Origin of the sequence: Geothrix oryzisoli (assembly GCF_022808865.1) — a bacterium.
GTDB classification, from domain to species: Bacteria; Acidobacteriota; Holophagae; order Holophagales; family Holophagaceae; genus Geothrix; species Geothrix oryzisoli.
This window is the reverse complement of record NZ_JAKZLB010000001.1, coordinates 393,696-506,979: the sequence shown is the minus strand read 5'-3', so window position 1 is coordinate 506,979 and position 113,284 is coordinate 393,696. Positions and strand designations below refer to the sequence as shown.

The following is a 113,284-nucleotide window of genomic DNA, read 5'->3' as shown; positions in this document are numbered from 1 at the left end:
GTGACCCGTGATGGCCGTCTCCAGGGCGATGGCGATGGTCTCCAGGTCGCGCATCTCGCCGACCATCACGATGTCGGGGTCCTCGCGCAGGGCGGCCCGGAGGCCGCTCTTGAAGGTGTCCGTGTGGGCGCCGATCTCGCGCTGGTTCACGAGGCAGCCCTTGCGGGGATGCACGAACTCGATGGGATCCTCGATGGTGAGGATGTGGTCGTGCCGCTTCTGGTTGGCCAGGTCGATGATGGCCGCCAGAGTGGTGGACTTGCCGCTGCCCGTGGGGCCGGTCACCAGCACCAGGCCCTTGGCCAGGTCGCAGAGCCGTCGGACGGGGTCGGGCAGGCCCAGCTTGTCGGGATCGGGGATCTCGTTGGGGATGACGCGGCAGACCAGGCCGGGCCCCACGCGATCCATGAAGTAGTTCACGCGGAGCCGGCAGTTCCCGGCCTCGTAGGCGTAGGCGAAATCCGCATCGTGGCGTTCCTGGAAGTGATGCCAGGCGGCGGGGGTGGCCAGCGCCTCCATCATCTCCAGCAGGGTGGCCGGTTCCAGGCGCTCGAAGCCCTCCAACTCCTTCATGTCCCCGTGGACCCGGACCAGGGGGGGCTCCATGGAGGTGCAATGGAGATCGGAGCCCTGCATTGAGAGCAGCGCGGAGAACAGGCGCTCCGCCAAGGGGTGGCCCTGGGCCCGCTCGGGCCGTGGAGACACGGCCGGTGCAGCGGGCGCGGGGGAGGGTGGGGGATGGGCCGGGCGCCCCCCCGCGGGGCCCCGCCACTCCGCGATGAGGACCGGAACCCCTCCGTCCCGATCCAGCCGCATCCCGAAAATCTGGCCGCTCAGCTCATGCTCGAACTGGGCCTTTCCTTCCATCTGCCAGGAGGCTTTGAGATCTCCGGGGACCACTTCGCCCGCCAGCACCTCCACCATCAGCGCGGGAAGGGGGTTGGGCAGGAGGTCGACGACCTCACCGGTCTTGAGTTCAAGGCGGGGCTTCTGGTCGGCCACCAGCCGGAGGCAGCTGCCGCCGCGGGCGATGACATGGGACAGTAGCCGGTCGATCTGGGGCATGGAGCGCCTCCTGGGGCCATCAAAGGATGCCACGAGTCACAGCCTTCTGGGTTCGGCGCCGGCAGCCCGGGCGGTAGACTGGAAGGCGACCTTTTCGGGAGTGAGCATGAATATCCACGAATACCAAGCCAAAGAGCTGCTGCGGCAGTACAAGGTGGCCACGCCCGACGGGAAGGTCGCCCAGGATGCGGAAGAAGCCCGCATGATCACCAAGGAATTCGGCGGGGCCAGCGTCGTCAAGGCGCAGATCCACGCCGGCGGCCGCGGCAAAGGTGGTGGCGTGAAGTTCGCGACGGATCCCGACAAGGCCGCCGAGCTGTTTAAGGCGATGATCGGCATGCAGCTGGTCACCAAGCAGACCGGCGCCGAAGGCCGCAAGGTCCGCACCGTCTTCCTCTCCAAGCCCGTGGACATCGAGCGGGAGCTCTACCTGAGCTTCCTGGTGGACCGCGTCACCAGCCGGGTCACCATCCTCGCTTCCACCGAAGGCGGCGTGGAGATCGAGGAAGTGGCGGAGAAGACCCCCGAGAAGATCGTCAAGGTGGCCGTGGACCCCGCCCTGGGCCTGAACGGCTTCCAGGCGCGCCAGGTCGCCTTCGCCCTGGGACTCGAAGGCAACTCCTTCAAGCAGGGCGTGGTCTTCCTGCAGAACCTGTACAAGCTCTTCGTGGAGAAGGACTGCTCCATGGTGGAGATCAACCCGCTGGTCGTCACCAAGCAGGGCGACGTCACCGCCCTGGACGCCAAGATCGGGTTCGATGACAACGGCCTGGTCCGCCACCCGGATGTGCTGGCCTACCGCGACCTCAATGAGGAAGCGGAAGAGGAAGTGGAAGCCAGCAAGTACAACCTGAACTTCATCAAGCTCGACGGCAGCATCGGCTGCATGGTGAACGGCGCCGGCCTCGCCATGGCCACCATGGACATCATCAAGTACTGCGGCAGCTCCCCGGCCAACTTCCTGGATGTGGGCGGCAGCGCCACCGAGGATGCGGTGAAGAACGCCTTCCGCATCATCCTGCAGGACAAGGCGGTGAAGGCCGTGCTGGTGAACATCTTCGGCGGCATCATGCGCTGCGACATCGTGGCCTCCGGAATCGTGAACGCGGCCAAGGAGATCGGCATCAAGGTGCCCGTGGTCGTGCGCCTCGAAGGCACCAACGTCGAGGAAGGCAAGCAGATCCTCGCGGCCAGCGGCCTGAACCTCATCGTCGCCGCCGACTTGAAGGATGCCGCCGAGAAGGTGGTCGCCTCCGTCAAGTAAGTCCATCCACGGAACCGGGAATCACATTTTCGAGAGGTATGACATGGCAGTTCTCGTGGGCAACCACACCAAACTCATCGTCCAGGGCATCACGGGCCGCGAAGGCCTCTTCCACGCCAAGGGCTGTCGCGACTACGGCACCAACGTGGTCGGCGGCGTGACCCCCGGCAAGGGCGGCACGGAAATCGAAGGCTTCCCTGTCTTCAACACCGTCCAGGAGGCCGTGGCCAAGACCGGCGCCAACGCCACCATGATCTTCGTCCCCCCCGTGGCCGCCGCGGACGCCATCCTCGAGGCCCTCGATGCGGGCATCGAGCTGGTCGTCTGCATCACCGAGGGCATTCCCGTCCTCGACATGGTCAAGGTCAAGCGGGTGCTCCCCAACTACCCCAAGAGCCGGCTCATCGGCCCCAACTGCCCCGGCATCATCAGCCCCGGCCTGGCCAAGATCGGCATCATGCCCGGCCGCATCCACAAGCAGGGCCATGTGGGCGTGGTCAGCCGCTCCGGCACCCTCACCTATGAGGCCGTGGGCCAGCTCACCGCCCTGGGCATCGGCCAGAGCACCTGCATCGGCATCGGTGGCGATCCCGTCAGCGGCACCAGCCACATCGATGCGCTGGAGATGTTCAACAATGACCCCGACACCCACGCCGTCATCATGATCGGCGAGATCGGCGGCAGCGCCGAGGAAGACGCCGCAGCCTGGGTCAAGGCGAACATGAAGAAGCCCGTGGTGGCCTTCATCGCCGGCCAGACGGCCCCTCCGGGCCGCCGCATGGGCCACGCCGGCGCCATCATCTCCGGGGGCAAGGGCACCGCCGCCGAGAAGATGAAGGCCCTCACCGCTGCCGGCATCACCGTCGTCCAGAGCCCCGCCGACATGGGCAAGGCCCTCGCGGAGCGGCTGAAGTAGTCCTTCGCTCCAGACCGGAACCAGGCGGCCCCTCCGGGGGTCGTCTGGTTTTTGCGCCTTCACGGAGGAAGATGGAGGCTCCATGATGGGTGTCATGACGCTCAATTCTGGTTCCCGATCCGATTCCCGCCGGGGCGCATTCCTGCGCAACCTCCGCCGGTTCCATGCCTGGGTGGGGCTCAGCGGAGCCGCCTTCGGCCTGCTGTTCGGCCTGACCGGGTTCCTCCAGAACCACCGCGCCGTCCTGAAGATCGAGGCCGGGCAGGTGGAGGTCCACAAGGTGCAGCTGGAGCTGGACCAGCCGCCGGCGACCATCGAAGCGCTGGCCGGCACCCTGGCCACCCGGTTCGGGGTTCCCATGAGCCGGGTCCGCTCACGGGTGCTGCCTCCCAAACCCGCCCGGTTCGGTGGCCAGGAGGTGAAGGCCTCCGCCCAGTGGCTGATCCAGGTGGGGGGTCATGCCCACTTCTCCCGGGCCACCTACCAACCGGGCAATCGGACGGTGGAGGTGGAACGGAACGATGCGAACCTCGTCGAGACCCTGCAGCGGCTGCACAAGGCCGAAGCCGGCCAGACTGGCTGGATCCTGCTCACGGACTGCTTCGCCGGGGCCCTGGTCTTTCTCGCCTTGAGCGGCACCCTGCTCTGGACCCGGCTGGCGGGTCCGCGTCTCCTGTCCGCAGGCCTGGCCCTGGGTGGGCTGGCCGGGGCCATCCTCGTCGCCTCCAGGGCGTGGTAGCGCCGCTATGCTGGGAGCGGAGGACGCATGCTGATTTCGAGAGAGATGGTCCTGGACCAGGACATCGGCCTCAATGCCACGCTGTTCGGCGGCGACATGATGTCCCGCATGGACAAGGTGGCCGGGATCACGGCCTCGCTCATGTCGCGGAACCGCCGGTTCCTCACGCTCAAGGTCTCCGAGCTGGTCTTCCACAGTCCTGTGCGGGCCGGGGAGATCATCGAGTTCTACGTGGCCGTCGCCCGGCAGGGGCGCACCAGCATGACCCTCCAGATCGAGGTGCAGGTCTACCAGCCCGTGTCCGATGCCCGGCGGCCTGTCACCAGCGGCGAGTTCGTCATGGTGGCGGTGGATGAGGAACAGCGGCCCGAGCCCATCCTCTGGAAGCCTGAAGCCGTACTGGCCGCAGCGGACGCCCACCGGGCCAGAAGCGGCCGGGCCTGAAGGGCGTATCCTGAAGCCATGACGGATCTGATCAAGGCCCACCTGGATCACCGCCGTGTCTGGCGGGAGTTCGACTATTGCTACCCCGTGATCTCGCGCCGGAGCCGGGGAGTGAGCCTGGGCGTGAACCTGAACCCCGACAAGGTCTGCAACTTCGATTGCGTCTACTGCGAGGTGGACCGTCTGACGCCACCAAGGCGGAAGGACCTGGACCTGGAGTTGCTCGACAAGGAGCTGGGTCTGCTGCTGGACCTCGCCACGAGCGGCGAGATCTATGACATCCCGCCCTTCGACTCTGCGCGGCCCGAGCAACGGCGACTCAACGACATCGCCTTCAGCGGCGACGGCGAGCCCACCACGGCCCGGGAGTTTGCGGAAGTGGTCGCCCGGGTCGCCCGCCTCAAGGCCCAGCGGGGCCTGGACCTGGTGAAGCTCGTGCTCATCACCGACTCCAGCCGCCTGCAGGCCCCGGAGGTGGTGAAGGGCCTGGAGACCCTGATGGCCAACCAGGGCGAGATCTGGGCCAAGCTCGATGCTGGTACTGAGCCCTTCTACCGCGAGATCTGCCGCAGCCAGGTGCCTTTCCAGCGGATTCTCGACAACCTGCTGGCCACCGCCCGGCGTTGGCCCATCCTCATCCAGACCCTCTTCCTCAGCTGGAAGGGGCAGGGGCCTTCCGCGGACGAGGTGGCGGCCTATTGCGGCCGGCTCGAGACCATCCTGGCCGAGGGTGGGCGCATCCAGGCCCTCCAACTCTACACCGTGGCCCGGCCCACGCCGGAGCCGGAGGCCCGGCCCCTGTCGCGGGCGGAGATGGATTCTCTGGCGGCGCAGGTGGCGGCGCGGCTGCCCGGTCTGCCGATAGAGGTCTACTACGGGCCCGAGGTCTGGGGCTGATGCGCCTGCGGATGGGGGCCGCCGCCACCGTGGCGGCCGGGCTGGGTGTCATCCTGGGACTCTCCTCGGCCTGCCGGCCCCGCCGCTTGCCACCCCCGCCACCGCCTCCGCGCCTCCGCCTGGTGGCGGTGGGCGACATCCTCATGCACCAGGATGTGAAGGCCTCAGCGGAGCATGCGGCCCAGGGTTTCCCGAGCCTGTGGGCCGACCTGGTGCCCCTGTTCCAGGGGGCGGACCTGGCCTTCGGGAATCTGGAGACGCCCGTGGCGCCCAGCTCGGGCCGGCCCGGCGTGCCGTTCCAATTCAACGCGCCGGCCGCTCTGCCGGCGGCTTTGCGCGCCAGCGGGTTCACCGTGCTCGCCACGGCCAACAACCACGCCTTCGACCAGGGGCCGCGCGGCGTGCGGGAGACCCTGGACCGGCTGCGGGCCGAGCAGCTGGTGGCGGTGGGCAGCGGGGAGGACCGGTCCCGGGCGGAGACCCTGCAGATCGTCGAACGGCAGGGGGTGAAGGTGGCCTTCCTGGGCTTCACGGACATCTTCAACATCGACCTCAACCGCAAGGCCACGGACCCCTGGGTGCGGCGGCTGGATCTCGAACCGGCCCTCGCGGCCGTGCGCGAGGCGCGCGCCTGCGCCGACCTGGTGGTGGTGAGTGTCCATTGGGGGAACGAGTACCAGCATCAACCCACGAAGCGTCAGCGGGACCTCGCCAGACAGCTGGTGGAGGCGGGCTGCGATCTGCTGCTGGGGCACCATCCCCATGTCCTCCAGCCGGCCGAAGTCCTGGAGGTGGGCGGCCGGAAAGCCCTGGTGGCCTACTCCCTGGGCAACTTCATCAGCAACCAGGACCGCATGTACCGGGCGGACCTGTTCCCGGTGGCGGGCGGCGACAGCCGCGATGGCGCGGCGCTCCAGGCCGTGTTCGAACAGCGGCCGGGACCGGATGGACGGAGGCAGGTGGTCCTGGCGGAGGCCTCCTTCGAACCTCTGTGGACGGAGAACAACTGGGGAGTGCCCGCCGCCAAGCGAGAGATCCGGGTCATTCGCGTGGCCGCCGCCGAGGTCCGGGTGCGGGCGGAGGTGGAGGCCCTGTCGGCTTTGTCGGTGGACCCGGAGACGCCGGCCCGCCGGGCGGCGCTTCTTGAGAAACAGGAATACCTGAGGACGCTCATCCTCCGGCGGAGGCGCATCGCGGCGACCCTGGGCGAGGCGTTCGTGGCCCGCTAGCTGAGGCCCAATTCCGCGCGGTGCTCGTGCAGGACGGCGATGATGCGGGCGAGGTGCTCGTCCTCGGTGCCACCGACGGCCGCCATGAGCATGCGCAGGCCCTCGGCCACTTCGAAGCGGTCCACGCCCGCGGCGAAGGCCTTGTCCTTGAGCTTCTTCTTCACGCTCTTGGGCTCCAGGCCCTCGGTGCGGGTGGGCCGCACCAGGGCGCAGGCCATGACGAAGCCCGTGATCTCGTCCGAGGCCAGCAGGGCCTTGTCCAGCAGGTGGTCGTAGGGCACGCCCCAGCGGGTGTAGTGGGCGCTGATGGCGTGGGCCAGGTCCTCCTCGCCCCGTTCGCGCAGCCAGGCGACGATGCGCTTCGGGTGCTCCTCGGGCCAGCTGTCGTAGTCCGCATCGTGCAGCAGGCCCGCCAGGCCGAAGCGCTCGACATCCTCATCCAGCCTGGTTGCCAGGTCACGCAGCACCAGTTCGACGGCCCGGGCGTGGGTCCGTAGCTTCTCGGAGGGGGTCCACTGGCAGAGCAGGGTCCAGGCTTCGTCACGGGTGAGCATGGCGCGTCCTCAGGGGATGATGATGGTGGACCGTGGCGGCCCGGGCTCGGGATCGCCGGGGTAGCGGACGGCCTCCAGGAACAGGCCCGAAGAGGGGGCAGCCTTGGCGGCCCAGTACAGGTTGGCGGCTTCGGTGGGGGAGTGCAGGTCCTCCAGCACGCGGAGGGGCTCCTCCTCGCCCAGGGCACAGGCCACGGAGGCCCCTACCATGCGGCGGACCAGGCGCCGGAAGAAGTGGGTGGCGCGGACCCGCAAGAGCACCAAAGCGCCCGCTTCGGCCACCTCGCAGTGGATGATCCGGCTCCGCCCGTCCTCCTCGGCATCCAGATCCGCGAAGGAACCCAGGTCCTGGTCCCCCTCGAAGGAGGTCCAGGCCTTCTGCAGACGGCTCAGGTCCAGGTTGCGCTTCACCCACCAGATCCAGGGCTTGCCGAAGGCGCTCCGCCGCCGGCTGATCTGATAGAGGTAGGTGCGATCCACCGCGTCGTGGCGGGAGTGGAAGCGGGGGGCGCAGGTCCGCACGTCGCGGATGGAGATGTCCTGGGGCAGGGTGGCGTCGAAGATCCGGCGCAGCTCGCCGGGCCGGGGTGCGCCCTTGGCTTCCAGGTGCAGGTGCGCGACCTGGCCCAGGGCATGCACCCCGGCATCGGTGCGGCCGGCGCCCCCCAGGTAGACGAGCCGCAGGCCGGCCTCATGAATCGCATGCTCCAGGCTGCCGGCGACGGTGCGGATGCCTTCGCGGGACTGCCTGGGGCCCTGTTTCTGCCAGCCATGGAAGCGGCTGCCGTCGTACTCCACCAGCAGGCGGAACGCAGCGTAGGGCACAGGTTTCGCAGCCACCCTCAAACCTCGGTCACGGACTTCACCGCATCGATGAGCGCGGACGGGTCATGGATGGGCTTGGAGATGTAGCCTTCGGCGCCGGTCAGTTCCAGGTATTTCTCCCGGTCTCCGAACATGGCATGGGCGGTGGCGAGCAGCACGGGGATGCGGCGGGTGGCCTCCTCCTGCTTGAGCAGCTTGGTGATGAAGATGCCATCCACCTTCTGGCCCTGGTAGCTCGATCGGGACAGGCTCACATCCATGATGATGGCCTTCAGATCGCCCTCGCGCGCGAGCTTGAGGATCTCGTCCACTTCTTCGGAAACCACGACTGCATAGCCGCCCTTCTTGGTCAGCACGGTCTGGATGAACTTGACGTTGATGGGATCGTCCTCCACCAGGAGGATTCGATTGGACATGGCTGCCTCTTTGTTTCCAGCCTATCGGCAATCAGCGGTAGGTGCCGTATTTTTGCTGTCGTTCCAGGCTGTCCAGGAGTTCGTCCGGTACCTTGAGGCCGCCTCGTCCGACGCCCAGCCGCAGGCCGGGTTTGTTGGCGCCGTGATAGTCGCTGCCGCCGGTGACCACCATCCCGAGGCGAGCCCCCAGGGCCAGGAAGTGCTTCTGCTCGGCAGCCCGGTACTCGCCGTAATAGCCCTCCAGGCCTTCCATGCCCTCGCGCTGGAGATCCTTCATGGCTTCATCCCAGCGGAACGAGCCCCCCGCAAAGCGGCCCGGATGGGCCACCACGGGCACGCCACCGGCCTCGCGGATCCAGCGGGCGGCCTCGGCGGGACTCAGTTCCTCCCGCGGCACGAAGCCCGGGCAGTCATCCCCGATGAGCCGCTCGAAGGCCTCCGGTGCCCGCCGCACGAACCCGCGCGCCGCCAGGGCTTTGGCGAAGTGCACTCGGGAGATCAGCGGCGTTTCCGCCTGGGCCCGGACTTCCTCGTAGGTGACCGGGCAGCCCAGCTCCGCCAAGCGGGTGATCATGCGGAGGTTCCGGTCCTCCCGGCGCAGCCTCAGTTCATCCAGGCGGGTCTGGAAGGTCGCATCGCCTGGATCGACCAGCAGGCCAAGCACGTGCAGGGACCGGCCCAGGAAGCGGCAGCTCAGCTCCGTGCCCACCAGCAGACGCACCTTCACCTGCGGCTGCATGGCCAGGAACTCCGGGATGCCGCCCAGGGTGTCGTGGTCCGTCAGGCAGAGGGCCGTGAGCCGGGCCTCTTCGCCGAGCAGGGCCAGACGCTCAGGCGTATCGGTGCCGTCCGAGTGGAGGGTGTGGCAGTGGAGATCGATCACGGGGCACCGGAAGAGTCACATCCTGGGCGCCTCCGGCCGGAACCGGGGCAGGGGTCCAGGGCGGGCCGGGGCCCCTGCTCGGAGGTCGCGCTACTGGACGAAGTTCGCGGCGCTCTGGGCGTCGTCGGCGGGCTCATCCATGGCCAGACGGCGGAACAGCTTCACGTCGGCCAGAGAGAGGATGCTCATGTAGGAGAAGCCGCTGAAGAAGAGCCAGAGGAAGGGGACCGAGGCCCACTTGCGGATCCAGATGGCCACGAGCACGGCGCCGAAGTAGTAGATGGCGAAGCCCAGCTCCAGGAAGGTCATGAGGCTCTTGGGCACCTTGTAGGCCCGCTTGGTGACGGTCTTGCCATTGGCATCCACGCCGTACTTGGGGGTGCGCTTGAACTCCTTGTCGTCGGTGAAGAAGCCTTCCAGCACGGCCTTGGCCTGGTTCAGGGCGAGGCCGATGCCCAGGCCCATGAGGCCGGGGATGTACTTGAGGCGCTTGGTCCAGCCCGTGTTGTCCGTCAGTTCCTTCTGGGAGAGCCCGAAGTAGAGGCCCACGCTCACCGCGTTCAGCAGGAAGAAGGGGCCGTCCGTGAGGAGCAGGACATGCACGGGTGTGCCGGCCCGGAAGATCATGGCGGGCACCATGATGACGGAGAGCACCACCATCAACATGTAGTTGCAGTTGGCCGTCAGGTGGAACCAGCACTCGAGCTTGGTGTGCAGGCTCTCGTTGGACTTCCAGATGGTCTTCATGAGCTTGCGGATGACCTGCGCGTTGCCCTTGGCCCAGCGGTGCTGCTGGCTCTTGAAGGCGTTGACCTCCACGGGCAGCTCGGCGGGGACGACCAGGTCCTTGAGGTACACGCCCTTCCAGCCCTTCAGCTGGGCGCGGTAGGACAAGTCGGCATCTTCGGTGATGGTGTCGTGCTCCCAGCCACCCGCGTCGGCGATGGCGGAGACGCGCCACATGCCGGCGGTGCCGCTGAAGTTGAAGAAGGCGTGGGACCGGTGGCGGGCGGTGTGCTCGAAGACGAAGTGGCCGTCGAGCAGGATGGCCTGCACCTGGGTGAGCAGCGAGAACTCGCGGTTCAGGTGGGCCCAGCAACCTTGGACGAAGGCCACCTTCTCGTCGGCGAAATGGGGCACGGCCTTGCGGAGGAAGTCCTCGGTGGGCAGGAAGTCCGCGTCGAACATGGCCACCAGCTCGCCCTTGGCGACCTTGAGGCCCTCGGCCAGCGCGCCGGCCTTGAAGCCCGTGCGGTCCGTCCGATGCAGGTAGTGGATGTCGAAGCCCAGGGCCTGGTAGCGGTCCACCACGGCACTGGCCACCTTGACGGTCTCGTCCGTGGAGTCGTCCAGCACCTGGATCTCGAGCTTCTCCTTGGGCCAGTCCATCTTCACGACGTGGTCCATCAGGCGCTCGATGACGTTCATCTCGTTGAACACCGCCAGCTGCACCGTGACCACCGGCAGGTAGTTCTCGTCGCCCTTGGGCTGGGGAACCTCATTCTTGTGGCGGTAGTAGAGCAGCAGCATCCAGAGGCGGTGGGCCCCGTAGACGCTCAGGATGGTGAGCAGCGTGAAGTAGGTGCCGAGCACGATGGTCTTGACGACTTCCATCACGGAATAAACCTCCCACGGCCCGGGTCAGCGGGCCTGTGGTTTATTGTGCCACGGGAACCCGTAAAAACCACGAAAAACATGACAATCTACCACCTCATCTCCGATGTGTCCGGTAGGATGCTGGGATGGCGGATCTCGACAACTCGAACCTCCCCAGGACCATCGGTCGCTACCAGGTCCTTCGCCTCCTGGGGTCGGGGGCCATGGGCAGCGTCGTGCTGGCCGAGGACCCCCGGATCAAGCGCAAGGTGGCCATCAAGCTCATGAAGCTGGATGCCGCCAACACCGAGGCGGATCGGCATGAGCACCTGCTGCGGTTCCAGCGGGAGGCTGAGATCTCCGGGCTGCTGAACCACCCGGGCATCGTGGCCATCTACGACGTGGGCGAGGAGGAGGGCTACGGACCCTTCCTGGCCATGGAGTTCGTGCCCGGGAAACCCCTCGACGGCCTGGTGAAGGAGGCCGGGACCCTCTCCAACAAAGAGAAGCTGCGGATCGCCGCGGGCCTTGCCGATGCGCTGGACCACGCCCACGCCAAGGGCATCGTGCACCGCGATGTGAAGCCAGGGAATGTCATGGTGGGCGAGGACGGCCGGCCCAAGCTCATGGACTTCGGCATCGCCAAGCGGGAGGACGCCAGCCTCACCCAGACCGGCACCTTCCTGGGCACGCCCAGCTACGCCAGCCCCGAGCAGATCCGTGAAGGCACCGTGGACAGCCGCTCGGACATCTTCAGCTTCGGCGTCCTGATCTTCGAGTTGATGAGCGGCCAGTCGCCGTTCCCCGGCTCGTCCATCAACACCATCCTCTACCGCATCGTCAACGAACCGCCCGCCGAGGTGGAACCGCCGGCGGTCGGGATCCTTCCGGACGGCTGGCATCGGGTCTTCGACAAGGTGCTGGCCAAGCGCCCCGAGGACCGCCACACCACCGCCACGGCCTTCGTGCGCGAGCTGCTGGATGCCGTGGTGGACCTCGGCAAGGAGGACCGCCGGGAGCTGCTCGCCCTCCTGAAGGCCAACGGTGACTCGCCCATCCCCGAGATCCGCTCGACCTCCTTTGACGAGACCATGGTGGTGGCCCGTCCGGAACCCCGGAGTTCCGGTCGGATCTGGCTCGCTGTCGCCGCCGTGGCCGCCCTGGCGGTGGGCGGCTGGTTCCTGTTCCGGGGTCCCAAGGCGGTCCGCCTCCCCATCGATACCCAGCCCACCGGCGCCAAGGTCTTCGTGAATGATCTGGCCGTCGGCACCACTCCCATGAACCAGCCCCTGCAGGCCGGCGACACCCTGCGCCTGGAGTTGAAGGGCTTTCAGCCCCTGACCCACGCCTTCAAGCCCGGTGAGGCGCTGCCGGTCTTTCCGCTGGAACCGGTCTTCAGCGAGGAGACCATCGACTCCACGCCTGCCGGAGCCAGCGTGGTGCTGGATGAGAAGCCCCTGGAGGGCGTGACGCCCCTCAAGGTGCGGTGGAATCAGGGCCAGCCCCATCGCCTGACCCTCATCAAAGAGAAGCTGGGCTACGCCTCCGACTTCGCCCCCGGGGAGATTCCGGCCGGGCGGGTCTTCGAGCTTAAGGAGGGCACTACGGCGGAGGCGCGCCAGGAACCGCCCCTGGATCCCACCGCCCCGGGCGCCCTCAAGCTGGCCGGCGCCTTCGGGGTGCGGGTGAGGGTGGACGGCAAGGACCTGGGCGACCTGGCCCCGGGTGGCCAGCTGTCGCTACCCCCCGGCCCCCACAAGGTCGAACTGGCCAGCTCGAAGCACTACTTCAGAGAGACCCGGACACTCAGCGTGACCGCCGGCCAGACCGCCCCTCTGAACCTGCCCGCCCTCGCCACCCTCACCGTCGAGACCTTCCCCGGCACCGGCAAAGTCCTCGTCGACGGCCAGGACACTGGCCTCGAAAGCGACGGCAGCAGCCTCAAACTCGCCGAAGGCCGCCACACCATCACCGTCCGCGGCCCCAGAGGCAGCAAGAACGAAACCGTGGATCTGAGAGGGGACAAGGGGCTTCGGTTCCCCCTGTGATACCCCGGGGCAGGGCCATCCTCTCGACCCTCTAAAGATGGCGGGGGAACCCTGCTCCCCTTCGAGGACTAATGGTCCCTGTCAACCCCTGAGTAGGCCCTTGAGGATGATCCAGGTGGTCCCGGAAATCAGGAGAATCCCAGAAGTCCCCCCGAAGGCCAGGACGAACCAAAAGAATCGGTCAGTCCGGATGGCCCGCTGGTGGGCTTTGTCTGCCTCTTCTATCTGGTATCTGGCGTAGGCGGCTAAAACTCCCCCCGGGTTCTCTGCCAATGACAGGGCGAAGGCGGCCCGGAGAGTGGACTGACGCTGTCTCATCGCCACTATCTCATGGGTAATGAACCCGGAGATTGAGATGAGCATCAAGATGACAGAGACGGTTAGGAGCTTAGGGGGCATGTAAGACCGGCAGACGCTTACACCCGCAAAATACCCGGCATAAGCGAGGCTAACGACGACCTGATTGAATGCAGATATTTTGTCGTAAAGTGCTATCTGAATTTTCATCCACTCATCGAGGAATGTTTTGTTTATCTTCTCCACATCTTTGGCGTCGTGAAGGGCGAGATGAGAAGTAATCAGGCGGTGGAGGGCTTCAATCCTCCCGTCTTGTTCCGAGATGTATTGAATTGGGCCCCCGCCGAAGTTCATGAACCACCCCCGGGACGATTGTGGGCAGGTCTGACCGTGTTATGTCCAGCCAGAGGCTCACAAAGGAGGTGGGCTCAGGCAGGCCCCGCTGAGGCCTTGCTCGCTGCGGGCTACCTGGCCGCCACTGCTTCTCGGCAGTCCGAGTCTTTGGCTTGGGTGGGCGTACGAAAACACCGGAGCCGCTCGGCTCCGGTGTTCTGTGTGGTGGCTGGAGGCAGACTCGAACTGCCGACCTAGGGATTATGAGACCCTGATTTAAACTTTCGTGCGTGTTCGTGCGCGTTCTAAGTGTTGAGAGCAGACAAAAAAGAACACGCGCGAACTTGCATGATCTTCGATCGGATGTATACCTTCTGTGCAGATCGGAGATGCACGATGCCAAGGTACGCAAAAGTCGAATTAACTGATACTCGATGCCTTCGAGCCAAAGCGAAGCAGAACAAAAAGACCGGCGTCCTTCAGCAGACCTACGAATGGGACAGCCTGATCCATGGCTTTGCCTTGCGCATCACCATCCACCGGAACCCGAAGACCGGCGAGGTGAAGCAGGGGAACAAGATCTTCTGCATGAAGTACCTCGCGCCGGCCGCCGAGGGGAAGAAGCGGAAGCAGTCTTGGCTTCGGTTGGGCGCCTACTCGGGTCCGGAGTCCCTGAAGCATGCGCGCGAGAAGGCAGAGGCTGCGCGGAAGAAGCTCGAAGACTTCCTGGACCCGAAGGTCGAAGCGAAGAAGCACCTGCTCATTCCCACGCTGGCGGAGTACACGATCACCTTCCTCGAAGCCCAGAAGGTGCGCCTTCGCACCGGCTCCTACAAGCCGGCGAAGGCGATGCTGGAAGGCTTGGTGGTCCCCGTGCTGGGCGACCTCCGACTCCCTGACGTCCAGACCTCCCACGTCAGCCAGCTCTTCCGTGATGTGTCCCGCGGCTGGCGGCCCGGCATGAAGCCCAGCGAGAAGCCTGCCAAGGCCACCCCCATCCGGGCCAACCGCATGCTGGCCAACCTCCGGAAGCTCTTCTCCCAGGCCGAGAAGGACGGGCTGCGCCCCCAGGGCACCAATCCCTGCGTCCTGGTCGAGAAGAACCCGGAGAGCAAGGGCCAGGAGCGGTTCCTCTCCATGGTGGAGATTGCCTGGATCGGGAAGATGCTGAAGGAATCCCTGCTGTGGGGTGACAGGGATGCCTGCCCCTACGCCTGGAACGCGAAGGGGAAGGGCCTGGAGGTTCCCAGCGTCTACGCCCTGGCCGCCATCCGCCTGCTCATGTTCACCGGGGCCCGGCTGAACGAGGTCCTTCAGATGCAGTGGTCGCAGGTGGACAAGGCCCGTGGCGTGATCCGGATCGAGCGGCACAAGACCAGCGGGAAGAGCGGCCCCAAGGAGCTGCCCCTCAACTCAGCCACCTTGGCCATCCTGGAGGCCCTGGACAAGCTTCCCACGCGCAAGCTAGGCGGCCCCTGGGTCATCCAGGGGCACAAGCACGGTGAGCACCTGGTCAACCTGCAGAAGACCTGGGACCGCATCCGCCGCGCGGTGGGCCTGGCCTCCAGGGGCGGCGTGAACATCAAAGACGTCCGACTACATGACCTCCGCCACACCTTCGCCAGCATCGGCGTCGGCGCCGGCATCAGCCTCCACCAAGTGGGAGACCTCCTGGGGCATGCCCAGGCCTCCACCACGCACCGCTACGCCCACCTGGACGTGGACCCCCGCCTCCAGGCATCCGAAACCATCAGCACACTGACGGCCGAGGCACTGGGCTGACCGAGAGAAAAGGTGAAGACATGACCCCCCGCAAACCCTCCCAGGTTCCGATTGCCCCTGTTCCGCCCCCATCACAGCCCAACCTGCCCCTGCTAGTCCTCACCCTTGAGGAAGCGGCCGAGGTTCTTCACTGTGGGCGCTCCACGATGTTCGAGATGGTGAACGCCGGGAAGATCCGCACTGTCCAGGTGGGCCGTAAGCGGCTGGTGCCAGTCAAAGAGATCGAGCGATTCCTGGAAGAGAACACGATCTAAGGCATTCCCAATTAACGTGATTCACCCGCAGGGCCGTGCCCTGCCTTGACCAGGAGCCAATATGGCCCGGAAGAGCAAGACAGAAATTCTTACAGCTCCCATCCCCGCGGACGAGGTGGTTACCGTGCCTCGTGCCGCGCTCCAGGCTCTGGCAGAGTGGGCCTACCCGGTGTTCAGTTTCGACCGCATCTGGTCAAAGCTCCCACCCCAGAATCCACGCAGGGCCTATTGGAACATCGACGATGATCTCCACACGGAACTCCAGCGAGAGCGGATGACCTTCCTGAAGGGGATTTTCTGGAAGGCCGAACAGGAGGCCGCCCGGCGGGAAAGGTCCTTGGACCCGACTTTGGGCCTTGGCCACAAGCCTTCCCTGGAGGCCTTCATGGCGTGTGTGGCAGAGATGGACGATCCGCATTGGGATGAGCCCCTGACGCCCAAGGAAGTGGCCACTCGGAAGAAGCTGATCAAAGCGAAGAAGGCGAAACAGGCCGGGCTTGAGAATGCACTTGAACACCCATCACCTGAGTCGACCATCAGATTCATCACCATGGCGGGAGACATTTCTATCGCTGCGATCAAGAAGAGCCTGGCCAGCGAAGACCCAGAGATTCAGGCCAAGGCCCAGGAAGAGATTCCGCGCCTGGTGGCGGAGCTGGGCAAACTGGCAACTGCATCCTAGGATTCGAACAGGCGCGGCTAGGGTAGCTCCCGAATCGCCGGTTCCCGTACCGGCTGCCGCGCCCCTTTTACGGGGCATCGACGGGGGTGCATGTGAGTATCGAAGGCCAGACTGAGGCCCAACGGAAGCGGATGAGTCGTGTGCTTCGATTATTCGAAGGACGGACTTTCGTTCAACCTGAGGGGTCCGCTCCGCGATTCGTTTCTCAGCCATCGGTGCACCAGATGGTGCTGGAACTCGTGCGGATCTATCGAGTTCGTATGGTAGATAAACCCGAAATAAAACAGAAGATAGACGAGATCACCCGCGATGTTGCATCTCTACTGGTCAAGTTCCGCCAACTTCGAGAAGCCGGCTATGTTGAGCCTCCTGGTAGTACAGGGATCTTTGAGGGAGTCCTTGAGGCCCAACACATACTGTTCAGGGCCTACCTTCACGGCGACCGGGAAACCAAACCCCTACGACCGGGCCGGAAACGAGACACTCTCAAGCCAATTCTCGCGTTGCATTGTCGCTTCATGCTGGAGTGCTTTGGGATTCAGGCCACCTCGGGACCCAGCGGGAATGTTGCCACTCTGGCGGGTGACATTCACTTCCTCGCCACAGGCCAAGATACGTCTATGGAGCGGGCTGCTGCGCTGGTTATGAACTACGCCAAACTGAACCACCACCTGGATGCGTGGCAGTTGACGGAATAGGAAAACTAAGGATTTATCGTCAACCATTCGGCTCCGACCTTAAGGAATCGCGCAACACCGTGCGCTTTCTTAGGGAGCCCTACATGGTGAAAGTCGAACCCCGTCCCGAACCCGAACCAGAGGCCTATTCAGTCGAGGCCTTCTGTAAGCGCTTCAGCATCGGGAAAACGCAGGTCTACGAGGACATCAAGAGCGGGAAGCTGAAGAGCATCAAGATGGGCCGGCGTCGGCTCATCCCTGCGGACTGGGCCTCCGAGTGGTGGCAGAACCTTCGGAAAGCCGGCTGACCCATGCGTCTACCCTGGCGAACCAAAAAGCGGCCGAAGGCCCAACCATCCGCAACCGGGACCATGATCCCCACGCCGGCCGCGCTTCTCCGGGTGCTGACCTGGATGGCATTTCCTGAAGTCTTCGAGGCCCAGGTGCCGGATCCTGCGGCCCGGGAGTTCATGCGGAAGCTGGCCGAGAAGTCCAGGCACGCGACCAGCACGACCGAGGCGCTGACGGTCCTGGCGAACGAACTGAAGGAACGGCTCAGTCCGGAAGTCCTTCGCAAGGTCGCGGGGGGGCTGGGAGACCAATGATCTGTCCCGTCTGTGAGAAAGAGGATGCTGTCCGCTGCAAGGACGACCCTGCGTACTACCGCGACGGGCGCCTCGTGGCCAAATGCTTCCACGCGAACAGTCACCCCAATGGCGCACCGGTCAACTTCTTCGTGGATACCGGCGAGGTTGCCGGCAAGGTGGAACTCACTCCCGCTCAGTCCCTCTACCAAACGGCCCAGGTTGGGAATGCGCGAGGATACAGCGGCCACTTCCTGGCAGAAATCGGTATCTACAAAATCACCGCTAAGAATGTAGCCAGTTCAAGTTCACCTATCCCAACCGAAAAGTGGATGAATGGATGGGCGGCCCAACAGGTCCCTGTCACAGTGGCCCCTCTCTATAAGGGCGCCGATCTGGTGGGCCTCGAGGTGCGGGCGATGGCCGAGAAGGCAACCCTGCGCCCCGGAGAGTCCGCGCCGAAGTCGGAGGCCACACGGAAGACCGTCGGCGAGGCGGGAATCTACGTGACGAACCCCAAGGCCCAGCCGACGGCGGTCATCGTCCTTACCGGCCTCTGGGATGCCGTTGCAGCTGCCTATGACGCGCTCGGGGCAGGCGACCCCGCTCGCTATGTCTTCGCATCCTGTCCCGACTGCATGGACCCCAACATCCTGCGAGACACCCTGGAGACCCTTTACCCTGGCGTACCACGGCTGATCATCACGGACCAGGATCCCAGCGGACAGAAGGCCCGGAAGAAGTTCGCCAAGGTCGGCACTCTCGCAATCCTGCCCGGGACCGGCCTAGCCAAGGACTACCGAGAGGCCGACCCCAAGAAGCGCTGGGCGGCCCTGCTGGATGGGATCGAGCGTGCGCTGGAGAACGGGAACCCGGCCCCTCGGCAAGAGACGGGTGTCTGGAAGATCGCTCGCCGGGTCCTGGAGGGGACCATGGCCGCCAAAGCAGCGGGCAAGAGGGACCTGGAGGCCTGGCGGCAAGGTCAACGGTGTGGCGGCATGTGCCGGGCCACTACGGGCGGCCGCAATTACTTCAGCACCCGGGCCAACCTGTACGGGCAGATGGTGACAGCCGAGGGGCAGCACGCCTTCGGTCCCATCCTAGAGCACACCCTGTTCCACCAGCTGGAGCAGAAGTACCCCGACCTCGCTGACGTGATCCGCGGCGGGCCCACAGAACACCCCCTCAGCCCTCAATGGCATCCTCCCACCTTCCTCGAGGATGGGCGGCATTGGTCAGAGATCGTCAAGGCGCGGCGCACCGCCTACGCCCGGGAGCACGGCTGGGCGGAGTGGCCCGGGAAGGACCCCGGCCAGTTCAAGGCCACCGACCTCGAGGCTCTGGTGGACCGGATGAGAAGCGCCTACCTGCTCACCCGGATCCCCAACGCACCCGACAGCGAGGCGGGCCTTCGGATGACGATCTGGTGCCTCGCGCTGGCCCTTTGCGCCCTTCGGGCCGAGGAACTGTGGGCGGCCGGTGTGCCCACCGGGTTCCTGCCTTGGATCTGGTTCTTCGGGGGCCCCGCCACCGGCAAGGGAACAGCGCTGAAGGTCGTCGCGGCCTGCTTGACGGGCGACCTCCGCACCTATGGGTCGCAGCGGTTCGGCGGGGACGAGGAATACGACTGGCTCACCGAGTCCGTGCTGCACCTACCCATCTGTGTCCGGGACGAACTCGATAGCTTCATGAAGGGCCGCAACATCGAGGACCTCAAGACCTTCCTGGCCGGCGAGGCCCTGCAGCTCAGGAAGAAGTTCGGCACGGACATGGCCATCAGCCCTCGGCCCGTGGTCATCGCGTCCAACACCATGCACCTCAACCAGGAGGACGAGGCCTCCCAGGAGCGTGTGACCCTCGTGGAGTTGCAGCCGAACTCGCTGGCACCATCCTCCACCCGGAACAACGCCTTCGAATCCTTCCACACCTGGCTCGAGCGTGAAGGCAAAGACCTCCTCTACCGGCTCACCCTGCATCTCTACAAGGAATTCCGGGCGCTCCCGACCACCAAGTCCCGGAACAGCCGGTCCGCAATGCTCGACGCCGCGGTGTCCTTCCTTTCCGGCAAGCTCCACATCAACCCGGACGAGGTCTTCCGCCCCAGTGTCGAGAACAAGGACGAGGCCATCCTGCGATCTGCTCCCTGGTTCACGCGGCTCGTGAAGTATGCCCAGCACGAAATTGGCACCCAGAGCTCAGCCAGGCCCCGGGTGCTGGATGTGTGGGGGCTACGGCTTGATGACCCCAACCAGAAGCGGACCTATTACCGCTACCTGGACGCCTTCCAGAAGGCCGCGGGCTCGACGGGCGTCCCTGTTGGGCGGTTCTTGGTGACCATCAGCTCCACCGACGCTGGCGCTGCGAGTCGCTTCTTCACCTTCTCCCAAGGAGATGCCCATGCGACCGCGTAGTGACACCTCGGGTGTCACAGTGACAGGGCCTTTTTTGCCCGTGTCACCACTTAACCAGCCTGAAACCAGTCGAGTGACACGAGTGACACGAGTGCACCCTATACACGCCCATAAAAAAACAAATCTCTTCTACCTCAACAGCGACACACACACCCTCTCCTCTATTACTTCTTCTCTCCCGGGAAGTGTCACTACTGTCACTCCTGTCACTTCCCTTATTTATCAACCTTTTTCGAGTGACACCTCGAAAAGTGGCGGTGTCACTCCTGTCACTCGGGTGGTGGGCTCCCCGCGAAGTGTGGGGTCTGGTTCGGGTGCTCAGCGTCTCGTGCCTGACGGGAGTTCGTACGGCGTGCGAAGACGGAAGTCAGTATCTATGCGGCTTCAGCGGGGCAGGGGTGTGCGCTGGACTCGCACAGATGGTGACCCTGGGTTCCCCAATCCCTCGGTCTATGAGGCCAATCACCGGGGCTGGCCTGCGTCTGCGTGGGGCAGGGGGCCCCGGCATGCACAACCCGTCGCCCATCCATCTGGCGCCGGGTGCCCTCAACTGGTGGTCCTCAATTTTGACCCGCGCCTCTTGAGGCCGGTTCGGGAGCGGCCATGACTGCCTTGGACAAGGCCAAGAAAGCAGCCAAGGGGTTTCCGCTGTTTGAAAAGGAGTCGTCGTGACTGGTCAGGTCAAGTGGTTGATTTACGACGATGGAGCGGCCCTGACTCAAGAGCGGGGTTTGAACACCCTGCTCTTGGAAAGCAGCCGCCTACCCCGAAATGACTCCGGCCTGATTGATTACGCCCTCCTCGCACAAGACCTCCTCGTGCTGGCTGATCGTGAGGTGCCGGGGCGAAAGTTCCAGTGGATAGGCATGGTGGGTGGGGAGCGGGTGCTCCTCCTGGTCATCATCCGCCCCGGAGGAGTGGTCGGCATCCACGGCGCATGCCTCGACAGCGGCTTCGCAAGGTCCCTCGCCCAGGCATTGGAAAGCCTCGCCCCAGATCGCCTGGACCTTCAGTATTGGTGCGGCTGGGACACAAGCATCCCTGGCGCAACCGAGTATTTATTTGGGGAGGCCAGCCTTCTCTTGGGCATGCTGCCAATCGGTTTGGAGCAGAAAGAGCTGCGCCTCAGCATGCCCGCTGCAGAGCTTCCAGACCCCTGCCTCGAGTATTCGTGTCCCCGATGGAACGGGGATTTGTTCATCGGCAAGACTCTGGTCATCACCTGGTCTCATGGCTTCGGAGATGTTCTCCAGTTCGTGCGGTTCATCCCCATGGTCAAAGCGAGGGGCGGACGCGTGCTTCTGCTTGCACAGCGGGAGCTGGCGGGAGTGGTGGGGACGTGCCCGGGTGTAGACCAAGTCATCCCACAAGGTGACCCAATCCCCGACTGTGACCTTTACATAGAGCTGCTATCACTTGCTTTCATCTTTCAGACCACCCTGGAGAGCATCCCCGCCAGCGTGCCCTACCTCCACGTGCCTGAGCGCGTCTACAACCGCGCACCTTTGAGCCAAGCGTTGGTCCCGCATGTGGGGCGCACGCGCATTGGCTGCGCTTGGCAGGGCAATCGCAGGCACTACCGAGACCATGAGCGTTCAATCCGCCCTGAGGTCTTCGCCTCCTTGGGAGCGATCCGAGACGTCGACTGGTTCGCCTTCAATTTCGGGATGGGCACCAAGGTCCCGTTCCAGCCGATGACGCCACTGTCGCCGATGATCTTCAACTTCTCTGACACCACCTTCGCCTTGTCCCAAATGGACCTGGTCATCACGGTGGACACGTCTCTCGTCCATCTGGCGGGTGCCATGGGGATCCCGTGTTGGGCGCTCCTGACCCACTTCCCTGACTGGCGCTGGCTGTTGGGCCGATCAGACTCGCCGTGGTACCCGACTGTGAGGCTCTTCAGGCAGCCCCGCCCGGGCGACTGGGAGGCGGTCATCGCAGACGTCGTCCAGGCCTTCGCTGCCGAGTTCGGCGGTGCATCGTGACGGCCCTGGACCGGCAGTACGTCGAGCACCAGGCCGCGCGGCCGGAGATGCCCCGGCCCTTCGACCCGAACAGCGCCGAGGGCATCGAGTTTCACAAGAAGCTTCAGCAGTGGATCACCAAGGGCCAGGGCCTGGCGGAGCGGGTGGACCTCCGGAACCGCCAGCGGGCGGGGACGATCCGGGCCCGGCGGGCGCGTGCGCGTGCGGCTGCAGGGGAGGCCGAATGAGTGGCCACGTGGTCGAATTCCGCCCCCCAGCCGAACGACAGCGTGAGCCCGCTTCCTGGCGGCACACGGAGGAGGCCAGCCACCGCATGGCCTGGGCCCGTCAGAAGGTGGAGCAGTGGTATGCCGAAGGCCTCTACCCCGCGGTGGTGTGGGAGCCGAGCATCGCCATCGTGAACGACTTGATCCCACCACAGCCACTGACAGTGCCGGCTTGGGCCCGCATGGAGATTCTGTGGGTCTTGGTCCACACCAAGAGGGCATTCAGGCCCGCAGCCCCCGGTGTGTCCATGGAGTTCGTGAACTGGCCCAGAGGTGTCGCATGAAGGAGTGGATCAGCGTCGCGCTGGCGGCCCGCCTGATGGGCGATTACGACGTCGACTACTTCCGGCGCACCTTCTGCGCCCCTGTGGACCCACTGCTGACCATCCGGCGCATCCCAGGGCCCCGCGGTGGCCGGCGCATCCTCGTGCATCGTCCATCCCTCGAGGCGCTGATCCAGGGCCAGATCCAAGGTCCCCAACCTGCTTTTCCCTGTGATCCCCTGCGATCCCCGTCCTGCGCTCCTGGCGGCACACAGGACGCGGCCGCACCGTTGGGGGAGGAGGAAGTATGACCACCAAGAAGACCACCCGCCTCGATGCCCCGCCCGTCTCTCTTCGTGAACTGGACCGCGGACGCCTCACCAAGAGCGTCAGCGTGGAGCCGCACATCAACCCCGTCCGTGAACCCCTCGTGATGACCGAGGCCAAGCGAGCCGCGGCTCGTAAGAAAGCGAAGTGAACATGGCCTTCGATTCCAACGTCCAGTGGATCCGCATGCAGCCCCCCCCGGGGTGTAACTTCGCTGACCTCCCCGGCGTCCGCTACTACGGAGGCCCCCAGTCCCAAGGTGTCGCGCCTGAGCATGTCGCCGCCCTGGAGGCCCAGGGGTGGTGCAAGGTGGACCGCCCCCCCGTGCCTCCGCCATCTCCCGAGGCGCTCCGCGCAGAGCGTGCGGCCCTGGAGCGCGCGGCGCTGCGGCCTCTGAGCGCACCCCACAAGCGTGCCCGCGTCCTGCCGCCTCTGTCTGGGGCCTTCACGACGATGACCATCGAGGGCCGGACCTACGCTTCCAGAACCGGCGCGCCGATCGACGTGCCGGTGGAAGACGCCCGGGTGCTGGTCTGCAACTCCTGGCTGCTGCTGGGCGCCTGTGGGCCGCTCGAGGCACGCTCAGAGCAGCCCCAGATCGGGGAGGCCTTCTTCGAAAATTCAACTGATCGGCAGCTGATCTTTGACGGGCGCCGCTGGCGCGACACCCGCACCGGCGCCGAAGTCTGACCCCTGCCACCGCAGGGTGGGCACCGTCGGATGGGTTCGGTTCGGCGGTGCCCTTTTTCTCATAGTTCTGCTCCCTTGCCGGCGCGCCCGGCCCTCCGGAGAACACCGTGGCTGATGACAAAGAAGTCGCAGTAAAGCTTTCCGCCGATGTGAAGTCCCTCCTCCAGGGCATGAAGGACGCCCAGGAGCACACTGAAACCGCCGTCTCCGGCATGAAGGGCGACCTGGGCTCCGCCATCGAGTCTTTTGAGAAGTTCGGGGCTTCAGCTATCGCCATAGGGGTAGTGGGGCTGGCGTTTGAGGCTCTGAAAGAATCCGCGAGTTTCATCAAGGATTCCATCAATGAGACGAACGAGCTGGCGCGGACCTACAAGGATCTGGCATATCAGACCGGGGAGAGTTTCGAGAGCCTGAACAGGCTCAACACGGCCCAATCCCTGACGGGCGGCTCCGCCCAGGAGCTCGAAGGCTGGATGAAGGGCGCTACCAAGAGCATCCGGAGCAATTCGGAATTCCTGGTGGCGAACGGCATTGCGGCCAACAACGCTGCCCTGATGGCCATGCCGTTCGTGGACTACCTGAAGGCCGTCATGCAGAAGGCTGAGACGCTCGAGAGCCCCATGGAGCGCGGAGTCTTCCTGCAGAAGGCCTTGGGTCGGGCGGGGCAGGAAGCCGCCCCCCAGATCCGGGAGATGCTGGAGCAGTTGAAGGACGCGCCGGAGGTGCTGGCTCGGTATGGCCGAGCCATCGGCGAGGACAACGTCGTTCAGATGGAGAGGGCGGAAAAGGCTTCAGGCAAGGTCACGGTCTCCTGGCGCGGCCTGAAACAGACCATGTCCGAGACCTTCGGGGACAACCTCGTAGAGTTCAACGAGAACTGGGCGCACTTCCTCGGCACCTGGGCGATGGGAGTGAACGAACTCCACGGCGGTGATGGCCCCAACACGATCATGTTGAGGCAGATCGAGCAGATCAAAGCCGATATCGCCAAGGGCAATGCCGAGATCCGCGCCATGGGTGCGGCGCCTGTGGCCCACCTCCCGGGTGGCGAAGGGGGACATGAGAACCCCAAGAAGGGTGGGCACCTGATCGACCCGGAGGCCCAGAAGAAGGCTGCAGAAGAACTCCGCGCCATGCGCAAGGCCGTGGACGAGGACATCATCCGGTCCGCCGCGCATGTGGTCGCCGAGCAGATGAAGGACGACAAGGAGCTGGTGGCCTCGGGGCAGATGACCTACGCCGAGCTGGTGGGCGACATGAAGGACGCCTACAAGGTCCAGCTCGACACGGCCATGAAGGCGCTGAAGGACGAGGAGAAGCTGGCCGCCGGGAAGCCGGCGGAGCTCCAGGCCGTCCTGAACAAGGAGAAGGAACTCAATCAGAAATACTACGCGGACCTGCGCGAACTGGACCGGCAGGCCGCCGAGAACACGCGCAAGGAGCGGGCCCAGGCCGACGCCGACGCCGAGAAGGCGCGGAAGCAGAACCTCGAGCTGGCGCGGATCGCGGCGGGCGACGAGCTGAACCTCCTGAAGTTCTCCATCGAGGAGCAGGAGCAGGCGCTGGACCAGCAGCTGATCGCCGGGCGGATCAACGAGGCGCAGTGGGTGGCCATGCGCAAGGCTGGGATCACCCAGGAGCTGCGGGCCCAGCTCGACGCGCTGGACCAGGAGCAGAAGGCCGCCGAGGGCGACCTGGTGCACTGGAAGAAGATCCAGGCCCAGAAGGACGCCTTGAACCGAAAGGCCTACGCCGATCTGGCGAAGCTCGACACCGACCTCGTGGCCAAGTCCCGGGCCCGGTGGGACGGGTTCTTCCGGTCCATGACGGGCGGGTTCAACAACTCCATCCAGGGGCTCATCAACGGCACGATAACCTGGGGGCAGGCCTTCCAGAATGTGACCGCCCAGGCCCTGAACGGCATCATTAGCTTCTTCGTCCAGTGGGGCGAGGAGGAGGCCATCAAATGGGCCACCTCCATGGCCATGGGCGAAACGGGGCGAGTGGCCGAGGCCACGGGCGCAGCTGCGGTCTACGCCGTGAACGCCATGGGCTCCGTGGCGGCCATCCCGTTCTACGGCTGGGCCATGGCCCCCGCGGTGGGCGCGGAAGCCTACGGCGCGGGCCTGGCGATGGCCGGGCTGGCGTCCGCCGAGGGCGGCTGGGACCGCGTCCCCGCCGATCAGGTGGCGCAGATCCACAAGAACGAGATGATCCTGCCGGCGCACATCGCCGAGCCCGTGCGCCAGATGGCGGAGCGTGGGGGCGGGGGGAGCGTAGTGCACCACCACTGGAACGTGCTGGATGGTCAGGACGTGAAGCGGGTGCTCTCCCGGCACCAGGACGTGCTCTTTGGCGTGATCCGTGAAGGCGGAAAGAATCGGAGAATCTGATGGCCAAGGTCCAACCCCTGCAGCCGCGCCCCCAGGTCGACTGGGAGGCCGTGGAGCGCTTGTATCGCACAACCCTCGTGAGCGTCCGGGACATTGCCGAGACGCACGGCACCAAACCCAGCACGGTCCAGAGCCGGGCCCGGGCCGGCCGGTGGACCCGCGGGGCCCAGGCCACAAAGCGCCAGATCGTGGCGGACGCCCAGGCCGGCGTGCTTCCGGGGATGAAGCCGGACGAGGCGAAGCGGTCCCAAGAGAAGGCCATCACTGAAGATCTGGAGGACATGAAGACCGGGCTCACGGGGTATCGACGCCTCCTCACTGTCATGCAACAGGCGGCGGACCGCCTGCAGGTGGAGGACCCCCAGGCCGGAAAGAAGGCCAAGGTCATGGTCGAGACCATCGACAAAGCCGTGGACGGCATCCGGAAGATCCGGGGCCTGGACGACCCCACCAAGAAAGCTCTCCCACAGGACGAACTCTATGAGCTCATCGCAGACCTTGCAGGCGAAATTGGACCGGCTCAACGATCTCCCGGCCCATCAGAGGGAACTGGTTCTTGATGCCCTAAGGCGACGCAAAAACGGCTGGAAGCCGTTCCCCGGCCCGCAGACCCAGGCCTATGAGTCAAAGGCCGACATACTCTTGTACGGGGGGGCTGCCGGCGGCGGAAAGACCGACCTGCTGCTGGGCGTTGCCCGGCGTGAGCACTTCCAGTCCATCGTCTTCCGCCGAACCTTCCCAAACCTGCGGGGCATCGAGACGCGAGCCCGGGAGATGTACGCCCCGGAAACCAGCTACAACGAGAGCCTGCACCGCTGGAAGTTCAAGGACGGCCGCCAGATCGAATTCGCCTCGCTCCAGTACGACAAAGACGTGTCGAACTTTCAAGGCCAACCGCATGATTTATATGCATTTGACGAGATTACGGAATTCACCGAGGCCCAGTTTCGATTCGTCACTGGCTGGAACCGTAGCACGAGGAAGGGCCAGCGCTGCAGGGTGATCTGCACCGGGAACCCGCCCACCAGCCAGGACGGCGCGTGGGTCATACAGTTTTGGGGGCCCTGGTTGGACGAGAACCACCCCAACCCAGCTCTGCCCGGAGAGCTGCGCTGGTTCACCACGATCGCCGGCAAAGACCAGGAGATGCCCAGCGGTGACCCAGTGCTCATCGATGGGGAATTGGTCACGCCGCGCAGCCGGACATTTATTCCGGCCCGTGTGCAAGACAATCCCGCTCTCCTCGGGACTGACTATCTGGCCACCCTCCAAGCCCTGCCAGAGCCCCTGCGGTCGAAGATGCTCTACGGCGACTTCAGAGCCGGCGCCGAAGATGCTCCCACCCAGGTCCTCCCCACGGAATGGGTGAAGGCGGCCCAGGATCGCTGGACCGAAGGGGGGCACGTCGGCAACGCCATGTCCGCCCTCGGCGTGGACGTGGCCCGCGGGGGCAAGGACAAGACGGTCATCACCCCGCGGCATGGGAACTGGTTCGGCCAAGCCTGGACCTACCCTGGCAAGTCCACGCCGGACGGCCCCGCGGTGGCAGCGCTCGTGCTGGGTCACCACCAGGCCGGCGCTGTGGTCAAGGTGGACGTCATCGGTGTAGGCGGCAGCGTCTACGACTTCCTGAAGGATCGTGAGGGCCTTCGGATAGAGGCCATCAATGGCGCCTCGGCCACCAAGGGCAAGGACAAGTCCGGCATGCTCGGGTTCTACAACCTTCGCGCCGAGAACTGGTGGAAGCTGCGCGAGGACCTGGACCCCGCCAGTGGGCAGGACTTGGCGCTCCCGCCCGATCCAGAGCTGAGGGCGGACCTCTGCGCGCCCACATGGAAGCTCACCACGCGGGGGATCCTGGTCGAGGCCAAGGAGGACATCATCGCCCGCATCGGCCGCAGCCCCGACAAGGGCGACAGCCTGGTCTATGCCCACTGCCAGGCCTCAATGCCCGGCCAGGGGCTCTTGGACTACATGCGCGAACTCTCCGAGAAACAGAGGTGCGGGGAGGCGTAGAGTGAGGCGAGAAATCACATCCACCAAACCATAATCACCAAGGGAGGAAGTATGAAGGTCGCCCTGATCATCATCGCCATTCTGATGGGCCTCGCCGGGCTCTATCAGTTCATGGATGCCACACTGGGCAGAGGCTCAGGGCTTCTCGCAACCGTGTCGATCATGGGAGCGTGTGGGATTCTGACCATGGCCTTGGTCCTGGAGCGCCTGGACAAGATCGCCGCCAAGCTCTGAGGCCTCCGCACTGACCTTCGTGCATTCCGATAACCCGGCCGCCTCCAGAAAGTGAACAGCGAGGCGGCCGAGTTCTGCACCGCGGCTGTGGATTCCGGGCATCATGCTTCCCATGTGCGGACGAATGGTGGCCATCGCCCTGAAGAAGCTGGCGGCCCTCGAGGGCAAGGGCCGGACCGTTCGAGATCTGGTGACCACCTACGTCGACAGGTACAACCTGGCGCCCACCCAGCAGGCCGTGACGATCCACCAGGAGGGCGGGGTGTGGGTCTTCTCGGAGCGGGTCTGGGGCATGGCGCCGCCCTGGGCCACTCGGCCACTCATCAACGCCATGGCGGAGACCGCGGCTCAGAAGCCCACCTTCCGCCGAGCCTTCAAGTCCGGCCGCCTGCTGGTGCCAGCTTCGGGCTTCTACGAGTGGGCCACCCTCGCCGGCCGCAAGCGCCCCTACTACATCCACCCGGCCGGCTGCCTGGACGGATCGGAGCATTGGTGGTTCGCCGGCCTGGGCGAGGCCCAGAAGACGCCTGAGGGCCCGGTCGAGGCCTTCGCAGTCATCACCACCGAGGCCAACCGCGCCATGGCCGAGCTGCACCACCGCATGCCGGCCATCCTCGGCGACGAAGCGGCGGAGGCCTGGCTCGATCCTGCCACCAGCCCCGCCGACCTGCAGGCCCTGCTGAGGCCCTGTCCGGATGGCTGGATCGAAGCCCACGAGGTGGGCGCGGCCGTGGGGAATGCCAGGGTGGACCGGCCGGAGTTGATTCTGCCTGTGGCCTAGTCGAACAGCCCTGGCTGCACCGCCACGATCCGCGGGGCAGGTGCCTTCCACCCCGGGAGGTCCAGCACCAGGCCCTCGTCCTCCCAGCGGGGAACCCAGCCAAACTCGGCGACGAGGTGTTCCACCAGCCACACTGGCGTCTCCTCCGGGCCGACCGCACGGCAGCATCGCTGCAAGGTGAGGTGGAGATCTGCCGCGGCCAGCCAGCGTTTCGCCTCCATCCGGACGGTTCCATGAGCCTCGAGGGCGGCCTTGGCCTCGTCCATCAGCCGGACCAGGCTCGACCGGTGCCCACCCTTCGGCGGCTTCCTCTGCCTGCGCGTGAACATGCCCCCTCCTCCGCGGCTGCGGGCCTGGAAGGGGAGCACAGCGTACCACCCGGAACCTCCCCTCTCCAGGAGGGGGCATTCCTGAAACACGCTAAAAAATTTTGCGTGGGGATTTACCGTTTGTGCACGACGGGGGTTTTTCGGCTCCCGGTATCGCTCGTAAGTGTTGAACGCGATCTGGCAGAAGAAAGCCCCGAAACCTAGTGGTGTCGGGGCTTTCCGGTTGGTGGTGGCTGGAGGCAGACTCGAACTGCCGACCTAGGGATTATGAGACCCTCGCTCTAACCACCTGAGCTACCCAGCCGAAGGGAACAGTGTAGCGGCGGCGCGGGTCTCCGTCTACTTCAGATCATCCACGAGCACCACGATGAGGCGCTTGGGACCGTGGACGCCGTAGGCGAGGGTCTGCTCGATGTCGGCGGTCTTGCTGGGGCCGGAGATCATCAGGGCGTTGGGGGGCAGGGCGCGGCCCCAGCCGAGGGCCTTCACGGCGGACCAGAAGCTGTCCTGGATGGTGGAGGCGCGCAGCAGGGCAATGTGGACGGGCGGCACCAGCGACATGAGGCGGGGCTCGGCGGGGCCGGGCAGCAGCAGCAGGCCGCCGGTCTCGGCGACTCCGCCCACGGTGCCGGTGAAGCCCGCATCGATGTCCCCGAACAGCTCCTGCTTGAACGCTTCCACCGGGCGGTCGTAGGGCTTCAGCTGCGGCCCGCCGGGCGCCCAGGCGGCGGCCAGGGCCGCGCCGGCTTCGCTGGTGGGGCCGTACAGCAGGTTCCTCAGGCCCTCGCGCTCGCAGAAGGCACGGACCACGGCGGGCCAGTCGGCGGGCGTGGCTTCGAGGAATTCCGTGTGGACGGCCTCCATGCCTTTGCGCAGCCGGGTGGCGCGCTCCACGGCGGGCCACTGGCGGCGCTCGAGGACCGCCGTATCGAGGGGGGGCAGGGGGCCGGATTCCCCGGCGGCGCGGAGGCGGCCGAGGATGGCGGTGCGGGACTCCGCAGCGGACGAGTTCGGGCTACTCATGGCTGGCTCCCTCGGCGCGCATGCGCTCGCTCAGCGAACGGCGGGCCGGAACAGGTTTGGTGCGGGACTGGGTCCAGTTCTTGATCAGGGGGGCGCTGGCGGGCAGGGCCTTCCCGAAGCGCGTGGCGAACCAGGTCGCGACGCGGTAGAGGGCGGGGCGCTTCGTCACACCGGCCCAGAGGCGCCAGGCCCAGTCCTCGGTGGCGGTGCGGCCCGTGCCCTTGCCGGCCACGGTCGAAGCCATGTCGTCGTGGGTGGCCTCCCGGCGCAGGCGCACCAGGATCTCGGGGATGGGGATCTCCACGGGGCACACTTCCCCGCAGGCGCCGCAGAGGCTGGAGCCGTGGATGAGGTCGTGGCGGACGCCGACGCCCTCCATCTGCGGGGTGAGGATCTTGCCGATGGGGCCCGGATAGATGGCCTCGTAGGCGTGGCCACCCACGCGGGTGTATACGGGGCAGTGGTTCATGCAGGCGCCGCAGCGGATGCAGCGCAGGGTGGCGCGCAGCTGGGGATCGGCGTAGATCCGCGAACGGCCGTTGTCGAGGATGACGAGGTGGACTTCCTGCGGGCCGTCCTTCTCGCCGGCGCCGCGGGGGCCCGTGATGAGGTTGAAGTAGGTGCTCACCGCCTGGCCCGTGGCGGAGCGCGTGAGGATGGCGTAGAGGGGAGCCACATCCTCCAGCTGCGCCACGACCTTCTCGAGGCCCATGACGGCGATGTGGACGGGCGGCACATGGGTGCTCATGCGGCCGTTGCCTTCGTTCTCCACCAGGCACAGGGTCCCGGTCTCGGCCACGGCGAAGTTCACGCCGGACAGGCCGGCATCGGCATCGAGGAACTTCTGGCGCAGCACCTTGCGGGCCATGGCCGTGAGCTCGTCCACATCCTCGGTGTACTTCGCGTCCTTGATCTTCTGGCTGAACTGCCGGGCGATCTGGTCTTTGTTCTTGTGGATGGCCGGCATGATGATGTGGCTCGGCGTCTCGCCATCCAGCTGGATGATGTACTCGCCCAGGTCGGACTCCAGGGCCTCGATGCCCTTGGATTCGAGGAAGGCGTTGAGGTGCATCTCCTCGGAGACCATGCTCTTGCCCTTGACCAGGGTCTTGGCGCCCTTGGCCTGGAGGATGCCCAGGATCAGCTGGTTCGCCTGTTCGCAGGTCTCGGCCCAGTGGACCTTGATGCCGTTCTTGGTGCAGCTGGCCTCCAGCTGTTCCAACAGCTCCGGCAGGCAGAGCAGGCTGCGGGAGCGGATGGCCGTGCTCAGGTCGCGTAGATCCTGGAGATCCCGCGGATCGGGGAACTGGGCCTTGCGCTTGGTGATGAGGCCGTCCATGGCGCGGCGGAAGTTGGCGCGGAGCTGGGGATCCAGCAGGGCCTTGGCGGCGGCATCGCGGAAGTGGATCTCTTTTTCAGCGTGCACGGGTGCGCTCCCAGAGGAATTCGGCGATGTGCTGGACCTTGAGCTTGCTGCGCTTGGCTTCCAGGGCGCCGTTCACGTTCATCAGGCAGCCGCCGTCCGTGGACAGGACGACGGAAGCCCCGGTGGCGGTGGCGTCCGCGACCTTGTCGGTGACCATGGCGCCGGAGATCTCGGGATGGCGCACGGCGAAGGTGCCACCGAAGCCGCAGCACTCGTATTCCCGGGCGAGGGGTGCCAGCTCCACGTTCGCGAGTTGGCCGATGAGGGCCTGGGGCTCGCCCTTCAGGCCCAGGTCGCGGACGGCATGACAGGAGCTGTGCCAGGTGACCTTCACCGGCTCGCCCAGATCCTGCAGCTTCACGTCCAGCACGTCCACGAGGAACTGGGTCAACTCATAGACCCGGGCACTGAAGGCCCGGACCTTGGCCTCGTCGGGCTGTCCATGGAAGAGCTCGGGATAGTGGACCTTCATCATGCCCGCACAGCTGCCGGAGGGCAGGATCACGGGCAAGTCCTGGGGGAAGAGGGCCACCTGGGTGCGGGCCACGTCCCGGGCCTCCTCCCAGTAGCCGCAATTGAAGGCGGGCTGGCCGCAGCAGGTCTGGCCCTCGGGGAAGACCACCTCCACGCCGGCCCGGCGCAGGAGCTGGATGCCGGCCATCCCGGCGTCCGGGAAGAACAGGTCCACCAGGCAGGTGCCGTAGAAGTAGACCTTCTTGGGCTTGGTACCGTTCACTTGGAGACCTCCGGTCGGGTCGCGGACTCGAGCAAGTATAGGAAGCTTCGGTAGACCTGGCCCGTGGAACGGGTCATGCCGACCTCGCAGGTGCGGCTGCTGGCGAAGTAGCCATCGAAGGGTTCAGCTTTCACCTCCCGGGCCTCGTGCTTGGTGGCGGAGGCGGTCAGCTCGGCGTGAGTGAAGCCCCGGTCGCCGGCGAAGCCGCAGCACCCGGCATCCCGCGGAACCACGACCTTGTCGGCGCAGGCCTTGGCGACGCCCTCCAGCTTGGGCAGGAGGTTCATCTTGGTGACGGAGCAGACCGGGTGGAGGACCACGGAACCCACCTTGCGGGTCACCTGGAGGCGGGGCAGCAGGACATCGTTGGCGAAGGCGGTGCTGTCGAGGATCTTCAGCTTGTCGAACTTCGCCTGGTTCTCGGGGGTGAGGTAGCCCCGGCTGGTGAGCACGCCGTAGGTGCAGGGGCTTGTGTCCATGACGATGGCCAGGCGGCCCTGCTGGCTCCACTCCCAGAACTTCTCGATGGTGCGGTTGATGGTATAGCGGTGGGCTTCGTCATAGCCCTTGGAGGAGAAGGGCACGCCGCAGCAGGTGCCTTCCACGTCGAAGGGGATGTGGACCGGGTAGCCGGCCCGCGCCGACACCTTCACCAGCGCCTCCACCAGGCTCATCTCCTCGGGTTCGCCAGGCAGGTGGCCCATCATGCGCGAGAGGCAGGCGGGGAAGTAGATGGCCTGGGCGCCGTCCAGGGTGGTCACGGGCAGCGGTGCCTTGGCGGGCTTGGGCATCTCCGGGCTCCACTGGTGCGAGGCGCCGAAGGTCTTCATGATCCGGGTGATGAAGGGCATGGCCTTGGGGCCGAAGAGGCTCTGGACGATGTGGCCGCTACGCAGGGCCAGGCGCATGACCGGCTCCACCGTGGCGAAGTTGCGGGCCACGGAGAGGGCGATTTTCTGGGCGCGGCGGCTGTGGCTGGCCCGGCGGAAGCGCTTGGTGAGCTGGCCGGTGTCGATCCCCACGGGGCAGGCGGTGGCGCAGAGACCATCCGTGGCGCAGGTGTCCAGGGCCATGTAGGGGAAGGCCTCCTGCAGCGAGGAGAGCAGGGCGGGGTTCTCGCGGTTGCCCTCGAGGCGGGCCATCTCGCGGCGCACGACGATGCGCTGCCGGGGCGTGAGGGTGAGCTCGCGGCTGGGGCACTTGGGCTCGCAGTAGCCGCACTCGATGCACTTGTCGACTTCCTCCTCCACGCCGGGCATGGGCTTGAGATCGGACAGGTGGCAGTGGGGGTCGGCATTCAGGATCACCCCGGGGTTGAGCAGCCGGAGCGGATCGACCAGGGCCTTGAGCTTCTCCATGACCCCCTTGGCCTCGGGGCCCCACTCGGCCTCCACAAAGGGCGCCATGTTGCGGCCCGTGCCGTGCTCGGCCTTGAGGGCGCCGTCGTATTTCTTCACCACCAGTTCCACCACATCATCGATGAGGGCGGCATAGCGGTCCACAGCCGCCTGGTCGTTGAAGGACTGGGTGATGACGAAGTGCAGGTTCCCGTCCTTGGCGTGGCCGAAGAGGATGGCCTCGTCGTAGCGGTGCTTGGCGAAGAGCTTCGTCAGATCGACGGCGGCGTCGGCCAGCTTTTCGACGGGGAAGGCCACATCCTCGATGAGCACCGTGGTACCTCGCTGGCGGACGGCGCCCACGGAGGGGAAGGTGCCCGAGCGGATCTTCCACAGCAGCGCCTGCTCCACGGGATCGTGGGTGAAGCGGGCGGGTTCCATGAGCTGCATGCCGGCGGTGGAGGCCATGGCCAGGCGCTCCAGCTCGGCCCGGGCGGATTCCTCCCGCCCCTGGAACTCCACCAGCAGGGCGGCGGCGCCTTCGGGCAGGCTCTTGATGCTGGCGGGGATGCCCGCCTGGTTCTCCACGGACCGCAGGGACGCACGGTCCAGCAGCTCCAGGGCCGCGGCGCCGGCGTCGCGCAGGGGCACGATGGCGGCGCAGGCGGCGTGCAGGTCGGGGAAGATCAGGAAGCCCGTTACCTTCACGGGCAGGTCGGGCACGGTGTTCAGTACGGCTTCGGCGATGAAGGCCAGGGTGCCTTCGGAGCCCACGAGCACGTTGCGGAAGATGTCCACAGGCCGGTCGAAGTCGATGAAGGCGTTGAGCGAGTAGCCCGTCGTGTTCTTCATCTTGTACTTGGCTCGGATGCGCTCGGCCAGGGGCCGGTTCGCCTCGATCTCGGCCTTGAGCTTCAGCAGGCCCTCGGCCAGGGCGGGCTCGGCGGCGCGGAACCGCTCGTCCGCATCGGGGGCCGCCGTGTCGATCACGGTTCCGGAGGGCAGGACGAAGGTCAGGGATTCCAGCGTGTGGTAGGCGTTCTGCGTGACGCCGCAGCACATGCCGCTGGAGTTGTTGGAGAGGATGCCGCCCACCGTGCAGGTGTTGATGGAGGCGGGATCAGGGCCCATCTTGGCCCGGTAGGGCCGCAGGGCATGGTTCACATGGGCGCCGATGACCCCCGGCTGCACCTTCACCTTGGCGCCACCTTCCAGCACCTGGATGCCGCGCCAGTTGCGGGCCACTTCCACCAGGATGCCGTCCGAGACCGACTGGCCGGAGAGGCTGGTCCCCGCGGCCCGGAAGGTCATGGGGATCTGGGCCTCATGGCTGAGGCGGAACAGCGATTTGACTTCCTCGACGCTGCTCGCGAAGGCCACGGCCTTGGGGATGAGGCGGTAGAAGCTCGCATCGGCGGCAAAGGCGATCAGGTCGACTGGCCGGTCCAGGACACGGTCCGGTCCCAGGATGGTGACGAGGGAATCCCGCAGGGAAGTCGCAGTGGCGGTGGTCATGAGAAATATCCTCCCCCCGGTGCGGGGCGGTAAAAGATCCCGCCGACCCTTGGTGTGTCGGCGGGACCCAGGTCGTTCGTCAGAAATCCGCCGAGGCTACTTGGCCGGGGCGGGGGCAGGCACCGCGACCGGAGCCGCGGGGGTGGCAGGGGCGGGGGCCGTCACGGCCGCAGCGGGGGCCGCGGGCAGCTGGGGCATCATCTTGGCGGGCAGGACCTTCGCATAGAGGAAGATCACGACGCCGACCATGGCGGCCAGGGCCAGGCTGTGGAAGAACACATAGCGGAGGATGGTGCCCTCCTCACCCTGCTGGTTGGTGGCGACCGAGGCCACCACGATGCTCTGGGCGTCGATCATCTTGCCCATGACGCCGCCGGTGGTGTTGGCCGCGGCGGTGATGATCGGGTTCAGGCCCAGCTGCTGGGCGGTGATCTTCTGGAGGCCGCCGAACAGCACGTTGGAGGAGGTGTCGCTGCCGGTCAGGGCCACACCCAGCCAGCCCAGCATGGCGCTGAAGAAGGGGAAGAGTGCCCCGGTGCTGGCGAAGGCCAGGCCCATGGTGGCGTCGATGCCTGCGGACTTGGTGGTGAAGCCCAGGGCCAGCATGGCGGCGATGGTGAGCAGGGACATCTTCACGCGACTGACGGTCTTGCCGAAGATCTTGATCAGTTCGACGGGGCCGAAGCCGACCAGCAGGCCGCTGCAGATGCCGGCCAGCAGGAGGCTGGTGCCCGTGAGGGAGAGCCAGTTCAGGGTCCAGGTGGCGGGTTCCTTGCTCACCTTGGCCACGACGGGCGGAGCCTTCTGGACATTGTTGTGGAGCAGGGGCATCTCAAAGGTCTTGACGGTGTAGCCGGCAAGGAAGTTCGGCTTGTCCTTGGTGCCGCCGTTCAGGAAGGTCTTCACCTGCGGGGTGCCCCAGGCGAACACGAACAGGGACAGGAGCACCCAGGGCATCCAGGCCTTCACGACCTTGCCGGTGCTGTGGTCAGGGGCGACTTCGTGGGCGTCCTCACGCTCGTGCTCGTAGCGCCAGATGGTCTTGGGCTGCCAGACCTTCAGGAACAGGACCAGGGCCACCATGGAGACGATGGCGCCGATGATGTCCACCAGCCAGGGGCCGTGGAAATTGCTCACGAGGAACTGGGTGATGGCGAAGCTGCCACCGGCCACGAGGCAGGCCGGCCAGATTTCCAGCATCGCCTTGCGCCCGGCCATGGTCCAGATGATCCAGAAGGGGACGATCAGGGAGAAGATGGGGAGGATGCGGCCCGCAGCGGCGCTCAGCATCTCGAGGGGCAGGCCGGTCACGCCGGCGAGGGCGATGAGCGGGGCGCCCAGGGCCCCATAGGCCACGGGCGCCGTGTTGCCGATGAGGGCGATGCCGGCGGCCTGGAGGGGACGGAAGCCGAGGCCGATCAGCATGGCCGCGGAGATCGCCACGGGCGTGCCGAAGCCGGCGGCACCCTCGATGAACGCGCCGAAGCTGAAGGCGATCAGCAGAGCCTGGATGCGACGATCCGCCGCCAGGCCGGCGATGGAGTGCTTCACCACCTCAAAATCACCGGACTTCACCGTGATGTCATAGATGAAGATGGCATTCAGCACGATCCAGCCGATGGGGGCAAGGCCATAGAGCGCACCATTGACGGCGGCCATGCCCGCCATGCCCGCGGGCATCTTGTACACGAGGATGGCGACCGCCATACAGGTGACAAGGCCCAGGATGGCCGAGTAGTGGGCCTTCACGTGCTTGGCGAGCAGGCCCAGCAGCACGAAGACCGGTAAGGCGGCCACCAGGGCTGACAGGAAGATATTCCCCATGACGGGGGAATAGACTTGGGTCCAGGGGGTCATGCAGCCTCCAGATGGGGGTAGGGGATGAAGGGGTAGAGTTTTGGAAAAGAGCCTCGCAGAAGCCTACAATGGGTCTAGTGGTCAGACCATAACCAAGAGTCCGTGTTTTTGATCACATCTCCCATCTTTATGGTTTTTAATAATTTAGGATAAACGGATATGGATCTCACACCGATCAAGACCAAGCGGCTCTACGAGGAAATCGTCGAGCAGATCAAGCAGCTCATCGCCGACGGGAAGCTGAAGCCCGGCGACAAGCTCCTCGCCGAGCGCGATCTGGCCGAGCGGTTCCAGGTCAGCCGGGCCTCCGTGCGGGAGGCCATCCGAACCCTGGAGATGCTCGGCATCATCGACATCCGCCCCGGCGAGGGCACCTTCGTCAGGGGCACGGAGACGGATGAAATCATCCGGCCCCTCGCCATGTTCCTGGCGGTCGAGCGCAACTCGCTCCTCGACATGTTCGAAATGCGGAGGATCTTCGAGACGGCCACCGCGAGCCTGGCGGCCCAGCGGGCCACCTTCGAGGAACTCGACCAGATCGAGTCCATGCTGGCGAACATGCGGGAGCGCCTCAACCTGAATGATTCCGAGAAGGGCGAGGAGTTCGACACGGCCTTCCACTACGCCGTGGCGGAGGCCACCCACAACAGCCTGCTGACCAAGCTCTTCAAGACCGTCTCCGAGGAGTTCGCCAAGGCCAATTCGGTGGCCCGGCGGCAGCTGTACCAGGACAACGTCCAGAATCCCCAGCGGATCATCGACCAGCACTCCGAGATCCTCGCCGCCATCCGGTCGGGCTCCTCCCAGGCCGCTTCCGAGGCCATGCTCGCGCATCTGACCTTCGCCGAGGGCGAGCTGCGGAAGTGGATCGTGTAGCACCCATCGCCAGCGTGGCTTGCCGCTGGGGATGGGCGCAGATGGTGGCCCCGGTGGGGTTCGAACCCACGACCAAGCGGTTATGAGCCGCCAGCTCTGACCGCTGAGCTACAGGGCCGGGGCCAGTGTAGCAAACGCGGGCACAGTCCCCGGCTTCCGGCTCGCGCGGCTCAACGCCCGGGCCGTGAGTCGAGCAGGGGCCGGGGCAGGGGAAGCTCGGGACAATGGCTGGTAGCATGAACGCTTTGCATCACCCCATCGGAGTCAGCACCGTGACGACGGACGAGAACCAGGTCACCAGGGACGCGGAGGCTGGGCGCAACGTGTTGGATGCCACCCAGGCCGCGCTCCAGGAATTGCGCGACAGCTGGAATCCGGCCCAGGTGGACGACTGGTGCACCAAGGTGCTGGCACGCCCCGGCCGCGTCGTGCTCACCGGCATGGGGAAGTCGGGCCTCGTGGCCCAGAAGGTGGCCGCGACCCTGGCGTCGACGGGGTGTCCCAGCCTGTTCCTCCACCCGGCCGAAGCCCTGCATGGCGATCTCGGCATGGTGACCCGTGATGATTCCGTCCTGGCCCTTTCCAACAGTGGGGAGAGCGAGGAGCTGGTCCGGCTGTTGCCCAGCCTGGTGCGCCTGGGCATTCCGATGGCCGCCATCACGGCCCGTTCCGAGAGCAGCCTCGGGCAGGCCGCCCAATGGCGGTTCACCTATCGGCTTCCCCAGGGCGAAGGGTGTCCCCTGGACTTGGCTCCCATGGCCAGCACCACCCTCCAGCTCATCTGGGGCGATCTCCTGGCCGCCAGTCTCATGACCCGCCGGGGCTTCACGCGGGACCACTTCGCCCTGAATCACCCTGCTGGAAGTCTCGGGGCGAAACTCATGAGGGTGAAAGGCTTGATGCACACTTCCTGGCCGATGGTCCTGTCGTCGTCGCCCCTGACCGAAGTCCTGAGGGCCATGACGGGCGGGCGGCTGGGCATGACCAGCGTCATGGATGGGCCGGCCTTGCTGGGGGTCATCACAGACGGTGACATCCGCCGGGCCCTGGAGTCCGCCGAGCGGGAAGGCCGGAACCCGCTCGAACTTCGTGCCGAGCAGATGATGACGCGCTCCCCGGCGATGATCGATGAAGAGGCCCTGGCCCTGGAGGCTGCCGGCGACATGGAGTCCCGGAAGATCACTTTCCTCATGGTGAAGAAGGGGGACCGGCCCAGCGGTCTCATTCATATCCACGATTTGCTGGCGGCCAAGGTGTTGTAGGTTCGGACCCCAGTCCTTGGTCTGGATTCAAGGTTACATAATATACATTATCGAAAGTTAAATCTGGACCCACGGTGCCCTCGATTCTGACCCGATACATCCTCCGCCGATGGGCGACCCCTTTCCTCGGGGCGCTGTTCTTCTATGGGTTCCTCCTGGTGTCGTGGGAGATGATCGCCATCTCCCGGGAGATCTTTTCGCAGGGTGCGCCTCTGCGCTGGATGTTCCCCCTGCTCCTGCTGTCCCTTCCGGAAACGTTCTCCATGGTCCTGCCCATGGCGGCCGTGCTTGGCGGCCTCCTGGGAACGCAGCAGATGATGGAGGGGTCGGAGCTGGTGGCGGCCCAGGGGCTCGGCGCGGGCCGGCGGACCTGGTCCTCCCCCTGGCTGATCATGGCCTGCGGGCTTCTGTTTCTGGCCTCAGTCAACGCGCACCTCCTGGTGCCGGTCTCGGCCGGCCTTCAACAGACGCTCCGCCACAAGATGTCCGAGGAGGCCAAGGCCAGGTTCCTGCGGCCCGGGAGCCCCCCCTGGCACCCCCCCGGTTCCCCGGACACGGCCTTCTGGGTCGCGGAGAATGGCCAGATCCATCTGATGGAAACAACCCCCCAGGGTACCCAGCACCTGACGGCCTCCCGGATGACCTATGCCCTGGAGAACACGCCGTCCGGCGGTGCGGAGATCATGCTGCACTTGTCAGACCTGCAGGGCGTGCTGTTCCAGCCAGCTGGAGGCGGCAGTGTGATCCACCTGAGGCAGGAGCAGCAGACCCTGCGGTTCGCCATTCCTTCGGGCCCCCGCCTGCTCGCCCCGATTCCCCTGAGGTACGAATCCTCCCGGTCCCTGATGCAGATATACCGGGACCCGGCGGTCCCTGAAGCCCAACGGCAGCAGTCGGCCCTGGAGCTCAGCCGAAGGCTCACCCTCCCGGTGGCCGGCATCGCGTTGCTGCTGATGGGCATTGCCCTGGGGTTCGGTCACCCCAGGTTCTATCGCGGTGGGGCCGTCATCAAAAGCCTGGGAGTGATCCTCGTTTACTATCTGCTGATGAAGTATTTCGAAAACATGATTTTGAGCGGAAAAGTTGAATCGATTTATCCAACCCTTATCCTCCCCTTCCTCTTCCTGGGAGCCGGGTGGCTGATCCTCACCCAGCGGCTGATGCCCCATCGGACCCACCAGGGTCTCGGGCCTCGCCTGTTGCGGCCCCTCGGGCGCTTCCTGCACCTGGGGCCACTGCATTACCGCTGGTCGACGGCCAAAGCCTCCATTCTCCGCTGGATTCACGGCCAGGGCACCCGTCGGGGCATCTTCAGCCACTGGTCCACCCTGGCCTGGTGGCGCAACTGGGGTCTGACCCTGGGCAGTCTCCTCGCGCTGGATCTCCTGATCGAGTTCTCGAACCTGGCTGGAGACCTGTCGAAAAACAATATTCATCTCTTTGTCTTCGTTAAATATTGGGTATGGAATCTCCCGCCGTTCCTGGAGGTTGCATTCCCGATCTCCTTCCTCCTGGGGAGCATGCTCGCCCTGTCCGAGGCCGCCCTCAACCGGGAGTGGCTGGCCATCCGTGCCGGTGGAGTCAGCCTGCTCCAGTGGATATGGGCCAGCCGTTTCGCCTGGGGGGTCGTGGTCATCGCCACCTTCCTCCTCCAGGCAGGCCTGGCGCCCCTGGCCAGGACCCAGGCCCGGATCCTGTACCAGCAGATCCTGCAGCGTCCCAGAACGTCTTCTTCCACTTCGCCATGGATGTACCTCGGCTCCACGGGTGTCCTGTGGCATCTGGCCCCTGACACCCGGTGGGGCTTCCCCCTGAAGGCCCCGGAGGAAGCCCCGATCCTCCTCCGATGGCAACCTGGCGCCGAGCGGTCGGAGGCCCTGGCCTGGGGGGGATCCCACCTGGTACCCGGGCCCGCCACCCAGGATCTCTTCCCGGATCGCGCCCTCCAGACGGCCCCCTCAGCGGCGGAGGCCTCGACCCTTGATCTGGCCCAGTGGCAGCGGTGGGCGCCAGATCCTGAGCGTTCCTACCTGCTCTGGAGCCGCCTTCTGGGCTGGCTGGCAGGACCCCTGCTCGTTCTGGCCATGCTCTCCTACACCTTTCCAGGGCCGCGCGGGGGGCGCGGCCAGGCCATCGGGGCCGGGCTGGTCAGCGGCCTCGTCTTTTTCGGCCTTCAGACCCTTTTTGGGGGGGCCGCCCGGGCCTCCGAGATGCCCGCCTACTGGGGCATCCTGGCCCCCTATCTCCTTCTGTGTGCCAGCGCCCTGCTCCGCGTCTACAAGCTGCGGACCTGACGGCCAGACCACCCATGAGCCCTTCCATCCCAAGAATTACCATCAACCGCCTACACCCGGCGACCTGGGGTCCTGACCTGTGACGTCCTTGCTTTCCCGCGTTCAAGCCGCCTTGAGCGAACACCCGACGCTCCGCCCCGGAGCCAGAGTGCTTGCGGCCATGTCCGGAGGGGTCGACAGCTCCGTCATGGCCGCCCTGCTCCATCGGTGCGGCTATGAGGTCATCGGCATTTCCATGCAACTCTTCGACAAGAAGACCACTCAAACTTCGGATGGGAAGTGCTGTACTCTTGACGACTTCCAGGACGCCCGTCGGGTGGCCTATGACATGGGCTTCGCCCACTATGTGATGGACTTCGAGGCCCGGTTCCGCGACACCGTCATCGAAGGATTCATCCAAGGTTATCTTGACGGTGAAACACCCAGTCCTTGCATCCGTTGCAACCAATATCTCAAGTTCTCTGCGCTGATGGAGCGGGCCGAAGCCCTGGATGCCCCCTTCGTGGCCACCGGCCACTACGCGACCATCACCCACGAGGGAGGGCGCTGGCACCTCCGGAAGGCCGCAGACCCGGCCAAGGACCAGAGCTACTTCCTCTTCCACCACACCCAGGCCACCCTGGCGAAGACCCTGTTCCCCCTTGCCCACCTCACCAAGCCCGAGGTCCGGAGCCTGGGTGCCGAGCTGGGCCTGCACCTGGCCGAGAAACCTGAAAGCCAGGAAATCTGCTTCGTGACGCAGGATCGCTATGACGCCTTCCTCGCGGAGGAGGGGCGCGACCCCCACCGGGGAGACGGAGATATCCGCCACCTGGATGGACGGGTCCTGGGCCGGCATCACGGGTACTGGCGCCATACCGTGGGCCAGCGCCGGGGGCTGGGCGTCGCCTACTCGGAGCCTCTCTATGTGGTCCGGGTGGACCCGGCCACCAACACGGTCTGGGTGGGTGGTGAGGCCGATCTCCTTGGCCACGACCTGGTGGCGCGGGAGCTGAGCTGGGTGGACGCCCCTCCCCCGGGACCCCTGGCCTGCCAGGCCCGCATCCGGAGCCGGTCTCCCGAGGCCGAGGCTCTGGTGATCCCCCTGCCGGATGGCCGGGTGAAAGTGGCCTTCGCCGAGCCCCAGCGGGCCATTGCGGCCGGCCAGGCTGTGGTCTTCTACCGGGATGGCGAACTCCTGGGGGGCGGCTGGATCGATGCCCGACCGGAGTGACCCGGAGGTCAGTTTCCGCTGAGCCCGAAGGCCACACCCGGATAGCTCACAAAATGATAGAGGTTGGCTTCCGCTGTGGCGCCCATGCCCAGGTCTTTGACGGGGAGTTGGGGGAAGCTGATGGAGGTGCCGAAAGCCACGGCCTGCCCCAGCGGAGCGGGGATCCCCAGATCTCGGCGGGTCTCGTCCAGGAGCAGGAGGCCGAAGGTGATGGAGAAGCGGCCACACCAGGGCATGCGGTACTGGTTGGGATCCTGCGGGTTGACCACCCGCTCGAAAAAGCCCTTGGCCTTGGCAACCGTGACCGGGCCCGACAAGGGACCCCTCAGCAGCTGACGATCCTGCTCCACGGCTTCTGAGTAGGCGGCCACGCCCCCCACACCGTGCGGTGTGTAATTGAAGTCCTGGCCGTAATGGATGCCATCGGAGGAGATGACGATCGCCACATCGCGTCCGAGGGACCAGCCTCGAGCCTTCATGCTCGCCGAGAGGGCTTTCCCCAGATGGGCTGCCAGTTCCTGGAACCGGGCGAAAGAGGCGGAGGGCACCAGGATGGACACGATCTCCACGCCCGGGTCCTGGTGCTTCAGCCAGTAGGCGATTGCCTCGACGGAGTGTTCGCTGTCCTGCATGGCCGCGTCGCGGATGACATCCGTGGCTGGGATCCGGGCCAGGAGGTCTTCGCGCAGGTTCGAGACCTTGATCTCGCCATCCGGCGAACGCCAGGCGCGATAGGGATCGAACACCAGGGCGTCCTTGGCGTCGAAGCGGCGGTATTTGTGGAAGACCCCCACGAGGACGATGGTGTGGGCCTTCACCAGTGGCATCAGCTGGCGGTAGACGCGCCCCGCATAGAGGTAGTCGTCATGGGGACAGATGAGGCCGGCGACGCCGGGCGCGGGCATGGGTGCCAAGGCTTCGGGGGGCGGCGGCAGCGCGGAGCGCTCCCACACCTTGGCCATCTGGTCCGGCTTCGAAGCGAAACCCACCGCATCCTGCTGTCCCCGGAGGTCTCCCTGGGATGGAATGCCCATGGTCTTCCGGACCTCTTCCAGCGTGGGGCGCTGGGGTGGGACCGGAAGGGTGGACAGCGAAGCCTGGGCGAGGCCGGGAAGACAGGCCAGGGAACAGGCACAGAAGATGGCCGTGGCGCGATTCATGGGGGATCTCCGGAATCACCCTAGCAGCCCAGGTCCGCGCCACTCGCGACTTCGATCTCGACCGGCGCAAAAAAGCCCCCTTGCGGGGGCTGGTCTGGAGGCGCCGATCGGAATCCCGTTCCCGCCGCGCGATTGGCTGCGCACGGCCCTGATCACCAGGGACGCCACATCGAGTGGCGCCCCTGGTGGGGCCTACCTGCGCGCCACTCGCGACTTCGATTCCGACCGGCGCAAAAAAAGCCCCCTTGCGGGGGCTGGTCTGGAGGCGCCGATCGGAATCGAACCGATGGATACAGGATTTGCAGTCCCGGGCCTTACCACTTGGCTACGGCGCCTTGCGTGTTGCTGTGGAGCTTTCAAACGATCCGGGCCGCTTGCGCGGCCCGGGCAGTGGAGCGGGTGATGGGATTTGAACCCACGACTTCAACCTTGGCAAGGTTGCACTCTACCACTGAGTTACACCCGCGTGAGACATCAAGACTAGCAATGGCGCGCGATCCGGTCAACGGTCTTTTTCGGATCGACAGGTCGGGCAGAGGCCGAAAAGCATCAGCTGGTGCCGGGTGATCCGGAACCCTGAAAGCGATTCGAGTTCGATCAGCGATTCGTCGAGACCGCAGGCATCGACTTCCACCGTGCGCCCACAGCGTTCGCATTGGAGATGGTGATGGTGCCGGCGCGAATCGCAACGGACGAAGCGCATGACCTGGTCCGGGCCCATGATGCTCTCGGCCCAGCCCTCCTGGACGAAGCGCTCGAGGTTCCGGTAGACCGTGGGCAGGCCGGACCGCCGCTCCGGCATGCGTTCCCAGATCTCCTCCACAGTGAGCGGACGATCCGAGTCCTTGAGCACCTGGAGGATTCCTTCGCGCTGGGGCGTCTGCCGCATGCCTGCGGCGCGCAGGGAGGGCGAGGGGGCGGGGGCAGGGTCGGGCATGGCCCTAGAATGCCAGATTCGGGCATGCTGGATCCTATGCTCCAACGCACATTGGGTCGATTCGGTGCCTCGGACACCAGCCAGCCGTTCCTGCCCCTCGCCTTCCGACTCTATGCCAGCTTCGGCCTGCTGGTGCTGCACCTTGCGCTGCCGGCCGACGGCCGGGTTGCGGGGCCGGGCGAGAACCTGTATCTGGCGACCCTGGCGCTCCTGCTCGTCGAGGCGATCGGGGAATCGGCCCAGGGCCTCCGGGGCCGGGGCCAGCTCTTTCCGACTCCGGCCCTGCCCTGGATCTGGTGGAATCTCGTACTGGACCTGGCTCTGGTCACCCTCGTGATCGCCTACCAGGGCGTGGTCCAGGAGCGGTTCTCCACCCTCTACATCTTCCCCGTGCTGGCCTCGGCCTTCTACCTGGGGACCACCGAGATCGTCTGGGTGGGCGTGGTCTGTTCCATCTCGCACATCCTGCTGGTGCTGGGGTTCACGCTGGAGTGGATCCCGCCCTTCGGGCTGTCCGGTCAGGGCCTGGATCTGGAGGGGGGCCATCTGCCGTTCCTGCTGGGCATCACGTCCCTGCAGGTCTTCGCCACCACGCTGGTGGTGGTGCTCATCCGCAGGAACCTCGAGCGGTTGCGCACGGACCTGAGCGCCAGCGAAGCCACGGTGGGCGAGCTCTCGGCGCTGCACCGCCGCGTGGTGGACTCCATGTCCTCCGGCCTGATCACGCTGGATTCCTCCGGGCGGGTCACCTCTGCCAATCCCGCCGCAGAGGCCATTCTCGGCGGGCCCGTGCCCATGGGCATTCCCATCCAGGACCTCCTTCCCCTCGGCCATCCCCTGCCGGCCCAGCACCGCTTCGAGTTCGTGCTTCCGGCGGAGGGGCGGCCTCCCCAGATTCTGGGAGGGCATCTGACCTCCCTGCGCGACTCCGGGGGCCAGGAAACGGGCCAGCTGCTGCTGTTCCAGGACCTGACCGAGCTCAAGGCCCTGGCGGAGCGCACCCGGATCAGTGAGCGCCTGGCCGCCATCGGCCAACTGGCCGCCGGGCTCGCCCATGAGCTCCGCAACCCGCTGGCTTCCATCAGCGGATGCGTCCAGCTCCTGGGCCGCCAGGGGGCGACGGAAGAGGTCAGGGCCCGCGTGCTCGGGATCCTGGAGCGGGAGACGCAGCGAGTGGGGGCGATCGTCACCGGATTCCTCGACCTCGCCCGGCCCGAAGTCGCGCCCGCCAAGGTGCTCTCCCTGCCCCGCGTCCTGGACGAGGCCCGCGCGAGCTGGGAGATGGACCCCCGCACCGAGGGCCTCCCCCTTGACCTGCGGGAACCACCTCGGGCCTTTTTCCAGGCCGATCCGGCGGGCCTGCACCGGATGCTCATGAACCTCCTGAGCAACGCCCGGAAGGCCGTGAGGGATGTCCCCACACCTAAGGTCAGTCTTTCCGCCCGCTTATCGGCCGGGCAGATCCAGCTGGAAGTGGCTGACAACGGCTGCGGCATGGCCCCGGACCAGCTGGAACGCCTGTTCGTGCCGTTCTCGGGCAGTTTCGAGGAAGGCTCGGGGCTGGGCATGAGCCTGGTCTACAAATTCACCGAGGCCATGGGATGGCGCATTGACGTCCAGAGCCGGCCTGGAGCAGGCACCCGGGTCCGGATTTTCCTACCTGTGAGTTCAGCACAAGAGCCGATGGCGGAGCACCCCGATCCGGCGTAAACTTCCGGCAGCTTTCCGACATCTAAATCAGGACACACCCTTGCAGGGTCCACTTGGCACCTGCCACAGTGGTTCATCCCTTCCACGGCTTCGGTATCTGCCCTCTTGGCAGGCCCTGCCCAGCCATGACGGGAGTGGCCACCCGCCAATGCCTTTGACATCTTCCGCACTGCCCGCCGGGCCAGGATCTGCCATGAACCGCAAGCTCATCCGACCGAACCTCAGCGAACTCAAGGACAAGCTGGGCATTCCCGCCAAGGGGGGCGGCGGTGAAGCCATGACGCCAGTCCCCCCCGCCCTGACGGCGGCCGGGGAACCGAACCCGGCGGTCAACCCGTCGGCGGCCACGGCGCCCCAGGGACTCGGGAGCCCGCGGCGCAAGATCGCACCCCCCGAGCAGACCAACGCCGAGAGTTTCTACTACCTCAAGCAGATGCAGTCCAAGACGCCGATGGTGATCGTGCTTCAGGACGACGAGAAGGTGCGGGGCGTCATCGAGTGGTATGACAAGCACTGTCTGAAGATCAACCGGGTGAAGGAACCCAACGTCCTCGTGCCCAAGCACAACATCAAGTACATCTACAAACAGGAAGAGGAGCCCCGGATCCGCCGGAGCCGCCCGACCAAGAAGGAAGAGCCGCTGACCGCGGAAGTGGAGATCGCCGCCTACGATTGAGGGCGGGAACGCCTCAGGGGTCACCATGAGCCGCCCACCGCGCATCGCCATCAGCCTGGGAGATCCCTGCGGCATCGGACCCGAGCTGTTGTTGCGGTCTCTGCCGACGCTGGGGACCTGGGCCGACGTGATCGTGGTGGGATCACGGGCGGGCCTGGACCTTCTCAAGGGCACGGAGGGGAGGCTCGCGAACTGGAGCTGGGCGGATGCCCCCGCGCCCGCGCCGGAGGATTTTCGCGGCATCGCCTGCGGGCTCGAAGTGGAGAGCCCCGGCGGATCGGCCGTCGCGCTCTGGCTTGATCCCACCCCTGAGATCCGCGCCGATCATCTGGTCCTGGGCCAGGGTTCCGCCGCCTCCGGGCGGGCCACCGTGGAGGCCATCCGCGTGGCGGCGGGCCTTGCCATGGCTGGCGCCGTGGATGCCCTCACCACCCTGCCCATGGCCAAGTCCGCGGCGCACCTCGCCGGGTATCCGATCCCCGGCCACACCGAGTACCTCCAGGCCCTTGCCGGCGCGCCGCTCACCCGCATGGCTTTCGTGAGCCCGCGCCTCTCGGTGGTGCTGCACACCGTCCACCAGAGCCTGCGATCCGTGGTCGAGGACCTGGACGCGGAGGCTGTGGCCGAAACCCTGGCCTTCGCCGCCAGCCGTTTCATCCAGCTCACGGGGAACCCGGACCTCCGGGTGGCCCTCTGCGCCCTGAATCCTCACGCCGGCGAGGCAGGGGCCTTCGGCGACGAGGAGCGGCTGCTGGTCGAGGCCCGCGAGCGGGCCGAGGCCGCCTTCCGCGAGGCTGGATCGGCCGGCCCTTTTGCCACGCTGCCCTCCCCCTTCCCCGCGGAGCCGGCACCGGCAGGGTGGACGCTTCATCCGACAGAGTTCCGGGCCCCCGGGAGCACCGCCGGACCCGGCGGCCCGCGCTTCTCCGGCCCTCTGCCGTCGGACAGCCTGTTCCACCGAGCGGTCTCCGGCGAGTTCGACCTCGTGGTTGCCCTGTACCACGACCAGGGACTGATTCCCATCAAGCTGCTGGAACCCAGTCGGGCCGTGAATCTCACCCTGGGCCTGCCTTTCATCCGAACCAGTCCGGACCATGGCACCGCCTTCGACAAGGCCGGGAAGTGGATCGCCGATCCCCGGAACTTCCTCGAAGCCGCGGCCATGGCGGTGCGTCTGGCCGGACGGGCCCGCCAGGAGCCCTGGACCGCCCAGGTGGTCGGACCTTGAGTCCCGCCCTTCGAGCCGCCTTCGGGCCCGGCGCGACCTGCCATGGGGTGGAGCCTCAGAACCTCCCGTTTCCGCGCACGGCCCTTCCGATCCGTCATGGCGCACCCCTGCATCTGGAGGCCCACCTGGAACGCCTGCATGCCGGCGCCAAGGCCCTGGGCAGCACCCCTTCCTGGCTGGCCGAGGCCGCGGAGGAACTCGGCCATTGGCTGAAGCGGCATGCCGCACCCGAGGCCGCGCTGCGCCTGGAACTCCGCCTCGACCTCAAACTCATGGAGGCTCGCCTGGAGCCCCTGCCGCAGGCCTCCATTCCGTACCGCCTCGCCCCCCTGCCCCATCCCATGGGGGACTTGCGCCCAAACCCTTTGGCTCCGCACAAGGGCCTCTCCGGCCCCTGGCGACCCCAGGTCCTGGCTGAGGTCTGGCAACATGGCGCCGAGGATGCCCTGCTGCTCTGGCCGGACGGGACACTGGCGGAAACCGCCATCGCCACGGTCGCCCTGGAACGGGAGGGGATCCTGACCCTGCCTCCCGCGGCGGGCCGCGTAGCCAGCGTCGCTGAACGACTGGACCTTCCCCTCTGGGCCGAGGCAAGGGGGTGGACCGTGCACCACGCGTCCATCCCGCGTGAGGACTGCTCCGGCGGTCAAATCTGGTGCATGAACGCCCTCCGCGGCCTCTGGCCCGCCGTCCTTCTCTGAGAGGTTCATCCGGGACTCCACCATGCCTTTCGCGGACCTGATCTCGGCCCTGCTGCTGCCCCTCCCGCCCTGGCTGGGGTTCTGGATCTTCCGCCGCAAGGGCCGCGTGGGGCTCAGTTACGGCTACTTCCTGGGTGGGATCCTCGCTGTAATGGCCCTGCCCTGGGCGCACCTCACCGGGCTTCCCCTGCCGGCGGCCCAGCTCGGCGGCGCCCTGCTGGGGTTCACGATCTTCCTCCAGGCCCAGCGCGAGGGGGTCCAGGGCGTGCGCCGGCTGGCCGTCGGCGTGGGCAGTGCCAGCCTCTTCCTGGCCCTGCTGCTGGTCCGCATCCATCTGCCCTGGCAGTCGGTGCTGCATGTCTGGGCCGGTGCGGCCCTGGAGGCCCTGCTCTGGCTGGTCCTCTCGGATCTCGCCTACCGGTGGACCCATGGGCGCCAGCTGGAACTGCGGATGCCCCTCGTGGGGGCCGTGACCCTGGGCGTGGGTGCCGTCGCCCAGCTGTTGCTGCCGCCGGGCGCCTCGCGCCTCTCCTGGCTCGCGGCCATCCTCGCGGGCCTGCTCCTGGGCCTGGTGGCCCTGCAGCAGCTGAAGTGGCTGCGGGAGCAGGGCGCCTGGGTGGAAGGTCGCGGCCAGGGCCTCCGCATGGCCCTGGCCCTCCTGGAGAAGACCGGCCCCGCTGAACTTCCGGGGCTCGCGTTGGGGCTCGATCCACGCCAGCCCATGTGGCTCGTGGACGACCAGGGCCGCATCCTCGAATCCAACGGGCCCTTCAGCCAGCTCGTGGGCCTGCCTCGATACCAGCTGCGGGGGTACGCCCTGGATGCCCTGTTCCAGGGTGGCGACCTGCCCGTCTGGCAAGCCATCAAGAACCAGCTTCTCCAGTTCGGCAGCGCCTCGGTGGCAGCCACCCAGGTCAGTGAGGACGGAACCTTCAGCGAGGTCGTGCTCGAGGCCTCGGCCTTCGACCGGGGCATGGGCCTGGTGTGGATCGCCAACCCCACCGCCGGCTCCCTGACCCTGCAGGCCGGCGCGGCGCCCCATGCCGGTGGCGATGACGAGCGGCGGAGGCTTGGCGCCAATGCGATGCTGGCCCTCGCCACGGCCTCGGACCGCCTGTTGGCCGATCTTCCCGCGGGTCCGTCGCGGCAGGCGGCCGAGCGAATGCAAGAGGCCGCGTTCCGGTTGTCGCCAGCCATTCCGGAGCCGGAACCGGTGGAGGGCCGCGCCGCCCTGGAGGCGCTGCTGCCGGGGTTCCGGAAGATCCTCGCGCCCGGTCGCAGCCTGAGCCTCCAGGCCGTGGCCCTGCCCCTGGCCGTGGAGCCGGAGGCGCTGAAGCGCATCGCGACCCAGCTGCTGCTGCACGCCCGTGAACGAACAGGCCGGGAAGACCTGGTGCTGGTCCTGGAGGCCACGGACCTGGGAGGCCGCCGGTTCGGTCTGCTCCATGCCGAAACGGCGGGAGGAGCTGGAGGCTGGACCCGGGAATTGTTCGGCCTCGGGTGGCTGCGGCAGTCCGTGCTGGAGGCCGGAGGCATGCTGGAGCTGGACCAGGACACCCAGGCGAAGGTGCGACCCCGGGTCTACCTCCCGGCCGCAGCCGCGGCGCGTCCGCTCGAGGGGCCGCTGCTGTCCGGGCGCATCCTCTGGATCGTGGACCGTGATCCGCTGGCGCGGAGCGCCATGGCCGACCTGGTCCAGCGGCTGGGGGGCCAGGCCGAAACCTTCGAGGACCTGCCTCAGCTCCTGCGGACCAGCCGGGGGCAGGCCCCGGCGGACGCGCTGGTGCTGGAACGGACGCCGAAGCTGGAGCGCTTCCACCGCGCCCTCCGCGCCTTCCAGAAAGAGCCCGTCCCCACCCTGGTGATCGGCCTGGGCCAGTCCCTGCCCGTGGATGCGGGCTTCCTGGGCCTGCGCCGGATCAGCTTCCTGGAGAAGCCCTTCGGGTCCGCGGCCTTTGCCCGATCCGTGCTGGCCCTGTTGCGGAGCCCGGCGGAGTGACCCGCAGGGCTGTTGTAGGCTGGAGACTGGAGGCAGCATGTCGACGGTGGCGGTGATCCTGGCGGCGGGGCTCGGAACCCGCATGAAATCGCGGCTTCCCAAGGTCCTGCACCCGATCCTGGGCGATCCTTCGCTGCTCTGGGCGCTGCGGACCTTGCCTCCGGATCTTGGCGGTGCGGTGGTGGTGGTCCATCACGGCAAGGAGCGGGTCCTGGCGGCCCTGGAATCCTGGCGCCAGGCCGGACTGCTGCCCTGTTCCGTCACGGCGGTGGATCAAGGCGAACCCCTCGGCACCGGCCATGCCCTCCAGGTCTGCATTCCGGAGCTGGACCGGCTCGGTGCCACCCAGGTCGCCATCCTCTGCGGCGATGTGCCACTCACTTCCCCCGCCACAGTGCGGCGCCTCTGTTCCGCCGAGGCCCTGCTCCTGGCGATGGACATGCAGACTCCCGGCTCGTACGGCCGAGTCCTCCAGCATGCGGACGGCCAGCTTGCGGGCCTGGTAGAGGCCAAGGACGCCACGCCCGAGCAGCTGGCCGTGCAGCGCGTGAACGGCGGCGCCTATGCCCTGCCCTGGCCCGCCCTGCGCCGCGCTCTCCAGGATCTGACGAACGACAACGCCCAGAAGGAGTACTACCTGACCGACGCCGTGGCGGCTGTGGCCGCGACGCTTCCCGTGGCGGTGGAGGTATGCGATCCCGAGGAGCTGGCCGGCATGAACTCCCGGCACGACCAGGCCACGCTCCAGGCCGCGGCCCAGCGGCGGATCCAGCGGCACTGGATGGCCGAGGGGGTCACCTTCCTCCATCCCGACAGCACGCTGGTCGGTCCGCGGGTGGTGCTTTCGCGGGATGTGCTCCTGGAGCCGGGCGTTCGGCTCGAGGGGGCCGTCACCGTCGGCGAGGGCTGCCGCATCGGCCAAGGCACCGTCATCACGGATTCCGCCCTGGCGGAGGGTGTGGAGATCCGCCCCTACTGCGTCATCGAGCAGGCCATCGTGGGCGCGGGCGCCAAGCTGGGCCCCTTCGCCCGCCTGCGCGAGGGCACGGATCTGGCCGAGGGCGTCCACATCGGGAACTTCGTCGAGACCAAGAAGGCCCGGCTCCACCGGGGCGCCAAGGCCAACCACCTCGCCTACCTGGGCGATACCGAGATCGGTGAAGGCACGAACATCGGCGCGGGGGTCATCACCTGCAACTACGATGGGGTGAACAAGCACCGCACCCTGATCGGAAGTCGCGTCTTCGTGGGTTCTGACACCCAGCTGGTCGCTCCGGTATCCATCGGTGACGGCGCCCTCATCGGCGCGGGCAGCACCATCACCCAGGACGTACCCGCGGATGCCCTGGCCCTGAGCCGGACGGCCCAGACCCTGCGGGAAGGTGGCGCCTTGCGGCTGCGGGCCCGGCAGAAAAAGCAGACTCGGTTAAGCTAGTCTTTTGCCCCCCGGAGCCCCATGGTTCTGACCTTCATCGATACGACCGGCGCCAAGGTTCTCGCGGCACTCGACACCGCGGGGGACTTTGCCACGCTGGCAGGCAGGACCTTCGCCGCCATCTTCAAGCGCCCATTTGACGGCAAGAACCTGCTGAACCAGTTCCAGGCCGTGGGCGTCCACTCCCTGCCGGTGGTGATCCTGACGAGCGTCGCCGTCAGCATGGTGTTCGCAGTCCAGCTGGCCTTCGGTTTCCGCCAGTTCCAGGCGGAAGGGCTGGCCTCCCAGGTGGAGGGCCTCGCCATTGTCCGCGAGCTGGGCCCGGTGATCACGGGCCTGATGCTCTCGGGCCGCATCGGCTCGGCCATGGCCGCAGAGCTGGGCACCATGCAGGTGACCGAGCAGATCGATGCGCTGGAATGCCTCGCGACGGATCCCATCCACTACCTCTTCGTGCCGCGCTTCCTCGCCTCGCTGGTCGTGGTCCCCCTGCTGACGGTGGTCTCCATCTATGTCGGCTTCTGGGGCGGCTACATGATCCTGGTGGGTGTAGAGGGACAGAGCGCCTACGTCTACAGCCACGAGTTCTACAAGCTGCTGGCCTTCCGGGATCTCCGCATCGCCCTCTACAAGGGCCTGGTCTTCGGGATGATCATCGCCCTGGTGGGCTGCTGGAAGGGCTACCGCACCCAGGGGGGCGCCGAGGGCGTGGGGAACGCCCCCACCAGCAGCGTGGTGACCAGCTCGCTGTGGATCCTCATCTCCGACTTCTTCCTGACCAAGCTCCTGTTGGTGTGACGGCATGGCCCTGATCGATGTCGTCAACCTCTCCAAGGCCTTCGGTCCCAAGGTCGTGCTGTCCAATGTGAACCTCCAGGTCCAGGAGGGCGAGAGCCTGGTGGTGCTGGGCGGTTCCGGCACGGGCAAGACCGTGCTGCTCCGCAACATCATGGGCCTCCTCACGCCGGATTCGGGGCACGTGGCCATCGAGGGCAAGATCATCGCCCAGCTGACCCGGAAGGAGCTGTTCCAGGTCCGTCAGAGCATCGGCATGTGCTTCCAGATGGCGGCCCTCTTCGACTCCATGACCGTCTTCGAGAACGTGGCCTTCGGGCTCCGGCGGCACCTCGAGATCACCGAAGACGAAGTCCAGGCCCGGGTCGAGGAGTGCCTCTCCATGGTGGGCATGAAGGGCACCGACAAGCTGAAACCCGCGGAGCTGTCCGGTGGCATGAAGCGGCGCGTGGGCTTCGCCCGGGCCATCGCCCTCAAGCCCAAGATCCTGCTCTTCGACGAGCCCACCACCGGGCTCGACCCCGTGATGACTGACGTCATCGGCCGCGTGATCCTGGACCTCAAGCATGAGCTGGGGGTCACCACCATCACCATCACCCACGACCTCAAGTCCGCCTTCGAGATCGCCGATCGCATCGCCCTGCTCTTCCGCGGCGAGTGCATCGCCTGCGAGCCGCCCGCCGCCTTCAAGGCCAATCCGCACCCCGTCATCCAGCAGTTCCTGCGGGGCGATGCGGAGGGCCCGTTCCTTCAGGATCCGCCCCCGCCCAAGCGACGACATCAGGAGGCCCAAGCATGAAGCCCGAAACCAAGGTCGGCCTCTTCTTCACCGGTGCCATCTTCCTGCTGGCCGTGCTGGTATTCCGCTCGGAGAAGCTGGAGATCGGCGGCAAGAAGAACCAGTCCGAGAAGTTCACCTACTTCGACTCGGTGGCGGGCCTCAACCTCCAGAGCGCCGTGCGCATCGCCGGCGTGAAGGTGGGCGATGTCCGGACCATCTCCCTCGAGAACGGCAAGGCCCGCGTGGTGGTGGGCCTGGACTCCTCCGTGCCGGTCTACGCCGATGCCTTCGTGTCGCTCGGCTCCATCGGCATCCTGGGTGAGAAGTTCATCGACCTGGACGCCGGCCACAGCGCCAAGGGTCCCTTCCCCGAGGGCCAGCCCCTGCCCAGCAAGGCCGGCGTGAGCCTCGACAACCTGATGGAGACCCTGGCCGACGTGGGCAAGAACGTGAAGGGCGTCACCCAGGCTCTGAACGAGTCCATCGGCGGCGAGCAGGGCCGTCAGAAACTTGACGAGATCGTGGACAACATCCGCGTGCTGACGGCGGAATTCCGCTCCATGGCCCAGGAGAACCACAGCGCCATCAACAACACCATGGGCAATGTCGAGGCCATCACCGCCGATCTGCGGGACAAGCTGCCCAAGCTGGCCCAGCAGTTCGAAACGGTCGGCAAGAACCTGAACGCCATGCTCGAGGAGAACCGGCCCGAGCTGAAGGGCGTCATGGGCGATGTCCGCAAGCTGGCCCAGAGCTTCCAGGGCACCGCGGACAACCTGAAGGTCCTCACGGATCGCATCAACAAGGGCGAGGGTACCATCGGCAAGCTGCTCAACGACGAGACCACCATCAAGAAGATCAACGAAGCGGTGGACAACGTGAACGGCCTGCTGGGCGGGTTCAACAAGATGGACTTCCGCCTCGACATGGACGCGGCCCAGTGGGACAAGCGCAAGGACAGCCGCGTGGGTCTCGGTCTCGAGATCGCCCCCCGGCCGGACTACTGGTACGCCCTGGGCTTCGCCTCCACTCCGGACGGGAAGCTGAGCGAGAGCACCCGCACCGTCACGCAGCTGGATCCCATCACCGGGCAGCCCGTCACGGTGCTGGAGCGGAACCAGTTCGTCACCACGGACCGGGCCTTCACCGTGTCCGCCCAGTTCGCCAAGCGCCTCGGTCCCGCCGTCTTCTCTGCCGGCATCGTCGAGGGCAAGGGCGGTGGCGGGGTGGAATTGCGCACCCTGGACAACGACCGCCTGCGGTTCGGCCTGCTGGCCTACGACTTCACCAAGCGCGACGACAAGCCCAACCCCCGCTACCGCTTCACCAGCAGCTACCAGTTCTGGAAGGGCGCCTACGTCCAGGCCGGTGTCCAGGACATCGGGAACAAGGACCTCCGCACGATCTTCTTCGGCGGCGGCCTGCGCTGGAAGGACGATGACCTGAAAAAGATTATCGGCCTTGCGGGGTCGGCCAAGTGAAGGAACCCCGCGCCCTGCCCCTGCCCGGCCCCCTGCCGGAGGAGCGGGGTGCGCTGTTTCTCTGGGTCCGTCGGGGCCTGCCCCTGGCGGCCTCGGTGCTCGCCTTCGCCGGGGCCACCTTCCACAACGCCGGACGCGGATGGTGGCTGCTGGCGGGAGTCGGTTTCCTGGCCGTGGCCTGGCCGAGCTTCCTGCGGGGTGAGGCCCTGCTGCGGAATCAGACGACGGTCCGGCGACAGGACGGCCTCTGGGCCTACGCCTTCCGTCCCCTCGCGCGCTGGCTGGGCCTGGAGGATGCCTGGATCCTCTCCTATTGCGGCCACAACAACCAGCGTGTCCGCCAGGCGCTCGGACACCAACGGGCCAAGCGGGCCCTCATCCTGCTGCCCCACTGCGTCCAGCTGGCCCGCTGCAAAGCCGGCATCCTCGACGATCTCCAGGCCTGCTACGACTGCGGCCTCTGCCCGGTGGGCGACTACCTGAACTTGGTCCTGGCCAACCACTGGGAGGGTCGCATCACCAACCGCAGCCACAAGGCCTACCGCGAAGCCCGGGAGTACCGCCCCGACCTGGTGGTCGCCGTGAGTTGCACGGATCGGTTGCTCAAGGGGCTCACCAAGATGCCGGAGATCCCCTGCTACGTGATCCCGCTGGCCCTGCCCCACGGCATGTGCGTGGACACGGACTTCAACGTGCCGCACCTGCTGGCCGCCATGGAGACCCTGGTGGAGCCCCGGCGGCCCTCCGGCGAAGTCCAGGCCCTGCGCCGCGCAGGCATCGCGTGACCGGACCTCCACCGGCCTTCCCCCTCCGGGCCTTCTTCCAGCGCCTCCTCGGGCCCAGGGCCCTGGCCTACCTGCTCCACCTGCGTCCCCTGGAGTGGCCCATCATGACGGCCCACTTCCTGCTGGGCACGCTGCTCGCGGTGGGCTGTGCCCTCCGCGCCCGGCCCACGCTGCTGGGGTGGTTCGTGTTCGTCGCCCTGCTCAACGGGGGGACCCTCGCCATCAACAGCGCCTTCGACAAGGACGAAGGGGATATCGGCTACCTCAAGGCGCCCCCCGCGCCGCCCGAGCATCTGCTGGCCTTCTCCTCCACGCTGCTGGCCGCCTCTGCCCTCCTGGGCTTCCTGCTGCCCCGGCCCTTTGCCCTCCTCAACCTCGCCTGTGTGGTCATGAGCGTGCTGTATTCCGTGCCTCCGGTGCGTCTCAAGGCCCGGGCCGGCTGGGACCTGCTCATCAACTGCCTCGGCTTCGGCCTGTTCACCCCCCTGGCTGGCTGGGCCCTCACCGGAAGACCCTTCGACGCGGGCATCCTCCGCGCTTCCTGGGGCTTCGCGTTCCTCTTCGCCGCCCTCTACCCGATGACTCAGATCTACCAGGTGGCTGAAGACACCCGCCGAGGCGACCGCACCCTGGTGATCCGGCTGGGCGTGGGACGGAGCCTGGCCCTGGCCCTGGGCGCCGCCCTGGCGGCCCACCTCCTGTTCGGCGCCGCGGCGATGGGCCTGGGCCGGAACCCGCTTCTGCTGCTGCCCTCGCTAGCGGCCTGGTTGGGAGTCCTGCTGCCCTGGATGGTCGGTTGGCGCACCTGGAGTGATCGCCGGCACGAAACTGGCATGTATTGGGGCTTGGGTGCCTGGGCCGTCACCGACCTTAGTTTGTTGGTTCTACTCTGGCCCCGACCATTTTGATGGAAGGAATCACCCGTCCGATCCAGTAGACTTGGAATGGGTGACGACAATCGTTATCTTCATGGAGTGGGCATGGGGTTCAAGCGGGGAATCCAGAAGCTGGGAATCTTTTGCTGCATGGGCCTCGCCGCCCTGCAGGCAGCCTCCCGCCCCCCCGCGAAGCTCTCGCTCAAGTCCGGCTCCGCCCTGGTCCTGGATCAGGTCACGGGTCAGGCCCTGATCGAGAAGCAGGCCGGGGCCGTCCAGCCCATCGCCTCCCTCACCAAGCTCATGACCGCCATGGTCCTGCTGGACGCCCACTTGGATCCGCAGGAGATCCTCACGATCACCAATGACGACAAGGACATGCTGCGCCACAGCAAGTCCCGCCTGCCCGTGGGCACGCGCCTGCCCCGGGAGCAGGCCCTGCTGCTGGCCCTGCTGGCCTCCGAGAACCGCGCCGCTCACGCCCTGGGCCGCACCTTCCCCGGCGGCCTCTCCGCCTTCGTCGGAGCCATGAACGCCAAGGCCAGGACCCTGGGGTTGGAGGAAACCCGCTTCGAGGACCCCTCCGGCCTTTCCGCCGGCAATGTGGCCAATGCCCGTGATCTGGCGCGCATCATGGAAGCCGCCTACCGCTACCCCGAGATCCGCGACTTCACCACCCGGCCCGAAACCAGCATCCAGGCGGGCCGCCACAGCATCCAGTTCCCCAACACCAATGCCCTGGTGCGCAGCTCCCGCTGGAACATCGGCCTCTCCAAGACCGGCTACATCGAAGAGGCGGGTCGCTGCCTCGTCATGCAGGCCATGCTGGCCAACCGCCCCGTGCTCATCATCCTGCTGGACTCTTGGGGCAAGTACTCCCGCCTGGGCGATGCCAATCGCATCAAGCAGTGGCTGGAAGCCCGCGTGGGTCCCCGGAGCTGAGCTCCGGTGCTCATCCCTGAAGTCGAGCCCCCCTTCCCCCTGACATGGGGCTTCTCCACGCGCCTGGACCTGCCGGCCGAGTCGCCCGAACGGCGCCTGAACCAGGTCCACCGCTGCGGCGTGGCCGAGGCCTCCGATGCCGTGGTCGAGGCGGATGGCCTCTGGACCACCCGCCCCGGTCTCCGCATCGGCGTGCGCGTCGCCGATTGCGTACCGGTGCTGCTGGCCGGCACCCTGGCCGATGGCAGGCCTTGGGCGGCCGCCCTGCATGCCGGCTGGCGCGGCGCCACAGGCCATGATGACCCGGAGCCGGGAGGCGGGATCCTGCGCCGCGGCGTGGCCCGCTACCGCGCCCTGGGCGGCCACCCGCCCCACCTGACCTGGGCCTTCGGTCCCGCCATCCTGGCCTGCCATTTCGAGGTGGGCGAGGAGGTCATCGCCGCCGCCAGGCAGGACCCCGCCTGGCGCGAGGACCTGCGCAGCGTCGGCCCCTCCGGGAAGGCCCATCTCGACCTCCATGGCTTCCTGCGGGCCCAGGCCCTGGACCTCGGTCTCGATCCCTCCAAAGAAGGCAGCGTGGCCCTCTGCACCATGTGCCGCCCCGACCTGCTCTATTCCTACCGGCGCGGCGAAACCACGGACCGCCAGTGGGGCTGGATCGAGATCAGCTAATCTGGAAGCTGGCCCTCGCTCCCGGGGACTGACGCTTCAAGACCGAGGATCGCCATGCTCAACATCACCGACATCCGCATCACCAAGGTGGAAGGCGACGACAAGCTGCGCGCGTTTGCGGGCCTGGTCATCGACGACTGCTTCCTGGTGGGTGATCTGCGGGTGGTGGAAGGTGAGGACGGCTACTTCGTCGCCATGCCCAGCCGCCGCAAGCGCGACGGCAGCTTCAAGGACATCGCCTACCCCTTGAACAACGCCCTCCGCGAGCAGATCGAGGAGAAGGTGCTGCTGGCCTACGAAACCGCGACGGGCCATCGCGCCCTCAGCCGCATCGAGCGCGGCGAAGCCGCCCAGGTGCGCCCCGACCTGCTTGGCGTCGAGGAGTTCGGCTTCACCCCCAAGCCCAATCCCTGACGCCTGCGCCCCGAGGCCGGGGCTTGGGCGGGACGCGGACCCGCGCTATGCTTGCCTTTCCGCCTGGGGAGTAGCCAAGTGGTAAGGCAGCAGGTTTTGATCCTGCGTACCGAGGGTTCGAATCCTTCCTCCCCAACGAAACCGGCCGCCGCAAGGCGGTCGTTTTCATTGGGGGGCGTAGGAAGGATCCAAAGTCAGGGATGCCGCGCAGGTAGGGTCAGCCAGGAAACGACCTGCCCTGCGACCAGAGCGTCACCTGCGGGGTCTTCAGGCCGCATCGATCGGGCCGACCGGGTGCCTTGACGATCGGGTCTCGTTCCAGACCCTGATGAGATGGGGCTTGGCCTTCTGGTACCAATAGCGGATCAGGTCGATTCGCCGCCGGTCCGATTCGCCGGCCAGCAAGGCCCCGTCCGCGATGGCAAACGAGGCGTCCACGCCCGGGCCCAGGACATGGAAACGAGGCGGGCACAGCATTCCCGTACCGATCTCGATCCGCAGGCTGCTCGGGGTTCCGGCCAGTGGCGTTCCGGCCAGCAGCCAGGCTTCGGGTCCATCGAAATACACACAGATGCCACTGCTCAGGGCGGAGGCGAGGTGGTCTTCAAACTCCTCGATCCGGGAAAACCCCGGCAGCCGCTCTAAGGCCAGGGCCTGATGGTCACCCCGGGCCAGAAGCCTCGACGCCAGTGCCGGCTGGATCGGACATCGGCGCGGGGCCCACATCGAGCGGGAGGCCAGGCTGGGCCGCTGGAGATCTTTCGAATGGGATGGCATACAGGACGGACCCCTCACGGGAATCCCCCATGAAACACGCCTTTCCGGCCCGCAATGCCAGAAACCCCCGAACGGGCCATTTGGGGGGCCCAACGGCATTGCCATTGAGTCCGCCAAAGGGGCGACGCCCTCGCGCCCTTCTCACCCCTTCGCCCCGCCTCCCTCCCGCTTCGAGGCCCTGGACCGCTCAGGGTACAGACTGTCGGCGCAATCGGGGCAGATGCCGTGGGTGAAATCGGCATGGGAATGGGCGCTGATGTAGTGCTCGATCTGGTTCCAGTAGCCTTTGTCGTCACGGATCTTCTTGCAGGAGGCACAGATGGGCAGCAGGCCGGACAGCTGTTTCACTTCGCCGAGGGCGGTGGACAGCTCCTCATTCCGGGCGCGCAGTTCCTCCGTCCGCTTGGCCACGAGGGCTTCCAGTTCGGCCTTGCTGCGAGCCAGGGCCGCCACCCGGTAGCGCAGGATCGCCACCCCGACCCCCAAGAAGGCCAGGCCGCCGAGGGCCATGGCCCACCAGGTGCGCCACCAGGGCGGCAGGACCTTGAAATCGAGGCTTGCCGGAGGTCCATAGGCACCGTCCCTGGCCGAGGCCCGAACCTCGAACCGATAGTGGCCTCCAGGCAAGGCGGGGTACCGCACCACCGGGCTGTCGATCTCCCGCCAGCCGTCCTCGAGGCCCAGAAGCCGCGCCTGGAACCGCGTCCGGCGTTCGTCCAGATAGGTGGGCACGGCCACCCGGAAGGTCACGGTGCTCTCCCGATGGGCGACCGGCGCCAGGTCCCGGAACGGGGGCTCCAGCCGACGCGTGCCCCAGGTGACCTCGAGGATGTGGGCCTGGGCGGGCGGCAGCTGGCCCTGGCTTCCGCCGGCCTCATAGCGCACCAGCCCTGCGGCCGTGCCCACCCAGAGGGAGTGCCCCTCCACCAGCAGGGCCTGGATGGCGCAGTCCTCACTCACCATGCCGTCCTGCTGCCCGATGTGAAGGGGCGGGTCCAGGCGGTCCAGACCCTGATCCGTGGTGGCCCAGGTCTGTCCCCGGCCATCCACCTCGACGGCGTACACCTGGTTGGATTGGAGGCCCTGGCCCTTGGCCCGCTGCTCGAGCACGGTGAGCCGGTCCCCATCCACGCGAACCCGGGTGAGGCCCTGGGGTTCCTGGTAGTAGATCCAGGCGCTGCCATCCGGCAGGAAGGCCAGGCCATAGAGCCCGTAAGGCCGGAGGCCCTGCTTCTCCGTGAACAACCGCCAGGGGCCATGGGCCTCCTTGAGATACAGGCCCGCGGTGGTGGCGGCCCAGAGGCGGCCCTGGGCGTCCTCCCGGATGCGGAAAGCCCCGAGGGTACCTGTTCCGGGTGGCTCCACCTCTTGGACCAGCTGGCGTCGGGCCGGATCCCACCGGAGCATCCCGTGGCGGATATGGCTCAACCAGATCTGGCCCCTGGAATCCTGCATCACGCTGTTCACCGCAAAGCCCAGCTCGCCCAGGGGCGCCACTTCCGCTTCCCGATGCCCGGGCCGGAGCCAGAGCGTGGGGCCGATGGTGCTGACCATCCACAGCGTTCCAGCCCGGTCGAGCACCAGGCTCTTGATGCGCTGGCCTTCGGTGCCCGGGATGCGCGTGATGCGCGTGGGGGTCACACGCAGGGCCCCGTTATCCGTGGCGGCGAGGATCTCACCCCCGGGATGGCGGACGATGGACCAGACCACTTCACCGGACGCCCCGGCGGCCAGAGCGTGGTTCCAGACGCGACCGCCCCCCTGGAGCCGGGCCAGGCTCGTGCCCAGGATCCAGAGGGTGCCCTCCCGGTCCCGGAAGACCGTGCGGACCCAGCGGAAGGGAAGCCCGCCGGCCGCATTGAGGCGCTCGGTGGCAGCCCCCGAGAGGTGCAGGGCTCCCGCCTGGGTGGGGATCCAGATGGAGCCATCGGCGTCGACAAACGGCACGCTGTTGGGGGACAGGCTCGCATCCAGACGACTCGACAGGTCCTTGAACCTGGCGTCTTCCGGGGTCTTCATCACCAGGCTCCGCCCGGAACCCGCCCAGAGGCGGCCAGCCCCGTCCTCCACGACCATGGTGACCCCGTCGGCGGGGAGTCCCTGCTCCCTGCCCCAGTCCTGCCGGGTCCCGTTGGGCAGCAGGCGGGTGATTCCGGCTTTCGTGCCCAGGTACATGGCCCCCCTGGAGCCTGCGGCAAGGGCCGTGGTCAGTCCCGCCGGTCTGGGGGCCCGGAGGCTGAACTGCAGCCCCTCCTCCTGGAGGAACAGCCCGGCCTCGGTCAGAGCCCAGAGCCGGCCCCGATGATCGACCGCGACCGTCTCGACCCTCGGGGGGGCCGGCAGGTCACCAAAGCGCGGCGACTCGATGCGCCCCTCCCGCAGCCGCACCAGACCCCGCAGGGTGGACACCCAGACGCCGCCCTCGCGGGCGGGCAGCACCCGGTGGATGAACCCGGAGGGCAGCCCGTCTTCCCGGGTCCAGCGGCGGCTGTGGCCACCTTCATAGCGGAGCAGTGCGCTTTCAGTCCCCACCCACAGGAACCCCTCCGCATCCTGGGTCAGGGCGGTGATGGCCCCGGAAGGCAGGCCGTGGTCCGGGCCCAGCACCTCGAAGGGACGGTGCCAGCCTTCGGCCGCCAGGCAGAACACCCCCAGCAGTCCTGCCACCATGACCCGCAACACCCCCATGCCGACTCCCGCCCGTTCCAGCTTATCGGAGGCCCGGCCTTCCAGGTTAACGATGGGCGGTCAGCCCTGGCCCAGCACCCGCCGGTAGAGTGCCTCGTACTGGTCGACGATGGGCCCTTCCGCGAAGGTGCCCAGGGCCCGCTCCCTGGCGGCGTCACCCATGGTCCGGCGCAGGGCTTCGTCGCGGAGGAGGGTCAGCGCATCCGCCGCCATGGCGTCCACATCTCCGACGGGTTCGAGATACCCGTCCACCCCGTGGCGCACCACCTCAGGTAGGCCTCCCACGCGGCTGGCGATGACGGGCACCCGGTGCCCCATGGCCTCCAGGGCCGCCAGGCCAAAGCTCTCCGTGGCGCTGGGCAGGAGGAAGAGGTCCGAGCATGCCAGCACGGTGCCGATGTCCAGCTGCTTGCCGGTGAACCGGACCTCCGAGGCGAACCCCCGGTCGCGGCAGTAGGCTTCGGCCTCCACCCGGTCCGGTCCATCGCCCACCATCACCAGGCGGGCGGGAATCTCCTTGCGGACGCGTTCGAACACCTTCAGCACATCCATGACCCGTTTCACGGGCCGGAAATTGGAGATGTGGGTCAGCACCGAGGTGGCCTTGGGGGCCAGCCAGGCCCGGCAATCGGGACGCTCCTGGCCGGGCGGCTCGACGAAGTTGCCGATCACATCGATGACGCGGTCCACCCCGAAGGTGCGGAAGGTCTCCTCCCGCAGGTACTCGGAGACGGCGGTCACGCCGTCGCTTTCCCGGATGGCCATCTTCACCATGGGCAGGTAGCTGGGGTCGCTGCCCACCACGGTGATGTCGGTGCCGTGGAGGGTGGTCACGACCTTCAGGCTGGGGATGGCCATCCGGGCGAGCAGGGCCGCCATGGCGTGGGGGATCGCGTAGTGGGCATGGATGATGTCCAGACCGTAGTGCTCGGCCACATCCGCCATCTTCGAGCCCAGGGCGATGGAATAGGGGGCATCCTCGAACAGCGGATAGGTGGTGGCCCGGACCTCGTGGAAGTTGATGCGGTCCTCGAAGCCCAGCAGCCGCGGGGGGACGCTCGGGCTGAGGATGTGGACCTCGTGCCCCCGGGCGGCGAGGGCCTTGCCCACCTCCGTGGCCACGACGCCCGAGCCGCCGAAGGTGCTGTAGCAGGAAATACCGATGCGCATGGAGGACCCTCGCTCCAAGCTATGATGATCGGGTTCCCGGGAATCTGCCCATGCCCCTTCTCTTCGCCATCGCCTACCACGCCCTGACCTTGCTCAGCTGGCTGCTGATCGCGACGGCCCTGCTCTCCTGGTTCCCGGTCGATCCTCGGAACCGCTGGATCCGCCTGCTGCACGCCATCACCGATCCCGTGCTGCACCCCATCCGTGCCCTGGTACCTCCCATCGGCGGGATCAGCCTGGACATCTTCATCGCCCTCCTGTTGCTGTGGGGCGTCCAGAAGGTGCTGGCCCAGGCCGTGGGTTCATGACACAGGAGCAGCCATGAAATACACGCCTCTCGACATCCAGCGCAGGGAATTCGAAAAGGCCTTCCGCGGCATTGAGGAATCGGAGGTGCGGACCTTCCTCCACGAGGTGGCCGCCGAATGGGAGGAACTTCTGGCTGAAAACCAGAAGCTGAAGGAGGAGATCCTCGATAGCCGCGAGCGCCTGCGTCAGTACCAGGACCAGGACCGCATCTTCCGGGAAACACTCCTCCAGGCCCAGCGCACCCGTGAGGATGTGCTGGACGGCGCCAACCGGGAAAAGGAGCTCATTATCCGCGAGGCCCAGTTCAAGGCGGAAGAGGTCCTCCGGGATGCCCAGCAGCATGTGGTGGAGCTCGAAGTGCAGATCCGCAACTTGAAGATGGAGCGCACCCGGTTCGTCCGGGAACTGGAGTCCCTCATGGAGCGCACCCGCCGCCATGTCCAGGAAGAGGCGCCGGACATCTACCTCGCCCCTCCGCCCACTCTGAATCTGGAAGGTCTGGACCTCACCTCGCTCGACGAGCCGCCGATCCCGCCCATCCGCCGGCCCAAGGCCTCGAGTTAGTCATCGGCCATCAGCTTTCAACCGATAGCCGACAGCTGACCGCCACCCATCGGAGATCCCATGCCCCACGCCGTCATCCTGAAAGCCCTCCGCAGTCCCATCGGCAAGTTCCAGGGCGGGCTGGCCCCCCTCGCGGCACCGGACCTCGCGGCCCAGGTGGTCAAGGCCCTGATGGGTGCCATGCCCGGTGTGGAACCCACCGAGGCCATCTTCGGCAACGTCGTGAGCGCGGGCGTGGGCCAGGCCCCGGCGCGCCAGGCGGCCCTGCGGGGCGGCCTGCCCTCCAGCATCTCGGCCCTGACCATCAACAAGGTCTGCGGCAGCGGTCTCAAGGCCATCCAGCTGGCCGCCAACGCCGTGCGCCTGGGCGACCATCAGGTGGTGCTGGCCGGCGGCATGGAGTCCATGTCCAATGCGCCCTACCTCATGCCCAAGCTCCGGGCCGGCGCGCGCATGGGCCATACCGAGGCCATGGATGCCATGGTGCTGGACGGCCTCTGGTGCGCCATGACGGACCAGCACATGGGCCACACGGGGGAACTCGTCGCGGCCAAATTCGGCGTGGGCCGCGAGGCCCAGGACGCCTGGGCCGCCGACAGCCACCGCAAGGCCGTGGCGGCCATGCAGTCCGGAGCCTTCAAGGCCGAGATCGTCCCCATCACCGTGCCGGGGAGGAAGGGCGACGTGGTGATCTCCGAGGACGAAGGCCCCCGCCCGGACACCACGCCCGAAACCCTGGCCAAGCTGCGCCCGGCCTTCAAGAAGGATGGCACCGTGACCGCCGGGAACGCCCCCAGCGTGAACGACGGCGCCGCGGCCACCCTGGTCGCCACCGAGAGCTACGCCAAGGCCCACGGCCTGCCCATCCAGGCGCGGATCCTCGGCGCGGCCACGGCCGGCCTGGATCCCGAGTGGGTGCTGATGGCCCCTGTGGAAGCCATCCGCAAGCTCCTGGTCAAGGTGGGCTGGGCAGCCACGGACGTGGAGCTGTGGGAGATCAACGAGGCCTTCGCCGTGCAGCTCGTGGCCACCATGAACGAGCTGAAACTTCCCGCCGACCGCATCAACGTGCACGGGGGCGCCGTGGCCCTGGGCCATCCCATCGGCGCGTCCGGCGCCCGCGTCATGGCCACCCTGATCCATGCCCTGGAACGCCAAGGCAAGCAGCGCGGCATCGCCGCGTTGTGCCTTGGGGGTGGGAACGCCATCGCCATGGCCGTGGAGCGCGTATAGACCCGCCTCTCCGTGGCACTGCAGGTCCAGCTCAAGGTGCCCGTCATGCCGATGCCGCCGCCCCGTCCCTCCATGGCCGACCGCCATTCCACAGGCAAGGCCCTGCGGGACCGGCTGCAACGCACCGATCAGGGGAACTGGACGCCCCAGGGTGACCGGCCCGATCTGATCCCCTGCCTGAAGACCGCCAACGCCCCACGCCGGCCGGATCTCCTCCCCCTCAAGTGGGGCCGGATGTCGACCAGCCCCTTTGCGTTCTTCCGGGGCTCGGGCGCCCTGATGGCCATGGACATCGCCTCGGGGCCCGTCACCGGGATGAAGGTCCAGATGTGCGGAGATGCCCACCTGTTGAACCTGGGGGCCTACGCCGCCTCGGACGGGCACCTGGTCTTCGATCTCAATGATTTCGACGAATCCATGCCGGGCCCCTGGGAATGGGACCTGAAGCGCCTGTGCGCCAGTGCCGTGCTGGGAGGACGGGAGGCGGCCCGGTCCGAGGCGGACTGCAGAGATGCCGTGAAGGTGCTGGTGCGGGCCTACCGTGAGGGCATGGCCCGGTTCGCGGAGATGAAGGGGCTGGAACTGGCCCGCTTCGAAGTGACCCCCCAGGGCGGCGGAGGCGTGCTGAAGGAGGTGCTGGCCAGGGCCACGCGCGATACCCCCGACAAGCTCCTGGCCAAGGCCACGGAGGATGATGGCCACGGCGGCCGACGCTTCCAGCTGCGTCCGCCCCTGATCCAGCCTCTGAAGGCCGCGGAACTGGAGGATCTGCTGGGGGGCCTGCCGGACTACCGGGAAACCGTGCTGCCCGGACGGCGCCAGGTCCTTGAGGGTTATGTCCCCGTGGACGCGGTCTTCAAGGTCCTGGGGACCGGCAGCATCGGGACGACCTGCCTGCTGCTGCTCTGTCTGGGCCAGAACCTGGAGGACCCGCTCTTCCTCAAACTGAAATCGGAGGAACCCTCCGTGTGGGCCCCGTATCTGCCAGAGGCGGAGGCAGCCCCCCACCAGGGGCGGAGAGCCGCGCTGGGCCAGCACCGCATGCAGACCTGGGTCGATCCATTCCTCGGCTGGACCCGCTTCGGAAGCCAGGATTTCCTGGTGCGGCAGTGGTCCGATCACAAGGCTGCCGTAGACCTATCCGCGCTGCAGGGAACTGCGTTGACCGATTACGCGGCGCTCTGCGGCGGCCTCCTGGCCAAGGCCCACGCCCGGACCGGGGATCCCGTCATGCTGGACGGCTACCTGGGTGATACCGAAAAGCTGGACGAAGCTCTGGCCGATTTCGCCAAGGCCTATGCAGATCAGGTCACCCGGGACCATGAACGGTTCCGGGGGGCCATCCGATCGGGGGAGTTGCAAGCGATCACGGGGGTCTAGGCAGGCAAAGGGCCCGGCGAGCCGGGCCCTTTGCCTGCCTGGCGGGTGGACTTAGAAGCTGTACCTCAGCTGCACGCCCAGGATGTCGATGGTGGCCTTCATCGTGGCGTTGAGGCTGCCCCGGGTGAGGTTGTCGCCCGCAGAGGACAGGTTAATCTTGCTGTCGCTGATGAACAGGTGGCTGTAGCCGACGTCGATGGAGGTCTTCTTGGAGAAGCTGTAGCTCACGCCCAGGGAGACCCACTTGCGGTCGTTGTCGGGGATGCGCGGGGTGCGGTGGTTCTCGTCCACGGCACTCTGGTCATAGGCCAGGCCGCCCCGGATCGTCCAGTCCTGGTTCAGCTTCCAGGTGCCGCCCACGGAGTAGAACCAGGTGTCCTTCCAGTTCTCGTCGGTGATGGAATCCGCCAGCCCCGTGTCGAACTTCACGCGGAGTTCCTTGAAGCGGGACCAGGTGCTCCGGGCCACTTCGCCCTGCAGCGAGAAGGTGGGGTTCACCTGCCAGTCGAAGCCCAGCGAAGCCGTGGCGGGCAGCGCGAGATCCGCCTGGCCCTTGCCATTGCGGAGGCCGGCGCCCTGGAGGGCGGCCAGATCCGTGGAGGGCATGCCCGCGGGGTATTCGAAGGAGGCGTCGCCCTTCAGCGTCATGGTCATGGCGGCCGAATAGGCGCCGCCCAGGCGGAAGTCCTTGGTGGCCTCCCAGATGAAGCCGGCCTTCCAGCCGTAGCCCCAGCCATCGCCCTTCAGGCCGGCCTTGCCGTCCCAGGCGCCGGGAATGGCGAAGCCAGGGGTGCCGAAGGTGGCGTTGGGAGCCCCCATGGCGATGGTGGCCACCGGGCTGTTCTGGGTCGGGCTGGGCGCCGTGGTGGACAGGCCGGCAGCGGCCAGCCCGGATCCCACCTTCAGGGCCAGCGCCGTGCCGTAGTCCACGCCGTTGGTCAGCTCGGCATCGGCCTTGCGGGCGACGAAGGCCACGCCGATGGAGAACTTGTCGGCCACCCGGTAGGCCAGGCTCGGGGTGATGTCGATGGTCTTCAGGTCGGACTTGAGGGCGTGGTAGCGCCCGATCCAGTTCGCGTCGTATTCGGTGGTGAGGCCGAAGGGCACGTTCACGGAGAGCCCCAGCTTCAGGTCCTTGTTGACGCTGTACATGATGTTGAATTCAGGCAGGACAGCGGAAATCCCGGAGTTTTTGTGGCTGGGGTCGCCTGAGACTGGGATCAGGCTCGTGGTCGTGTTGGGGACCACATTGAAGCCGAGCCCGGTCAGCGCCGGGGTGCGGTTGGCGGTCATGCCCTGGAGCTTCACGTCCAGACCGACGTAGGTGCCACCGAAGGAGAACTGCCAGCCATCGTACTGGGTCATCACGGCGGGATTGAAGAAGAGGGCGCTAATGTCGTTGCCCCCCGCGCTGATACCCGCGAAGGCATTGCCCTGGGCGCTCGGGCTCTGTTCGCGGAGCTGGAAGCCGGAAGCCTGGGCCTGGGGAGCGAAAGCGCCGGCGGCGATGAGGGTCAAGGCCGTGAGGGTAAGACGTGAACGGTGGGTCATGGGCGCATGGCTCCTAATCCCGGAAATCCCGGGGTGGGTGGCTGTTGCCAGCCGTTTCTGAAAGGGCAAGATGGATCACGATACCAAATCGCCTCGCCCTTGCAACTTTCCTCAGGGTAGGATGAAACGCCCGCTTGTTCACGATCAATTGGTCGTCAACGAAGGCCGGGCGCCAGGATTTCCCCGAGGCCCTTCCCATTGGCCAGAGCCTGCACCAGCGCGGATCCGACGACCGGCGTGGCGCCCATGGTCCGCACGGCGGCCAGACTGGCGGCATCGGAAAGCCCGAAACCGACGGCAAGCGGCCGGGTGGTGAGCGCCTGCAGATCGGTCACCCGGCGTCGCACGGGCGCCAGGTCCGTGCCCTGCCCCGTGCCGGTGACGCCGAGGCGGGCCACGACATAGGCGAACCGCTGCGCGAATGGGGCCGAGGCCCCGGGATCCGGGCGCTCGGCCAGGATCTGCCGGGCCCGGTCCAGCGGGGTGGTGGGGGCCAGCAGCGGCACCATGGGGTAGCCTGCGGCGCGCAGGTCCGCCTCGAAGGCCGGTTCCTCCCCGAAGGGCAGATCCACCACCAGCAAGGCCCTCACGGGTGTGGGTGCGAGCAGCTTCTTCAGTCGGGCCGCACCGATCTGGAGCAGCGGATTCAGGTAGGTGAAGAGGACGAGATCGGGGCTGTCCGTGAGGCCCGCCAGGGCTTCCAGCACCCGGAGCGGGGTGGCGCCGCCGTCGATGGCCCGATGTGCGGCGGCCTGGAGCACGGGGCCATCCGCGATGGGATCCGAATGGGGCAGGCCCAGTTCCAGGGCGTCGAGTCCCAGGGCCTTGGCTCCGGACAGCAACTGGGGCAATGCCTCCAGGGAGGGGTCACCCGCCATGAGGAAAGGGAGCAATGGGTTCATGTCAGATCCCCAGACGCGATTGGTAGGTGGACAGGTCCTTGTCGCCACGGCCGCTGAGGCCCAGCAGGACGGTGGCGGCGCCTTCGGCCGCGAGGGCGGACAGCAGGGCCAGGGCGTGGCTGCTCTCCAGGGCCGGCAGGATGCCTTCGGTCTCGCAGAGCAGACGGGCACCGGCGAGGGCCTCCTCGTCCGAAGCGCGCCGCACCTCCACCTGCCCATCGAGGGCGAAGCCCGCCAGCTCGGGTCCCAGTGCCGGGTAATCCAACCCCGCGCTGATGCTGGCGGTCTCGGCCGTATGGCCATGCTCATCCTGGAGCAGCAGGGTCTTGCACCCGTGCAGCACGCCCAGGCGGCCACCATCCAAGCGCGCAGCATGCTCCCCGAGAGCCTTGCCGTGACCGCCGGCCTCGACGGCGACCCGGCGCAGCCCATCGCCCAGGAAGGGCACCAGCAGGCCCAGGCCGTTGCTGCCGCCGCCGGCGCAGGCGATGACGGTGTCCGGCAGGGCCCCCGATTGTTCCAGCACCTGGGCCCGGGCCTCCTCGCCGATGACGGTCTGGAAGGTCCGCACCATCGTCGGGAAGGGATGCGGCCCCAAGGCGGAGCCGAGGATGTAGTGGGCCCGGTCACAGCGGCCCGCCCAGGCCCGCAGGGCCTCGTTCACGGCCTCCTTGAGCGTGCCCTGCCCCGCCGCCACAGGCTCGACCTTGGTGCCGAAGAGCCGCATCCGAGCCACGTTGGGCGCCTGCCGGGCCATGTCCGTGACGCCCATGTAGACCGTGCAGGACAGGCCCAGCCGCGCGCAGGCCGCGGCGGTGGCCACGCCGTGCTGGCCGGCGCCGGTCTCCGCGATGATCTCGGTCTTGCCCATGCGCCGGGCCAGCAGAGCCTGGGCCAGCGCGTTGTTGATCTTGTGGGCGCCGGTGTGGGTGAGGTCCTCCCGCTTGAGGAAGAGGGCTCGCAGCCCCAGCTTCGCGGCCAGGCGCGGCGCCGGTGTGAGCGGGGTGGGCCGGCCGACGAAGTGGCGCAGCTCGCCCTTCAGTTCCGCCAGGAAGGCTGGATCGCCCAGCGCGGCGCGGAAGGCCGCCTCCAGATCGAACAGCGGCTGCATGAGCGTTTCCGGGGCATAGCAGCCGCCGAGCTGCTGGGCTCCGAACCGAGTGGGAAGCGCGAACGAATCAGTCATGGGTGCCCTTTCCTTCCGAGGTTTCATGTCTCAGGGCCGCCAGGAACGCAGCCACCTTCGATGGATCCTTGATCCCAGGGCGGGCCTCCAGCCGGCTGGCCGCATCGAAGCCCCGCAGGCGGCTCCGAGATGCTGCCGGAAGCGCCGCGGCCCGCGCCGCCAGGTTGGTCCCGTCCAGGCCCCCGGCCAGGAGGAAGGGGCCGGGCGGCGGGAAGGCGGCGGCATGCCCCTGCCCCGAGCCACCGGCCACGCCCGTCTGGGCTGGGCTGGACTCCCACAAGTAGAGGTCCGCGGGCACGGGCGCCTGGCCCGGTTCATCGGCCCAGGGCAAGAGGACGAACAGGCCCGCAGCCTTCAGCAGCGCGACGCCGCTCTCCCGCTCCGCCGCCGGCAGGTAGGGCTGAACCCGGCGGAAGCCATGGCGGCGGGCCGTGGCGAGGATGGCCTCGGCCTGGTCGGCCACCATCACGAGCACCGCCCGGTCCAGGAAGGCCTCCGCCAAGGACAGGTCCGCGCAGTGACGCGGGCTGGGCGGATGACACACGAAGCCCAGCAGGTCCGCGCCCTGCCCTGCGGCGAAGGTCGCATCCGCAGCCGAGGTGAGGCCGCAGACCTTGGCCAGGAGGGTCATCGGGCCTCCTGGCGGAGCTCGGCGAAGACGCGCCCCAGGAAGCCCCGGGGGTCCGGGCTGCGCATGAGCGCTTCGCCGATGAGCACGGCGTCGAAGCCGGCGCGCAGCGAAGCCTGGGCGTCCTCCGGGGTGGCCAGGCCGGATTCGCGGACCAGCACCGCTTCCGGGAAAGCCTGGCGCAGAGGCCCGGCTGTGGGTTCGCCCAGGGTGAACGTGGAGAGATCCCGGGCATTGATGCCCACCATGCGGGCCCCGGCCTCCTGGGCGTAGGGCACCTCCGTGAGGTCGTGCAGCTCCACGAGCGCCTCCAGCCCGCGCTGGCGGGCAGCCTCGGCGAAGTCGGCCGTATGCTCCTTCAGCACCCGAACGATGAGCAGTACCGCCTCGGCGCCGCAGGCTTCGGCCTCGGCCAGCTGGGCCTCGGAGATGACGAAGCCCTTGTAGAGGCGCGGCAGGCCAAAGTCCGCCGCGGAGGCCAGGTGCGCCGCCGCTCCACGGAAGTAGGCTGGCTCCGCCAGGATGGAGAAGGCCGCCGCGCCTCCCTCGCGATAGGCCTGGAGCTGGGCCTGGAGGGGCGTGCCGGCGGCGAAGGGGCCAAGCGAGGGCGATGCCTGCTTGTACTCGGCGATCACGGCCCCGCCGCGGGCCGCGGCACCCCGTCTCAGGGCCGCCTCGAAGGGGCCTGGGCCGTCCAGGCGCGCGCGGATCGGGGGCGCGGCGGGCGCGGCCTGGGAGAGGCGGGCGAGTTCGGAGACCAGCACGCGCTGAAGATGCGAGCTCTTGGGCAGCCCGGTGCCCCGGACCAGGGAGGTGGGATCAGGCAGGCGACTCACGGCTACACCCCCGCCACGGGAAACGGCAGGCTGAAGCCGTGCTCGAGGGCGGCCCGCAGGTCGCGGAAGGTCGGGGCCAGGCCGTCCAGCGTGCCGCCCCGGTGCAAGACCAGCCCCAAGCCGGCCTGCAAGGCCACGGCATCCGCCACGGCCGGGCGGAAATCCGCGTGACCGGCCCCGCCGAAGATGCCCCGGGCCACCGCCAGCGCCTCGGCCCGGTCGGCCACACGCAGGGCGTGGCGGCTGGGCTGGGTGATGCCGAGTTCCCGCGGCACCAGCACCTGGGGGGCCTGGACGCGGCCCTCCGCCACAGCCAGGACCGTGGTGGGACCCTCGATGGAGGCTTCATCCATCCCCTTCCCTTCCGCGTCCTTGCCGTGGATGACGAAGGCCCGCTCCAGGCGGGCGCGCCGGGCCAGGGCCCCGGCCATGGGCGCCAGCAGTTCCTCGCGCGCCACGCCCAGCACCTGCAGCGGCGGATGTCCGGGATTCAGCAGCGGCCCCAGCAGGTTGAAGATCGTGGGGATGCCCAACCGGCGGCGGATCTCCCGGAGCCGGCCCATCAGCGGGTGGTAGGCGGGTGCGAAGAGGAAGACGAACCGGTGCTCCCGGAGGTCCGTCTCCAGATCCGAGACCGCCCTGGAGAGGTCGTAGCCCAGGGCCTCCATCAGGTCGGCGCTGCCGCAGACACCCGTGGCGGCGCGGTTCCCGTGCTTCACCACGGGTACGCCGAGGGTCGAGAGGAACAGGGCCGTGAGGGTGCTGAGGTTGGCGGTGGAAGCGCCATCGCCGCCCGTGCCCACCACATCGATGGCGCCCTCGGGCACCTGCGGAAACGGCACGGCCACCTCGAAGAGCGAATCCGCGAAGGCCGCCAGCTCGTGGGCTTCGGGCACCCGCTGGGCCAGCAGGGCCAGGCAGGCGCCCACCAGCAGGGCGTCCGTGTCCTGGTCGATGAAGATGTGCATGAGCTCCGAGGCCGTGGCCTCCGGCAGCGGGCGGATGGGGTTGTGGGTGGTCAGCAGGGTCATCGGGTCGCGTCCTTGGCAAGGCGGAGGAAGTTGGCGAGCATCGCCGGGCCGTCCGGCGTGAGGATGCTTTCGGGGTGGAACTGCACACCCCAGCGGGGCAGCTCCCGGTGGGCCATGGCCATGATCTCGCCGCCGGGACTGCGGCCCGTGACCCGCCAGCAGGCGGGCAGCGTGGTGGGATCCGCGATGAGGCTGTGGTAGCGACCGACGGGAAGGCCCATGGGCAGACCCTGGAAGAGGCCCGTCCCGTCGTGTTCGAGGGGCGTGGCCTCACCATGCAGGGGTTCCACCGCGCGGATGACCCGGCCACCGGTGGCCGCGGCCAGGGCCTGGTGCCCCAGGCACACGCCCAGCAGGGGGACGCCCCAGCCGGAACCCGCCAGGGCCATGTGGGCCGGGCTTTCCGTGGGGTGGCCCGGGCCCGGGGACAGCACCACGGCTTCGGGCCGGAGGGCCTTGGCCTCGTCGAGGGTGATGGCGTCGTGGCGGACGACCTTCACAGGCGCGCCCAGCGTCTCGAAGGCCTGCACCAGGTTGTAGGTGAAGGAATCCAGGGCGTCGATCAGGAGGATCATCGGGCGGCTCCGGGCCATTGGACCCCAAGGGCCTGGGCGATGGCGCCCAGCTTGTGCAGGGTTTCGAAGTATTCCGACTCGGGTTTCGAGGCCCGCACCACACCGGCCCCGGCCTGGATGTAGGCCGCGCCGCCGGCGTAGACCGCGGTGCGCAGGATGAGGGCCGTGTCCAGAGCCCCGTCGGTGCCCAGCCGCAGCAGCACGCCACCGTAGGGACCGCGCATCTCGCCTTCCAGCTCGGCGATCCGCTGGCAGGCGCGGAGCTTGGGGGCGCCGCTGACGGTTCCCGCGGGGAAGGTCGCCGCCAGCACATCCAGGGCATCCACTCCGAGGCTCAGCTTCGCCTTCACGGTGGTGGTCAGGTGCAGCACATGGCTGGTGCGCTGGAGGGCCAGCGGCTTCTCCACCCGCACGCCGCCGGGCACGGCCACACGACCCAGGTCGTTGCGGGCCAGGTCCACCAGCATCTGGTGTTCGGCCAGTTCCTTGGGATCCCGCTTCAAGGCCTCGAAGCGCGCGGCATCCTCCTCGGCACTCCCTCCCCGGGGCACAGTGCCGGCGATGGGCAAGGTCTCGGCCTCGTCGCCCTGCACCCGCACCAGCATCTCCGGTGAGGCACCCACCAGTGCGAAGCCATCCCATTCCAGCAGGAAACCGTAGGGGCTGGGATTCAGGCGGCGCAGGCGGCGATAGGCCTCCAGGGGCGGCGGCGGGTCCTCGATGCGGAAGCGCTGGCTGGGCACCAGCTGGTAGATGTCACCGTCCAGGATGAGTTCCTGGGCGGTCCGCACCGCGCCTTCATAAGTTTCGCGGGTCATCTGGGCGGTGGCACGAGGTTCGGAGGCGCTGGGGCCGGGATCCGCCACCCCGCCCAGGAGGCGTGCCCGGAGGTCCCGGAGCCGGCGGAATCCCGCCTCGGCATCCTCATCCACGGTCTGGAGCTCTGCCACCTGGTGCAGGTGGTCGAAGACCAGGGCCACCTCGAAGCGGCGCACCCACAGGCCAGGCAGGCCCAGACTGTTCCCGGCGGGCTGAGGCAGGGTGGGCTCCAGGGCACCCACGGCCTCGAAACCCAGGTAGCCCGCGCAACCCACCCCGACAGGCAGAGGTTCCCTCAAGGCGGCCAGTTCGGCAGCGGGGTCGCTGACGGTGCCCGAAGGAACGGGACCGCCCAGGTCGCGCAGGGCCTCCACCCAGCCCCGGGCGGGTGGGTCCAGCCGGCATTCGGCGGGGCCCTCCAGCAGCACGAAGCTGTGGCGGCCCACGCGCTCGCCCTGGTCGCAGGATTCCAGCAGCAGGCTGGCACCCACGGGGCGCAAAGCCAGGTAGGCGGCCAGGGGCGTGAGCAGGTCCGCGGGGAAGGGATGGCGGATCAGGAGCCTGGATTCAGGAGCCATGGTTGTCGTCCACATACGAAAAAGCCCGACCATGGGGTCGGGCTTGGAGGGTCCGGGGTGGCGTGGGCCGCTAGGCCTCGCACAGGGAGCCGTCCAAGCCCGTACGCCACCACCAAGCCCCGTGAAGGAGGCCCTGGCGGAGGGTCGGAAAGGACAGCGGCATAAGACCGATGAAACCCCATCGGCGCGGGCCCTGTCAAGTGTGGTTTGATGAAGGATTGCTTGCGGACGGCCATGCAGCTTACGGACACGGAACGCCCCACCACCATCCATACCGAAGACGCCCTTGCGCCGAGGGATCCCTGGCGTTTCCTCCGCCCCGGCCTGCCGGGCGGCTTCAGCCGCTGGGGCTCGGGTCTCATGGCCGGCTGGATGCTGGTGCTGCTGGGTCCGGTCCTGGGCTGGGCAGGCCATCTGCGCCGGTCCGCGGGCTGGAGCGCCCTGCCCAGCCACTGGGGCGAGCGCATCAGCGCCAGGGACATCTGGGAACTCTGGGAAAACGGCGGTCTCCAGCATCGTCTGGCGAACTCGCCGACCGTGCATCTCTTCGGCCTGGGCCTCGTGATCGTCCTCTGGTGCGGCTGGCGTATGCAGGCGGAGCGGGTGGGCCAGAAGGCCAGCCTGGGGCCCTGGCTGCTGGGCGCCCTGGACACGGTTCTGATCGGTTTCCTTCCCGTGGGCCTCGCCGCCTGGCTCGGAGATGTGGTGCTCGCCTGGCTGGGCGGCCTCGGTATCGACGGCCTCGGCTGGATGGCCTTCTTCGGACGCCCCCTGTTCTGGATGGCGGCCGTGGCCACCCTGAACCTCCAGTGGTGGTTCTGCCGTCTTGGGCGCACCGCCGGGCTGGCCCGCGGCTACCGGCACCACTTGGCTGACTGTTTCCTGCGGCTGTGGGCGCACCCGGTCCAGTGGGGCCTGGTGTCCCTCGGCGGCGCCGCGCTGCGGTCGCTCCTGCCCTTCCTCGTGCTCGTCCTGGCCTGGCGCATGGGAGGTGGCACCACCTTCCGCGTGGGGCTGTTCCTGTTCCTGCAGCTGGCCGTCACCCTGCTCAATGGCTGGCTGATGGGTTGGCTCCTGCGAACTGCCGCCCTGTTCTGGACCCATGATGCCGCCGTGCGGGACGCCCGCGCCGCCATGAAGGACCAACCCCGTGAAGCTCAAGCTCTCTAGCGCGTTCCTCGCCCTTGCCCTGCTCCCCCTTCACCTGGCGGCGCAGCCGCCCAAGGTGACCGCCGAAGTCATCCCCATCACCGAGGCCCTCCCCGATGATCCGGAGGTCCAGAAGGTCATCGCCCCCCTGGCCGAAGAGATCAAGGCCAGCTTCGGCCAGCCGCTCGTGCAGGCGCCCCAGGGCCTGTTCCGAGGGCGGCGGGGTGAGGAGAACCTGCTGGGCTACTGGGTGTCGGACGTCATGCGCCAGGCCGCCCAGCCTCTGGTCGGCGTGCCGGTCCGCTTCGCCATCACCAATGCGGGCGGGTTGCGGGCCAACCTGCGCCCGGGCCAGCTCAAGGTGGGGGACATCTTCGAGCTGATGCCCTTCGAGAACGAGTTGGTCGTCGTCGAGCTCACCGGCGCCGAGGTCATCCAGGTGGTGAAGGAAGGACTGCTGCGCCGTGGCGGCGAACCCTGCTCCGGCGTGAAGGTCAAGGTCGAGGGCACCCCTCAGCAGGCCACCCTCACGGTCACCTGGGAGGACGGGAGCCCCATCGATCCCGCGACCGTCGTAAAGGTCGCCACCACCGACTACCTCTACGGAGGCGGGGACTCCATCCCGACGCTGAAGAAGGGGCGGAAGCCCTTCACCACGGGCATCACCCTGCGCCAGATGCTGCTCGACCAGTGCGCGGTCCTGGGCAAGGCCGGCAAGGACCTGCTGCCCCCGGCCACGGGCCGTTATGCGGTGCCCGTGCCGATCCTGGAAGCCATCCGCGACAAGACGTTCAAGCTGTAGGAATGCCCATGGACCGCCGCCATTTCCTCGCCTCTCTCGGTGCCGCCGCCGTCGCCTCCCAGGTGCCCCTCAAGGCCGCCGAAGGCCCCGCTTCGGGCCGCATCACCCTGCTGCACACCAACGACACCCACTCCCGCATCGAGCCCTTCGGCCCCGGCAATGGCGCCATCAGCGGCAAGGGCGGCATGGCCCGCCGGGCCACCCTGGTGAAGCAGCTCCGCCGGCAGCTGGGTTCCGTGCTGTTGCTGGACGCGGGCGACACCTTCCAGGGGACGCCCTACTTCAACCGCTACAAGGGGCGCCTCGACTACCAGCTCATGCGGATGATCGGGTACGACGCCACGACCCTCGGGAATCACGATTTCGACAATGGGGTGGGGATGCTGGTGGAGGCCATGGCCTCCATGGAACAGCTCGAGCATCGGAACCCGCCCTTCGCCTTCCTGAACTGCAACTTCGATTGCAAGGGCGCCCCGGAGCTGGCCAAGCGGATCCGCCCCTACCTCGTCCGGGACTTCCCGGGGGTGAAGGTCGGCATCACGGGAGTCGGCGTGGCCTTCGCCGGGCTGGTCGCGCCGAAAAACCACGAGGGCGTCAGCTGGAAGGATCCCTTCGAGAGCCTCAAGCCGGTGGTGAAGCGGCTCCGCGAGGTGGAGAAGGTGGACCTGGTGGTGGTCCTCTCCCACCTGGGCTACGACGTCAAGGACGCAGGCTACGACGACCTGCGCATGCCCGGCCAGGTCGCCGGCATCGACGCCATCATCGGCGGTCACAGCCACACCTTCCTGGACGCCCCCGTCAAGGTGAAGCAGGCCCAGGGTGAGACCCTCGTCTTCCAGGTGGGCTTCGGCGGCGTGAACCTCGGGCGCATGGACTTCGCGCTGGCCCGCGGCGAAGTGAAGGCCGCCTCCGGAGCTGCCATGCCGGTGGTGGGATAGCGCCGGGGCGTGACGGAAGTCCCAAATCCCCGTCCTCACAGGGAAAGCTGCTTGAAGGCTGGCATCCCCCGTGGGAGCCTGCCTGAAATGCCCTGAGCCGGACCAGCGGGGGTGGCGAGTCATCCAGGCCCCGGCGGTGCCGAAAAAAGCCCAAAGGAGAGCCCATGACCACGCAGAAGATCATCTGGACCGACATTGACGAGGCGCCCGCGCTGGCGACCTACTCGCTGCTGCCGATCATCCAGGCCTTCACCAAGGGCACCGGCATCGTCGTCGAGACCTCGGACATCTCCCTGGCTGGCCGCATCCTGGCCAACTTCCCCGAGAACCTGACTCCGGCCCAGCGCGTCCCCGACAACCTGGCCCAGCTGGGCGCCCTGGCCCTGAAGCCGGAAGCCAACATCATCAAGCTTCCCAACATCAGCGCGTCGATCCCCCAGCTCATCGCGGCCATCAAGGAGCTCCAGTCCCAGGGCTTCAACGTGCCCGACTATCCGGAGCAGCCCACCGAGGAAGTGGAGAAGGCCACCCAGGCCCGCTACGCCAAGGTGCTGGGCAGCGCCGTGAATCCCGTGCTCCGCGAGGGCAACTCCGACCGCCGGGCTCCGCTGTCCGTGAAGAACTTCGCGAAGAAGCACCCCCACAAGATGGCGCCCTGGAGCCCGGACTCCAAGGCCCGCGTGGCCCACATGACCTCCGGCGACTTCTACGGCAGCGAGACCTCCACCACCCTCGCCCAGGCCACGACGGCCCGCATCGAGTTCGTGGGCGCGGACGGTGCCGTGAAGGTGCTGAAGGAGAAGCTGCCCCTGCAGGCCGGTGAGGTGCTCGACGCCTCCGTCATGAACGTCAAGGCCCTCCGCGCCTTCTACGCGGAGCAGATCGACGCGGCCAAGCGGGACGGCCTCCTGCTCTCCCTGCACCTGAAGGCCACCATGATGAAGATCTCCGATCCCGTCATGTTCGGCCATGCCGTGTCCGTCTTCTACCAGCCGGTCTTCGAGAAGCACAACGCGACCCTGCGGGAGCTGGGCGTGAACACCGCCAACGGCCTGGGGGATGTCTACGCCAAGATCCAGACCCTGCCAGGGGCCCAGCGCGCGGCCATCGAGGCGGACATCCAGGCGGTCTACGCCACCCACCCGGCCCTGGCCATGGTGGACTCGGACAAGGGCATCACGAACCTGCACGTGCCCAACGACATCATCGTGGATGCCTCCATGCCTGTGGTGGTGCGCGACGCGGGCAAGATGTGGGGTGCCGACGGCAAGCTCCACGACACCCTGGCCATGATCCCGGACCGCTGCTACGCCACGATGTACAAGACCGTCATCGAGGACTGCCAGAAGCACGGCGCCTTCGATCCCGCCACCATCGGCAGCGTGCCCAACGTGGGTCTCATGGCGCAGAAGGCCGAGGAATACGGCTCCCACGACAAGACCTTCTTCGCCCCGGCCGCCGGGACCATCCGCATCGTGGACGAGTCCGGCGCCACCCTGCTCTCCCAGAAGGTCGAGGAAGGCGACATCTTCCGCGGCTGCCAGGCCAAGGACGCCCCCATCCAGGACTGGGTCAAGCTGGCCGTCACCCGGGCCCGCCTGACCGGCGCCCCCGCCATCTTCTGGCTGGACAAGGCCCGGGCCCACGACGCGCAGATGATCGCCAAGGTGGAGACCTACCTCAAGAACCACGACACCACGGGCCTGGACATCCGCATCCTGACCCCGGATGAGGCCATGAAGGTCTCCTGTGAGCGCATCCGGAAGGGCCTCGACACCATCTCCGTCACCGGCAACGTACTCCGCGACTACCTCACGGATCTCTTCCCGATCATCGAGCTGGGCACCAGCGCCAAGATGCTCTCCATCGTGCCCCTGCTGGGCGGCGGCGGGCTCTTCGAGACCGGTGCGGGCGGCTCCGCTCCCAAGCACGTCCAGCAGTTCCAGAAGGAGGGCTACCTGCGCTGGGATTCCCTGGGCGAGTTCTCCGCGTTCTGCGCCTCCCTGGAGCATGTGGCCAATGTCTTCAAGAACGCCAAGGCCGGCGTGCTGGCCGAGACGCTGGACCAGGCCATTGCCAAGTTCCTCGACAACGACAAGTCCCCCGCCCGCAAGGTCGGCCAGATCGACAACCGCGGCAGCCACTTCTACCTGGCCCTCTACTGGGCCCAGGCCCTGGCCGCCCAGACCAAGGACGCGGAGCTCCAGGCCCGCTTCGCCCAGGTGGCCCAGCAGCTCGGCGCCAGCGAGGCGAAGATCAACGAGGAGCTCATCGCGGCCCAGGGCAGGCCCGTGGACATGGGCGGCTACTACCACCCCGACAAGGCCAAGACCGGCGCCGCCATGCGGCCCAGCGCCACGCTGAACGCCATCATCGACGGCATCGCCTAGCAGCCCCGGAAACGCCTGAAACGGGCCCGCCAGCGCGGGCCCGTTTCGCGTCTATTTGGGTTCCTGCGCTGGGCCGGGCCGGGGCTCGGGCCCGGCGGTGCCCACCGGCGCGGGAGGTGCTGCCGGCGCCGGTGCAGCGACCGGCACGAGCGGGGCCACCGGCTCCAGGAGCCGCACCACGACCTCGGGCCAGCCGTAGAGCCGCAGGCAGAGGTGCTCCCCAGCCGGAGGCGGTGGGACCTCGGCGGATTGGCTTCCGTTCCGGAAGCCCATGGCCAGTGGCACCCAGGGACCGGCGGGACTGGGGGCCACGGCCTCGATCGCCTCCAGGGCCGGGCCCTCCAGGTGGGTGCCGGTGGCATCCTGGTAGAGCCGTTTGATGATGGGCAGGTCCAGGAACAGCGGCGGCAGGGTGACCCAGGCACTGGCGCCCGCGGAGGCGTCCTCCACCTGGATCTCCAGGCGTCCAGAAGCGGTGGGGCCGAAGAGCTCCGCCACCCGGAGCGTGGCGATCAGGCGCTGACCACGCCCCAGCAGGCGGACCGCGGCGGGAGGCACCGCACGCACGGTGCCCGGCTCATCCGCGAGGCGAAGGGACAGCTTGGGACTGTGCCCGAAGGGGAAGGCCCCCTTGCGGCCCGACAGGATCGACACCATCACCGGGCTGGTGGTGGACAGGAGCGGTGGTTCTGCAGAGAGCGGGAGGCCCGGAGCGGGCTGCTCGGCCAGCACCTGCAGACCGCCCAGCACCGGGCGCGGGGGGAGCAGCCGCACATCCTTCAGGGCCAGCGTCCGCCCATCGGCCAATGGGAGCTCCCCCTGCAGCAGGGCCCCGGCGGTTCCGGCGATCGGCCCCTTGGTGGCATCGAAGGTCCAGCCGTCGCTGTTCTCCTTGCCCCGGGCCAGGACCTGGCCTCCGAGGACGCACTGGGAAGCCTCACCGAGGTTGCGCCCGGAGATGAGGACGGTGGCTTCGCCCTGGTGGACCTCCACACGGTCCACCACCGGCAGGGGAGGCAGCAGGGTCATGGGGAGGCTCAAGGCGGGCCGCTCGGCCCCGGGCAGGAACAACTCCAGATTCCCCGGCCCAGAGAGGTTCCCCAAGGGCCTGAACGTGGCCAGCCGTGACCCGTCCGGCTGCAGCTTCAGATCGCCCTCCAGGGGAGAAGTCCCACCCTTGCCTGGACGGAAGGCGATGCGGCCGAGGCAGGCGGCCCAGGGCGCGGGGAGGCGCAGCACACTGGCTTCCCCCACCATGAAGTGGGCCCGCTCCGCCGCGGAGGGACGCCATGCGGGATCGAGGCCGGTGGGAAGCTCCTGGGCCTCGGTGGCCACCGCCTGGAAGCCCCAGGCCCCCTCGATGTGGGCCTTCACGGCCAGGAAGCCATGCTGGCGCAGGGCCTCCAACGGGGCGCCTGGAACGATCATGAAAGCCTGCTTGCCCGGGCTCGGCACGAGGGGCAGCGGGGAGAGCTTCTCTCCCTTGGGACCTTCGACGATCAGCCGCCAGTCATGACCGAACAGGGCGAAGGGCAGGTTGCTCCCGGCCTTGGGCTGGATCAGCAGCTGGCCGTACGGCTGGACCAGGGCGCTGTCCGGGGGGACCGAGAAGGTGAAGGCGGGCGGCTCGGCATCCTCCCAGCGGCAGGGACTGAAGACCAGGGCTCCGAGGACATCGCCGGTGGTATGGATCCAGTCGCCGTACCAGAGCTGCGAACGGGTCCCGTCGAAGTCCTTGGCCAGGGCCGGGACATACTGGAACCGGTGGCCCGGCCAGAGGTTCTGGAAGATCTGCACCAGGTCGAACACGATGGAGATGTAGGCGGAGGAGGCCCGGGCAGGCCCCGAGACCGACTGGCCCTGGACGGTGGTGGTCCTGTCGCCGGCATCATTGGCCGGGACCAGGATGTTGGTCCGGCGGAACTCCTGGGTGAGGAACTGGAACTTGTCGAGATTCGAGGCGCTGTTCCGGCTCAGGAAGACCTGCAGATCCTGGGAAACCTGTCCCCCGTAGGCCTTCAGGAAGTTGAAGACGGCCGCATCGTAGGCGGCGGGGGACTGGTCCTTCCGGATGGTGTCCAGGCCGGTGAGGAAGCGGTCGGCATGGGCCCGCTGCTCGGTCAGATCCGAGAGCTTGAGGCAGATGGAGCGGAAAGCCTCCAGGTGGGCCAGGACATCCGCCAGGACCTTCCGCCGTCCTCCGTTGTCGGGCACCAGGAAGAACATCGGAATGGCGTCGTAAGGGGCCTGGAGGACGGGTGCCACCATCTGGCCGCCCTGCCGCTTGAGGCGCAGCTCGGCCACGCCCTGGGTGGTCGGCGCCACGGTCCTGGGCAGGAAGACAACGATGAGGGTCCAGTCGGAGCGGGTGACCCGGGGATCGAAGGCCTCGCCGGACAACGAGAGCTCCACCCGATCCTGGTACCGGAGGATCGGGGTCTGGAAGAGCGGCAGTGCCTGCTCTTGGCCGTCGGCTCCGCGCCGGAGGACCCTGGCATTCAGGGAGATGGGACCCTTCTCGAAGGCCTCAGCCAGGCTCTTCGCGGGTGCCGCAGAGACACCCTCGGCCCGGCCCGGCCAGCCCGTCAGGAGCAGGATCCCAGCCGACAAGGCTGCCAGGCCGCGGAGACACCTGCGGAAGGAAGGAAGCGGACCGGTCGGCATCACAGAACCCATGTCATGAAGGCTTCATGCTACCAGTGGCCCCCTCGGTTCCCGGAGGTCATGCGATCAGAACAGACCGACCACGCGGCCGGTCTCCGGGTCGATGTCCACATCGTAGAAGCCGGGTCGGGTGGGCAGTCCCGGCATGGTGGCCATCTTGCCGAGCAGAGGGTAGAGGAAGCCTGCTCCGGCGCTGATCCGGATGTCCCGCACGGGGATGCGGAATCCCGTGGGTACGCCCTTGAGGGCCGGATCGTGGCTCAGGCTCAGGTGGGTCTTGGCCATGCAGATGGGCAGGCGGTCATAGCCTAGGCGCGTATAGGTCGCGATTTTCGCTTCGGCCTCGGGCGCAAAGTCCACGCCATCGGCGCCGTAGATCTCATGGGCAATGGTCTCGATCTTCTGCTTGATGGGCTCGTCCACACCGTAGAGGAAACGGAACGTCGAAGGCCGCTCGCAGACCCGCATGACCGCCCGTGCCAGGTCCAGGGCCCCTTCCCCGCCCAGGGCCCAGTTGAGGCAGACCACGGCATCCTCGGCGCCGCTTTCCAGCGAAGCCCGGCGCACCAGGTCCAGCTCGGCGGGACTGTCCGTGGCGAAGCCGTTCACGGCCACCACCACGGGCACGCCGAATTTCCGGGCGATGCGGATGTGGTGCAGCAGGTTGGGCAGGCCCTGGCGCAGGAGATCCAGATTCTCCTCCACGTAGACCGGATCCAGCGGCTTCCCGGCCACCACCTTGGGACCGCCCCCGTGCATCTTGAGGGCGCGCACCGTGGCCACCAGCACCACTGCATCGGGCACCAGCCCTGACACGCGGCACTTGATGTCGAAGAACTTCTCCATGCCCATGTCGGCGCCGAAACCCGATTCGGTGATCACATAGTCGGCCAGCTTGAGGGCGATCTGGTCCGCGAGGATGGAACTGTTGCCGTGGGCGATGTTGGCAAAGGGTCCCGCATGCACGAACACGGGAGTGCCTTCCAGCGTCTGCATGAGGGTCGGCTTGAGGGCGTCCCGCATGAGCACGGTCATGGCGCCCGCCACCCCCAGATCTTCGGCGGTCACGGCTTCGCCCTGCCGGTTGAGCCCCACCACCATGTCGCCCAGGCGGCGCCGCAGGTCCAGGAGGCCCGTGGTCAGGGCCAGCACGGCCATGATCTCGCTGGCCACGGTGATGTCGAAGCCCGTCTCCCGGGCGAAGCCCTGCTCTTCTTCACCTCGGCCCACAGTCACGCCCCGCAGGAAACGGTCGCTGGTATCCAGGACACGGCGCCAGGTGATGGCGGCGGGATCGAGGTCCAGCCGGCAGACGCGGCGGCGCTCCTCGGGGGTGAAGTCCTCCGGGTTCCCCTTCGTGATGCCCAGCCTCGCGCAGCGCAGCTGCAGCGACCGCGGGAACTTCCGGCCAGATCTCCCCTTCGGGAAAATGCGCTCGAACAACTGCTCGTCCGAAGCACCGGCTTCATGGAGGAGGCGGGCGTCGATGGCCGCCGCGCAGAGGTTGTGGGCCGCGGTGATGGCGTGGATGTCCCCCGTGAGGTGGAGGTTGAAGTCCTCCATGGGAACCACCTGGCTGTAGCCGCCGCCCGCAGCGCCCCCTTTGATGCCGAAGGTGGGCCCCTGGCTGGGTTGCCGGATGCAGGTGACCGCGTGCTGGCCGAGATGCGCTCCCAGAGCCTGGCTGAGACCTACGGTGGTGGTGGTCTTGCCCTCGCCCAAGGGCGTCGGGGTGATGGCCGTGACATCGATGTACTTGCCATTGGGCCGACCGCGCAGGCGATCCAGGACTTCGAGGCGCACCTTGGCCTTGGTGGGGCCGTAGGGCTCCAGTTCGTCTTCCCGAAGGCCCAATTCGGCCGCCATGAGCGCGATGGGTTTCAGGGTGGCCGCCTGGGCGATGTCCAGATCTGAGGGCACGGGGGTCCTGCGTTGCAGGACCGTGGGCGTGAAGGGCCGCATGACGGTATCCATGCCGTCTCCTCGAAAAGATCCACCTTAACTATAAGTAAAAAACGACTGAGCGGTCGTCATTGACCTGCACTTGTTGATTCCCGTCACAGCCGCATCCATGCTGGATCCATGCGTCGGTTGAAAGAGGTCGTGAGCCACCGTTTCCGCGAGAAGGCCTCCGTCTTCCTCACGGAACTGCACCCGGCCCGGGATGGGGCCGAGCGGGCGGCCGTGCTGGCCTCGCTCCGCAAGCGGGACTTCGATGCCACCCACCACTGCAGTGCCTGGCGCGAGGGCGTTCCAGTCACGGCTTCCGGCGCCGACGATGACGGCGAACCCTCCGGTACCGCCGGACGGCCGATGCTGGCGGTACTGGAGGGGGCCGGGGCCACGGACCTCATCGCCATCTGCATCCGGTGGTACGGAGGCACGAAACTCGGCACCGGCGGCTTGGTGCGGGCCTACACCGAGGGGGTGCAGGGCGCCTTGGCCGAGGCCGATGGCCGGGGCCTCTGGGAGGAGGTGAAGGTGCTCCGCACAGGTGTGATCCGGGTGCCTGCGGCCCTGGCCCACCTGCCCTTCGCCCTGCTGGGGGCCTTCCCGGATGCGGCCCTGGTGGAACAGGCCTTCGAGGGTGAATGGGCCACCCTGCGCTTCGAGTGCCCTCCGGAACAGTGCCCCACCCTCGACCACGCCTGGCAGGAACGCAGCCGCGGCGGCAGCATCGCCTGGGACTGACCGCTCGCCGGTCCCTGCCCTCCATTCGCCGATCCTCGCCCGTATGCCTGTCAGGACGCCCGTAGCCTGGTCATGCGGAAGGAGGCGGACATGGTCCACGCAGGGTGGTTCCTCGACAGCCCCTGGTGGTGGCTGGCGCTGTGGCTCCCCTCCCTGGCCTTCGCCGTCCCCTTCGGTTCAGGAAGAAAGGAATACCGCCCATGAGCCCCCAGGAACGCCCCCCGGTCTTTTCGGTCAAGCTGGTTCTCGGCCTGGTGGTCATCGCCACCGGCCTCATCCTCCTGTTGGACAGCCTGCACTGGTACGATGCCTGGCACCTGCTGGCCTGGTGGCCGGTGGCCCTGGCCGCCTTCGGGCTTGCGCGGCTGGTCCAGGATGGCCCTCTCAGCCTGCGCGGCCACATCTGGCTGGGCTTCGCCGTGGCGGGGTTCATCTCCCAGTTCGGGCCCTGGGGCCTGCTGGAGCGCTGGTGGCCGGTCCTCCTGATCTGGGGCGGTGTGGTCGTGGCTCTACGGGCCATCTTCCCCCAACCTCGGAGGCCTCGCCGGAACCGGTCGCAACCCCCATCGCCAGAGCCCGGGGTTTCCTGTGATCCTGAACACGACTCCGCCCAGGTGAAGCCATGACCGCCCCCGACGACACCAAGGCCCCAAGCCCCTTCAGCCCCAAGCTGGTGGTGGGCGTGGCCATCATCGTGGCGGGCCTGGTGCTCACCCTGGATAACCTCGGGCTCATCGAAGCCCACACCATCTTCAAGCTCTGGCCCCTGGTCCTCGTGGCCATGGGCGTGGCGAAGATCCGTCAGGACCGGGGCGGTAGCAACCTGGGCGGCTGGTTCCTGGTGCTGGGCGGGGCCTTCCTGCTGCTCTTCACCTTCGGCCATGGCCACTTGGCCGACGCCCTGGGACCCATGCTGGTGGTGGCCGTGGGCATCCTCATCGTGATCAAGGCGCTCAAGCAGACCCGGGGCGTGCCCCCGGAGCTGGCGCGCTCCGAGGATTTCCTCCAGGGCACGGCCATCTTTGGCGGCTTCAAGCGGCGGATCTCCACCCAGGCCTTCAAGGGCGGCGAACTGACGGCCATCTTCGGCGGCTACGAAGTGGACCTGCGCCAGGCGGTGCTCGAAAACGGCCAGGCCCGCATCGATGTGTTCGTGCTGTTCGGCGGCGGCGAGATCCGGGTGCCCGAAGGCTGGGAGATCTCCAACCGCGCCACCGCCATCGCCGGGGCCCTCAACGACGGCACGCACCACGGGCCGGCATCTCCGGACAGCCGGCCCCGCCTGGTGATCACCGGGCTCATCCTCTTCGGCGGCACCGAGGTCAAGAGCTGATGCATCCTCTGCTGGCCAGCCGTGCGCGTCTGGGGGCCTACCTTCTGGGGTGGGCCCCCATCGCCCTGCTGCTGACGGGCATCGCCCGGAGCCAGGGCTGGAGCTGGGTCGAAGCCAGCATGCTCGCCGTACCCCTCTGCCTGGTGGCGGCCTTCCTGTTCCTGTCCGCCTGGTTCCTTTGCCGGGCGCTGCCCTTGGGTCGCCAGGTGGAGGCCCTCGGCTCGCACGGGGCAGCCTGGGGCCTGGCGGCGGTGCTCATGGGCGGCATCTGGGCCGGGCTGGCCTGGCTGCTGGCCCGGATCCTGGCCTGGATCCCGGGGTTGGGCGCGCTCCCCCAGCGGGTGGACCTCGCCCTGCCGGTGCTCACGGGTGTGGGCATCCTGCTCTACTTGGCCTCGGTGGCCCTCAGCTACCTCATGCTGGCCCAGGACCGGGCCCTGGAGGCTGAACGCCGGGGGGCCGAGTTGCAGCTCCTGGCCCAGGAATCCGAGCTGAAGGCCCTGCGCGCCCAGCTCAACCCCCACTTCCTGTTCAACAGCCTGAACTCACTGTCGGCGCTCACGGCCGTGGATCCCGCCCGGGCCCGGGAGATGTGCGTGCTGCTTTCCGACTTCCTCCGCCGCAGCCTGGGCCTGGGGGAGCGCCGCCTGGTGGCGCTGCGGGAGGAACTGGACCTGGCCCGGGCCTATCTGGCCATCGAGCAGATCCGCTTCGGGGCCCGGTTGAAGCTGGATTGGCGCATCGATCCCGCGGCCGAACCAGCCCTCCTGCCTACCCTGCTGCTGCAACCCCTGGTGGAGAACGCCATCAAGCACGGCATCGCTGCCCTGCCCGATGGCGGCACCCTCCTGGTCGCGGCGGACATCGTGGAAGGCCACGTGACCCTGCGGGTGGAGAACCCCGCGGATCTCGAGGCGCCGGCCCCCCAGGGCCTGGGCCTCGGCCTGCGCCAGGTCCGCCAGCGGCTGCTCGGACGGTTCGGCAGCCGGGCCCGCTTCGAGGCGGGCGTGCAGCAGGACGTCCACCGCGTGACCCTGGTCTTCCCCTTGGAGACAGAACCATGAAAGCCCTGATCATCGATGACGAAGACCTGGCCCGTGCCGTGGTGCGGGAACATCTGGCGGCCCATCCGGACGTGGAAGTCGCGGCCGAGTGTGCCAACGGCTTCGAGGCCCTGAAGGCCGCGGCCCAGTACCAGCCCGATCTCATCTTCCTGGACATCCAGATGCCCAAGCTCGATGGCTTCGAGGTGCTGGAGCTGCTGGAAGCGGAGGGGAAGCGTCCCGCCGTAGTCTTCGTCACCGCCTACGACCAGCACGCCCTGCGGGCCTTCGAAGCGCACGCGGTGGACTACCTGCTGAAGCCCTTCTCGAAGGAGCGCTTCGACGCGGCCCTGGCCAAGGCGCGTGCCCTGCACGCCGCCCAGCCCGCGCCGCCCCCCGCCGCGGAACTGGCCGCCGCCGCCCGGCAGGGCCGGCCCCTCGAGCGCATCGTGGTGAAGGACGGCCCCAAGGTGACCGTGATCCACCTGGAGCGCCTGGACTGGGTGCAGGCCCAGGACGACTACGTGCTGCTGCGCACCGAGGGGAAGAACCTCCTGAAGCAGCAGACCCTGGCCAGCCTGGAGGGTCAGCTTGACCCGGCCCGCTTCATCCGCATCCACCGGAGCTACCTCCTGAACCTCGACCGCCTCGTGCGGGTGGAGCAGGACACCAAGGAGCACCGCGACGCCATCCTGCGCGATGGCACGCGCCTGCCTGTCAGCCGGGCCGGCTACCAGCGGCTGCGGGAGCTGTGGGAAGGAGCCTGATCAGATCCCGCCGTGCAGGCGGCAGGGGTGGTGATGGCAGTGCCCGCAGCGCCCCTCGCAGGGCGGGCCCGGCGCGAGATCCTCCTCGGGCTCGAGCGGAGCCTTGGCCCCGGGCTTGGTGATCATCGGCACGATGACTTTGGCCACACGGATGGTGCCCGCAGCCGCCTTCCCGGGCTTCGGAGCCAGGGACTTCTTGCGGGAAGGGGCGGCGGGGGTCATGGCAGGCTCAGGCTTCCGGACGCTTGAAGCTCTTCGCAACCTTCTGCATGAGCAGAGGGTCGCCCTCGATCTGGATCTTGCCGGTCATGAAAGCCTCCTGGGCGTTCAGCGTTCCGGTGCTCATGGCAATGAAGTCGTCGGCCTTGGCTTTCAGGAGCGTATCACAGGGTTTCATCAGCCGGGGGAACACCATGCAGGCGCCATTCCGGACGAACAGCGTGTAGCCCAGGTCATCAATCTGGTAACCCACGGCCGCTTCAAGATCTCCGGCTTTTTCGGCGTTGAAACGCTCAGGCATGGATTCCAGGAGGGCTTCCGCCGGGTTCACGGCCGCCTCGAAATGGGCCGTGTAGGACGCCACCTCGCTCACATCCCCCTTCACCGTGATGGCGCCACCCAGCAGGGCCGCCACCAGGTTCAGCTTGCCGACGTTGAGGGCCGCGAAATCCGCATCGGAGATGCCCAGGGCCGCCCCGCCCTCCACCTCGCCGGGCCGCACGGACAGCCCCTCGGGGCTGAAATCGAGGCGGTAGGGCACGCCGTCCACCTTCACCTCCATGGTGCCGGTGGCGCCGCCCTTGTAGCGCTTGCGGAGCGAGGCCAGGGCCTTGCCACCGGGCGTGTCCGGAAAGGTGATCTCAGGCTCCTGCGACCAGGTCTTCCAGGCCTTGCGGAGGACGGCCATGTCGCCGGAGAAGCGGAGCTGGCCGCCCAGGAGGGCCGGTCCGGGATCGGAAAGGCCGCAGACCAGGGCGCGCATGGCTGCTTCGTCGCCGGCCACCTCGGCGCCGTCGCCCCAGGTGTCACCGCCCACGGTCACCTTGATGCCGGCCCCGGCCAGCGCGAGCCGCGCCGGCACCAGGTCCTTCAGGGGCCTCACCGGCCCGCTTTCCTTCTGCGGCTTCTTGAAGAACTTCGGGAATTTCTGGAGCAGACCCAGGTCGCCGGTGCCCTTGAGCTTGCCGGTCATGAAGGCCTGCATGGGATCGAGCTTCCCTTCGTTCAGGGCGATCCAGTCCTCGGCTGCGATGACCACCACGGAGGTGGCGTCGGGCTTGGCTTCCCGCTTCAGGGAGAACGCGCCGTTCTCGATCAGGCAGGTGTAGTCGCCACCGCCCTCGCCCGTCACCTGGTAGTAGACGGAGACCGTGAGACCCTGTGCCTTTTCGGGCAGGAAGAGTTCAGGCATGAGCGTAAAGATGCCATCCACCGTCAAAGCCATTTGATCACCTCGGAATGTGGGATCGAGCATGGCCGGGCCCTCGGACTTCACGCAACGGTTACCAGAGGTCAAGCTGCCGCAGGCCTTTCTCCCGACGAAGAAGGGGCCGGCCGGCCCCTTCTTCGTCAGAGTGGAAAGCCTCATCTCAGGCGGAACGGCATGGTGAGCTTGAACCTGGCGGGCACGGCCTTGCCCTTGACTTTGGCGGGTTCGAACTCCCAGGCCTCCGCATAGTCGACGGCGCAGGCGTGCAGTTCGGGCGGGCCGGAGATGGCCTTGGCGCTGGTGACCTTGCCTTTGGTGTCGATGACCAGGACCACCACCACCGTGCCCTGGATGCGCGCGGCCTTGGCCTCGGGAGGATAGACCGGTGCCTCGGGCTGATGCTTGACACGGATCTGCTTGAAATCCATCTCCACGGGCTCCGAAGCCATCGTTGCGGGCTTCGGGGTGCCGGTGGCGGACAGCGTGGTGAGGCCGAGGACCCCCGCCAGCAAAAGGACGGGGAGCAGTGCGGCGGCAGGTGAAGCCGCCACATGGGTGGGATGGGGGCGCAGCAGGCGCTGAATGCGGAGCATGAGATGACCTCCACTGGCCGCGGGGGCCAGATCGGGAATCAGGTTCGATGGGGTTCGGAGTTCCTCCAACCCGAGGAGGGCGGAGGCGTAGAGGATCGGGTCACCGCAGGTGTTCACGGCGGCGTCATCACAGCAGTGCTCACGCTCCTGGCGAATGCGCCGGGAGAGCCACCAGACGGCGGGGTGATAGAACAGCAGGGCCTCCGCGAGGGTCTGGACGAGGTTCGCGAGGAAGTCGCCCCGTCGGACGTGGGCCAGTTCATGGGCCAGGAGGGCTTCCAGAGCTTCGGGAGACAGGGCCAGCAGGGCCGCGGCCGGAATGAGCACCACGGGTTTCAGCCAGCCCAGGACCACGAGCGAGTCCACCCGATCGGACAACCCAAGGCGGACCGGAAGCTGAACACGGGCGCGGACCCTCAGGGCCTCGAACCGCGTCAGCCATTCGGCCGGCGGCGGCCGGAGGTTGCGGAGGCAGGACCCGTAGAGCCAAGCCATGGCATGTCCCACCTGCACGAGCCGGAGGCTGAAGCCCAGGATCCAGGCGAGGAACAGCCAGGGGATCCAGGGAGCGAGCGCGGCGTGCAGCCGGAATGGCCATCCCACCAGGCCGCCCCCCTCGCCGACGGGGGTGATCAAGACCGCATCGGCCGCGGCCAGCGGGTCCCCGCCGATCGAGATCCAGGCCAGGGTTCCCGCGAAGGCGAGGACCAGCAGGCCGAGGGTGGCGAACGCGATGGCATAGCGGAGTTCCGCAGAACGACGGCGCGCCAGCCAGAGCGCGACCGCCGCCAGCAGGGCCAGCAGCGCGCCCTGCCAGAGGCTGTGGAGCAGGGCCCAGCCGATGGTCCGAAGCAGCGGGAGGGAGGCCAGGTCGCTCATCGGGCCCTGCCCTTGGCTTCATTCAGCAGCTTGCGGATGTCCTCCAGTTCCTCCGCCGAGGCAGGCTCGGCTTCCAGAGCCTGGAGGACAAGGTCCCGACGGTTGCCTGCGAAGGCCTTCTGCAGAAGTTCCTTCAGCAGGCAGCGCTGGGTTTCGGCCTCCCCCTGGAGGGCCTGGTAGGTGTGGGAACGCGCGCGTTCGTCCCGCGCCACCAGGCCCTTCTCCACCATGATTTGCATGAGCTTCAGCACGGTGGTGTAGCCCATGTCCCGGTCCTTCGACAGCTCGGTGTGCACATCCCGAACCGTCGAGGAGCCCCGCGACCAGAGGACCCGCAGGATGGCGAGCTCGCCATCGGAAGGGCGGATGGGCGCGGTGGACATGGAGCCTCCAGGGGATCTGGAGACAACATACGAACCGATTCGTAATTTGTCAACGAATCGATTCGTACTTTTGGACGCGGCCCCCTACCGGACGGATGGAGCGTACAGGGTCACGCCTTTTCGGGCGGTGCTGACCTCAAGGGGCAGCGGTCTAGCGGAAGGGGAACCCTCCGACCACTGCACCAGGTAGCGGGAACCGAAGGCCTGAATGCTCTGTCCAAACCGGGCCTCGAGCCCGACCTTCAGCGGAAAGGCGAAGCCTCCGGTGGCGGGTGCGATGGCGCCCACATGACCCGTGACGTTCTGCCCGGCTCCAGCCACGGAGTAGAGGGTGACGCCGGTGGCAGCGGCCTTCGCCTTGAGCGAGGCCTGGAAGAGGGCCATGTCCCGAGTGGCCAGAGAGGCGGTCTCCGCAGGTCCCCCCGCATCCCCCCGTTCGCGCTTGAAGTTCTGGCCCGCGGCCCGTTTCACGGTCGGATGGGCCATGTCATCCGCCTCACAGCGCGAGAAGACGACGACATGCTTCTGGCCCGGCACCGCAGCGATGGCCTCGAGGATGGATTCCAGGGCCTGGGACTCCCGCCCGATGGTGGTCAACATGCCAGTGATGAATGACTGGCTGCTGAAATTCAGCCGGTCCAGGACATTGATGCCGCGCTGGTCCGTCGTGCCCCTGGCCCAGCCAGGCGCCGCCACCTTGAACCGGGCCAGCATGGCATTCAGGGTGTCCTGGCCAGCCTCGCCATCGGAGGCATCCGTAAAGTCCCTCTGAAAACCCTGGCCCTGGAGACGCTCTCTGGACGATCCGGTCAGGCTCTCGGGCAGCAGGTCCGGAACCTTGGCCAGGGCCTCGGCCCACAGCGCCCGCCGGACCGAAAAGCCGGGCATCAGGGACTCCAGGGCATCCTTCCCGCGGGCCACAATGAGTACCCGGTCCCCGCCGGGCACTTTGGTCAGGAAGTCTGCCGCAGCCAGGAAGGCCATGGCCCGGAGGTTCGTGTCCCGGATGGGCTCGAACACGAGCACCCAGGACTGCGGGGCATCGGCGGTCTGAGCGGGAGTCTTCACCTGGACCACCGCACGGACCTTCCCATCGACCTGGACCTTGAAGTCCTCGGCCCGGAGGTCCCCCACTAGGGCCCCGCGAGTATCGAGCGCCAGGACCCAGGCCTGGGCCCGCGCCGGGTCCGGCTGGCCGGCGGCCAAAGCGACTCCAAGGATCAATCCGATGCACCAGCGGTGGATCATGCGACGCCCCCTGTTTTGTGGATGAACAGGTATTGATTGAACCACAAAGGAGCCCGCCTCGCAGCCCCGCAGGTCCATCGGGCCTCATCCGTGCTCCGGAGAACCCCGGCCCGCCAAGAATCTTCTGGCCAGGTCGGCGGCACTCGCCACAATCGACCCATGCGGATTGCGGCCGTGGACGTTGGATCGAATTCCATCCACCTGGTGGTGGTGGAAGCGGATCCCATGGGCGGGCAGCAGGTTCTGGCCCGGGAGAAGGCCATGGTGCGCCTGGCCCGCGGCGAGGCGAGCTCCGGCGAAATCGGCCCCGAGGCGTTCCAGGCTGGCCTGGATGCCCTCAGCCAGATGGCGAAGGTCATCCAGGGCTTCGAGTGCGAGACCGTCATGGCTTGCGGCACGGCGGCCCTGCGGGATGCGAAGAACGCCCAGGCCTTCGTCATGGAGGCCGAAGCACTGGGCATCGCCATCCAGGTGATCTCGGGCGAGGAGGAGGCCCGACTCATCTACCAGGCCGTCTCCCACGCCATCCCCTTCCCTCCGGAGCCCGTCACCCTGGTGGACATCGGCGGCGGCAGCACCGAGCTGACCTGGGTGGCCGGAGGCCGGGTGGCGGCCAGCATCTCCCTGCCCCGGGGCCTCCAGCGGCTGGCGGATGCGGCCCAGACGGCGGACCCGCCCACGGCCCCCGACCTCAAGCGGCTGCGGAAGATGATCCGCCGCATCCTGAAGAAAGCCCGCAAGGACCTGCCCACGGAGTTGCCGGAACCCACGCTCCTTCTGGGGACATCGGGCACGCTGGAGGACCTGGCGAAGGGCTCGGATGACGGCCGGGGCTTCACCGTGGAGCAGCTCCGGGCCTACACCCTGAAACTCTGGCGGACAGATGCCCAGCAGCGGACCGAGCGCCTGGGTGTCGACCCCAAGCGCGCGGAGGTGCTGCATGTGGGTGCCATCTGGGCCCTGTCCCTGATGGAGTGGCTGGGCACCCCGCCCCTGCGCCACCTGCCCGTGGGCCTGCGCGAAGGCATGATCTGGGAGGCCCTGAAGCACGGCGGCGCCGCGATCCCGCCGCTGGCGGACCGCCGGCGGGCCTCCATCGAGCAGCTGGCGGCGCGCCTGGATCCCGACCCCGGCCACAGCCGCCATGTGGCCCGGCTGGCGGACCAGCTCTTCCTCGCCCTCCAGCCCCACTTCGAGCTGGGGGATACCGAGCGCCAGTGGCTGGCCTTCGCGGCTAGGGTCCACGACATCGGATTCTCGGTTTCCGAGAAGGACCACCACAAGCATGGCGAGTATCTGTTGCGGAATGCCGCCCTGCCCGGCTTCTGGCCCGAGGAGGTGGATGTGCTCGCCCAGGTGGTGCGCTTCCACCGGGGCAAGCCGCCCCACCACGCGAAACATGAGGCCTTCCGGGCCCTGGCACCCTGGCACCGGCAGGTGGTCCGCAAGCTGGCGGCCCTGGTGCGGGGGGCTGATGCCCTGGACCGCAGGCGCCGCCAGACGGTGCGTGACCTATCGGTGGACATCGATGAGGAGACCCTGCGGGTGCGCCTGGAGGCCACCGGGGATGTGGAACCAGAGATGGAGGCCTTCCGCGAGAAGGCCGTCCTCCTGGGCACCCTGCTGGACCGTAGGATCGAAGTCACCGTAGTCTGATTCCTCCATGACACTCGATGAGCTGATCAACGACTGGAACGGCCCCCTGGCGGAAGGCCGCATCCCGATACTCCTCGACGAGACCCTGCGCGACGGCCTCCAGAGTCCTTCCGTTCGCGATCCGGACATCGCCGCCAAGCGCGACCTCATCCACCTCCTGGCCCGCCTGGGCGTGGATGCCGTGGATCTGGGCATGCCCGGCGCGGGCCCCAAGGCCCTGGCGGCCGTGCGGGCCCTCATGGTGGAGATCCGAGACCACCGCCTGCCCATCCATCCCCAGGTGGCCGTCCGGACCATGGAGGTGGACCTCGCGCAGGTGGCCGAGATCCAGCAGCGGGTGGGCCTCCCGCTGGAGGCCGGCGCCTTCCTGGGCTCCAGCCCCATCCGCATGGACGTGGAAGGGTGGGATCTCGCCTTCCTGGTGGACATGGCACGCAAGGCCGCGGCCTTCTGCCGCCGCCATGAAGTGCCCCTGATGATGGTGACGGAAGACACCACCCGCGCCCGGCCGGAGGTGCTCAAAGCCATCTACAGTGCCGCCCTGGATGAAGGGGCCCAGTCCCTCTGCCTGTCGGACACCTGCGGCCACGCCACCCCTGACGGCGTGCGGCGGTTGGTGCGCTTCATCAAGGACGAGGTCGTCAAGGACCGCTCCGTGCACATCGACTGGCACGGTCACAACGACCGGGGCCTGGGCGTGGCCAATGCCATCGCCGCTTTCGAGGCGGGCGCGGACCGCCTCCACGGCACCATCCTGGGCATCGGCGAACGCTGCGGCAACGTGGCCCTGGACCAGCTCATGATCAACCTGCACCTCATGGGTTTCCCCAAGGGCGACCTCTCCGACCTCCCGGCCCTGGCGGAACGCGTGGCTGAATTGTGCGGCGTGGAGATCCCCGCCAACTATCCGGTGCTGGGTCGGGACGCATTCCGCACCGGCACGGGCGTCCATGCCGCCGCCATCGTGAAGGCTCTGCATCGCGGCGACGTGGACCTGGCTGACGCGGTCTACTCCGGGGTCCCCGCCGCCCTGGTGGGCCGGCGCCAGGAAATCGAGATCGGCCCCATGGCAGGCCACAGCAACGTCATCTACTGGCTCGAGCTCAATGGGTACGACACCAGTCCCGACCGCGTCGAACGCATCCTCCAGGCAGCCAAGAACAGCCCCCGGATCCTCAGCGAAGCCGAGATCCGGGCCGTGCTTTAGCCATCACGCCTCTTCCTCTCGACGATCAGCCTCGCCCTGGGCTGGGTCGTGAGGTAGGCCCATAGCCATTCGAAGAGGACGAACACGCGGCTGCGGAAATCCACGAGCAGCATGAGGTGGACGAACAACCAGGCCAGCCAGGCGGGGTAGCCGGTGAAGTTCAGGCGGCCGATGTGGGCCACGGCCTTGCCCCGGCCGAGGGTGGCCATGCTGCCCTTGTCCCGATAGCGGAAGGTCCGCCGGGGCCGGTTGGCGAGGGTCGCCAGGAGGTTCTCCGCGGCGCAGGTTCCCTGCTGGATCGCCACGGGGGCGACGCCCGGCAGAGGCCCGCCGGACCCATGCGTGAACGCGGCCAGGTCCCCCACGACGAAGGCCTCGGGATGGCCGGGGAGGCTGAGGTCGGGCTCGACGAGCACCCGGCCGATGCGATCAGTCGGCACGCCCAGGCTTGCCCCGAGGGGCACCGCCGACACGCCCGCGGCCCAGAGCACGGTCCGGGTGGGGATGCGCTCCCCGCCCAGCTGGACGGCATGCTCGTCGATGCCCGTGATGGGCTGCCCGAGCCGGACCTCGACGCCGATGCGCTCCAGGCCCTGCACCGCCTGCTCGGACAACCCGGAGCCGAAGTTGGCCAGGATGCCCGGCCCGGCTTCCACCAGGATCACCCGGGCGCGGTCCGTGCGGATGCGCCGGAACTCCCGCGGCAGGGTGAGCCGGGCCATCTCCTTCAGGGTGCCGGCCAGCTCCACGCCGGTCGGCCCGCCTCCCACGATGACGAAGGTCAGCCACTCCCGGCGCAGTTCCGCATCTTCCTCCTGCTCCGCCCGCTCGAAGGTGAGGAGGAAGCGCCGCCGGATCTCCAGGGCGTCCTCCAGGGTCTTGAGGCCTGGGGCCACACGGGCCCAGGCGTCCTGGCCGAAGTAGGAACTGCGGGATCCTGCGGCGAGGATCAGGAAGTCGTAGGCCAGCGTCCCGCCCTCCGCCAGGCGCGCCTGCCGGGCGGCGAGATCCACGGAGGTCACCTCGCCCAGCACCACCTCGGCGTTGGCCTGCTCGCGGAGGATGTGGCGGATGGGGGCGGCGATGTCGGCCGGGGAGAGCGTGGCCGAGGCCACCTGATAGAGGAGGGGCTGGAACAGATGGTGGTTCTGGCGGTCCACCAGCACGACCCGGACCGGCGCCTCGGCGAGGATCCGGGCGGCCTTCAGCCCCCCGAATCCGCCGCCGACGATGAGGACCGTGGGAAGGACAGGCGCTGGATCTGCCACCGCCCCTAGCCCCGCATGTGGGTCACGAGGACGTAGGAGGACTCGATCCCGGTGAGGGCGTGGGGCTGGTCCTTGTCGAAGATCACCCGGTCCCCGGGGGCCATGGGGAGCCAGGTCTCGCCCTTGAGCACCTCGATGCGGCCGGTCAGGAGCTGGGCGCTGGCGGTATAGGGTGCCTTGTGGGGGGCGATCTTGACGCCTCCGGGCAGGGCCACCAGGACGACCTTGGTGCCGTGCTCCACATCAATGAGCGGCAAGGTGGCCCGCTGGGACTCCGGCATGGGAAGGGCTTCTTGCAGGTTGGTGATGGTCATCGGGATTCCTTGTCTCGGCGGTCTGGGAATCAGGCCGCGTCTTGCGGTTCAGAGGTGAACACCAGCTTCAGGGTGGCGTAGGCGATGGGCAGCGCCCCCGCGAGCAGGAAGATCGTGTCGGCGACGATGCGGATCCACTCCAGCGTGTGGAAGGTACCGCCCATGAGGTAGGACAGGCGCCGGGCGTGCCAGTAGCCGTTGGAGAGCACGTCCCACAGCTGGAGGACGCCGGCGGGGAACAGATCCAGCAGCAGCATCAGGCCCAGCCCGATGTTGAGCCCCCAGAACCCGAAGCGGATGGCCTTCTCCACCCGTTCCCAGGCGCGGTCGCCCTTGAGTTCCCGCAGGCAGAACACCAGCACGGCCAGGGCCAGCATGCCGAAGACGCCGAACATGGCCGCATGGCCATGGTTGGCCGTGAGGGTCGTGCCGATCTCGAAGTAGGACACGATGGGCAGGTTGATGAGGAACCCGAAGACGCCCGCCCCGACGAAGTTCCACACGCCCACGGCGATGAGGAACTTGATGGCCCAGCGCTGCCGCGCCGCCAAGGGCTTCCCGCAGTCCTCGCAGTCCTTGTCCTGCAGGCGGATGAAGTCCCAGGCGTCCAGCGTCAGCAGGGTGAGCGGCACCACCTCCAGGGCGGAGAAACTGGCCGCCAGCCCCATGTTCAGGGTCCCCTGCCCCGTGAAGTACCAGTGGTGGCCGATGCCCATGATGCCGCCAGCCAGGTAGAGGATGGCGTCGAGGTACACGAGCCGCGTGGCGGACTTCGCGGTGACGAGGCCCAACTGGTAGAACATCACGGCCACCAGCACCGTGGCGAAGAGCTCGAAGAAGCCCTCCACCCACAGGTGGATGATCCAGAAGCGCCAGTTGTCGATGACGGCAAAGTTGGTGCGGGGCCCGTAGAACAGGGCCGGCACGTAGAAGAGCGGGATGGCGATGGCCGCGTAGAAGAAGAGGGAGGGCAGCTCCCCCTGCTCGCCGCCCTTCATGGCCGGACGCAGGGCCCGGAACATGAGAAAGAGCCAGAAGATGAGACCGACGGCCAGGAGGATCTGCCAGAACCGTCCCAGATCCAGGTACTCGCTGCCCTGGTGGCCCAGCCAGAACCAGAGGCTGCCCAGATAGCCGTTGATTCCCAGGAACTCGCCGAACAGGCTGCCGAAGACCACGATGGCGAGGGCACCCAGGAGGAGGAGCACGCCCGCTTTCTGGCCCTTGGGTTCCACGCCACCCACCAGGGGGGCCAGGAAGAGCCCGCCGCCCACCCAGGCCGTGGCGATCCAGAAGATGGCCAGCTGCAGGTGCCAGGTCCGGGCGAGGTTGTAAGGCAGGATGCGGGCCAGGTCGAAGCCATAGAAGCCCCCGGGCTCGACGCGGTAGTGTGCCAGGGCCCCGCCCAGGGCCGTCTGGCCCAGGAACAGCAGGGCCACCACCGCGAAGAAGAGGCCCACGGCCTTCTGGCTGGGGGTGAGGGTCCAAGCGTGGAGCCGGCCCTCCTCTGCGTGCTTCCAGCCCGCCTCGCCGCCCCACCCCAGGTAGTCGAACTTCCCGAAGATGAAGAGGATGAGGCCCAGGCCGCCCAGCAGCGCGATGAGGCTCATGGCGCTCCACAGGTAGGTCGACGCCGTGGGCGTGTTGCCCACCAGGGGTTCGTAGGGCCAGTTGTTGGTGTAGGAGTAGTCCTTCCCGGGGCGCGGCGCCACGGTGGCCCAGGTGGCCCAGGCGAAGTAGGCCGTCAGGTTCCTGAGTTCCCCCTCGTCCTGGATGAACTTGGTGGGGAGGCCCACGGCTGCCTTGTCGCCGGAGAAGTAGGTTTTCCATTCGGTCGTCTGGGTGCGGTAGGCCGCGGCTTCCAGGTCCGTGAACCGGAGGGTGTCCGTGCCGGGGTCGTAGCGGTTCTGCTTGGTCTGCGAGGCCAGCTGGGCGCCGATCTCCAGCGCCTGGGCCGGGTCCAGCTCTTTGAAGGCCTTGCCGTAGCGGGCCTGGGCCAGGACATCCCGACCGATCTCCGCCTGGCGGTGCAGGTACTCCGCGGTGTAGTCCGGCCCCAGGTAGGCGCCGTGGCCCCACAGGGTGCCGTGCTCCATGAGGCCGTACTTCAGGAAGACCTCCTGGCCGTCCTTGATCTCCTCTCCCGTGAAGAGGACCTGGCCCGATTCCCCCACGACCCGCGCCGGGATGGGCGGCGCGCCGGCATAAGTCTTCGCCGTGACCCAGATCAGCAGGCTGAAGCCGAAGATCATCACGAGGATGACCGCCTGGCGCCAGCGTGGGGAAAGGGGTGTGGAATCCTGGTGGGAACCGCTCATCGCGCGCATCTCCTTGGTGGATTCGGAAAAACCCATCAAACAGTGCGCTCGAATGGATCAATGCTCAAGGACAATTCGGACTCGGGTGTTTGAAACCCGATCAGGAAGGCCGAGGAGAGCAGCCTGGATCAGGCTCCCTGCCCGATCCCGGAGATGTCCCCGGCGCTGAGCCGCTGGACGCCGTGCGCCGTGGCCACCTTCAGGCGGCCGTCCGGTTCCCAGTCCAGGCAGGTACCCTGCCCCTCTTCCCAGCGCAGGGAAGTACCAGTCTCCGGCCATCGGAAGAGCGGTTGAACATCCTGCGTCAAACAACTCCATGCCTTGATGATGTGGACGGCAAGATTGGTTGTCGCTGGGATCGGCAACCCCAGTTCCGCCAGACATGCCGGAGGGATCGCCCGATCGGGGAGGTCGGGGGCCGAGCTGAGGTTCACGCCCAGCCCCAGGATGAGGCGAGGGCCGACCTGCTCGCCCAGGATGCCCCCCACTTTCATCAGGCGGCCCGCCTTCCAGGCCACGAGGTCGTTGGGCCACTTCAGCCCCAGAGCTCGCCCTTCCGGATCAAGCACCTGTGCGGCGGCGATCATGGCGCGCTGGAGGACCAGACCTGGGGCCACGCCGGCGGCCGCGGGCAGCGCCGCGGACAGCCACAGACCGGCTCCAGCGGCGCTCTCCCAGCGGTTGCCCTGGCGCCCTCGGCCCTGGAGTTGGCGGTCCGCCAGGACGGCGCAGAAGCCCAGGTGGGGATGCCGGCGCAGGAAGGCCTGGGTGGAATCCACCTCGGCCAGGCGGATCAGGGGGAGCTCCACGCTACTTCCGGCTGCCCTGGTTGCGGAGCCAGAGGATGCGCAGGCCGTCCAGGGTGAGGTCCGGCGCCTCCAGGCGGATGGCCCGGGTGTGGGGCCCGATCACCCTCGCCAGCCCCCCGGTGGATACCACCTTCGCCTCGGGGCACTCGGCCAGCAGGCGGTCCAGGATGCCGTCCACCATGCCGACATAGCCGTAGAAGATGCCGGCCTGCATGGCCTGCACGGTGTTGCGCCCCACCAGGCGCTCGGGCTCGGCCACCTCCACGCGGGGGAGGCGGCTGGCCCGCTGGAAGAGCGCATCCGCGCTGATCTTGAGGCCGGGACAGATGAGGCCCCCCAGATACTCCCGCTTGGCGTTGACCACATCGAACGTGGTGGCGGTGCCGAAGTCCACGACGATGACAGGCGCTCCGTAGGCTTCGATGGCGGCCACCGCGTTCACCAGCCGGTCCGCCCCCAGCTCCGCGGGGTTGTCGATGAGCACCTTGACGCCCGTCTTGACGCCGGGCTCGACATAGAAGGCCTCCACACCGAAGTAGATCGAGGCCAGGCTCATGAGGATGGGGTGCAGTGGCGGCACCACGCAGGAGATGGCCACGTGCTTGATCTGGCTGGCCTCGATGCCCTGATGGCGCATGAGCGCCAGGGCGGACACGCCGTACTCGTCCACCGTGCGCTCCCGGCTGGTGGCCAGGCGCCACGAACAGACCAGGGGCGAGTCCGGTCCTTTTGACAGATCGTAGATCCCCAGCACCACGTTGGTGTTGCCCACATCGACGGCCAACAGAAGACTCATGCGCACTCCGAGCCATTTAGGATCGCCTGACGAGGCGGCGCCCGCCACCCTCTTGTGATGCCGATTCCCGGAGCCTCCATTACCCTGGGGGTTCTGCCTGGAGCCACCATGCCCCGCACCATGATCGAGCCCTTCCGCATCAAGTCCGTGGAGCCCATCCGCATGACCAGCGCCGCCGAGCGTCTGGAGCTGCTGGAGGCCGCCAAGCTGAACGTGTTCAAGCTGCGGGCGGAGGACGTGCTGCTGGACTGGCTGACGGATTCCGGCACGGGCGCCATGAGCTCCGCCCAGTGGGGCGCCATCATGGTGGGCGATGAGAGCTATGCCGGCGCCCGCAGCTTCTTCCGGCTGGAGGCAGTCCTCCAGGACATTACGGGCATGGCCCATTTCATCCCCACCCACCAGGGCCGCGCCGCCGAGAAGGTGCTCTTCACGGCGGTATGCAAGAAGGGCGATCTGGTGCCCAACAACTGCCACTTCGACACGACCCGGGCCAACCTGGAGTACAACGGCGTCGAGGCCGTGGACCTGGTGATCCCCGAAGGGCTCCAGCCCAGCCTCATCCACCCCTTCAAGGGCAACATCGACCTGGCCCGCGTGGAGGAGGTGCTCAAGAAGGACGGCGCCCGCATCCCCTTCGGCATGATCACCGTGACCAACAACACCGGCGGCGGCCAGCCGGTCTCCATGGCGAACCTCCGCGCCTACGCCGCGCTCCTGAAGAAGTACGGCAAGCCCCTGATCATGGACGTCTGCCGCTTCGCCGAGAACGCCATGTTCATCAAGCTCCGGGAGGACGGCTATCAGGACACACCCATCAAGGCCATCTGCCAGGAGATGTTCAGCTATGCCGATGGCTGCACCATGAGCGCCAAGAAGGACGCCCTGGTGAACATGGGCGGCTTCATCATGCTGCGCAGCGACGAGTGGCTCGACCCCGTGCGCAACATGCTCATCCTCACGGAGGGCTTCCCCACCTACGGCGGCCTGGCCGGACGGGACCTGGAGGCCATGGCCGTGGGCCTGGAGGAGGGCATGCACGAGGACTACCTCCGCTACCGCCTGCGCACCGCCGAGTACCTGGGCGAGAAGCTGGAGGCCGCGGGCGTGGGGTTCGTGAAGCCCACCGGCGGACACGCAGTCTACATCGACGCCAAGACCGTCCTTCCCGACATGCCGGTGTCGCAGTACCCGGCCTGGGCCCTCTGCAACGCCCTCTACCTGGAAGGCGGCATCCGGGGCGTGGAGATCGGCTCCGTCATGTTCGGCAAGCACCTGGACGACGGCACCGAGACCTACCACTCCATGGAACTCGTGCGCCTGGCCTTCCCCCGCCGCATGTACACCCAGAGCCACTTCGACTTCGCGGCCGAGGTCATCGCCGAAGTGAAGGCCAAGGCCAAGGAGATCCGGGGCGTGAAGATCGTCAAGCAGAGCAAGTACCTGCGGCACTTCACCGCGGAGATGGCCTGGGCGTAGGACTATCATGGGCGGAACCACCCCCAGGACCGCCCATGACCACGACCCCGCTGGAAGCCCTCTTCGCCCGCCAGCAGGCGGCCCGCTGGCGGGTGGCGGCGTCATCCGCCGACCAGCGCCGGGCCAAGCTGCTTACCCTCCTGGAAGCGCTCATGGCCCGCAGAGACGAGGCCCGGGCGGCCCTGGCCGCGGACTTCCGGAAGGCCCCGGAGGAAGTCGACCTCACCGAACTCTATCCCGTCATCTCTGAGATCAAGGAGGCCCTGCGGCACCTTCCCCGCTGGATGAAGCTGCGGCGGGTGCCCACCCCCATCGGCCTCCTCGGCAGCGCCGGCACCATCCGCCACGAGCCCAAGGGCGTGGTGCTCATCATCAGCCCCTGGAACTACCCCATCTACCTCACCTTGGGGCCCCTGGTCTCCGCCCTCGCCGCCGGCAACTGCGCCATCCTCAAACCCTCGGAGCTGACGCCCCATACCACGGCCTTCCTGCGGGAGCTTCTGGCCAGCCTGTTCCCCGAGGAGGAGGTGGCCCTGGTGGAGGGGGATGCGGAAGCCTCCAAAGCCCTGCTGGCCCTGCCCTTCGACCATGTCTTCTTCACGGGCAGCCCAGGCGTGGGCAAGGCCGTGATGAAGGCCGCGGCCGAGCATCTGGCCTCGGTGACGCTGGAACTGGGCGGCAAGTCGCCCGTGCTCGTGGACGCGGATGCCAACCTGCGCGAGGCCGCCCGCAAGGTCGCCTGGGGCAAGGGGCTCAACGGCGGCCAGACCTGCGTGGCCCCGGACTACCTCCTGGTCCACGAACGGGTCCACGACCGCCTGGTGGACGAGCTGAAGCAGGCCTTCACGGCCTTCTACGGCGCCACCCCCGAGGCTCGCCAGGCCAGCCCCGATCTCGCCCGGATCATCAACGACCGGCACTTCACCCGAGTCCAGGCCCTGCTGCACGGGTCTGGCGGGCAGATCGCCTTCGGCGGGGAGGTCGATGCGGCCTCCCGCTACATCGGCCCCACGGTGCTCACGGGCGTGGATCCGGCCTCGCCGGTCATGCAGGAGGAGATCTTCGGACCCCTCCTGCCGGTCCTGAAGGTGAAGGACATGGGCGAGGCCGTGGCCTTCGTCAACGCCCGCCCCAAGCCCCTGGCCCTCTATGTCTTCAGCGGCAACCGCCGGACCGCCGGGGATCTCATCGCCCGCACCACGGCGGGTGGAACCTGCATCAACGACACGGTGCTGCACTTCGCCCACACCAGTCTGCCCACCGGCGGCGTGAACACCTCCGGCTTCGGCAAGGCACACGGCATCCACGGCTTCGAGGCCTTCTCCAATGCGCGCGGCATCCTGCGCCAGCGGACCCGGTTCTCCGCCATCCAACTCATGTATCCGCCCTACACCAGCTTCGTGCGCCGGATGATCGACCTGACGCTTCGCTATTTCTAGGCATTTGTTTTGATAATCGAACAGGCCCTAGTGCCCCATGGCTGAGCCCTTCGCAGGGAGGCCTTTCCCCTCCGGGTTCTTTCTGGGGGTTGTCTCAGCTTGGATGGATGCAAGGTTCCAGAGGCGGATCTCGTTCGGTGTGAGCACGAAGAGCCGCCCATCCCCGGAGAATCCGATGCGGATATCTTCAGGTTTCTCCGTGATGCGGATGCTGCCAAGAGGTTGCAGCGTCGTGGCCGACAGGATCTGAATGTAGGGATGCCAGTGGTCCACGAGCCACTGGCCATCCGGCGAGAACAGCCGTTCCGTGGTCGTGTACCACGGGAAGAGGCTTGCCGGGGAGATCGGCACCATCCGGATATCCAGGAGAGCTGGGACTTCCGCATCCCCGCTCAATTCCAACCGCTTGCTCCCAGCCCTGAAGCTGCGTTCGACCTCGATGAGGCTCCATTGTTCCAAGGTCTCCCGGGTATAGACGGTGCAAACGCCCCCGGACGAGAAGCGAAGCTCAGAGGCGGTGGTGGAACTGGTGGGCGGTCTCCTTATGCGACCAAGCTCCCTACCTGTTTCCAGGTCAACGACTTGCAGCTCGACCCCTGAAATGACGAGCCGGGAGCCCTGCATGGCGAAGCTTCCTGATGATGCATCCGCAAGCTCCCCAAGGAGATCTCCGGAGGCAGCGTCGAGGATCTGGAACCGCCCCCCCTGGATGATCAGGCGCCGGCTATCGGGAGAGAAGGCCGCTCGGGAAACTTTGTCCTCGCCTGCGAGCCTCGCGGCCGCCTTCCAGTCTGCCGTCTTGAGCAGAACCGAGGCGCGAGAACCCAGCACAGCCAGCCATTGGCCATTCGGGGAAAAGACAACTTCCTGTATCTCCGAAAAGGAGGTCCCCACAGGTCCGATTCCAGGTTCACCCAGGTCCAGTACCCGGCAGTTCTCTCTGTTGTCCCAGACCCGCACCTTCCCCTGGAAGCCAACGGCCACGAACCGCCCAGAGGGGTCGACCGCCAGCCGAGGAACAGCTGTCTCTGATCCCTCTCGCGCGTCCACGGAATCCAGCAGGCCAGAGGAGGGACCGGTTTGGCCCATTCCCCGGGCCCACAGGGCCCCGTGGGCATCCACGGCGAAGATACGCCCTTCCGGGAGCATCAGCACGGACTTGAGGCCGCTGGAACGCTCCATCCGGATGCACTCGGAGGGTGGGAGAAGGCGCCCCCTCCTCCGATGGCGGTCTCCCGACCAGGCACCCCAAACCTTGTCCGGGTCTGAAGGGAGAGTGTTGAACTTGTAGAAGGCGACATCCCGTTCCATCCGGATGACCCTGTCGCCTTCAAACCGAGCCAGGACCCGGAATACTTTAGGAGAGCCCTCTTTATGGCCCCCGCTGCCCCCGTAAACCCACCCGGCAGACCAGAGAATATCCGTCCGGTCTCCCTCCCATTCCCACGCATAGATGGACTGAAGTTCCAACAAATTGGGGGGGCCCATCTTCGCGCGCAGGCTCTGCCGGGTCTCGTCTCCCTGGGCCAGCGAATCCACCACCCTCTGGTCCGGCAGTGTGGATGCGGGTTTATAAGGAACGACCAGGCATCCCTGGAGTAGGGACAACAGCAAACCACTCGTAAGGCAGGGGGCTCGGAGGTTCATCGCTCACCCTGGAGACCGGTGAATGATCCCCCCGAAGGGTGAGCGTTTCAAGTTACTCGTGTCTGCCCACGAACTCGTCCATGCTCCGGTTCACGCCGAAGAAGCTGAGCACGGCGTCGAAGAGGAAGGGCGGCAGCACGCGGATCACGGGCACGGTCATCACGAAGCGGGGCATGATCAGGCGTGAGCGATTGCCTTCGATGGCGTCCAGGATGCGCCGCACCACGTAGTCGGGCTTGAGGATGGGCAGCAGCCATGCGAAGCGGGTCTTCACCCCTTCGAACATGCCGGTGTCGATGAAGAAGGGACACACCACGGTGGTGCGCACAGGGCTGCCCAGCCGCTTCAGTTCCATGCGCAGGGACTCGTCGAAACCCACCGCGGCGAACTTCGATGCGGAGTAGTCCACCAGGCGCGAGGTGCCCGCCAGGCCCGCGGCGGAGGCCACCGTGACGATATGCCCCTTCCCCGCCGCCAGCATGTCCGGCAGGAAGGCCCGAACCGTCCAGAAATTCGCCAGGACATTCACCTGGAAGGTGCGCTCGATGGCCTCGTCGCTGCACTCCAGCAGGGTCTTCCCGGAGACGATGCCCGCGTTGTTGATGAGGATATCGACCGCCCCGCGGTGCTGGCGTATTTCAGCGCAGGCAGCCTGGACAGCGGCCTTGTCGGAGAGGTCCACCACGAACCCCTCGGCATCCCCTTGCCGGCCGCGGATGGCCTCGCAGACCTCGCCAAGGCCTTTGGCCTCACGGTCCACCAGGCTCACCCGGGCCCCACGGCGCGTTGCCTCCAGGGCCATGAGACGGCCCAGGCCACTGGCCGCACCGGTGATGAGGACGTGGGCGCCGCGGAGAGCCGTCATGGGAACCTCGGGGATCCCCAGGATGCTATCACCCTCAGCGCTGGGCTTCCTCCAGGGCCGTCTGGGCGGCTTCCCAGTCGCTCATGGCGTAGGCCAGGTCCGCCTCGAGCGTCTTCTGGGCATCGAGTTTGGCGCTGAAGGCCTGCCAGTCGGCAGGATCCATGGCGGCCATCTCCTTCTGCAGGTCCGCCAGTCTCGCCTCGAGGTCCGCCACTTTGGCCTCGGCCTCGGCCACATGCTTCTCGAAGCGCTTCACCGCCCGCTGCTTGTCCTTGTCGATGGCGGTGGGCTTGGAAGGCTGAATCGGCGCGGTGGCGGCGCTCTGCGGCTTCGCCCCAGAACTTTGCCTCGCCTGCGGCGAAGGGGGCTTCCTGGTGGCTTCGGGTTCAGGGCTGCCTGATTCCGTCTCGGCGCTCAGATCCAGGTCCACCCAAGCCTGGTGGTCCTCATAGCCGCCCTCTCGGAACTCCGCCCTGCCCTCGTGGATGCGCAGCAGGGAGTCCGCCACACGGCCGAGCAGGTAGCGGTCGTGGGTCACCACGATGGCGGCGCCGGTGAAGCTCAGGATGGTGTCCTCCATCGCTTCCATGCTGGGGATGTCCATGTGGTTCGTGGGTTCGTCCAGCAGCAGCAGGTTCACGCCGTGGCGAATGAGGGTGGCGATGCTGAGGCGCGCCCGCTCGCCGCCTGAAAGGGCCGTCACGGGCTTGTCCACCTCATCACCGCGGAACTGGAACTTGGCCAGGAAGCCCAGGACATCCTGCTTGAGGGCCTGGGGATTCACGGCGTGGATCTGCTGGAACACGGTGTTCCGCGGATCCAGGTTCTTGTGGTGCTGGTCGAAGTAGCCCAGCTTCACCTGGCTGCCCAGGCGGGCCCGGCCGGTGATGAAGGGGATCTCCTCGGAGATGGCCTTCAGCAGGGTGGACTTCCCGGTACCATTGAGGCCCACGATGCCCATCTTCTGGCCACGCTTGATCTGCAGCTGCTCCAGAGGCGCGTAGAGCGGTTTCCCGCCCCAACCCACGCTGGCGTTCTCCAACACCAGGGCCACATCCCCGCTGCGCTGAGTCTCGGGGAAGCTGAACTTCACTTTCCGCCGGTCCTTCAGGGGTTTCTGGATGCGGTCCAGCTTGGCGAGGTGGGTCCGGCGGCCGCGGGCCTGCTTGGTGTTCTGGCCTGCGATGTTGCGGCGGATGTACTCTTCCTGGTTCTTGATGTAGGCCTGCTGCTGCTCGTAGTGGCGCTCCAGCAGCTCAAGTTCCTGTTCCTTCTTCTCCATGAACTCGGAGTAGTTGCCGTCGTAGGCCCGCGAGCGGCCCAGCTCCAGCTCCAGGATCTCGGTGGCGATCTTGTCCAGGAAGTAGCGGTCGTGGCTGATGACCGCCACGGTGGCATCGGTGTCCTGGATGAACGACTCGAGCCAGCGCAGGCTGGGCAGGTCCAGGTGGTTGGTGGGCTCGTCCAACAGCAGCAGGTCCTGGCCCTGGAGGATGGCCTTGGCCAGCATCACCCGGCTCTTCTGGCCACCGGACAGGGTCTCCACGGGGCGTTCGAAATCGGCGGCGCTGAAGCCGAGGGCCTGCAGGATGCTCTCGGCCCGGGCGCGGATGGTGAACCCGTCGAGGTGTTCGAATATCTCCGTCACCTTCTGGTAGCGCTCCATCACCTCGTCGAGCTCAGCGCCGGCCTCACCCATGCGGTGCTCCAGCTCGCGCATCTCATGCTGGAGGCGTTCCACGTCGCCGAAGGCCGCCAGAGCCTCTTCCAGCACGCTGCCCTGGGTCTCAGGCACCAGGTCCTGGGCGTAGTGGCCCATGCGGATGCCGCGCTCCTTCGTGGGCTTCACCACCGTGCCGCTGTCGGCTTCCAGCTGGCCGAGCAGCAGCTTGAAGACTGTGCTCTTGCCCGCACCGTTGCGCCCGATGACGCCCCAGCACTCCCCCTCCTGGATGGCCCAGGTCACATCCTTCAGCACCTCCTGGGGGCCGAAGCGGAGATCGACATGGTTGAGGGAAGCGAGCATGGGCGATTCAGCTCTCGGCGATCAACTGCCAGCTATCGGTGGAGGTGCGACTGACAGCTGATAGCTGACGGCTGACAGCGCGAAGGCCACCTTCCGGTGGCCTTCGGTTTTGGTGGAGCCAATCGGGATCGAACCGACGACCTCTTGCATGCCATGCAAGCGCTCTCCCAGCTGAGCTATGGCCCCAATCGGGAAAACCTAGTATCACACCCCTTCTCCGCTTCTGCAAGCACAGATCATCGGGGAACCAGACGGAGCCGCTGGCCTGCCTGAACACGATCGCCCTTCATCCGGTTCCAGGCCTTGAGATCCTCGGGATCCAGACCGTACTTCCGGCTGATGGCGGCGAGCGTCTCCCCCCGCCGCACCAGGTGCGACCGCGGGGTGGCAGTGGCGGGCTGCGCGGATCCGGAGGCATCGGAACCGGGCAGTCGGACGGTGTCTCCAGGGTGCAGCGCCTTCGCGGCCACCGGATTCAGCCGCATCAGCTGCCCCAGCGGAACCTTCCGTGCCCGTGCGATCTTGGCGAGGGTATCGCCCGGCTTGGCCCGATAGGTGGCGCCCTCGGAGGCGGGTTCGCGAACGGCGGCCGTCGGCGGCCTCTCCGCCGCAGCGGCTGGAGGCTCGACCGCCGCGGATGCAGTCGCTTTGGGGAGGGCGGGAGCGGCGCTGTCCTCCACCTTCCCGGCCACCGCGCCCCCAGGGGCAGCGGCGGGGCCGGGGTCGGCGGGAACCACCGGAAGGGGTTCCAGAGGCCGGTCTCCCAGCAGCTTCACGCGCTCGATCCTGGGGGCGAGGTCGCGGGCATCCAGGGCCAGGCTCGGCGCCGGCGGCACCAGGAGGCGCTTCCCGGGCTTGAACTGCCGCGCGGTGATGTCGTTGGCATCCAGCAGATCGTCCGGAGCGAGCTTGAACCGCTTGGCCACCTTGGCCAGGGTGTCGCCCCTGCGGACGGTGTAGTGCTGGAAATCCAGCCGCTTGCCGGCCGGCATGCGGGCCAGCTGGCGCAGGCACTCCAGGGCCTTGCCTGGGGGGACACGCAGCGTATAGCTCCCGGGAGGCGTCGAGCCACGCAGCAGCTCGGGGTTCAGGGCCTTCAGGGTCGCGGAGTCCGTTCCGGCGCAGCGCGCCAGCACGGCCAGACTGGTCATGGTGGGAACCGTCACCGTCTCGTAGACGTACGGTGTCATCGGCACGATGTTCAGGCCGTACCGCTCGGGGTTGCGCCCCACCAGGATCGCCGCGCAGAGTTCCGGCACGTAGTTCTTGGTCTCGGTGCGCAGCCAGCGGGAACGGGCGAGATCCCAGAAGTTGCGGGTGCCGATGTTCTGGATCGCGCGCTCGAGCGTGAGCGGGCCGGCGTTGTAGCCGGAGGCCGCCAGATACCAGTCGCCGGAGATCTCGTAGAGGCGCTTCAGGTAGCGCGCGGCGGCGCGGGCGGACTTGACCGGATCGCGGCGCTCCTCGACCCAGGCATTGCCGGTCAGTCCGTAGATGCGCCCGGTGGAACGGATGAACTGCCACATGCCCACGGCCTTGGCGCGGCTCTTGGCCTCGTTGCGGAAGCCCGATTCGATGACCGCCAGGTAGGCCAGGTCCGAAGGGACGCCCTCTTCGGCGAAGACCTGCCGGATCATCGGCATGTACACCGAGGCGCGGGTCAGGGCATTTTCCATGAAGCCGCGCTTGCTGGTCGTGAAGACGCTCACCCAGGTGAGCACCTTGTCATTGAGGTCGATGGGGAAGTCGTAGGTGGCACCCTGCTCCGCCGCCCGGACCTTCTCCAGCTCGCTCCGGAGTTCCTCCCCGCTGAGGGAGATGACCTCCTCCGCGGCTTTGAGGCCCGGTTCCGCCTCACCCGGGGCCGGCGGCTCCTCGGCCGAGAGCTGTTCCTGGACCTCCTTCAGCCGCTGAAGCAGATCCTGGACCGCCGCCGTACGCAGCAGTTCCGGCGGCCAGTCGGCCGTGAGGACATCCGCCTCATCGGCACGCGCCTCGGCCGCATCTTCATCGTCCGCTTCCAGCGCCTGTTCCGCGGCCTCCACAAGGGACCGCAGGCGGGCGAGCCGGGCCGCATCCGATTCGGGGGCCCGGACAGGGGCGATCACGGCCTGGGGCTGGGGGGGCGGCGGCGGTCCCTGGACCGGCGCCGCCCCCCAGAGCAGGGCTGTCAGAAGCGGCAGCGGCATGAGCCTAGTGGCTTTCCGCGCTCACCAGGGCTTCGTAGGCGGCAGCGTCCAGGAGGTCGCCGGCCAGGGCGCCGGTCAGCTTGATCTTGACCATCCAGCCCTTGCCGTAGGGATCCTCATTCACAGCCTCCGGATGATCCGTCAGGGCCGCGTTCACCTCGAGGACTTCGCCGGCCGTGGGCATGTTCAGCTCAGAGACGGTCTTCACGGACTCCACGGTGCCGAATTCCTCGCCCTGGCCGAAGGCCGCGCCAGCTTCGGGCAGATCCACGAAGACCACGTCGCCCAGGGCATCCTGGGCATAGTGGGTGATCCCCACCAGCGCAGTGCCATCGCCCGCGGGCTTCAGCCACTCGTGGTCCTTGGTGTACTTCAGGTCGGCAGGGAACATGGATCCTCCATGGAGTGTGGGATGTGCAGGGGGAAGGGAACTACTTTGCCCGCTTGTAGAACGGCGTGGGGATGATTTCCGCATCCACGGCCCGGCCGCGGATCTCGATCTGGATGCGCCCGCCGATCTTGGCCAGGTCGGTGGGGACGTAGGCCAGGCCCAGGTTGAATCCGCAGGTCGGTGAGGGGGCCGCGCTGGTGACGAAGCCGATCTGCCGGCCGTCCTGCACCACGGGCATGTGATCGCGGGCAATGTCGCGCTTCTCCAGGGTCTTGAAGCCCACGAGCTTGCGCGGAGCCGGCGCCGCCTTGGCGGCCAGCAGGGCCTCGCGCCCGATGAAGTCGCCCTTGTCCAGCTTCACGATCCAGCCGAGGCCAGCCTCCAACGCATGGATGGTGTCATCGATCTCGTGACCATAGAGGGCCATCTTGCACTCCAGGCGCAGGGTGTTGCGGCAGCCCAGGCCGGCAGGGATCAATCCGGCGGGTTTCCCGGCGGCCAGCACGGCATTCCAGAGCCGCTCGGTGTCGCCGGCGGCGCAGTAGAGCTCGAAGCCATCCTCGCCCGTGTAGCCTGTGCGGCTGATGAGGCACTTGATCCCGGCCACCTCGCCGTGGGTGAAGAAGTAGTAGCCGATGGGGTCGAGCGGGGTCTTCGTCAGGGGCTGGAGGATGCCCACGGCCAGCGGGCCCTGCAGGGCGATCTGGCCGGTGGCGGGGCTTTCGTTCACCACGGTGCAGTCGAAGCCCTTGGCCTGCTGCTGCACCCAGGCGAAGTCCTTGTCGGAGTTGCCGGCGTTCACCACCAGCAGGAACTCCTCTTCGCCTTCCCGGTAGACCAGCAGATCGTCCACGAAGGTGCCGTTCTCGTAGAGGAAGGCGGTGTAGTGGACCTGGCCCAGGGCCAGCTTGGAAACGGCGTTGGGCGTCAGGTGCTCCACCAGCGCCAGGGCGCCCGGGCCCTTCACGCGGATCTCGCCCATGTGGCTCACGTCGAAGAGGCCGGCCTTGGTGCGCACCGCCTCGTGCTCC

The 113,284-nt window shown here is 67.4% G+C and carries 103 protein-coding genes and 6 tRNA genes (2 of these 109 only partly in view); 60 read left to right on the top strand and 49 right to left on the bottom strand.

The annotated features are described in order from the left end of the window. Positions 1-1,065: the 5' portion of a type IV pilus twitching motility protein PilT gene (locus tag MLE43_RS02295; RefSeq protein ID WP_243301315.1), read on the bottom strand. Its footprint begins 429 nt before the window's first position; 1,065 of the gene's 1,494 nt are visible here — the first part of the coding sequence; it begins with the start codon at positions 1,063-1,065; its stop codon lies beyond the left edge, outside the window. A gap of 106 nt (positions 1,066-1,171) precedes the next feature. Here MLE43_RS02295 and sucC point away from each other — a divergent pair, with 106 nt between their 5' ends. The 6 genes from sucC to MLE43_RS02265 all read left to right on the top strand — a co-directional run bounded on the left by sucC (position 1,172) and on the right by MLE43_RS02265 (position 6,554). Beyond that, on the top strand, positions 1,172-2,329 hold the full coding sequence (sucC, locus tag MLE43_RS02290) for an ADP-forming succinate--CoA ligase subunit beta (RefSeq protein ID WP_243301311.1): 1,158 nt from the start codon (positions 1,172-1,174) through the stop codon (positions 2,327-2,329). A 43-nt stretch (positions 2,330-2,372) separates the two neighbouring features. After that, positions 2,373-3,245, top strand: a complete 873-nt coding sequence (gene sucD / locus MLE43_RS02285) for a succinate--CoA ligase subunit alpha (protein ID WP_243301309.1) — start codon at positions 2,373-2,375, stop codon at positions 3,243-3,245. Positions 3,246-3,339: 94 nt separating this feature from the next. Then, positions 3,340-3,984, top strand: coding sequence for a PepSY-associated TM helix domain-containing protein (locus MLE43_RS02280; RefSeq protein ID WP_243301307.1), 645 nt, complete (start codon positions 3,340-3,342; stop codon positions 3,982-3,984). Between the two features lie 27 nt (positions 3,985-4,011). Continuing rightward, the gene (locus MLE43_RS02275) at positions 4,012-4,428 is read left to right on the top strand and encodes an acyl-CoA thioesterase (RefSeq protein ID WP_243301306.1); all 417 of its coding nucleotides are present in this window, start codon (positions 4,012-4,014) and stop codon (positions 4,426-4,428) included. Positions 4,429-4,446: 18 nt separating this feature from the next. Further along, positions 4,447-5,325: a radical SAM protein gene (locus tag MLE43_RS02270; RefSeq protein WP_243301299.1), complete on the top strand. Its 879-nt coding sequence runs from the start codon at positions 4,447-4,449 to the stop codon at positions 5,323-5,325. Further along, positions 5,325-6,554, top strand: a complete 1,230-nt coding sequence (locus MLE43_RS02265) for a CapA family protein (RefSeq protein WP_243301298.1) — start codon at positions 5,325-5,327, stop codon at positions 6,552-6,554. The genes MLE43_RS02270 and MLE43_RS02265 overlap by 1 nt, the downstream gene beginning before the upstream one ends. Here the strand turns inward: MLE43_RS02265 and MLE43_RS02260 are convergent. From MLE43_RS02260 to MLE43_RS02240, 5 genes are all read right to left on the bottom strand, one after another. Continuing rightward, positions 6,551-7,108 (bottom strand): HD domain-containing protein, encoded by a 558-nt coding sequence (locus MLE43_RS02260; protein ID WP_243301297.1) that lies wholly within the window; start codon positions 7,106-7,108, stop codon positions 6,551-6,553. The genes MLE43_RS02265 and MLE43_RS02260 overlap by 4 nt on opposite strands. Before the next feature lie 9 nt (positions 7,109-7,117). Continuing rightward, positions 7,118-7,948: a tRNA pseudouridine synthase A gene (locus MLE43_RS02255; protein ID WP_243301296.1), complete on the bottom strand. Its 831-nt coding sequence runs from the start codon at positions 7,946-7,948 to the stop codon at positions 7,118-7,120. 2 nt (positions 7,949-7,950) lie between these two features. After that, on the bottom strand, positions 7,951-8,349 hold the full coding sequence (locus MLE43_RS02250) for a response regulator (protein ID WP_243301295.1): 399 nt from the start codon (positions 8,347-8,349) through the stop codon (positions 7,951-7,953). 31 nt (positions 8,350-8,380) lie between these two features. Beyond that, positions 8,381-9,232, bottom strand: a complete 852-nt coding sequence (locus MLE43_RS02245; RefSeq protein WP_243301294.1) for a PHP domain-containing protein — start codon at positions 9,230-9,232, stop codon at positions 8,381-8,383. Positions 9,233-9,322: 90 nt separating this feature from the next. Continuing rightward, entirely contained in the window at positions 9,323-10,846 is a 1,524-nt protein-coding gene (locus tag MLE43_RS02240) for a cellulose synthase family protein (protein WP_243302324.1), read from the bottom strand. A gap of 128 nt (positions 10,847-10,974) precedes the next feature. Here MLE43_RS02240 and MLE43_RS02235 point away from each other — a divergent pair, with 128 nt between their 5' ends. After that, positions 10,975-12,876 carry a serine/threonine-protein kinase gene (locus tag MLE43_RS02235; RefSeq protein ID WP_243301293.1) on the top strand — a complete coding sequence of 634 codons (1,902 nt, stop codon included), beginning with the start codon at positions 10,975-10,977 and terminating at the stop codon, positions 12,874-12,876. Between the two features lie 81 nt (positions 12,877-12,957). Here MLE43_RS02235 and MLE43_RS02230 read toward each other — a convergent pair whose 3' ends face one another. Continuing rightward, complete coding sequence (locus MLE43_RS02230) at positions 12,958-13,527, bottom strand: hypothetical protein (RefSeq protein WP_243301292.1); 570 nt, start codon at positions 13,525-13,527, stop codon at positions 12,958-12,960. A 501-nt stretch (positions 13,528-14,028) separates the two neighbouring features. Here MLE43_RS02230 and MLE43_RS02225 point away from each other — a divergent pair. The 17 genes from MLE43_RS02225 (at position 14,029) to MLE43_RS02145 (ending at position 28,854) form a co-directional block, all read left to right on the top strand. Next, positions 14,029-15,288, top strand: a complete 1,260-nt coding sequence (locus MLE43_RS02225) for a tyrosine-type recombinase/integrase (protein ID WP_338029046.1) — start codon at positions 14,029-14,031, stop codon at positions 15,286-15,288. 20 nt (positions 15,289-15,308) lie between these two features. After that, complete coding sequence (locus MLE43_RS02220) at positions 15,309-15,542, top strand: helix-turn-helix domain-containing protein (RefSeq protein ID WP_243301287.1); 234 nt, start codon at positions 15,309-15,311, stop codon at positions 15,540-15,542. Between the two features lie 61 nt (positions 15,543-15,603). Further along, on the top strand, positions 15,604-16,224 hold the full coding sequence (locus tag MLE43_RS02215; RefSeq protein ID WP_243301286.1) for a hypothetical protein: 621 nt from the start codon (positions 15,604-15,606) through the stop codon (positions 16,222-16,224). Between the two features lie 224 nt (positions 16,225-16,448). Continuing rightward, positions 16,449-16,922, top strand: coding sequence for a hypothetical protein (locus tag MLE43_RS02210; RefSeq protein WP_243301284.1), 474 nt, complete (start codon positions 16,449-16,451; stop codon positions 16,920-16,922). 83 nt (positions 16,923-17,005) lie between these two features. Continuing rightward, positions 17,006-17,209, top strand: a complete 204-nt coding sequence (locus tag MLE43_RS02205) for an excisionase family DNA-binding protein (protein WP_243301282.1) — start codon at positions 17,006-17,008, stop codon at positions 17,207-17,209. A gap of 63 nt (positions 17,210-17,272) precedes the next feature. Next, positions 17,273-17,506, top strand: coding sequence for a hypothetical protein (locus MLE43_RS02200; RefSeq protein WP_243301280.1), 234 nt, complete (start codon positions 17,273-17,275; stop codon positions 17,504-17,506). Between the two features lie 398 nt (positions 17,507-17,904). Then, entirely contained in the window at positions 17,905-19,896 is a 1,992-nt protein-coding gene (locus MLE43_RS02195; protein WP_243301278.1) for a hypothetical protein, read from the top strand. A 668-nt stretch (positions 19,897-20,564) separates the two neighbouring features. After that, positions 20,565-21,884 carry a glycosyltransferase family protein gene (locus tag MLE43_RS02190; protein WP_243301276.1) on the top strand — a complete coding sequence of 440 codons (1,320 nt, stop codon included), beginning with the start codon at positions 20,565-20,567 and terminating at the stop codon, positions 21,882-21,884. After that, a complete protein-coding gene (locus MLE43_RS02185) occupies positions 21,881-22,111 on the top strand; it encodes a hypothetical protein (RefSeq protein WP_243301275.1) in 231 nt (76 codons plus the stop codon). The genes MLE43_RS02190 and MLE43_RS02185 overlap by 4 nt, the downstream gene beginning before the upstream one ends. Before the next feature lie 319 nt (positions 22,112-22,430). Further along, positions 22,431-22,724 carry a hypothetical protein gene (locus tag MLE43_RS02180; protein WP_243301272.1) on the top strand — a complete coding sequence of 98 codons (294 nt, stop codon included), beginning with the start codon at positions 22,431-22,433 and terminating at the stop codon, positions 22,722-22,724. Next, positions 22,721-22,891: a hypothetical protein gene (locus tag MLE43_RS02175; RefSeq protein WP_243301271.1), complete on the top strand. Its 171-nt coding sequence runs from the start codon at positions 22,721-22,723 to the stop codon at positions 22,889-22,891. Before MLE43_RS02180 ends, MLE43_RS02175 begins: the two co-directional genes overlap by 4 nt. 2 nt (positions 22,892-22,893) lie before the next feature. Beyond that, the gene (locus MLE43_RS02170; RefSeq protein WP_243301269.1) at positions 22,894-23,430 is read left to right on the top strand and encodes a hypothetical protein; all 537 of its coding nucleotides are present in this window, start codon (positions 22,894-22,896) and stop codon (positions 23,428-23,430) included. 107 nt (positions 23,431-23,537) lie between these two features. Beyond that, entirely contained in the window at positions 23,538-25,823 is a 2,286-nt protein-coding gene (locus tag MLE43_RS02165; RefSeq protein WP_243301267.1) for a coiled-coil domain-containing protein, read from the top strand. Further along, positions 25,823-26,383, top strand: coding sequence for a hypothetical protein (locus MLE43_RS02160; RefSeq protein ID WP_243301266.1), 561 nt, complete (start codon positions 25,823-25,825; stop codon positions 26,381-26,383). The genes MLE43_RS02165 and MLE43_RS02160 overlap by 1 nt, the downstream gene beginning before the upstream one ends. Continuing rightward, positions 26,304-27,839, top strand: coding sequence for a terminase family protein (locus MLE43_RS02155; protein WP_243301264.1), 1,536 nt, complete (start codon positions 26,304-26,306; stop codon positions 27,837-27,839). Before MLE43_RS02160 ends, MLE43_RS02155 begins: the two co-directional genes overlap by 80 nt. A gap of 51 nt (positions 27,840-27,890) precedes the next feature. Beyond that, complete coding sequence (locus MLE43_RS02150) at positions 27,891-28,073, top strand: hypothetical protein (protein WP_243301262.1); 183 nt, start codon at positions 27,891-27,893, stop codon at positions 28,071-28,073. A gap of 103 nt (positions 28,074-28,176) precedes the next feature. After that, entirely contained in the window at positions 28,177-28,854 is a 678-nt protein-coding gene (locus MLE43_RS02145) for an SOS response-associated peptidase (protein WP_338029044.1), read from the top strand. Here the strand turns inward: MLE43_RS02145 and MLE43_RS02140 are convergent. The 7 genes from MLE43_RS02140 to MLE43_RS02110 all read right to left on the bottom strand — a co-directional run bounded on the left by MLE43_RS02140 (position 28,851) and on the right by MLE43_RS02110 (position 37,077). Then, entirely contained in the window at positions 28,851-29,183 is a 333-nt protein-coding gene (locus MLE43_RS02140) for a hypothetical protein (RefSeq protein ID WP_243301257.1), read from the bottom strand. The two genes, MLE43_RS02145 and MLE43_RS02140, sit on opposite strands and share 4 nt — an antisense overlap. 227 nt (positions 29,184-29,410) lie before the next feature. Beyond that, a tRNA-Met gene (locus MLE43_RS02135) sits at positions 29,411-29,487 on the bottom strand. A 35-nt stretch (positions 29,488-29,522) separates the two neighbouring features. Further along, a complete protein-coding gene (locus MLE43_RS02130; RefSeq protein WP_243301255.1) occupies positions 29,523-30,206 on the bottom strand; it encodes a LutC/YkgG family protein in 684 nt (227 codons plus the stop codon). Further along, positions 30,199-31,632, bottom strand: a complete 1,434-nt coding sequence (locus tag MLE43_RS02125) for a LutB/LldF family L-lactate oxidation iron-sulfur protein (RefSeq protein WP_243301250.1) — start codon at positions 31,630-31,632, stop codon at positions 30,199-30,201. Before MLE43_RS02125 ends, MLE43_RS02130 begins: the two co-directional genes overlap by 8 nt. Further along, entirely contained in the window at positions 31,622-32,368 is a 747-nt protein-coding gene (locus MLE43_RS02120) for a (Fe-S)-binding protein (RefSeq protein ID WP_243301246.1), read from the bottom strand. The genes MLE43_RS02125 and MLE43_RS02120 overlap by 11 nt, the downstream gene beginning before the upstream one ends. Then, entirely contained in the window at positions 32,365-35,220 is a 2,856-nt protein-coding gene (locus MLE43_RS02115) for an FAD-binding and (Fe-S)-binding domain-containing protein (RefSeq protein ID WP_243301245.1), read from the bottom strand. Before MLE43_RS02115 ends, MLE43_RS02120 begins: the two co-directional genes overlap by 4 nt. A gap of 96 nt (positions 35,221-35,316) precedes the next feature. Continuing rightward, positions 35,317-37,077: an L-lactate permease gene (locus MLE43_RS02110; RefSeq protein WP_243301244.1), complete on the bottom strand. Its 1,761-nt coding sequence runs from the start codon at positions 37,075-37,077 to the stop codon at positions 35,317-35,319. A 159-nt stretch (positions 37,078-37,236) separates the two neighbouring features. Between MLE43_RS02110 and MLE43_RS02105 the strand changes: the two genes are divergently transcribed. Next, a complete protein-coding gene (locus tag MLE43_RS02105; protein ID WP_243301243.1) occupies positions 37,237-37,953 on the top strand; it encodes a FadR/GntR family transcriptional regulator in 717 nt (238 codons plus the stop codon). A 42-nt stretch (positions 37,954-37,995) separates the two neighbouring features. Here the strand turns inward: MLE43_RS02105 and MLE43_RS02100 are convergent. Next, positions 37,996-38,071 (bottom strand) — tRNA-Ile (locus MLE43_RS02100). Positions 38,072-38,189: 118 nt separating this feature from the next. Here MLE43_RS02100 and MLE43_RS02095 point away from each other — a divergent pair. The 3 genes from MLE43_RS02095 (at position 38,190) to mnmA (ending at position 42,722) form a co-directional block, all read left to right on the top strand. Beyond that, positions 38,190-39,215: a KpsF/GutQ family sugar-phosphate isomerase gene (locus tag MLE43_RS02095; protein ID WP_243301242.1), complete on the top strand. Its 1,026-nt coding sequence runs from the start codon at positions 38,190-38,192 to the stop codon at positions 39,213-39,215. 74 nt (positions 39,216-39,289) lie between these two features. Then, positions 39,290-41,509 (top strand): LptF/LptG family permease, encoded by a 2,220-nt coding sequence (locus tag MLE43_RS02090; protein ID WP_243301241.1) that lies wholly within the window; start codon positions 39,290-39,292, stop codon positions 41,507-41,509. A gap of 112 nt (positions 41,510-41,621) precedes the next feature. Next, on the top strand, positions 41,622-42,722 hold the full coding sequence (gene mnmA, locus MLE43_RS02085) for a tRNA 2-thiouridine(34) synthase MnmA (protein WP_275975990.1): 1,101 nt from the start codon (positions 41,622-41,624) through the stop codon (positions 42,720-42,722). 8 nt (positions 42,723-42,730) lie between these two features. Here mnmA and amrB read toward each other — a convergent pair whose 3' ends face one another. From amrB to MLE43_RS02065, 4 genes are all read right to left on the bottom strand, one after another. Next, positions 42,731-43,882 (bottom strand): AmmeMemoRadiSam system protein B, encoded by a 1,152-nt coding sequence (gene amrB, locus MLE43_RS02080; RefSeq protein ID WP_243301238.1) that lies wholly within the window; start codon positions 43,880-43,882, stop codon positions 42,731-42,733. Between the two features lie 260 nt (positions 43,883-44,142). Continuing rightward, a tRNA-Cys gene (locus tag MLE43_RS02075) sits at positions 44,143-44,217 on the bottom strand. A 56-nt stretch (positions 44,218-44,273) separates the two neighbouring features. Beyond that, a tRNA-Gly gene (locus tag MLE43_RS02070) sits at positions 44,274-44,348 on the bottom strand. A 36-nt stretch (positions 44,349-44,384) separates the two neighbouring features. Then, positions 44,385-44,819, bottom strand: a complete 435-nt coding sequence (locus MLE43_RS02065; protein ID WP_243301236.1) for a Fur family transcriptional regulator — start codon at positions 44,817-44,819, stop codon at positions 44,385-44,387. A gap of 36 nt (positions 44,820-44,855) precedes the next feature. Between MLE43_RS02065 and MLE43_RS02060 the strand changes: the two genes are divergently transcribed. The 15 genes from MLE43_RS02060 (at position 44,856) to MLE43_RS01990 (ending at position 59,449) form a co-directional block, all read left to right on the top strand. Further along, a complete protein-coding gene (locus tag MLE43_RS02060; RefSeq protein WP_243301235.1) occupies positions 44,856-46,529 on the top strand; it encodes a two-component system sensor histidine kinase NtrB in 1,674 nt (557 codons plus the stop codon). A 193-nt stretch (positions 46,530-46,722) separates the two neighbouring features. Beyond that, positions 46,723-47,205 carry an LSm family protein gene (locus MLE43_RS02055; RefSeq protein ID WP_243301232.1) on the top strand — a complete coding sequence of 161 codons (483 nt, stop codon included), beginning with the start codon at positions 46,723-46,725 and terminating at the stop codon, positions 47,203-47,205. Between the two features lie 25 nt (positions 47,206-47,230). After that, on the top strand, positions 47,231-48,433 hold the full coding sequence (locus MLE43_RS02050) for a PdxA family dehydrogenase (RefSeq protein ID WP_243301230.1): 1,203 nt from the start codon (positions 47,231-47,233) through the stop codon (positions 48,431-48,433). Next, entirely contained in the window at positions 48,430-49,134 is a 705-nt protein-coding gene (locus MLE43_RS02045; RefSeq protein WP_243301228.1) for an aminotransferase class IV, read from the top strand. Before MLE43_RS02050 ends, MLE43_RS02045 begins: the two co-directional genes overlap by 4 nt. 22 nt (positions 49,135-49,156) lie before the next feature. Further along, positions 49,157-51,133, top strand: a complete 1,977-nt coding sequence (locus tag MLE43_RS02040) for a PAS domain-containing protein (protein ID WP_243301226.1) — start codon at positions 49,157-49,159, stop codon at positions 51,131-51,133. A 37-nt stretch (positions 51,134-51,170) separates the two neighbouring features. After that, positions 51,171-52,568 (top strand): bifunctional UDP-N-acetylglucosamine diphosphorylase/glucosamine-1-phosphate N-acetyltransferase GlmU, encoded by a 1,398-nt coding sequence (gene glmU / locus MLE43_RS02035; RefSeq protein ID WP_243301225.1) that lies wholly within the window; start codon positions 51,171-51,173, stop codon positions 52,566-52,568. Between the two features lie 21 nt (positions 52,569-52,589). Next, on the top strand, positions 52,590-53,366 hold the full coding sequence (locus MLE43_RS02030; protein ID WP_243301224.1) for an MlaE family ABC transporter permease: 777 nt from the start codon (positions 52,590-52,592) through the stop codon (positions 53,364-53,366). Between the two features lie 4 nt (positions 53,367-53,370). Next, positions 53,371-54,162 (top strand): ABC transporter ATP-binding protein, encoded by a 792-nt coding sequence (locus MLE43_RS02025; protein WP_243301223.1) that lies wholly within the window; start codon positions 53,371-53,373, stop codon positions 54,160-54,162. Then, on the top strand, positions 54,159-55,625 hold the full coding sequence (locus tag MLE43_RS02020) for an MlaD family protein (protein ID WP_243301222.1): 1,467 nt from the start codon (positions 54,159-54,161) through the stop codon (positions 55,623-55,625). Before MLE43_RS02025 ends, MLE43_RS02020 begins: the two co-directional genes overlap by 4 nt. After that, complete coding sequence (locus MLE43_RS14965) at positions 55,622-56,410, top strand: DUF116 domain-containing protein (protein ID WP_243301220.1); 789 nt, start codon at positions 55,622-55,624, stop codon at positions 56,408-56,410. Before MLE43_RS02020 ends, MLE43_RS14965 begins: the two co-directional genes overlap by 4 nt. Further along, positions 56,407-57,318, top strand: coding sequence for a UbiA family prenyltransferase (locus MLE43_RS02010; RefSeq protein ID WP_243301219.1), 912 nt, complete (start codon positions 56,407-56,409; stop codon positions 57,316-57,318). Before MLE43_RS14965 ends, MLE43_RS02010 begins: the two co-directional genes overlap by 4 nt. Positions 57,319-57,435: 117 nt before the next feature. After that, positions 57,436-58,227, top strand: a complete 792-nt coding sequence (locus tag MLE43_RS02005; protein WP_243301217.1) for a serine hydrolase — start codon at positions 57,436-57,438, stop codon at positions 58,225-58,227. Positions 58,228-58,233: 6 nt separating this feature from the next. After that, entirely contained in the window at positions 58,234-58,899 is a 666-nt protein-coding gene (locus MLE43_RS02000) for a purine nucleoside phosphorylase YfiH/LACC1 family protein (RefSeq protein ID WP_243301215.1), read from the top strand. Between the two features lie 54 nt (positions 58,900-58,953). Next, the gene (locus MLE43_RS01995) at positions 58,954-59,313 is read left to right on the top strand and encodes a SpoVG family protein (protein ID WP_243301213.1); all 360 of its coding nucleotides are present in this window, start codon (positions 58,954-58,956) and stop codon (positions 59,311-59,313) included. A 64-nt stretch (positions 59,314-59,377) separates the two neighbouring features. Then, positions 59,378-59,449: transfer RNA gene (locus MLE43_RS01990), tRNA-Gln, on the top strand. Positions 59,450-59,580: 131 nt separating this feature from the next. On the opposite strand, the gene MLE43_RS01985 is transcribed toward MLE43_RS01990, so the two are convergent. From MLE43_RS01985 to bshA, 3 genes are all read right to left on the bottom strand, one after another. Beyond that, complete coding sequence (locus MLE43_RS01985) at positions 59,581-60,090, bottom strand: hypothetical protein (protein WP_243301207.1); 510 nt, start codon at positions 60,088-60,090, stop codon at positions 59,581-59,583. Between the two features lie 141 nt (positions 60,091-60,231). Next, positions 60,232-62,778 carry a ligand-binding sensor domain-containing protein gene (locus MLE43_RS01980; protein WP_243301205.1) on the bottom strand — a complete coding sequence of 849 codons (2,547 nt, stop codon included), beginning with the start codon at positions 62,776-62,778 and terminating at the stop codon, positions 60,232-60,234. A gap of 60 nt (positions 62,779-62,838) precedes the next feature. Next, positions 62,839-63,948, bottom strand: coding sequence for an N-acetyl-alpha-D-glucosaminyl L-malate synthase BshA (gene bshA / locus MLE43_RS01975; RefSeq protein ID WP_243301203.1), 1,110 nt, complete (start codon positions 63,946-63,948; stop codon positions 62,839-62,841). A gap of 50 nt (positions 63,949-63,998) precedes the next feature. Between bshA and MLE43_RS01970 the strand changes: the two genes are divergently transcribed. Genes MLE43_RS01970 through MLE43_RS01955 form a run of 4 tightly spaced genes read left to right on the top strand, consistent with a single transcriptional unit; the run spans position 63,999 to position 67,434 of the window. Beyond that, a complete protein-coding gene (locus MLE43_RS01970) occupies positions 63,999-64,256 on the top strand; it encodes a YggT family protein (protein WP_243301201.1) in 258 nt (85 codons plus the stop codon). 13 nt (positions 64,257-64,269) lie between these two features. Continuing rightward, positions 64,270-64,821, top strand: coding sequence for a DivIVA domain-containing protein (locus MLE43_RS01965; RefSeq protein ID WP_243301199.1), 552 nt, complete (start codon positions 64,270-64,272; stop codon positions 64,819-64,821). Positions 64,822-64,881: 60 nt separating this feature from the next. Next, complete coding sequence (locus MLE43_RS01960; RefSeq protein WP_243301198.1) at positions 64,882-66,054, top strand: thiolase family protein; 1,173 nt, start codon at positions 64,882-64,884, stop codon at positions 66,052-66,054. 12 nt (positions 66,055-66,066) lie between these two features. After that, a complete protein-coding gene (locus MLE43_RS01955; protein ID WP_243301196.1) occupies positions 66,067-67,434 on the top strand; it encodes a DUF2252 domain-containing protein in 1,368 nt (455 codons plus the stop codon). A gap of 51 nt (positions 67,435-67,485) precedes the next feature. Here the strand turns inward: MLE43_RS01955 and MLE43_RS01950 are convergent, their stop codons facing one another. The 8 genes from MLE43_RS01950 to MLE43_RS01915 form a co-directional block, all read right to left on the bottom strand. Next, entirely contained in the window at positions 67,486-68,985 is a 1,500-nt protein-coding gene (locus tag MLE43_RS01950; RefSeq protein WP_243301192.1) for an OmpP1/FadL family transporter, read from the bottom strand. Positions 68,986-69,140: 155 nt separating this feature from the next. Continuing rightward, positions 69,141-69,887, bottom strand: a complete 747-nt coding sequence (gene trpA, locus MLE43_RS01945; protein ID WP_243301185.1) for a tryptophan synthase subunit alpha — start codon at positions 69,885-69,887, stop codon at positions 69,141-69,143. Between the two features lies 1 nt (position 69,888). Beyond that, positions 69,889-71,073: a tryptophan synthase subunit beta gene (gene trpB, locus MLE43_RS01940; RefSeq protein ID WP_243301179.1), complete on the bottom strand. Its 1,185-nt coding sequence runs from the start codon at positions 71,071-71,073 to the stop codon at positions 69,889-69,891. Beyond that, a complete protein-coding gene (locus tag MLE43_RS01935) occupies positions 71,066-71,704 on the bottom strand; it encodes a phosphoribosylanthranilate isomerase (RefSeq protein WP_243301177.1) in 639 nt (212 codons plus the stop codon). The genes trpB and MLE43_RS01935 overlap by 8 nt, the downstream gene beginning before the upstream one ends. Next, positions 71,701-72,537: an indole-3-glycerol-phosphate synthase gene (locus MLE43_RS01930; protein ID WP_243301173.1), complete on the bottom strand. Its 837-nt coding sequence runs from the start codon at positions 72,535-72,537 to the stop codon at positions 71,701-71,703. The genes MLE43_RS01935 and MLE43_RS01930 overlap by 4 nt, the downstream gene beginning before the upstream one ends. A gap of 2 nt (positions 72,538-72,539) precedes the next feature. Continuing rightward, positions 72,540-73,568, bottom strand: a complete 1,029-nt coding sequence (trpD, locus tag MLE43_RS01925; RefSeq protein WP_243301172.1) for an anthranilate phosphoribosyltransferase — start codon at positions 73,566-73,568, stop codon at positions 72,540-72,542. Further along, the gene (locus tag MLE43_RS01920) at positions 73,565-74,143 is read right to left on the bottom strand and encodes an anthranilate synthase component II (RefSeq protein ID WP_243301170.1); all 579 of its coding nucleotides are present in this window, start codon (positions 74,141-74,143) and stop codon (positions 73,565-73,567) included. The genes trpD and MLE43_RS01920 overlap by 4 nt, the downstream gene beginning before the upstream one ends. Then, a complete protein-coding gene (locus MLE43_RS01915; protein WP_243301168.1) occupies positions 74,140-75,540 on the bottom strand; it encodes an anthranilate synthase component I family protein in 1,401 nt (466 codons plus the stop codon). Before MLE43_RS01915 ends, MLE43_RS01920 begins: the two co-directional genes overlap by 4 nt. A 210-nt stretch (positions 75,541-75,750) precedes the next feature. Between MLE43_RS01915 and MLE43_RS01910 the strand changes: the two genes are divergently transcribed. From MLE43_RS01910 to MLE43_RS01895, 4 genes are all read left to right on the top strand, one after another. Beyond that, positions 75,751-76,710 carry a hypothetical protein gene (locus tag MLE43_RS01910; RefSeq protein ID WP_243301166.1) on the top strand — a complete coding sequence of 320 codons (960 nt, stop codon included), beginning with the start codon at positions 75,751-75,753 and terminating at the stop codon, positions 76,708-76,710. Continuing rightward, positions 76,691-77,491: a 5'-nucleotidase C-terminal domain-containing protein gene (locus MLE43_RS01905; protein WP_243301162.1), complete on the top strand. Its 801-nt coding sequence runs from the start codon at positions 76,691-76,693 to the stop codon at positions 77,489-77,491. The genes MLE43_RS01910 and MLE43_RS01905 overlap by 20 nt, the downstream gene beginning before the upstream one ends. Positions 77,492-77,499: 8 nt before the next feature. Continuing rightward, positions 77,500-78,429, top strand: coding sequence for a bifunctional metallophosphatase/5'-nucleotidase (locus tag MLE43_RS01900; RefSeq protein ID WP_243301159.1), 930 nt, complete (start codon positions 77,500-77,502; stop codon positions 78,427-78,429). A gap of 164 nt (positions 78,430-78,593) precedes the next feature. After that, positions 78,594-80,819, top strand: coding sequence for an NADP-dependent isocitrate dehydrogenase (locus tag MLE43_RS01895; protein WP_243301157.1), 2,226 nt, complete (start codon positions 78,594-78,596; stop codon positions 80,817-80,819). Between the two features lie 51 nt (positions 80,820-80,870). Here the strand turns inward: MLE43_RS01895 and MLE43_RS01890 are convergent, their stop codons facing one another. Next, positions 80,871-83,429 carry a hypothetical protein gene (locus MLE43_RS01890; RefSeq protein ID WP_243301151.1) on the bottom strand — a complete coding sequence of 853 codons (2,559 nt, stop codon included), beginning with the start codon at positions 83,427-83,429 and terminating at the stop codon, positions 80,871-80,873. A 120-nt stretch (positions 83,430-83,549) separates the two neighbouring features. After that, positions 83,550-85,457 carry a formate--tetrahydrofolate ligase gene (locus tag MLE43_RS01885; protein WP_243301149.1) on the bottom strand — a complete coding sequence of 636 codons (1,908 nt, stop codon included), beginning with the start codon at positions 85,455-85,457 and terminating at the stop codon, positions 83,550-83,552. 108 nt (positions 85,458-85,565) lie between these two features. On the opposite strand from MLE43_RS01885, the gene MLE43_RS01880 reads away from it, so the two are divergent. The 5 genes from MLE43_RS01880 (at position 85,566) to MLE43_RS01860 (ending at position 89,317) form a co-directional block, all read left to right on the top strand. After that, complete coding sequence (locus MLE43_RS01880; protein ID WP_243301147.1) at positions 85,566-86,174, top strand: YigZ family protein; 609 nt, start codon at positions 85,566-85,568, stop codon at positions 86,172-86,174. Positions 86,175-86,374: 200 nt separating this feature from the next. Next, positions 86,375-86,800: a LiaF transmembrane domain-containing protein gene (locus tag MLE43_RS01875; protein WP_243301145.1), complete on the top strand. Its 426-nt coding sequence runs from the start codon at positions 86,375-86,377 to the stop codon at positions 86,798-86,800. After that, positions 86,797-87,507 (top strand): LiaF transmembrane domain-containing protein, encoded by a 711-nt coding sequence (locus MLE43_RS01870; RefSeq protein WP_243301143.1) that lies wholly within the window; start codon positions 86,797-86,799, stop codon positions 87,505-87,507. The genes MLE43_RS01875 and MLE43_RS01870 overlap by 4 nt, the downstream gene beginning before the upstream one ends. Further along, entirely contained in the window at positions 87,507-88,571 is a 1,065-nt protein-coding gene (locus MLE43_RS01865; RefSeq protein ID WP_243301141.1) for a sensor histidine kinase, read from the top strand. The genes MLE43_RS01870 and MLE43_RS01865 overlap by 1 nt, the downstream gene beginning before the upstream one ends. Continuing rightward, positions 88,568-89,317, top strand: coding sequence for a LytR/AlgR family response regulator transcription factor (locus MLE43_RS01860; protein WP_243301139.1), 750 nt, complete (start codon positions 88,568-88,570; stop codon positions 89,315-89,317). The genes MLE43_RS01865 and MLE43_RS01860 overlap by 4 nt, the downstream gene beginning before the upstream one ends. Here MLE43_RS01860 and MLE43_RS01855 read toward each other — a convergent pair whose 3' ends face one another. The 5 genes from MLE43_RS01855 to MLE43_RS01835 all read right to left on the bottom strand — a co-directional run bounded on the left by MLE43_RS01855 (position 89,318) and on the right by MLE43_RS01835 (position 93,849). Continuing rightward, positions 89,318-89,539: a hypothetical protein gene (locus MLE43_RS01855; RefSeq protein WP_243301137.1), complete on the bottom strand. Its 222-nt coding sequence runs from the start codon at positions 89,537-89,539 to the stop codon at positions 89,318-89,320. Between the two features lie 7 nt (positions 89,540-89,546). Further along, on the bottom strand, positions 89,547-90,728 hold the full coding sequence (locus MLE43_RS01850) for an SCP2 sterol-binding domain-containing protein (RefSeq protein ID WP_243301136.1): 1,182 nt from the start codon (positions 90,726-90,728) through the stop codon (positions 89,547-89,549). 173 nt (positions 90,729-90,901) lie between these two features. Then, positions 90,902-92,218, bottom strand: a complete 1,317-nt coding sequence (locus MLE43_RS01845; RefSeq protein WP_243301135.1) for a M56 family metallopeptidase — start codon at positions 92,216-92,218, stop codon at positions 90,902-90,904. Continuing rightward, positions 92,215-92,601, bottom strand: a complete 387-nt coding sequence (locus MLE43_RS01840) for a BlaI/MecI/CopY family transcriptional regulator (RefSeq protein WP_243301132.1) — start codon at positions 92,599-92,601, stop codon at positions 92,215-92,217. The genes MLE43_RS01845 and MLE43_RS01840 overlap by 4 nt, the downstream gene beginning before the upstream one ends. Positions 92,602-92,685: 84 nt before the next feature. Then, a complete protein-coding gene (locus MLE43_RS01835; RefSeq protein ID WP_243301130.1) occupies positions 92,686-93,849 on the bottom strand; it encodes a vWA domain-containing protein in 1,164 nt (387 codons plus the stop codon). A 174-nt stretch (positions 93,850-94,023) separates the two neighbouring features. On the opposite strand from MLE43_RS01835, the gene MLE43_RS01830 reads away from it, so the two are divergent. Together MLE43_RS01830 and MLE43_RS01825 are read left to right on the top strand one after the other, a co-directional pair. Next, positions 94,024-95,505 (top strand): Ppx/GppA phosphatase family protein, encoded by a 1,482-nt coding sequence (locus MLE43_RS01830; RefSeq protein ID WP_243301128.1) that lies wholly within the window; start codon positions 94,024-94,026, stop codon positions 95,503-95,505. A 7-nt stretch (positions 95,506-95,512) separates the two neighbouring features. Continuing rightward, positions 95,513-96,712 carry a LeuA family protein gene (locus MLE43_RS01825; RefSeq protein WP_243301126.1) on the top strand — a complete coding sequence of 400 codons (1,200 nt, stop codon included), beginning with the start codon at positions 95,513-95,515 and terminating at the stop codon, positions 96,710-96,712. On the opposite strand, the gene MLE43_RS01820 is transcribed toward MLE43_RS01825, so the two are convergent. The 5 genes from MLE43_RS01820 to MLE43_RS01800 all read right to left on the bottom strand — a co-directional run bounded on the left by MLE43_RS01820 (position 96,709) and on the right by MLE43_RS01800 (position 102,217). After that, positions 96,709-97,980, bottom strand: a complete 1,272-nt coding sequence (locus tag MLE43_RS01820) for an NAD(P)/FAD-dependent oxidoreductase (protein ID WP_243301125.1) — start codon at positions 97,978-97,980, stop codon at positions 96,709-96,711. The two genes, MLE43_RS01825 and MLE43_RS01820, sit on opposite strands and share 4 nt — an antisense overlap. A 5-nt stretch (positions 97,981-97,985) precedes the next feature. Then, positions 97,986-98,294 (bottom strand): cupin domain-containing protein, encoded by a 309-nt coding sequence (locus MLE43_RS01815; protein ID WP_243301124.1) that lies wholly within the window; start codon positions 98,292-98,294, stop codon positions 97,986-97,988. 29 nt (positions 98,295-98,323) lie between these two features. Further along, positions 98,324-100,612 (bottom strand): nitric-oxide reductase large subunit, encoded by a 2,289-nt coding sequence (locus MLE43_RS01810; RefSeq protein WP_243301122.1) that lies wholly within the window; start codon positions 100,610-100,612, stop codon positions 98,324-98,326. Positions 100,613-100,740: 128 nt separating this feature from the next. Next, complete coding sequence (locus tag MLE43_RS01805; protein WP_243301119.1) at positions 100,741-101,421, bottom strand: biotin--[acetyl-CoA-carboxylase] ligase; 681 nt, start codon at positions 101,419-101,421, stop codon at positions 100,741-100,743. Position 101,422: 1 nt separating this feature from the next. Beyond that, positions 101,423-102,217, bottom strand: coding sequence for a type III pantothenate kinase (locus tag MLE43_RS01800; protein WP_243301117.1), 795 nt, complete (start codon positions 102,215-102,217; stop codon positions 101,423-101,425). Positions 102,218-102,325: 108 nt separating this feature from the next. On the opposite strand from MLE43_RS01800, the gene MLE43_RS01795 reads away from it, so the two are divergent. Beyond that, complete coding sequence (locus MLE43_RS01795; RefSeq protein ID WP_243301115.1) at positions 102,326-103,696, top strand: tryptophanase; 1,371 nt, start codon at positions 102,326-102,328, stop codon at positions 103,694-103,696. A 35-nt stretch (positions 103,697-103,731) separates the two neighbouring features. Beyond that, the gene (locus tag MLE43_RS01790) at positions 103,732-105,135 is read left to right on the top strand and encodes an aldehyde dehydrogenase family protein (protein WP_243301114.1); all 1,404 of its coding nucleotides are present in this window, start codon (positions 103,732-103,734) and stop codon (positions 105,133-105,135) included. A gap of 27 nt (positions 105,136-105,162) precedes the next feature. On the opposite strand, the gene MLE43_RS01785 is transcribed toward MLE43_RS01790, so the two are convergent. The 7 genes from MLE43_RS01785 to gcvT form a co-directional block, all read right to left on the bottom strand. After that, on the bottom strand, positions 105,163-106,674 hold the full coding sequence (locus MLE43_RS01785) for a WD40 repeat domain-containing protein (RefSeq protein ID WP_243301113.1): 1,512 nt from the start codon (positions 106,672-106,674) through the stop codon (positions 105,163-105,165). 160 nt (positions 106,675-106,834) lie between these two features. Beyond that, entirely contained in the window at positions 106,835-107,647 is an 813-nt protein-coding gene (locus tag MLE43_RS01780; protein ID WP_243301112.1) for an SDR family oxidoreductase, read from the bottom strand. Between the two features lie 34 nt (positions 107,648-107,681). Beyond that, the gene (locus MLE43_RS01775) at positions 107,682-109,673 is read right to left on the bottom strand and encodes an ABC-F family ATP-binding cassette domain-containing protein (RefSeq protein WP_243301111.1); all 1,992 of its coding nucleotides are present in this window, start codon (positions 109,671-109,673) and stop codon (positions 107,682-107,684) included. A gap of 110 nt (positions 109,674-109,783) precedes the next feature. Further along, positions 109,784-109,859: transfer RNA gene (locus tag MLE43_RS01770), tRNA-Ala, on the bottom strand. A gap of 50 nt (positions 109,860-109,909) precedes the next feature. After that, positions 109,910-111,862 carry a lytic transglycosylase domain-containing protein gene (locus MLE43_RS01765; protein WP_243301110.1) on the bottom strand — a complete coding sequence of 651 codons (1,953 nt, stop codon included), beginning with the start codon at positions 111,860-111,862 and terminating at the stop codon, positions 109,910-109,912. 4 nt (positions 111,863-111,866) lie between these two features. After that, a complete protein-coding gene (gene gcvH, locus MLE43_RS01760) occupies positions 111,867-112,253 on the bottom strand; it encodes a glycine cleavage system protein GcvH (RefSeq protein ID WP_243301106.1) in 387 nt (128 codons plus the stop codon). A gap of 40 nt (positions 112,254-112,293) precedes the next feature. Beyond that, on the bottom strand, positions 112,294-113,284 hold the 3' portion of the coding sequence (gcvT, locus tag MLE43_RS01755; RefSeq protein WP_243301104.1) for a glycine cleavage system aminomethyltransferase GcvT. The gene runs 125 nt beyond the window's last position; the window shows 991 of its 1,116 coding nt (coding positions 126-1,116); its start codon lies beyond the right edge, outside the window; it ends in the stop codon at positions 112,294-112,296.

What these genes read in the sequence shown, in the direction of transcription:
- sucC (WP_243301311.1), top strand. Translation starts at nt 1,172, where the DNA reads ATGAATATCCACGAATACCAAGCCAAAGAGCTGCTGCGGCAGTACAAG.
- sucD (WP_243301309.1), top strand. Translation starts at nt 2,373, where the DNA reads ATGGCAGTTCTCGTGGGCAACCACACCAAACTCATCGTCCAGGGCATC.
- MLE43_RS02280 (WP_243301307.1), top strand. Translation starts at nt 3,340, where the DNA reads ATGACGCTCAATTCTGGTTCCCGATCCGATTCCCGCCGGGGCGCATTC.
- MLE43_RS02275 (WP_243301306.1), top strand. Translation starts at nt 4,012, where the DNA reads ATGCTGATTTCGAGAGAGATGGTCCTGGACCAGGACATCGGCCTCAAT.
- MLE43_RS02270 (WP_243301299.1), top strand. Translation starts at nt 4,447, where the DNA reads ATGACGGATCTGATCAAGGCCCACCTGGATCACCGCCGTGTCTGGCGG.
- MLE43_RS02265 (WP_243301298.1), top strand. Translation starts at nt 5,325, where the DNA reads ATGCGCCTGCGGATGGGGGCCGCCGCCACCGTGGCGGCCGGGCTGGGT.
- MLE43_RS02260 (WP_243301297.1), bottom strand. Translation starts at nt 7,108, where the DNA reads ATGCTCACCCGTGACGAAGCCTGGACCCTGCTCTGCCAGTGGACCCCC.
- MLE43_RS02250 (WP_243301295.1), bottom strand. Translation starts at nt 8,349, where the DNA reads ATGTCCAATCGAATCCTCCTGGTGGAGGACGATCCCATCAACGTCAAG.
- MLE43_RS02240 (WP_243302324.1), bottom strand. Translation starts at nt 10,846, where the DNA reads ATGGAAGTCGTCAAGACCATCGTGCTCGGCACCTACTTCACGCTGCTC.
- MLE43_RS02235 (WP_243301293.1), top strand. Translation starts at nt 10,975, where the DNA reads ATGGCGGATCTCGACAACTCGAACCTCCCCAGGACCATCGGTCGCTAC.
- MLE43_RS02230 (WP_243301292.1), bottom strand. Translation starts at nt 13,527, where the DNA reads ATGAACTTCGGCGGGGGCCCAATTCAATACATCTCGGAACAAGACGGG.
- MLE43_RS02220 (WP_243301287.1), top strand. Translation starts at nt 15,309, where the DNA reads ATGACCCCCCGCAAACCCTCCCAGGTTCCGATTGCCCCTGTTCCGCCC.
- MLE43_RS02215 (WP_243301286.1), top strand. Translation starts at nt 15,604, where the DNA reads ATGGCCCGGAAGAGCAAGACAGAAATTCTTACAGCTCCCATCCCCGCG.
- MLE43_RS02210 (WP_243301284.1), top strand. Translation starts at nt 16,449, where the DNA reads ATGGTGCTGGAACTCGTGCGGATCTATCGAGTTCGTATGGTAGATAAA.
- MLE43_RS02205 (WP_243301282.1), top strand. Translation starts at nt 17,006, where the DNA reads ATGGTGAAAGTCGAACCCCGTCCCGAACCCGAACCAGAGGCCTATTCA.
- MLE43_RS02200 (WP_243301280.1), top strand. Translation starts at nt 17,273, where the DNA reads ATGATCCCCACGCCGGCCGCGCTTCTCCGGGTGCTGACCTGGATGGCA.
- MLE43_RS02195 (WP_243301278.1), top strand. Translation starts at nt 17,905, where the DNA reads ATGGCCGAGAAGGCAACCCTGCGCCCCGGAGAGTCCGCGCCGAAGTCG.
- MLE43_RS02180 (WP_243301272.1), top strand. Translation starts at nt 22,431, where the DNA reads ATGAAGGAGTGGATCAGCGTCGCGCTGGCGGCCCGCCTGATGGGCGAT.
- MLE43_RS02175 (WP_243301271.1), top strand. Translation starts at nt 22,721, where the DNA reads ATGACCACCAAGAAGACCACCCGCCTCGATGCCCCGCCCGTCTCTCTT.
- MLE43_RS02170 (WP_243301269.1), top strand. Translation starts at nt 22,894, where the DNA reads ATGGCCTTCGATTCCAACGTCCAGTGGATCCGCATGCAGCCCCCCCCG.
- MLE43_RS02160 (WP_243301266.1), top strand. Translation starts at nt 25,823, where the DNA reads ATGGCCAAGGTCCAACCCCTGCAGCCGCGCCCCCAGGTCGACTGGGAG.
- MLE43_RS02155 (WP_243301264.1), top strand. Translation starts at nt 26,304, where the DNA reads ATGAGCTCATCGCAGACCTTGCAGGCGAAATTGGACCGGCTCAACGAT.
- MLE43_RS02150 (WP_243301262.1), top strand. Translation starts at nt 27,891, where the DNA reads ATGAAGGTCGCCCTGATCATCATCGCCATTCTGATGGGCCTCGCCGGG.
- MLE43_RS02145 (WP_338029044.1), top strand. Translation starts at nt 28,177, where the DNA reads ATGCTTCCCATGTGCGGACGAATGGTGGCCATCGCCCTGAAGAAGCTG.
- MLE43_RS02140 (WP_243301257.1), bottom strand. Translation starts at nt 29,183, where the DNA reads ATGTTCACGCGCAGGCAGAGGAAGCCGCCGAAGGGTGGGCACCGGTCG.
- MLE43_RS02130 (WP_243301255.1), bottom strand. Translation starts at nt 30,206, where the DNA reads ATGAGTAGCCCGAACTCGTCCGCTGCGGAGTCCCGCACCGCCATCCTC.
- MLE43_RS02115 (WP_243301245.1), bottom strand. Translation starts at nt 35,220, where the DNA reads ATGACCACCGCCACTGCGACTTCCCTGCGGGATTCCCTCGTCACCATC.
- MLE43_RS02110 (WP_243301244.1), bottom strand. Translation starts at nt 37,077, where the DNA reads ATGACCCCCTGGACCCAAGTCTATTCCCCCGTCATGGGGAATATCTTC.
- MLE43_RS02105 (WP_243301243.1), top strand. Translation starts at nt 37,237, where the DNA reads ATGGATCTCACACCGATCAAGACCAAGCGGCTCTACGAGGAAATCGTC.
- MLE43_RS02095 (WP_243301242.1), top strand. Translation starts at nt 38,190, where the DNA reads ATGAACGCTTTGCATCACCCCATCGGAGTCAGCACCGTGACGACGGAC.
- amrB (WP_243301238.1), bottom strand. Translation starts at nt 43,882, where the DNA reads ATGAATCGCGCCACGGCCATCTTCTGTGCCTGTTCCCTGGCCTGTCTT.
- MLE43_RS02065 (WP_243301236.1), bottom strand. Translation starts at nt 44,819, where the DNA reads ATGCCCGACCCTGCCCCCGCCCCCTCGCCCTCCCTGCGCGCCGCAGGC.
- MLE43_RS02060 (WP_243301235.1), top strand. Translation starts at nt 44,856, where the DNA reads ATGCTCCAACGCACATTGGGTCGATTCGGTGCCTCGGACACCAGCCAG.
- MLE43_RS02055 (WP_243301232.1), top strand. Translation starts at nt 46,723, where the DNA reads ATGAACCGCAAGCTCATCCGACCGAACCTCAGCGAACTCAAGGACAAG.
- MLE43_RS02050 (WP_243301230.1), top strand. Translation starts at nt 47,231, where the DNA reads ATGAGCCGCCCACCGCGCATCGCCATCAGCCTGGGAGATCCCTGCGGC.
- MLE43_RS02040 (WP_243301226.1), top strand. Translation starts at nt 49,157, where the DNA reads ATGCCTTTCGCGGACCTGATCTCGGCCCTGCTGCTGCCCCTCCCGCCC.
- glmU (WP_243301225.1), top strand. Translation starts at nt 51,171, where the DNA reads ATGTCGACGGTGGCGGTGATCCTGGCGGCGGGGCTCGGAACCCGCATG.
- MLE43_RS02030 (WP_243301224.1), top strand. Translation starts at nt 52,590, where the DNA reads ATGGTTCTGACCTTCATCGATACGACCGGCGCCAAGGTTCTCGCGGCA.
- MLE43_RS02025 (WP_243301223.1), top strand. Translation starts at nt 53,371, where the DNA reads ATGGCCCTGATCGATGTCGTCAACCTCTCCAAGGCCTTCGGTCCCAAG.
- MLE43_RS02020 (WP_243301222.1), top strand. Translation starts at nt 54,159, where the DNA reads ATGAAGCCCGAAACCAAGGTCGGCCTCTTCTTCACCGGTGCCATCTTC.
- MLE43_RS02005 (WP_243301217.1), top strand. Translation starts at nt 57,436, where the DNA reads ATGGGCCTCGCCGCCCTGCAGGCAGCCTCCCGCCCCCCCGCGAAGCTC.
- MLE43_RS01995 (WP_243301213.1), top strand. Translation starts at nt 58,954, where the DNA reads ATGCTCAACATCACCGACATCCGCATCACCAAGGTGGAAGGCGACGAC.
- MLE43_RS01985 (WP_243301207.1), bottom strand. Translation starts at nt 60,090, where the DNA reads ATGCCATCCCATTCGAAAGATCTCCAGCGGCCCAGCCTGGCCTCCCGC.
- MLE43_RS01980 (WP_243301205.1), bottom strand. Translation starts at nt 62,778, where the DNA reads ATGGGGGTGTTGCGGGTCATGGTGGCAGGACTGCTGGGGGTGTTCTGC.
- bshA (WP_243301203.1), bottom strand. Translation starts at nt 63,948, where the DNA reads ATGCGCATCGGTATTTCCTGCTACAGCACCTTCGGCGGCTCGGGCGTC.
- MLE43_RS01970 (WP_243301201.1), top strand. Translation starts at nt 63,999, where the DNA reads ATGCCCCTTCTCTTCGCCATCGCCTACCACGCCCTGACCTTGCTCAGC.
- MLE43_RS01965 (WP_243301199.1), top strand. Translation starts at nt 64,270, where the DNA reads ATGAAATACACGCCTCTCGACATCCAGCGCAGGGAATTCGAAAAGGCC.
- MLE43_RS01960 (WP_243301198.1), top strand. Translation starts at nt 64,882, where the DNA reads ATGCCCCACGCCGTCATCCTGAAAGCCCTCCGCAGTCCCATCGGCAAG.
- MLE43_RS01950 (WP_243301192.1), bottom strand. Translation starts at nt 68,985, where the DNA reads ATGACCCACCGTTCACGTCTTACCCTCACGGCCTTGACCCTCATCGCC.
- trpA (WP_243301185.1), bottom strand. Translation starts at nt 69,887, where the DNA reads ATGAACCCATTGCTCCCTTTCCTCATGGCGGGTGACCCCTCCCTGGAG.
- trpB (WP_243301179.1), bottom strand. Translation starts at nt 71,073, where the DNA reads ATGACTGATTCGTTCGCGCTTCCCACTCGGTTCGGAGCCCAGCAGCTC.
- MLE43_RS01935 (WP_243301177.1), bottom strand. Translation starts at nt 71,704, where the DNA reads ATGACCCTCCTGGCCAAGGTCTGCGGCCTCACCTCGGCTGCGGATGCG.
- trpD (WP_243301172.1), bottom strand. Translation starts at nt 73,568, where the DNA reads ATGACCCTGCTGACCACCCACAACCCCATCCGCCCGCTGCCGGAGGCC.
- MLE43_RS01920 (WP_243301170.1), bottom strand. Translation starts at nt 74,143, where the DNA reads ATGATCCTCCTGATCGACGCCCTGGATTCCTTCACCTACAACCTGGTG.
- MLE43_RS01915 (WP_243301168.1), bottom strand. Translation starts at nt 75,540, where the DNA reads ATGGCTCCTGAATCCAGGCTCCTGATCCGCCATCCCTTCCCCGCGGAC.
- MLE43_RS01910 (WP_243301166.1), top strand. Translation starts at nt 75,751, where the DNA reads ATGAAGGATTGCTTGCGGACGGCCATGCAGCTTACGGACACGGAACGC.
- MLE43_RS01900 (WP_243301159.1), top strand. Translation starts at nt 77,500, where the DNA reads ATGGACCGCCGCCATTTCCTCGCCTCTCTCGGTGCCGCCGCCGTCGCC.
- MLE43_RS01895 (WP_243301157.1), top strand. Translation starts at nt 78,594, where the DNA reads ATGACCACGCAGAAGATCATCTGGACCGACATTGACGAGGCGCCCGCG.
- MLE43_RS01885 (WP_243301149.1), bottom strand. Translation starts at nt 85,457, where the DNA reads ATGGATACCGTCATGCGGCCCTTCACGCCCACGGTCCTGCAACGCAGG.
- MLE43_RS01880 (WP_243301147.1), top strand. Translation starts at nt 85,566, where the DNA reads ATGCGTCGGTTGAAAGAGGTCGTGAGCCACCGTTTCCGCGAGAAGGCC.
- MLE43_RS01875 (WP_243301145.1), top strand. Translation starts at nt 86,375, where the DNA reads ATGAGCCCCCAGGAACGCCCCCCGGTCTTTTCGGTCAAGCTGGTTCTC.
- MLE43_RS01870 (WP_243301143.1), top strand. Translation starts at nt 86,797, where the DNA reads ATGACCGCCCCCGACGACACCAAGGCCCCAAGCCCCTTCAGCCCCAAG.
- MLE43_RS01865 (WP_243301141.1), top strand. Translation starts at nt 87,507, where the DNA reads ATGCATCCTCTGCTGGCCAGCCGTGCGCGTCTGGGGGCCTACCTTCTG.
- MLE43_RS01860 (WP_243301139.1), top strand. Translation starts at nt 88,568, where the DNA reads ATGAAAGCCCTGATCATCGATGACGAAGACCTGGCCCGTGCCGTGGTG.
- MLE43_RS01855 (WP_243301137.1), bottom strand. Translation starts at nt 89,539, where the DNA reads ATGACCCCCGCCGCCCCTTCCCGCAAGAAGTCCCTGGCTCCGAAGCCC.
- MLE43_RS01850 (WP_243301136.1), bottom strand. Translation starts at nt 90,728, where the DNA reads ATGCCTGAACTCTTCCTGCCCGAAAAGGCACAGGGTCTCACGGTCTCC.
- MLE43_RS01845 (WP_243301135.1), bottom strand. Translation starts at nt 92,218, where the DNA reads ATGAGCGACCTGGCCTCCCTCCCGCTGCTTCGGACCATCGGCTGGGCC.
- MLE43_RS01840 (WP_243301132.1), bottom strand. Translation starts at nt 92,601, where the DNA reads ATGTCCACCGCGCCCATCCGCCCTTCCGATGGCGAGCTCGCCATCCTG.
- MLE43_RS01835 (WP_243301130.1), bottom strand. Translation starts at nt 93,849, where the DNA reads ATGATCCACCGCTGGTGCATCGGATTGATCCTTGGAGTCGCTTTGGCC.
- MLE43_RS01825 (WP_243301126.1), top strand. Translation starts at nt 95,513, where the DNA reads ATGACACTCGATGAGCTGATCAACGACTGGAACGGCCCCCTGGCGGAA.
- MLE43_RS01815 (WP_243301124.1), bottom strand. Translation starts at nt 98,294, where the DNA reads ATGACCATCACCAACCTGCAAGAAGCCCTTCCCATGCCGGAGTCCCAG.
- MLE43_RS01810 (WP_243301122.1), bottom strand. Translation starts at nt 100,612, where the DNA reads ATGAGCGGTTCCCACCAGGATTCCACACCCCTTTCCCCACGCTGGCGC.
- MLE43_RS01800 (WP_243301117.1), bottom strand. Translation starts at nt 102,217, where the DNA reads ATGAGTCTTCTGTTGGCCGTCGATGTGGGCAACACCAACGTGGTGCTG.
- MLE43_RS01795 (WP_243301115.1), top strand. Translation starts at nt 102,326, where the DNA reads ATGCCCCGCACCATGATCGAGCCCTTCCGCATCAAGTCCGTGGAGCCC.
- MLE43_RS01790 (WP_243301114.1), top strand. Translation starts at nt 103,732, where the DNA reads ATGACCACGACCCCGCTGGAAGCCCTCTTCGCCCGCCAGCAGGCGGCC.
- MLE43_RS01780 (WP_243301112.1), bottom strand. Translation starts at nt 107,647, where the DNA reads ATGACGGCTCTCCGCGGCGCCCACGTCCTCATCACCGGTGCGGCCAGT.
- MLE43_RS01775 (WP_243301111.1), bottom strand. Translation starts at nt 109,673, where the DNA reads ATGCTCGCTTCCCTCAACCATGTCGATCTCCGCTTCGGCCCCCAGGAG.
- MLE43_RS01765 (WP_243301110.1), bottom strand. Translation starts at nt 111,862, where the DNA reads ATGCCGCTGCCGCTTCTGACAGCCCTGCTCTGGGGGGCGGCGCCGGTC.
- gcvH (WP_243301106.1), bottom strand. Translation starts at nt 112,253, where the DNA reads ATGTTCCCTGCCGACCTGAAGTACACCAAGGACCACGAGTGGCTGAAG.